The 114752-nt window shown below is 69.5% G+C and carries 106 protein-coding genes, 1 other RNA gene and 3 pseudogenes (1 of these 110 running past the window's edge); 67 read left to right on the top strand and 43 right to left on the bottom strand.

Annotation, left to right across the window (positions count from 1 at the left end):
• From OQ789_RS17145 to OQ789_RS17135, 3 genes are all read left to right on the top strand, one after another.
• Positions 1 to 471: the end of a peroxiredoxin gene (locus OQ789_RS17145; RefSeq protein ID WP_324687224.1), read on the top strand. The gene continues 477 nt to the left of window position 1, outside the view; only the last 471 of its 948 coding nucleotides appear in the window; its start codon lies off the left edge, out of view; it ends in the stop codon at positions 469 to 471.
• A 72-nt stretch (positions 472 to 543) separates the two neighbouring features.
• Positions 544 to 1173 (top strand): nitroreductase family protein, encoded by a 630-nt coding sequence (locus tag OQ789_RS17140; RefSeq protein WP_420716138.1) that lies wholly within the window; start codon positions 544 to 546, stop codon positions 1171 to 1173.
• 45 nt (positions 1174 to 1218) lie between these two features.
• Positions 1219 to 2337, top strand: coding sequence for an epoxide hydrolase family protein (locus OQ789_RS17135; protein WP_324687221.1), 1119 nt, complete (start codon positions 1219 to 1221; stop codon positions 2335 to 2337).
• A 150-nt stretch (positions 2338 to 2487) separates the two neighbouring features.
• Here OQ789_RS17135 and OQ789_RS17130 read toward each other — a convergent pair whose 3' ends face one another.
• On the bottom strand, positions 2488 to 3303 hold the full coding sequence (locus OQ789_RS17130) for an oxygenase MpaB family protein (RefSeq protein WP_324687220.1): 816 nt from the start codon (positions 3301 to 3303) through the stop codon (positions 2488 to 2490).
• Between the two features lie 109 nt (positions 3304 to 3412).
• Here OQ789_RS17130 and OQ789_RS17125 point away from each other — a divergent pair, with 109 nt between their 5' ends.
• A complete protein-coding gene (locus OQ789_RS17125; RefSeq protein WP_324687219.1) occupies positions 3413 to 3604 on the top strand; it encodes a hypothetical protein in 192 nt (63 codons plus the stop codon).
• A 39-nt stretch (positions 3605 to 3643) separates the two neighbouring features.
• A complete protein-coding gene (locus OQ789_RS17120; protein WP_324687218.1) occupies positions 3644 to 4588 on the top strand; it encodes a cobalamin biosynthesis protein in 945 nt (314 codons plus the stop codon).
• Here the strand turns inward: OQ789_RS17120 and OQ789_RS17115 are convergent.
• From OQ789_RS17115 to OQ789_RS17105, 3 genes are read right to left on the bottom strand one after another with little or no spacing between them, the layout of a single operon-like run.
• Positions 4570 to 5397, bottom strand: a complete 828-nt coding sequence (locus tag OQ789_RS17115; protein WP_324687217.1) for an SURF1 family protein — start codon at positions 5395 to 5397, stop codon at positions 4570 to 4572. The genes OQ789_RS17120 and OQ789_RS17115 overlap by 19 nt on opposite strands.
• Positions 5397 to 5876, bottom strand: coding sequence for a low molecular weight protein-tyrosine-phosphatase (locus OQ789_RS17110; protein ID WP_420716137.1), 480 nt, complete (start codon positions 5874 to 5876; stop codon positions 5397 to 5399). The genes OQ789_RS17115 and OQ789_RS17110 overlap by 1 nt, the downstream gene beginning before the upstream one ends.
• Positions 5877 to 5898: 22 nt before the next feature.
• Positions 5899 to 6603 carry an HAD-IA family hydrolase gene (locus tag OQ789_RS17105; protein ID WP_324687215.1) on the bottom strand — a complete coding sequence of 235 codons (705 nt, stop codon included), beginning with the start codon at positions 6601 to 6603 and terminating at the stop codon, positions 5899 to 5901.
• A 90-nt stretch (positions 6604 to 6693) separates the two neighbouring features.
• On the opposite strand from OQ789_RS17105, the gene cobC reads away from it, so the two are divergent.
• Genes cobC through OQ789_RS17085 form a run of 4 tightly spaced genes read left to right on the top strand, consistent with a single transcriptional unit; the run spans position 6694 to position 10740 of the window.
• Positions 6694 to 7746, top strand: a complete 1053-nt coding sequence (cobC, locus tag OQ789_RS17100; RefSeq protein ID WP_324687214.1) for an Rv2231c family pyridoxal phosphate-dependent protein CobC — start codon at positions 6694 to 6696, stop codon at positions 7744 to 7746.
• Positions 7743 to 8891, top strand: a complete 1149-nt coding sequence (locus OQ789_RS17095; RefSeq protein WP_324687213.1) for a Nif3-like dinuclear metal center hexameric protein — start codon at positions 7743 to 7745, stop codon at positions 8889 to 8891. The genes cobC and OQ789_RS17095 overlap by 4 nt, the downstream gene beginning before the upstream one ends.
• Complete coding sequence (locus OQ789_RS17090) at positions 8888 to 9625, top strand: zinc ribbon domain-containing protein (RefSeq protein ID WP_324687212.1); 738 nt, start codon at positions 8888 to 8890, stop codon at positions 9623 to 9625. The genes OQ789_RS17095 and OQ789_RS17090 overlap by 4 nt, the downstream gene beginning before the upstream one ends.
• Positions 9622 to 10740, top strand: a complete 1119-nt coding sequence (locus OQ789_RS17085) for a bifunctional RNase H/acid phosphatase (RefSeq protein WP_324687211.1) — start codon at positions 9622 to 9624, stop codon at positions 10738 to 10740. Before OQ789_RS17090 ends, OQ789_RS17085 begins: the two co-directional genes overlap by 4 nt.
• Positions 10741 to 10743: 3 nt before the next feature.
• Here the strand turns inward: OQ789_RS17085 and OQ789_RS17080 are convergent, their stop codons facing one another.
• The 4 genes from OQ789_RS17080 to OQ789_RS17065 form a co-directional block, all read right to left on the bottom strand.
• On the bottom strand, positions 10744 to 12696 hold the full coding sequence (locus tag OQ789_RS17080; RefSeq protein ID WP_324687210.1) for an aconitate hydratase: 1953 nt from the start codon (positions 12694 to 12696) through the stop codon (positions 10744 to 10746).
• 69 nt (positions 12697 to 12765) lie between these two features.
• On the bottom strand, positions 12766 to 12960 hold the full coding sequence (locus OQ789_RS17075) for a ferredoxin (RefSeq protein ID WP_324687209.1): 195 nt from the start codon (positions 12958 to 12960) through the stop codon (positions 12766 to 12768).
• A gap of 52 nt (positions 12961 to 13012) precedes the next feature.
• Entirely contained in the window at positions 13013 to 14191 is a 1179-nt protein-coding gene (locus OQ789_RS17070; protein WP_324687208.1) for a cytochrome P450, read from the bottom strand.
• Positions 14192 to 14240: 49 nt separating this feature from the next.
• Positions 14241 to 14816 (bottom strand): XRE family transcriptional regulator, encoded by a 576-nt coding sequence (locus OQ789_RS17065; protein ID WP_324687206.1) that lies wholly within the window; start codon positions 14814 to 14816, stop codon positions 14241 to 14243.
• 46 nt (positions 14817 to 14862) lie between these two features.
• Here OQ789_RS17065 and OQ789_RS17060 point away from each other — a divergent pair, with 46 nt between their 5' ends.
• On the top strand, positions 14863 to 15498 hold the full coding sequence (locus tag OQ789_RS17060) for a class I SAM-dependent methyltransferase (protein ID WP_324687205.1): 636 nt from the start codon (positions 14863 to 14865) through the stop codon (positions 15496 to 15498).
• A 3-nt stretch (positions 15499 to 15501) separates the two neighbouring features.
• On the opposite strand, the gene OQ789_RS17055 is transcribed toward OQ789_RS17060, so the two are convergent.
• Positions 15502 to 16212 (bottom strand): 2OG-Fe(II) oxygenase, encoded by a 711-nt coding sequence (locus tag OQ789_RS17055; protein WP_324687204.1) that lies wholly within the window; start codon positions 16210 to 16212, stop codon positions 15502 to 15504.
• A gap of 77 nt (positions 16213 to 16289) precedes the next feature.
• On the opposite strand from OQ789_RS17055, the gene rnpB reads away from it, so the two are divergent.
• Positions 16290 to 16689, top strand: an RNA gene (rnpB, locus tag OQ789_RS17050) — RNase P RNA component class A.
• Between the two features lie 11 nt (positions 16690 to 16700).
• On the opposite strand, the gene OQ789_RS17045 is transcribed toward rnpB, so the two are convergent.
• The 3 genes from OQ789_RS17045 to panB form a co-directional block, all read right to left on the bottom strand.
• The gene (locus OQ789_RS17045) at positions 16701 to 18245 is read right to left on the bottom strand and encodes a CYTH and CHAD domain-containing protein (protein ID WP_324687203.1); all 1545 of its coding nucleotides are present in this window, start codon (positions 18243 to 18245) and stop codon (positions 16701 to 16703) included.
• 129 nt (positions 18246 to 18374) lie between these two features.
• On the bottom strand, positions 18375 to 19559 hold the full coding sequence (locus OQ789_RS17040; RefSeq protein ID WP_324687201.1) for a 1,4-beta-xylanase: 1185 nt from the start codon (positions 19557 to 19559) through the stop codon (positions 18375 to 18377).
• Positions 19560 to 19734: 175 nt separating this feature from the next.
• Positions 19735 to 20583 carry a 3-methyl-2-oxobutanoate hydroxymethyltransferase gene (panB, locus tag OQ789_RS17035; RefSeq protein ID WP_324687200.1) on the bottom strand — a complete coding sequence of 283 codons (849 nt, stop codon included), beginning with the start codon at positions 20581 to 20583 and terminating at the stop codon, positions 19735 to 19737.
• 453 nt (positions 20584 to 21036) lie between these two features.
• On the opposite strand from panB, the gene OQ789_RS17025 reads away from it, so the two are divergent.
• The 7 genes from OQ789_RS17025 to OQ789_RS16995 all read left to right on the top strand — a co-directional run bounded on the left by OQ789_RS17025 (position 21037) and on the right by OQ789_RS16995 (position 30640).
• Positions 21037 to 22593 carry an alpha/beta hydrolase gene (locus OQ789_RS17025; RefSeq protein WP_324687199.1) on the top strand — a complete coding sequence of 519 codons (1557 nt, stop codon included), beginning with the start codon at positions 21037 to 21039 and terminating at the stop codon, positions 22591 to 22593.
• 152 nt (positions 22594 to 22745) lie between these two features.
• Positions 22746 to 24311, top strand: a complete 1566-nt coding sequence (locus tag OQ789_RS17020) for an alpha/beta hydrolase (protein ID WP_324687198.1) — start codon at positions 22746 to 22748, stop codon at positions 24309 to 24311.
• 65 nt (positions 24312 to 24376) lie between these two features.
• Positions 24377 to 24667: a hypothetical protein gene (locus tag OQ789_RS17015; protein ID WP_324687197.1), complete on the top strand. Its 291-nt coding sequence runs from the start codon at positions 24377 to 24379 to the stop codon at positions 24665 to 24667.
• Positions 24668 to 24760: 93 nt separating this feature from the next.
• Positions 24761 to 26101, top strand: coding sequence for a type I glutamate--ammonia ligase (gene glnA / locus OQ789_RS17010; protein ID WP_324687196.1), 1341 nt, complete (start codon positions 24761 to 24763; stop codon positions 26099 to 26101).
• Between the two features lie 50 nt (positions 26102 to 26151).
• Complete coding sequence (locus OQ789_RS17005) at positions 26152 to 29142, top strand: bifunctional [glutamine synthetase] adenylyltransferase/[glutamine synthetase]-adenylyl-L-tyrosine phosphorylase (RefSeq protein ID WP_324687195.1); 2991 nt, start codon at positions 26152 to 26154, stop codon at positions 29140 to 29142.
• Positions 29139 to 29783: a PaaI family thioesterase gene (locus tag OQ789_RS17000; protein ID WP_324687194.1), complete on the top strand. Its 645-nt coding sequence runs from the start codon at positions 29139 to 29141 to the stop codon at positions 29781 to 29783. Before OQ789_RS17005 ends, OQ789_RS17000 begins: the two co-directional genes overlap by 4 nt.
• Positions 29780 to 30640, top strand: coding sequence for a TIGR03619 family F420-dependent LLM class oxidoreductase (locus tag OQ789_RS16995; RefSeq protein ID WP_324687193.1), 861 nt, complete (start codon positions 29780 to 29782; stop codon positions 30638 to 30640). Before OQ789_RS17000 ends, OQ789_RS16995 begins: the two co-directional genes overlap by 4 nt.
• A 173-nt stretch (positions 30641 to 30813) precedes the next feature.
• On the opposite strand, the gene glnA (OQ789_RS16990) is transcribed toward OQ789_RS16995, so the two are convergent.
• The gene (gene glnA / locus OQ789_RS16990) at positions 30814 to 32250 is read right to left on the bottom strand and encodes a type I glutamate--ammonia ligase (protein WP_324687192.1); all 1437 of its coding nucleotides are present in this window, start codon (positions 32248 to 32250) and stop codon (positions 30814 to 30816) included.
• 247 nt (positions 32251 to 32497) lie between these two features.
• Between glnA (OQ789_RS16990) and OQ789_RS16985 the strand changes: the two genes are divergently transcribed.
• A complete protein-coding gene (locus tag OQ789_RS16985; RefSeq protein WP_324687190.1) occupies positions 32498 to 32917 on the top strand; it encodes an RDD family protein in 420 nt (139 codons plus the stop codon).
• Between the two features lie 69 nt (positions 32918 to 32986).
• Here the strand turns inward: OQ789_RS16985 and OQ789_RS16980 are convergent, their stop codons facing one another.
• From OQ789_RS16980 to sucB, 5 genes are all read right to left on the bottom strand, one after another.
• The gene (locus OQ789_RS16980; RefSeq protein WP_324687189.1) at positions 32987 to 33739 is read right to left on the bottom strand and encodes a DUF4191 domain-containing protein; all 753 of its coding nucleotides are present in this window, start codon (positions 33737 to 33739) and stop codon (positions 32987 to 32989) included.
• 60 nt (positions 33740 to 33799) lie between these two features.
• Complete coding sequence (gene lipA / locus OQ789_RS16975; RefSeq protein WP_324687188.1) at positions 33800 to 34723, bottom strand: lipoyl synthase; 924 nt, start codon at positions 34721 to 34723, stop codon at positions 33800 to 33802.
• Positions 34720 to 35478, bottom strand: coding sequence for a lipoyl(octanoyl) transferase LipB (gene lipB / locus OQ789_RS16970; RefSeq protein WP_324687187.1), 759 nt, complete (start codon positions 35476 to 35478; stop codon positions 34720 to 34722). Before lipB ends, lipA begins: the two co-directional genes overlap by 4 nt.
• A 69-nt stretch (positions 35479 to 35547) precedes the next feature.
• Positions 35548 to 36471, bottom strand: coding sequence for a TIGR01777 family oxidoreductase (locus tag OQ789_RS16965; protein ID WP_324687186.1), 924 nt, complete (start codon positions 36469 to 36471; stop codon positions 35548 to 35550).
• A gap of 16 nt (positions 36472 to 36487) precedes the next feature.
• Positions 36488 to 38272, bottom strand: coding sequence for a 2-oxoglutarate dehydrogenase, E2 component, dihydrolipoamide succinyltransferase (gene sucB, locus OQ789_RS16960; protein WP_324687185.1), 1785 nt, complete (start codon positions 38270 to 38272; stop codon positions 36488 to 36490).
• A gap of 198 nt (positions 38273 to 38470) precedes the next feature.
• Here sucB and OQ789_RS16955 point away from each other — a divergent pair, with 198 nt between their 5' ends.
• Positions 38471 to 40249 (top strand): SDR family oxidoreductase, encoded by a 1779-nt coding sequence (locus OQ789_RS16955; protein WP_324687184.1) that lies wholly within the window; start codon positions 38471 to 38473, stop codon positions 40247 to 40249.
• 6 nt (positions 40250 to 40255) lie between these two features.
• Here the strand turns inward: OQ789_RS16955 and OQ789_RS16950 are convergent, their stop codons facing one another.
• Complete coding sequence (locus OQ789_RS16950; RefSeq protein WP_324687182.1) at positions 40256 to 40597, bottom strand: aminopeptidase; 342 nt, start codon at positions 40595 to 40597, stop codon at positions 40256 to 40258.
• Positions 40598 to 40703: 106 nt separating this feature from the next.
• Between OQ789_RS16950 and OQ789_RS16945 the strand changes: the two are divergent.
• Positions 40704 to 40952: pseudogene (locus OQ789_RS16945) on the top strand (NAD(P)/FAD-dependent oxidoreductase); the annotation flags it as partial.
• Here OQ789_RS16945 and OQ789_RS16940 read toward each other — a convergent pair.
• Both OQ789_RS16940 and OQ789_RS16935 read right to left on the bottom strand, forming a co-directional pair.
• Positions 40949 to 42496: a leucyl aminopeptidase gene (locus tag OQ789_RS16940; RefSeq protein WP_324687180.1), complete on the bottom strand. Its 1548-nt coding sequence runs from the start codon at positions 42494 to 42496 to the stop codon at positions 40949 to 40951. The pseudogene OQ789_RS16945 and the gene OQ789_RS16940 sit on opposite strands and share 4 nt — an antisense overlap.
• Before the next feature lie 31 nt (positions 42497 to 42527).
• A complete protein-coding gene (locus OQ789_RS16935) occupies positions 42528 to 43631 on the bottom strand; it encodes an adenylate/guanylate cyclase domain-containing protein (protein ID WP_324687178.1) in 1104 nt (367 codons plus the stop codon).
• 63 nt (positions 43632 to 43694) lie between these two features.
• On the opposite strand from OQ789_RS16935, the gene gcvT reads away from it, so the two are divergent.
• Together gcvT and OQ789_RS16925 are read left to right on the top strand one after the other, a co-directional pair.
• Positions 43695 to 44810: a glycine cleavage system aminomethyltransferase GcvT gene (gene gcvT / locus OQ789_RS16930; RefSeq protein ID WP_324687177.1), complete on the top strand. Its 1116-nt coding sequence runs from the start codon at positions 43695 to 43697 to the stop codon at positions 44808 to 44810.
• Between the two features lie 52 nt (positions 44811 to 44862).
• Entirely contained in the window at positions 44863 to 45972 is a 1110-nt protein-coding gene (locus tag OQ789_RS16925) for a branched-chain amino acid aminotransferase (RefSeq protein ID WP_324687175.1), read from the top strand.
• Between the two features lie 42 nt (positions 45973 to 46014).
• On the opposite strand, the gene OQ789_RS16920 is transcribed toward OQ789_RS16925, so the two are convergent.
• Genes OQ789_RS16920 through OQ789_RS16905 form a run of 4 tightly spaced genes read right to left on the bottom strand, consistent with a single transcriptional unit; the run spans position 46015 to position 49102 of the window.
• Positions 46015 to 46779, bottom strand: coding sequence for an adenosylcobinamide-GDP ribazoletransferase (locus tag OQ789_RS16920; protein ID WP_324687173.1), 765 nt, complete (start codon positions 46777 to 46779; stop codon positions 46015 to 46017).
• Entirely contained in the window at positions 46776 to 47849 is a 1074-nt protein-coding gene (gene cobT, locus OQ789_RS16915; RefSeq protein WP_324687262.1) for a nicotinate-nucleotide--dimethylbenzimidazole phosphoribosyltransferase, read from the bottom strand. Before cobT ends, OQ789_RS16920 begins: the two co-directional genes overlap by 4 nt.
• Entirely contained in the window at positions 47846 to 48382 is a 537-nt protein-coding gene (locus tag OQ789_RS16910) for a bifunctional adenosylcobinamide kinase/adenosylcobinamide-phosphate guanylyltransferase (protein ID WP_324687171.1), read from the bottom strand. Before OQ789_RS16910 ends, cobT begins: the two co-directional genes overlap by 4 nt.
• Before the next feature lie 27 nt (positions 48383 to 48409).
• On the bottom strand, positions 48410 to 49102 hold the full coding sequence (locus OQ789_RS16905; protein WP_324687170.1) for a DUF3043 domain-containing protein: 693 nt from the start codon (positions 49100 to 49102) through the stop codon (positions 48410 to 48412).
• A 190-nt stretch (positions 49103 to 49292) separates the two neighbouring features.
• Here OQ789_RS16905 and OQ789_RS16900 point away from each other — a divergent pair, with 190 nt between their 5' ends.
• Together OQ789_RS16900 and OQ789_RS16895 are read left to right on the top strand one after the other, a co-directional pair.
• Complete coding sequence (locus OQ789_RS16900; RefSeq protein ID WP_324687261.1) at positions 49293 to 50369, top strand: glycerate kinase; 1077 nt, start codon at positions 49293 to 49295, stop codon at positions 50367 to 50369.
• Positions 50370 to 50465: 96 nt separating this feature from the next.
• The gene (locus OQ789_RS16895; protein WP_007770699.1) at positions 50466 to 50825 is read left to right on the top strand and encodes a HesB/IscA family protein; all 360 of its coding nucleotides are present in this window, start codon (positions 50466 to 50468) and stop codon (positions 50823 to 50825) included.
• 66 nt (positions 50826 to 50891) lie between these two features.
• Here OQ789_RS16895 and OQ789_RS16890 read toward each other — a convergent pair whose 3' ends face one another.
• Positions 50892 to 51566: a hypothetical protein gene (locus tag OQ789_RS16890; protein WP_324687167.1), complete on the bottom strand. Its 675-nt coding sequence runs from the start codon at positions 51564 to 51566 to the stop codon at positions 50892 to 50894.
• Positions 51567 to 51744: 178 nt separating this feature from the next.
• Between OQ789_RS16890 and OQ789_RS16885 the strand changes: the two genes are divergently transcribed.
• A complete protein-coding gene (locus OQ789_RS16885) occupies positions 51745 to 52716 on the top strand; it encodes a carbohydrate kinase family protein (protein WP_324687166.1) in 972 nt (323 codons plus the stop codon).
• A 25-nt stretch (positions 52717 to 52741) separates the two neighbouring features.
• Here the strand turns inward: OQ789_RS16885 and asnB are convergent, their stop codons facing one another.
• On the bottom strand, positions 52742 to 54709 hold the full coding sequence (asnB, locus tag OQ789_RS16880; protein WP_324687165.1) for an asparagine synthase (glutamine-hydrolyzing): 1968 nt from the start codon (positions 54707 to 54709) through the stop codon (positions 52742 to 52744).
• 121 nt (positions 54710 to 54830) lie between these two features.
• Here asnB and OQ789_RS16875 point away from each other — a divergent pair, with 121 nt between their 5' ends.
• From OQ789_RS16875 to OQ789_RS16860, 4 genes are all read left to right on the top strand, one after another.
• Positions 54831 to 55940 (top strand): cytochrome c oxidase subunit II, encoded by a 1110-nt coding sequence (locus tag OQ789_RS16875; protein ID WP_324687164.1) that lies wholly within the window; start codon positions 54831 to 54833, stop codon positions 55938 to 55940.
• A gap of 13 nt (positions 55941 to 55953) precedes the next feature.
• Entirely contained in the window at positions 55954 to 56373 is a 420-nt protein-coding gene (locus tag OQ789_RS16870; protein ID WP_112634514.1) for a cytochrome c oxidase subunit 4, read from the top strand.
• A 176-nt stretch (positions 56374 to 56549) separates the two neighbouring features.
• Positions 56550 to 57485 carry an MmpS family transport accessory protein gene (locus OQ789_RS16865; protein WP_324687163.1) on the top strand — a complete coding sequence of 312 codons (936 nt, stop codon included), beginning with the start codon at positions 56550 to 56552 and terminating at the stop codon, positions 57483 to 57485.
• Positions 57485 to 58117, top strand: coding sequence for a DUF2561 family protein (locus tag OQ789_RS16860; protein WP_324687260.1), 633 nt, complete (start codon positions 57485 to 57487; stop codon positions 58115 to 58117). Before OQ789_RS16865 ends, OQ789_RS16860 begins: the two co-directional genes overlap by 1 nt.
• Positions 58118 to 58326: 209 nt before the next feature.
• Here the strand turns inward: OQ789_RS16860 and OQ789_RS16855 are convergent, their stop codons facing one another.
• The 4 genes from OQ789_RS16855 to OQ789_RS16840 all read right to left on the bottom strand — a co-directional run bounded on the left by OQ789_RS16855 (position 58327) and on the right by OQ789_RS16840 (position 62804).
• Positions 58327 to 60027, bottom strand: coding sequence for a cytochrome bc complex cytochrome b subunit (locus OQ789_RS16855; protein WP_324687162.1), 1701 nt, complete (start codon positions 60025 to 60027; stop codon positions 58327 to 58329).
• Positions 60024 to 61235: a ubiquinol-cytochrome c reductase iron-sulfur subunit gene (locus tag OQ789_RS16850; RefSeq protein WP_324687161.1), complete on the bottom strand. Its 1212-nt coding sequence runs from the start codon at positions 61233 to 61235 to the stop codon at positions 60024 to 60026. Before OQ789_RS16850 ends, OQ789_RS16855 begins: the two co-directional genes overlap by 4 nt.
• Positions 61236 to 61305: 70 nt before the next feature.
• Complete coding sequence (locus OQ789_RS16845) at positions 61306 to 62163, bottom strand: cytochrome c (protein WP_324687159.1); 858 nt, start codon at positions 62161 to 62163, stop codon at positions 61306 to 61308.
• Between the two features lie 29 nt (positions 62164 to 62192).
• On the bottom strand, positions 62193 to 62804 hold the full coding sequence (locus tag OQ789_RS16840; protein ID WP_324687158.1) for a heme-copper oxidase subunit III: 612 nt from the start codon (positions 62802 to 62804) through the stop codon (positions 62193 to 62195).
• A gap of 127 nt (positions 62805 to 62931) precedes the next feature.
• Between OQ789_RS16840 and trpD the strand changes: the two genes are divergently transcribed.
• Positions 62932 to 64008, top strand: coding sequence for an anthranilate phosphoribosyltransferase (gene trpD, locus OQ789_RS16835; protein WP_324687157.1), 1077 nt, complete (start codon positions 62932 to 62934; stop codon positions 64006 to 64008).
• On the opposite strand, the pseudogene OQ789_RS16830 reads toward trpD, so the two are convergent.
• Positions 63946 to 65781, bottom strand: a pseudogene (locus tag OQ789_RS16830) (DEDD exonuclease domain-containing protein); the annotation flags it as partial. The gene trpD and the pseudogene OQ789_RS16830 sit on opposite strands and share 63 nt — an antisense overlap.
• Positions 65782 to 65964: 183 nt before the next feature.
• Here OQ789_RS16830 and OQ789_RS16825 point away from each other — a divergent pair.
• The 4 genes from OQ789_RS16825 to pimB all read left to right on the top strand — a co-directional run bounded on the left by OQ789_RS16825 (position 65965) and on the right by pimB (position 69602).
• Entirely contained in the window at positions 65965 to 66219 is a 255-nt protein-coding gene (locus OQ789_RS16825) for a hypothetical protein (RefSeq protein WP_324687156.1), read from the top strand.
• Positions 66220 to 66396: 177 nt separating this feature from the next.
• On the top strand, positions 66397 to 67536 hold the full coding sequence (gene ripC / locus OQ789_RS16820; protein WP_324687155.1) for a peptidoglycan hydrolase RipC: 1140 nt from the start codon (positions 66397 to 66399) through the stop codon (positions 67534 to 67536).
• Positions 67537 to 67594: 58 nt separating this feature from the next.
• A complete protein-coding gene (locus tag OQ789_RS16815; RefSeq protein WP_420716136.1) occupies positions 67595 to 68407 on the top strand; it encodes a hypothetical protein in 813 nt (270 codons plus the stop codon).
• 64 nt (positions 68408 to 68471) lie between these two features.
• Positions 68472 to 69602, top strand: a complete 1131-nt coding sequence (gene pimB / locus OQ789_RS16810; protein WP_324687154.1) for a GDP-mannose-dependent alpha-(1-6)-phosphatidylinositol monomannoside mannosyltransferase — start codon at positions 68472 to 68474, stop codon at positions 69600 to 69602.
• Between the two features lie 13 nt (positions 69603 to 69615).
• On the opposite strand, the gene OQ789_RS16805 is transcribed toward pimB, so the two are convergent.
• Positions 69616 to 71418: a long-chain fatty acid--CoA ligase gene (locus OQ789_RS16805; RefSeq protein ID WP_324687153.1), complete on the bottom strand. Its 1803-nt coding sequence runs from the start codon at positions 71416 to 71418 to the stop codon at positions 69616 to 69618.
• 177 nt (positions 71419 to 71595) lie between these two features.
• Here OQ789_RS16805 and OQ789_RS16800 point away from each other — a divergent pair, with 177 nt between their 5' ends.
• From OQ789_RS16800 to OQ789_RS16780, 5 genes are all read left to right on the top strand, one after another.
• Positions 71596 to 71985, top strand: coding sequence for a polyketide cyclase / dehydrase and lipid transport (locus OQ789_RS16800; protein WP_324687152.1), 390 nt, complete (start codon positions 71596 to 71598; stop codon positions 71983 to 71985).
• A 113-nt stretch (positions 71986 to 72098) separates the two neighbouring features.
• Entirely contained in the window at positions 72099 to 72536 is a 438-nt protein-coding gene (locus OQ789_RS16795; protein ID WP_324687150.1) for an SRPBCC family protein, read from the top strand.
• The gene (locus tag OQ789_RS16790) at positions 72529 to 73809 is read left to right on the top strand and encodes an ArsA family ATPase (RefSeq protein ID WP_324687258.1); all 1281 of its coding nucleotides are present in this window, start codon (positions 72529 to 72531) and stop codon (positions 73807 to 73809) included. The genes OQ789_RS16795 and OQ789_RS16790 overlap by 8 nt, the downstream gene beginning before the upstream one ends.
• Entirely contained in the window at positions 73806 to 74168 is a 363-nt protein-coding gene (locus OQ789_RS16785; protein WP_324687149.1) for a hypothetical protein, read from the top strand. The genes OQ789_RS16790 and OQ789_RS16785 overlap by 4 nt, the downstream gene beginning before the upstream one ends.
• Before the next feature lie 85 nt (positions 74169 to 74253).
• A complete protein-coding gene (locus tag OQ789_RS16780; RefSeq protein WP_324687148.1) occupies positions 74254 to 74982 on the top strand; it encodes a lysophospholipid acyltransferase family protein in 729 nt (242 codons plus the stop codon).
• On the opposite strand, the gene OQ789_RS16775 is transcribed toward OQ789_RS16780, so the two are convergent.
• Positions 74983 to 76260 (bottom strand): glycosyltransferase 87 family protein, encoded by a 1278-nt coding sequence (locus OQ789_RS16775; protein WP_324687146.1) that lies wholly within the window; start codon positions 76258 to 76260, stop codon positions 74983 to 74985.
• Positions 76261 to 76368: 108 nt separating this feature from the next.
• On the opposite strand from OQ789_RS16775, the gene OQ789_RS16770 reads away from it, so the two are divergent.
• From OQ789_RS16770 to OQ789_RS16760, 3 genes are all read left to right on the top strand, one after another.
• Positions 76369 to 77238 (top strand): hypothetical protein, encoded by an 870-nt coding sequence (locus OQ789_RS16770; RefSeq protein ID WP_420716135.1) that lies wholly within the window; start codon positions 76369 to 76371, stop codon positions 77236 to 77238.
• A gap of 18 nt (positions 77239 to 77256) precedes the next feature.
• A complete protein-coding gene (locus OQ789_RS16765) occupies positions 77257 to 77748 on the top strand; it encodes a polyadenylate-specific 3'-exoribonuclease AS (RefSeq protein WP_324687145.1) in 492 nt (163 codons plus the stop codon).
• Between the two features lie 88 nt (positions 77749 to 77836).
• Complete coding sequence (locus OQ789_RS16760) at positions 77837 to 79225, top strand: class II 3-deoxy-7-phosphoheptulonate synthase (protein ID WP_324687144.1); 1389 nt, start codon at positions 77837 to 77839, stop codon at positions 79223 to 79225.
• On the opposite strand, the gene OQ789_RS16755 is transcribed toward OQ789_RS16760, so the two are convergent.
• Together OQ789_RS16755 and OQ789_RS16750 are read right to left on the bottom strand one after the other, a co-directional pair.
• Positions 79222 to 80649, bottom strand: a complete 1428-nt coding sequence (locus OQ789_RS16755) for an FAD-dependent oxidoreductase (RefSeq protein WP_420716134.1) — start codon at positions 80647 to 80649, stop codon at positions 79222 to 79224. The genes OQ789_RS16760 and OQ789_RS16755 overlap by 4 nt on opposite strands.
• A gap of 134 nt (positions 80650 to 80783) precedes the next feature.
• The gene (locus OQ789_RS16750; protein WP_324687256.1) at positions 80784 to 82046 is read right to left on the bottom strand and encodes a protein kinase domain-containing protein; all 1263 of its coding nucleotides are present in this window, start codon (positions 82044 to 82046) and stop codon (positions 80784 to 80786) included.
• Positions 82047 to 82234: 188 nt separating this feature from the next.
• On the opposite strand from OQ789_RS16750, the gene OQ789_RS16745 reads away from it, so the two are divergent.
• Entirely contained in the window at positions 82235 to 82639 is a 405-nt protein-coding gene (locus tag OQ789_RS16745) for an Rv2175c family DNA-binding protein (protein ID WP_324687142.1), read from the top strand.
• 11 nt (positions 82640 to 82650) lie between these two features.
• On the opposite strand, the gene OQ789_RS16740 is transcribed toward OQ789_RS16745, so the two are convergent.
• Both OQ789_RS16740 and idsA2 read right to left on the bottom strand, forming a co-directional pair.
• Positions 82651 to 84192 carry an alpha-(1->6)-mannopyranosyltransferase A gene (locus tag OQ789_RS16740; RefSeq protein WP_324687141.1) on the bottom strand — a complete coding sequence of 514 codons (1542 nt, stop codon included), beginning with the start codon at positions 84190 to 84192 and terminating at the stop codon, positions 82651 to 82653.
• A gap of 4 nt (positions 84193 to 84196) precedes the next feature.
• Positions 84197 to 85246, bottom strand: a complete 1050-nt coding sequence (gene idsA2, locus OQ789_RS16735) for a bifunctional (2E,6E)-farnesyl/geranyl diphosphate synthase (protein ID WP_324687140.1) — start codon at positions 85244 to 85246, stop codon at positions 84197 to 84199.
• Positions 85247 to 85495: 249 nt separating this feature from the next.
• On the opposite strand from idsA2, the gene OQ789_RS16730 reads away from it, so the two are divergent.
• The gene (locus tag OQ789_RS16730; RefSeq protein ID WP_324687139.1) at positions 85496 to 86392 is read left to right on the top strand and encodes a mycobacterial-type methylenetetrahydrofolate reductase; all 897 of its coding nucleotides are present in this window, start codon (positions 85496 to 85498) and stop codon (positions 86390 to 86392) included.
• Positions 86393 to 86405: 13 nt separating this feature from the next.
• Here OQ789_RS16730 and OQ789_RS16725 read toward each other — a convergent pair whose 3' ends face one another.
• Positions 86406 to 87056 (bottom strand): LppM family (lipo)protein, encoded by a 651-nt coding sequence (locus tag OQ789_RS16725; protein ID WP_324687138.1) that lies wholly within the window; start codon positions 87054 to 87056, stop codon positions 86406 to 86408.
• A 162-nt stretch (positions 87057 to 87218) separates the two neighbouring features.
• Complete coding sequence (locus OQ789_RS16720; RefSeq protein ID WP_324687137.1) at positions 87219 to 87827, bottom strand: N-acetyltransferase; 609 nt, start codon at positions 87825 to 87827, stop codon at positions 87219 to 87221.
• A gap of 363 nt (positions 87828 to 88190) precedes the next feature.
• Between OQ789_RS16720 and OQ789_RS16715 the strand changes: the two genes are divergently transcribed.
• The 6 genes from OQ789_RS16715 (at position 88191) to OQ789_RS16690 (ending at position 94103) form a co-directional block, all read left to right on the top strand.
• Complete coding sequence (locus tag OQ789_RS16715) at positions 88191 to 88592, top strand: DUF3040 domain-containing protein (RefSeq protein WP_324687136.1); 402 nt, start codon at positions 88191 to 88193, stop codon at positions 88590 to 88592.
• Between the two features lie 416 nt (positions 88593 to 89008).
• Entirely contained in the window at positions 89009 to 89440 is a 432-nt protein-coding gene (gene mraZ, locus OQ789_RS16710) for a division/cell wall cluster transcriptional repressor MraZ (RefSeq protein WP_324687135.1), read from the top strand.
• Positions 89415 to 90677, top strand: coding sequence for a 16S rRNA (cytosine(1402)-N(4))-methyltransferase RsmH (gene rsmH / locus OQ789_RS16705; protein ID WP_324687133.1), 1263 nt, complete (start codon positions 89415 to 89417; stop codon positions 90675 to 90677). Before mraZ ends, rsmH begins: the two co-directional genes overlap by 26 nt.
• On the top strand, positions 90674 to 91867 hold the full coding sequence (locus OQ789_RS16700; protein ID WP_324687131.1) for a hypothetical protein: 1194 nt from the start codon (positions 90674 to 90676) through the stop codon (positions 91865 to 91867). Before rsmH ends, OQ789_RS16700 begins: the two co-directional genes overlap by 4 nt.
• On the top strand, positions 91864 to 93927 hold the full coding sequence (locus OQ789_RS16695; protein WP_324687130.1) for a penicillin-binding protein 2: 2064 nt from the start codon (positions 91864 to 91866) through the stop codon (positions 93925 to 93927). Before OQ789_RS16700 ends, OQ789_RS16695 begins: the two co-directional genes overlap by 4 nt.
• Positions 93928 to 93971: 44 nt before the next feature.
• Complete coding sequence (locus tag OQ789_RS16690; protein WP_324687128.1) at positions 93972 to 94103, top strand: hypothetical protein; 132 nt, start codon at positions 93972 to 93974, stop codon at positions 94101 to 94103.
• Here OQ789_RS16690 and OQ789_RS16685 read toward each other — a convergent pair.
• Complete coding sequence (locus tag OQ789_RS16685; protein ID WP_324687126.1) at positions 94100 to 95215, bottom strand: FAD-dependent monooxygenase; 1116 nt, start codon at positions 95213 to 95215, stop codon at positions 94100 to 94102. The two genes, OQ789_RS16690 and OQ789_RS16685, sit on opposite strands and share 4 nt — an antisense overlap.
• 63 nt (positions 95216 to 95278) lie before the next feature.
• Between OQ789_RS16685 and OQ789_RS16680 the strand changes: the two genes are divergently transcribed.
• From OQ789_RS16680 to OQ789_RS16605, 16 genes are all read left to right on the top strand, one after another.
• Entirely contained in the window at positions 95279 to 95884 is a 606-nt protein-coding gene (locus OQ789_RS16680; protein WP_324687124.1) for a TetR/AcrR family transcriptional regulator, read from the top strand.
• 86 nt (positions 95885 to 95970) lie between these two features.
• Entirely contained in the window at positions 95971 to 97527 is a 1557-nt protein-coding gene (locus OQ789_RS16675; RefSeq protein WP_324687123.1) for a UDP-N-acetylmuramoyl-L-alanyl-D-glutamate--2,6-diaminopimelate ligase, read from the top strand.
• Entirely contained in the window at positions 97524 to 99095 is a 1572-nt protein-coding gene (locus tag OQ789_RS16670; protein ID WP_324687122.1) for a UDP-N-acetylmuramoyl-tripeptide--D-alanyl-D-alanine ligase, read from the top strand. Before OQ789_RS16675 ends, OQ789_RS16670 begins: the two co-directional genes overlap by 4 nt.
• Positions 99092 to 100171 carry a phospho-N-acetylmuramoyl-pentapeptide-transferase gene (gene mraY / locus OQ789_RS16665; protein ID WP_324687121.1) on the top strand — a complete coding sequence of 360 codons (1080 nt, stop codon included), beginning with the start codon at positions 99092 to 99094 and terminating at the stop codon, positions 100169 to 100171. The genes OQ789_RS16670 and mraY overlap by 4 nt, the downstream gene beginning before the upstream one ends.
• Positions 100171 to 101640: a UDP-N-acetylmuramoyl-L-alanine--D-glutamate ligase gene (murD, locus tag OQ789_RS16660; RefSeq protein ID WP_324687120.1), complete on the top strand. Its 1470-nt coding sequence runs from the start codon at positions 100171 to 100173 to the stop codon at positions 101638 to 101640. Before mraY ends, murD begins: the two co-directional genes overlap by 1 nt.
• A 7-nt stretch (positions 101641 to 101647) precedes the next feature.
• On the top strand, positions 101648 to 103318 hold the full coding sequence (ftsW, locus tag OQ789_RS16655) for a putative lipid II flippase FtsW (protein ID WP_324687119.1): 1671 nt from the start codon (positions 101648 to 101650) through the stop codon (positions 103316 to 103318).
• On the top strand, positions 103315 to 104541 hold the full coding sequence (gene murG / locus OQ789_RS16650; RefSeq protein ID WP_324687118.1) for an undecaprenyldiphospho-muramoylpentapeptide beta-N-acetylglucosaminyltransferase: 1227 nt from the start codon (positions 103315 to 103317) through the stop codon (positions 104539 to 104541). The genes ftsW and murG overlap by 4 nt, the downstream gene beginning before the upstream one ends.
• Positions 104538 to 106004 (top strand): UDP-N-acetylmuramate--L-alanine ligase, encoded by a 1467-nt coding sequence (gene murC, locus OQ789_RS16645; protein WP_324687117.1) that lies wholly within the window; start codon positions 104538 to 104540, stop codon positions 106002 to 106004. The genes murG and murC overlap by 4 nt, the downstream gene beginning before the upstream one ends.
• Positions 106001 to 106981: a cell division protein FtsQ/DivIB gene (locus tag OQ789_RS16640; protein WP_324687116.1), complete on the top strand. Its 981-nt coding sequence runs from the start codon at positions 106001 to 106003 to the stop codon at positions 106979 to 106981. The genes murC and OQ789_RS16640 overlap by 4 nt, the downstream gene beginning before the upstream one ends.
• A 272-nt stretch (positions 106982 to 107253) precedes the next feature.
• The gene (ftsZ, locus tag OQ789_RS16635; protein ID WP_324687115.1) at positions 107254 to 108411 is read left to right on the top strand and encodes a cell division protein FtsZ; all 1158 of its coding nucleotides are present in this window, start codon (positions 107254 to 107256) and stop codon (positions 108409 to 108411) included.
• 80 nt (positions 108412 to 108491) lie between these two features.
• Positions 108492 to 109199, top strand: a complete 708-nt coding sequence (pgeF, locus tag OQ789_RS16630) for a peptidoglycan editing factor PgeF (RefSeq protein WP_324687113.1) — start codon at positions 108492 to 108494, stop codon at positions 109197 to 109199.
• Between the two features lie 5 nt (positions 109200 to 109204).
• Positions 109205 to 109981 carry a YggS family pyridoxal phosphate-dependent enzyme gene (locus OQ789_RS16625; protein ID WP_324687112.1) on the top strand — a complete coding sequence of 259 codons (777 nt, stop codon included), beginning with the start codon at positions 109205 to 109207 and terminating at the stop codon, positions 109979 to 109981.
• Between the two features lie 66 nt (positions 109982 to 110047).
• Positions 110048 to 110692, top strand: a complete 645-nt coding sequence (locus OQ789_RS16620) for a cell division protein SepF (protein ID WP_324687111.1) — start codon at positions 110048 to 110050, stop codon at positions 110690 to 110692.
• Between the two features lie 167 nt (positions 110693 to 110859).
• Positions 110860 to 111174, top strand: coding sequence for a YggT family protein (locus tag OQ789_RS16615; RefSeq protein WP_324687255.1), 315 nt, complete (start codon positions 110860 to 110862; stop codon positions 111172 to 111174).
• Between the two features lie 236 nt (positions 111175 to 111410).
• Positions 111411 to 112223: a DivIVA domain-containing protein gene (locus OQ789_RS16610; RefSeq protein WP_324687110.1), complete on the top strand. Its 813-nt coding sequence runs from the start codon at positions 111411 to 111413 to the stop codon at positions 112221 to 112223.
• 102 nt (positions 112224 to 112325) lie between these two features.
• Complete coding sequence (locus OQ789_RS16605) at positions 112326 to 112673, top strand: hypothetical protein (RefSeq protein ID WP_324687109.1); 348 nt, start codon at positions 112326 to 112328, stop codon at positions 112671 to 112673.
• A 13-nt stretch (positions 112674 to 112686) separates the two neighbouring features.
• Here OQ789_RS16605 and OQ789_RS16600 read toward each other — a convergent pair.
• Positions 112687 to 113385, bottom strand: a pseudogene (locus tag OQ789_RS16600) (phosphoribosyltransferase); the annotation flags it as partial.
• Positions 113386 to 113448: 63 nt separating this feature from the next.
• Positions 113449 to 114492 (bottom strand): zinc-binding dehydrogenase, encoded by a 1044-nt coding sequence (locus OQ789_RS16595; RefSeq protein ID WP_324687108.1) that lies wholly within the window; start codon positions 114490 to 114492, stop codon positions 113449 to 113451.
• Positions 114493 to 114752 lie beyond the last annotated feature (260 nt).

Raw genomic sequence — 114752 nt, 5'->3', positions numbered from 1 at the left:
CTGCGCGCGTCGGTGCACGCCGACCAGGCCTTGTGGTTCTTGCAGAACCGCCACGTGTCGCACAGTTCGCCGAACGCCCGGGAGAAGCACACCGACGGCGACCGGTTCACACCGGAATCCGGGGACCAGCCGGGCCTGGTCCGGCCATACACGCTGACGGCAGGCGGTACCGACTCTGGTGTCGAATTGGCGCTCGAGGCGTCGGTCGAAGCGCTCAGCACGACGGCGAAGCCGCCGCACTGGCCGAGAAACGATGTGCGGGGCCAGATTCTGACGTACTGCGTGCACAGCCCGTCGGTCGCGGAGCTCGCCGCTCGTCTGGCATTGCCGCTCGGTGCGACGCGGTTCCTGATCGGCGAACTTGTCACACAGGGTTATCTGCGGGTGCACGCCCCCCTCGTTGACTCGATGACAATCGACGAACGACGTGAACTGATAGGAAGAACCCTGGGCGGCCTACGGGCACTCTGAGGGATCGGGCGTGAGCTTGCTGTAGCCGGCCGTGTTGAAATCATCATTATGACCGAAATAGCACCCCTGAACATGCCCCTCGAAGAGGCGATGCGGACCCAGCGCGCCATCCGTCGTCTCAAGCCCGACCCGGTCGACGACGCGCTGATACTGCACATTCTCGAGCTCGCGATGAAGGCGCCGACCGGTTCGAACGCGCAGAACTGGGAGTTCATCGTCGTCAAAGACCGCGACGTCGTCGCGAAGCTTGGCCGGTTGAATCGCACAGCCATGAGGGCTGCGGGCCCCATCTACAACCGGGCCGTTGCGCGCCGCGGCGACGACAAGATGCCGCGGATTTTGAAAGCGGTGCGATGGCAGGCCGACCACTTCGACGACATCCCCGTGGTGGTGGTGGCATGTCTGAAGGGCTTCGTCGCGCCCTGGCCGCCGATAGCTGCCACCAGTTCCTTCGGTTCCATCTATCCCGCGATCCAGAACTTGTTGCTGGCGGCGCGCGCGGCCGGGTTGGGCGCGGCGCTGATCACCGCACCGCTGTGGAGCACGCTGTTGGTCAGGCGAGTCCTGGGTCTGCCGCGCAATGTCACGCCGTGCGCGGTGATTCCGCTCGGCTGGCCGATGGGCAAATACGGTCCCACGACGCGTCGGCCGGTCGGGGAACTCGTTTCGCTCGATCGATACGGCAATCGGGCGTTCCTGTAGGGGGCAGCGTGCCGCCGGTCATGCGCCCGGAGGCACTATGAACGGGTGAAACCGTTCCGTATCGATGTTTCCGACGACGTTCTCGACGACCTGCGGTCGCGACTGGCCCGTACGCGCTGGCCGGAGGCCGAATGCGTGGACGACTGGAGCCAGGGCGTTCCGCTGGCCTACACCCGCGAGCTGGCCGACTATTGGGCCAACGACTACGACTGGCGATCGCGGGAGGCCGCGCTCAACCGATTCGATCAGTTCATCACCGACATCGACGGTCTGGACATCCATTTCATCCATCAGCGGTCGCCGCACGACGATGCCTTTCCACTGTTGATCACCCACGGCTGGCCGGGCTCGATCGTGGAGTTTCACAAGGTGATCGAGCCGTTGACCAACCCCTCCTCGGGACGCGCCGAGGACGCCTTCCACGTCGTGTGTCCCTCGCTGCCGGGATACGGGTTCTCCGGAAAGCCCACCGACACCGGTTGGGGCGTGGGCAAGATCGCCGACGCATGGGAAACGCTCATGCGGCGCCTGGGGTATGACCGCTACGGCGCTCAGGGCGGCGACTGGGGTGCCGCCGTCACGACGCAGATCGGCCGCAATGCCGGCCACTGCGTGGCCATTCACCTGAACATGCCGATCGGCCGTCCGACCAAGGACTCGCTGACCAACCCGACCGAGGAGGAGCAGCGGGCGCTGGCGGGGTTGGCCAACCACCGCAAGTGGGGTACCGGCTATTCCAAGCAGCAGTCCACCAGGCCACAGACGCTGGGCTACGGGCTGGCCGATTCGCCCGTGGGGCAACTGGCCTGGATCGTCGAAAAGTTCTGGGACTGGGCCGATTGCGACGGACATCCCGAGAACGCACTCAGCCGCGACGAGCTGCTCGACAACGTGATGGTGTACTGGGTGACCGATACCGCCGCGTCCTCGGCCCGCCTGTACTGGGAGAGTTTTGCGGTGTGGGGCGGCGCCGAGCGCGTCGAATTGCCCACGGGCGTCGCGGCTTTCCCCGGGGAGCTGCTCAAGGCGCCGCGCAGCTGGTGCGAGCCGGCCTACAACATCACCCACTGGACGGACATGCCGCGCGGCGGGCACTTCGCGGCATTCGAACAGCCGGAGCTGTTCGTCGAGGATCTGCGCGTCTTCTTCGCGACGGTGCGCTGAGCCGATCAGTCGCGCGAGACGTCCACGATGTTGCTAATCCGCTCTGCGTGGTCTGCCGACCATCGGACCGCTCGCCGAGTACCCGCCGTCCACCGCCAGCCCGGCGCCGGTGATGACGGCGACCTTGCTCTCGATGCGATCCCGTCCCATCTATGCGATCCGCCGGCCCCGACGCGCACGAGATCGCATGTCCCACAGATAGATTTGGTAACCGAGGATCCACGCCCCGTGCGGGATCAGCAGGTCGGCCAGCCGCAGCGCGGTCAGCAGCAGGTCGAAGCGGCGCTGCTGACCGGGTGACCAGTCCAGCCGCATCAACGCGCGGAATTCCGGAGCCAGAAACCCCGTCGTGGCGAACAGGTTGAACGGGCCCGCCAGCACCCGCAATGGCCAGGGCAGGAACGCCAGCGACGCCACGCCGTGCAGGTGTTCGCGGACCGGGGGGTCGATGCGCAGCTCGTCCAGGGAGCGCTTCCAGTACTCGTCGAACGCGTCCCGGTCGGGCGGCAACATTCGCTCGGGCACCTGCAGTGTGGTGCCCAGCCGCCTGGCGTCGGCGTAGACGGCGTCGGCCGTCGCGCCGTCCAGCGGGCCGTGCAGGAACTCGTGCTGGTCGACGAAGTACCGGTACAGGCACGCCGCCACCCACAGCTGCAACTTGGGGTCAAAAGCGTTGTAGGACACCGGGCTCGACGACGTCGATCGGACCTGCCGGTGGGCCACGTCGACCGCGGCACGAATCAGGGCCCGGTCCTCTTCGGTCCCGATGGTCGCGGCCGCCAGGTAGGTGCCGGTGGTGCGGGCGCGCTTGAACGGATGCTTGTAGACGTTGCCGCTGTCTACGGGGCTTTCCAGCACGCCATAGCCGACGCCGGGCAGCGACAACTGCATGATGACGTTCGCGGCGGGCAACAAGGTCGCGGCAGGGTTCAGCAGGTCGGCGACGCGGGTCGCGGGCCGCTTCACCGCGGACCCCGCCTCATGGGCCTCATGCCTTCGAGTAGACCATCGCCGGATCGGCGCGATCAATGCTCTGCGACGTTATATCCGCCCCAGAACGGGCACACCTGGCCGGATGAGCAATTCGAGTCCTCCACCCCCCGACCCGCCCAACCTGTCCCCGAAAGGCAAATGGGGGGTCGCCCCGTCTTCGAGCCCGCAGCTGACGCGCGCCGCCGGCCAGTTCAAATACGGCTTTGGGCTGTGGTGGACGCTGGCCGTGCTGATCGTCCTGGTCATCGCCGTGGTGGTCCTGGTGGTCGTCTAGCCGGGAGGTCCGCCACGCCCGGTGTGAGACGCTGCCGGGGTGGTTGCGAGGCGGACCCGCATCGCGGGCGTGGTGATCGGTTACCTCGCCGATCGCGCGCTGGGCGACCCACGGAGGGGACACCCGGTCGCGCTGTTCGGCAGGGGTGCCGCCGCGCTGGAAAACGTGACCTACCGCGACAGCCGGATCGCCGGCACCGTCCATGCCGGCGCGCTGATCGCGGCGCTGGGCGTGCTGGGCCTGGCGGTGCAACGGGCCGCGGCGCGGCGCGGCCGGGGGTGGTCGATCGCGGTGACCGCCGCCGCCACCTGGGTCTCGCTGGGGGGGACCTCGCTGGCGCGCACCGGCGTGGACATGGCGCAGCGGTTGGACCGCGGAGACCTCGCGGCCGCCCGTGCGCTGCTGCCGTCGCTGTGTGGACGTGACCCGGCGTCGCTTGATTGCGCCGGCCTGGTGCGGGCCTCGCTGGAATCGATCGCCGAGAACACCTCCGACGCCCAGGTGGCGCCGCTGCTGTGGGCGGCGGCCGGCGGCGTGCCCGCGGTGCTGGTGTACCGCGGCGTCAACACCCTGGACTCGATGGTGGGTTACCGCTCGCCGCGCTACCACCGATTCGGTTGGGCCGCAGCAAGATTGGATGACGCCGCCAACTATGTCGCCGCGCGGTTGACCGGGTCGCTGGCGGTACTGCTGGCGCCGCTGGTCGGCGGGTCACCGGCGGATGCGGCGCGCGCCTGGCGCCGTGATGCCGCCCGCCATCCCAGCCCCAACGCCGGCGTGGTGGAAGCGGCCTTCGCCGGGGCGCTGGGCGTGCGCCTGGGCGGTCCCACGCAATACCGTCACGAGCTGCAGATCCGGCCCACACTCGGCGCAGGCCGGGCGCCGGCGGTCGCCGACCTGCGCCGCGCGGTGGCGCTGTCGTTGCTGGTCCAGGCCGGCGCCGCGGTGGCGGCCGGGCTGTGGGGTTATCGCCGGCGGCCGTAGCGGTCGGCGAGCTTGGCCTCCACGGACTCAGGCGCGGGCGCGGGCGCGGTCTCGGGCGGCCACTGTTGCTTCTCCCGGCGGCGGGCGCGGACCTCGGAGTACGCGAAGTAGCCCAAGCCGATCGGGGCGAGGATGCCGAACGCGATCCACTGGATGCCGTAGGACAAAAACGGGCCGGCGTCCAGCTGCGGCACGCCGACCACGCCGAGCCCACCGGGCTGGCCGTCGACCAGCTGCAGGTAGGACCCGGCCAGCGGGACCTTGGTCAGCACCGCGACCTGTTCGGTGTCGATCGAATACACCTGCTGCGCACCGTCTCCCACGAACGGGTCCTTGCCCACGGCGGGGGGCTCGGAAGTGCGCAGCCGCGCCGTGATGGTCACGGCGTCGGCGGGCACGCGGGGGATGGGCGGAACATGAGAGCCCTCCAGGGGCCGCACGTAGCCGCGGTCGACTAGGACGGTGGGTCCGCCGTCGACCACGAACGGCGCCAGCACCTCGAACGCCGGCTTCGAGTCGATCACGCGTAGCCGGGCGAGCACCTGCACGCCGGGCAGGTAGTGTCCGGTGGCGGTGACCTGGCGCCACTGCGCGTCGGGCGCCGCCGAGTTCTGCTGCGGCAGCAGCGTTTTCACCGGCACCGGCGCGGTGTTCAGCGAGGACTCGATCTGGCGGTTCTGCTGCGACGTCCTGCTGTGCTTGCCGAGCTGCCAGGGCGCGAGCACGGTGAAGCACAGGTACGCGAAGGCGACGACCACCAGGGCCAGCACGATCCAGCCCGGGCGCAGCGCGAAGGGCAGGCGGCGCATCACGTGGATCCGTTCCGCGTGAGCCGTTCGTCGACCCAGTCGTGCAGGCCGGGCAGCGCGGCCTCGATGACGGCGTAGACGCGTTCGAAGTCGCCGACGTCGCCGTAGTAGGGATCGTCCACGTCGGGGGTGTGGGCGCCGGTGCGGGGGTCGAAGGATCGCAGCATCCGCACGCGGTCGTCGTCGGCGCCGAGGTGCCGCAGCATCCGGGCGTGGTTGCGGTCCAGCGCCACGACCAGATCCGCGCCCAGGTGCTCGGCGCCGACCTGCGCGGCGCGGTGCTCGCACGCGTAGCCGTGAGCGCGCAACACACCGGCGGCCCGCTCGTCGGCGCGCTCGCCCACATGCCAGTTACCCGTGCCGGCACTGGTCACCCGCACCGCGTCGGCCAGACCGCGCCGGCGCAGCTGGTCGGCGAACATCTTCTCGGCCATCACCGAACGGCAGATGTTGCCGGTGCACACGAACGTGACGTGCAGCCGTGGCGCGTTCGGCTCCGACTCAGACACCCAGCACCCTTCGTAGTTCGTCGATGGTCGCGGCGTGCGTCACGCCGGGAGCGGCGCCCGTGCGGTCGGGGAAGTCGTCCGTGCCGTAGCCCCAGCCGACCACCACGGTGTCGATGCCGTGGGCGGCCGCGCCGTGCACGTCGTGGCTGCGGTCGCCGACCATCAGCACCCGCGAGGGCAGCGGCTCCAGTTGCGACAGCGCGTGGGCCAGCACCTCGACTTTGGTCTTGCGGGAGCCGTCGGGGCTGGCCCCGGCGATGACCTCGAAGTGCCGGTCGAGCCCGAAGTGGGCGAGGATGCGCCGCGCGGTCGGTTCCAGTTTGGAGGTGGCGACGGCCAGCCGGACACCGGCGGCGCGCAGATCCACCAGCAGCGCCTCGATCCCGTCGAAGAGCGTGTTCCTCGCCCAGCCCCGGGTGCCGTACTCGGCGCGAAACGCCGCGATCGCCGCCTCGGCATCGTCGCCGAGCTCCATGGCCCGGAAGGTGTCGTCCATCGGCGGGCCGACGATCCGCGCGGCGAGGTCGCCGGGTGGCACCGGGGCGCCGATGTGCTCGAGCGCATGCAGGAAGCTGGCGACGATCCCCTCCGCGGAGTCGGTCAGCGTGCCGTCGAGGTCGAAGATCACCAGCTGCGCCCCGGCCGTCGAGGGGGCGTCGCCGGGGGCCCGGCGATCGGCTGACGTTGTCCCTGTCACCGCACCATTGTCCTCGATGGGCGCGGCCGGGTGCGATGGTGTTGCCGGTGCTCCTCCGGGCGGCCCGGTCGGCGCACTAGTGTTTCACGGATGGCGAGTCTGAACCTGAGCCCGCCTGCGGCGCGCTACCACGGCGATCAGGCCGTCGCGTCCGGGATGCTGGATTTCGCCGTCAACGTCCGTCACGGCCGACCGCCGGACTGGCTGCTGCGACGGCTGGCGGAGCGGCTGCCCGACCTGGCGCGTTACCCGAGCCTCGGCGACGTGCAGCGGGCGCAGGACGCGGCCGCCGAGCGACACGGCCGGACCCGCGACGAGGTGCTGCCGCTGGCCGGGGTCGCCGAGGCGTTCGCCCTGCTGGGCAACCTGCAGCCGCGGCGGGCGGCGATCATCGCGCCGGCGTTCACCGAGCCGGCCGTCGCGCTGACGGCGGCCGGGGTGCCGGTGCACCATGTGGTGCTGGAGCCGCCGTTCGGCCTGGCCGGCGTGTCCGTCCCAGACGACGCCGACCTGGTGGTGGTGGGTAACCCGACCAACCCCACCTCGGTGCTGCACACCCGCGACCACTTGCTGGCGTTGCGCAGGCCCGGACGGGTCCTCGTGGTCGACGAAGCCTTCGCGGACTCGATTCCCGGAGAGCCGCACTCGCTGGCCGGCGACGCGTTGCCCGACGTGCTGGTGCTGCGCAGCCTGACCAAGACGTGGGCGCTGGCCGGGTTGCGGGTGGGTTACGCACTGGGCTGCCCGGAGGTGCTGGCGCGGCTGACCGCGCGGCGGGCGCACTGGCCGGTGGGAACGCTGCAACTGACGGCCGTCGCGGAGTGCTGCGGCGCCAGCGCCGTCGCCGACGCGGCGGCCTGGGCGAGGGAGTTGACCCGGCTGCGTGCCGAGATGGTGGCGGGGCTGAGAAGGGCGGGCGCCGAGGTGGTCGACGGCCGGGCCCCGTTCGTGCTGTTCCGCACGCCCGATGCGGTGCGGCTGCGAAAAACTCTGCATGACAGGGGAATTGCCATTCGTCGCTGTGATACGTTCGTCGGCTTGGACGAACGATATCTACGGGCGGCGGTGCGCCGGGAGTGGCCGCAATTGGTGCAGGCGATGTCGGATGCGGTCACCCCGGACGGCATCGGGGGACAGCGGTGAGCGCGCGGCTGGCCGACGTCATCGCGGTGCTCGATGAGGCCTACCCGCCGCGGCTCGCCGAATCCTGGGACTCGGTGGGCCTGGTGTGCGGCGACCCCGACGACCAGGTGCAGTCGGTGACCGTCGCGGTCGACCCGACGCCGGCGGTAATCGACGAAGTCCCGCAAGCGAGCCTGCTGCTGGCGCACCATCCGCTGCTGTTGCGAGGGGTGGACACGGTGGCGGCCAGCACCCCCAAGGGCGCGCTGGTGCACCGGCTGATCCGGACCGGGCGTTCGCTGTTCACCGCCCACACCAACGCCGACTCGGCCCGTCCCGGGGTCTCCGATGCGCTGGCCGCGGCCCTCGGCCTCGCCGTCGAGGCCCCGCTCGAACCGGCGTCGGGCGGAGCCGATCTCGACAAGTGGGTCGTCTACGTGCCGGGCGAGAACGCGGAAGCGGTGCGGGCGGCCGTGTTCGCGGCCGGGGCCGGCCACATCGGGGACTATTCGCACTGCAGCTGGACCGTCAGCGGCATCGGGCAGTTCCTGCCGCACGAAGGCGCCTCGCCCGCCGTGGGCAGCGTCGGGAAGGTGGAGCGGGTGGCCGAAGACCGGTTCGAGGTCGTCGCCCCCGCGCGTAGGCGGGCCGCGGTGCTGACGGCGCTGCGCGCCGCGCACCCCTACGAGGAGCCCGCCTTCGACATTTTCGCCATGGTGCCGACCCCCGGCGACACCGGACTGGGTCGTATCGCGACGCTGGCACACCCGGAACCGTTGCGCGACTTCGTTTCCCGCGTGAGCGCGGCGTTGCCGCGGACCTCGTGGGGGGTGCGGGCTTCGGGAGATCCCGACATGCCGGTGGCGCGCGTCGCCGTCTGCGGCGGCGCGGGGGATTCGTTGCTGGCCGCCGTGGCCGGCGCCGGGGTGCAGGCCTATGTCACGGCCGACCTGCGCCACCACCCGGCCGACGAGCATCGCCGCGCCTCCGATGTGGCCCTGATCGATGTGGCACATTGGGCGAGTGAATTCCCTTGGTGTGAACAGGCCGCCGGCCTGCTGCGGTCGCGTTTCGGTGCGGAGCTCCCGGTGCGGGTGAGCTCGATACGCACCGACCCGTGGAACGTCGAGCGGGTAGGCAACGAGTCCCGGGGAGTTGGGTTATGAAAGCCGAAGTGGCACAGCAGCGTTCACTACTCGAATTGTCGCAACTGGATGCCGAGTTGTCCCGGATCGCGCACCGGGCCGCGCATCTGCCCGAACAGCAGACCTGCGAACGGCTGCAGGCGGAGATCGACGCGGCGGGTGACCGGATGGCCACGCTGCGCATCGCCATGGACGACGTCGACGCCCACGCGTCGCGGCTCGAGTCGGAGATCGAGTCGGTGCGCCAGCGGGAGGACCGCGACCGCTCGCTGCTGCAGTCCGGGGCGACCGACGCCAAGCAATTGTCGGACCTTCAGCATGAGCTGGAGACACTGCAGCGCCGTCAAACCAGCCTGGAGGACTCGCTGCTGGAGGTGATGGAGCGGCGCGAGGAGCTGCAATCGCAGCTGGACGCCGAGCAGCAGACGCTCACCTCGCTGCAGGCCGAGATGGCCGCTGCGCGCGAGGCTCTCGACGCCGCGGTCGCCGAAATCGGCGAGGCCCGCGAGCTGCACTCCTCGCGACGCGAGTCGCTGAGCGCCGGGCTGGATCCGGCGCTGTCCGCCCTGTACGAACGCCAGCGGGCCGGCGGAGGCGCGGGCGCCGGGCAGCTGATGGGGCGGCGGTGCGGCGCCTGCCGGCTCGAGATCGACCGTGGCGAATTGTCCCGCATCTCCGCGGCCGCCGAAGACGACGTGGTGCGCTGCCCGGAATGCGGCGCGATTCTGCTGCGGGTCAAGGGATTCGATCAGTGAAGGTCGTCATCGAGGCCGACGGCGGATCACGCGGTAACCCGGGCCCGGCCGGATACGGTGCGGTGGTCTGGAGCCACGACCGCACCTCCGTACTGGCGGAGGCCAAGCAGGCCATCGGGCGGGCGACCAACAACGTTGCCGAATACCGGGGTCTGATAGCCGGTTTGGACGGCGCCCTGAACCTGGGCGCCACCGAGGCCGCCGTGCACCTGGATTCCAAGCTGCTGGTGGAACAGATGTCCGGGCGCTGGAAAGTCAAGCACCCCGACCTGATCGAGCTGCATGCCCAGGCCCGAGACCGGGCCCGGCGGTTCGCAAAGATCAGCTACTCGTGGATTCCGCGGGAGCGCAACACCTATGCCGATCGGTTGGCCAACGAGGCGATGGACGCCGCGGCCGAGGCCGACGACGAGGCGGAAGAGGCCGCGCCGGTCGGACAATCCGCTGCGGCGGCCAAACCCGAACCTGCCGCCCCGTCGGGACCCGGCTGGACCGGCGCGCGCGGCACTCCCACCCGGCTGCTGTTGCTGCGACACGGCCAGACCGAATTGTCGGTGCAGCGCCGCTATTCGGGCCGCGGCAACCCGGCGCTCACCGAGCTGGGGCGGCGGCAAGCCGATGCGGCGGCGCGCTATCTGGCGCAGCGCGGCGGGATTTCGGCGGTGTTCGCCTCCCCGCTGCAACGGGCTTACGACACCGCCGCGGCGGCGGCCAAGGCGCTGGGCCTGGACGTGACCGTCGACGACGACTTGATCGAGACGGATTTCGGCTCCTGGGAGGGGCTGACATTCGCCGAGGCCGCCGCGCGCGACCCCGGGCTGCACGGTCAGTGGCTGCGCGACACCGGCACCGCGCCGCCGGGCGGGGAGAGCTTCGACGCGGTGGCCGCTCGGGTGTCGAGTGTTCGCGATCGGATCGTCACCGCACACCAGGGCACGACGGTGCTGGTGGTGTCGCACGTGACCCCCATCAAGATGCTGCTGCGCGAGGCGCTGGACGCCGGGCCCGGCATCCTCTACCGCCTGCACCTCGACCTGGCTTCGCTGAGCATCGCCGAGTTCTATTCCGACGGAGCGTCTTCGGTGCGGCTGGTCAACCAGACGGCGTACCTGTAACCGTCACTCCCGCTCTTGGTTGAGTCGTGGGATCAAGCCGCCGGCCAGCACATCCTTGACTTGTCGCGGCGAGAGTCGATGCCGCACCGCGAACGACGATTCCTTGCTGACATTGTCGACCTGCAGCACATCCTCTTTGTCGAGCGTGTGCAGATCTTGCAGGCGCAGGTTGTCGTCCTGATCGATGGAGTCGTAGTCGTCGGGATCCTCGAACTCGAGCGCCAAAATCCCGTAGTTGGCCAGGTTTTGCCAGTGGATGCGTGCGAAGGATTTGGCGATGACAACGCGCAACCCGAGGTAGCGCGGCGCGATCGCGGCGTGCTCACGTGAGGAACCCTGGCCGTAGTTGTCTCCGGCGACGATGATGTGCCCACTGTCGCTTGCCTTCTCCGCCCGTTGAGGGTAGGAGTCGTCGATCCGGGTGAAGCTGAACATCGCGAGCTTCGGGATGTTGGACCGAAATGGGAGGGCCTGCACGCCGGCCGGTGAGATCTCGTCGGTGGAGACGTTGTCGCCGACCTTGAGCAGCACCGGTGCTTCGAGTTCGTCCGGCAGCGCTGACAGCTCGGGCAGGCTGGAAATGTTCGGCCCCTTCACGGGTTCGACACGTTGTGCCTCCTCGGCGTCCAGCGGCGGCACCAGCATCGTGATATTGACTGAATTATATTCGGGCAGATTGAGTCTCGGATACTCCATCTGTTCCTGATCGGCCCAGTCCCGCGGATCGGTGATCACTCCCGTCAGCGCCGATGCGGCGGCGGTCTCGGGCGAGCACAGCCAGACCGCGTCCTCCTTGGTGCCGGAGCGGCCGGGGAAGTTGCGCGGCATCGTGCGCAGCGAGTTGCGACCGACCGCGGGAGCCTGGCCCATGCCGATGCAGCCCATGCAGCCCGCCTGGTGGATGCGCGCGCCGCCCACCACCAGATCCAGCGTCGCGCCCATCTTGGTCAGGTCGGCCAGGATCTCGCGGGACGTCGGGTTGATGTCGAAGCTGACCTGCGGGACCGTCTGGCGCCCCGCCACCATCGCGGCCGCGATCGCGAAGTCGCGCAGCCCCGGGTTGGCGCTGGAACCGATCACCGCCTGGGCGATCTCTTCGCCGGCCACCTCCCGGACGGGTACCACGTTGCCCGGTGACGACGGTTTGGCGATCAACGGCTCGATCTGGGACAAGTCGATGGTGTCCTCGACGTCGTAGCCCGCGCCCTCGTCGGCGGGCAACTCTACCCAGTCGTCCTCGCGTCCCTCGGCGCGCAGGAAATCGCGCACGGCCTCGTCGCTGGGAAACACCGTCGTCGTCGCGCCGAGTTCCGCCCCCATGTTGGCGATCACGTGGCGGTCCATGGCCGTCAGGCTCTGCAGGCCCGGGCCGTGATACTCGATGATCCGATTCACCCCGCCCTTGACGTCGTGGCGGCGCAACATCTCCAGGATCACGTCCTTGGCCGAACACCATTGGGGCAGCTCACCCTCGAGCCGCACACCCCATACCTCGGGCATGCGGATGTGCAGCGGCCGCCCGCTGATCGCGAGCGCCACCTCGAGACCGCCGACGCCGATCGCGAGCATGCCCAACGATCCGGCCGCCGGAGTGTGGGAGTCGGACCCCACCATCGTCTTGCCGGGGATGCCGAAGCGCTGCATGTGGGTTGGGTGCGAGACGCCGTTGCCCGGCTTGGAGAACCACAGGCCGAAACGTTGCGCCGCGGTGCGCAGGTACTCGTGATCCTCGGCATTCTTCTCGTCGCCCTGCAGCAGGTTGTGGTCGACGTACTGCACGCTCACCTCGGTGCGGGCGCGATCGAGCCCGAGCGCCTCGAGCTCCTGCATCACGAGCGTGCCGGTCGCATCCTGGGTCAGCGTCTGATCGATGCGGATCGCGATCTCTTCTCCCGGCGACATCTCCCCGGACTCCAGATGCGAGCTGATCAGTTTGTGAGCGACATTCATGGCCATACCCGGGGTTACCCGGTACGGCCGCTTTTAGCGCAATTCGATGGCCGACGTGAGGCGCCGGCCCGACGTTCAACGAGCCAGCGTGATTGCGCTCTCCGGGCAGTTCTGTTCGGCCGTGGCGGCCTGGGCTTCCAGCTCGCCGGACACCTCGTCGATCAGCACCAAGCAGTGGCCGACCTCGTCGGCGTCGAAGACGTCGGCCGCCAAGGTGTAGCAGCGTCCGTGGCCGGTGCAGCGTTCCGGGTCGACGGCTACGCGAATCATTTGCGCCGCTCCTCCTCATCGCTTCGCTCTGCATCATCGCCGGCGCGGTGAGTCATGTCACCGGAAAGACCAGCGGCAGCGACTCCACCGAGCGCAGCGCCGCGGTGTAGGCCAGCTCGGTGCCGGGCTTGATCTCGTAATCCGGTATCCGCCGGTGAAATTCGCGCAACGCCACCCGCAGTTCCATGCGAGCCAGGTGCGAGCCGAGGCAGCGGTGCGGGCCGCCCCCGAAGGCCCGATGCCGGTTGGGGTTGCGGGTGAAGTCCACCAGCTCCGGGTCGGCGAACTCGGCCGGGTCGGTGTTGGCCGCCCCCAGCAACGGGCTGACCCGCTCGCCCTTGCTGATCGGACAACCGCCCACCTCGACGTCCTGCATGGCGACCCGGGCGACGCCGGGCACCGGTGTCTCCCAACGCAACAACTCCTCGACCGCGCCGGGCAGTACGTCTGGCTGCTCGACGAGCTGACGACGGTGGTCGGGGTGACGCGCCAGGTAGACGAAGAAACAGTCGAGCGAGTCGGTGACCGTGTCCAGTCCGGCGATGAGGAACAGAAAGCAGATGTCGAGCAGCTCGTCGCGCGACAGCGGTTGGCCGGCCTCGTCTTTGAAGTTCGCGGCGATCATCGCGGACAACACGTCGTCGCGGGGGCGGGCGATGTGGTCGTCGATGGCGCGGTCGAAGTAGTCGTAGATCTGCTGGGCGACACCCGCGGAGCTCTCGTGGCGGCGGTCGAAACCCGGGTCGCCCTCGGGCCGGATCACGCCGTCCTTCCACACCAAGAACTGGTCGAGGTCGTCCAGCGGCAGGCCGAGCAGCTGCAGAAAAACGGTGCAGGGCAGCGGCACCGCGAACTCGGCGTGGAAGTCGCATTCGCCGCGGCCGCCGAAGCGATCGATCATCTCGTTGACCAGCTCGCTGACGCGGGGTTCGCGCCGGGCCATCTCCCGCGGCGTGAACAGGGGATCGAGGATGCGCCGGTACTTCGCGTGCTCGGGCGGGTCGATCTGCAGCGGGATCAGGGGCCGTACGTTACCCAGATCGACCGCATCCATGTTCGACGAGAACAGCTCGGTGTGTTTGAGCGCCATCTCGATGTCGGCCAGGCGGCTGAGGACGACCGCCTGCGGTGACCGGAATACGGGGCTGGTTTCGCGCAGCGCCTTGTACATCAGTTGCGGCTCGGCGAGCCCCGTGACCGCCTGGTCGACGAAACTGTCGGCTTCTGTCATCTGGTCAGCCTGGCACCGACGTGCCTATTGGGCAATGGTCTAATGCGGATCAACTGTGCAGGTGGAGCCGCTCGCCGTGCGCGCCGAAGATCATGATGGCCTCCACCGGCGCGTCCACCGCTCCGAACCAGTGCGGCGTCCATGTCGAGAACTCGACGGCCTGGCCGGGGTCGATCGTGAAGTCGCGGTCGCCCAGGACGAGTCGCATCCGGCCCGAGAGCACATACATCCAGTCCTGCCCCTCGTGCACCGGCAGCTCGGCGGGCGGCGTGCGGCGCCGCGCGCCGACGCGGACCTTGAACGCGTGTAAACCGCCGGCGGGTCCTTGGCGAGTCAAGGGCCAATAGGTGACGCCGTGATGGGTGTGCGCGGTGCCGCGCACCCGCGGGTCGGGAGTCGGCGGCGCTTGCAACAGTTCGTCGGTGCTGACCGCCAGCGCCCGGGCCAGCCGGGGCAGGTGATCCAGTGCCAGCCTGCGTTTGCCGGATTCGAGGCGGCTGAGCGTCGAGACGTCGATGCCGGCGCGCTCGCCGACCTCGTGCAACGTCAAGCCACGCTGCCTGCGCAATTCGCGGAGTCGCCGCCGCACCACGAGGTCGATGTCAGAGGTGTCTTTTGCCTGCATGGCAATCTAGCTTGGCAATGGCGTCTGGCATAGGCAAGCTTGCGGCATGGACGATTCGTGCAAACCTGATGACGCTCGGGTGTTCTGGGAGGAGCGCTACAGCTCGGTGGAGAAAGCGTGGAGCGGACGGGTCAATCCTCGCCTGGCCGAGGTCGCGGCAGACCTGCCGGCGGGCCGGGCCCTCGACCTGGGCTGTGGGGAAGGGGCCGACGCGCTGTGGCTCGCCGAGCGCGGCTGGGAGGTAGTGGCCGTCGATATCTCGGCCACCGCGCTGCAGCGCGCCGCCGCGGCGGCATCAGCACGGAACATGCTCGCGCACATCGACTTTCAGCGGCACGACCTCAACGACGGCTTCCCGGAAGGAACCTTCGACCTGGTGTCCGCGCAGTATCTGCACTCGCCCGCCCGGCTGGAGCGCGACGGTGTGCTGCAGCGTGCCGCCGAGCGGGTGAATCCCGGTGGCGTGCTGCTCATCGTCGACCACGCGGGGCCCCCGCCATGGGCCGAGCACCACGAGCACCACCACTTCGCCGGTATCGAGGAGGTCCTCGCGGCGCTGCACCTGGAGGCGCCGGGCTGGACGCGACTGCGGACCGAGACCGCTGACCGCGAAATAGTATCTCCGGCAGGGGAAGTCGGCACGCTGGCCGACAATGTGATGGGGTTGCGACGAGCCGGTTAGCGTTTACGCCGCGTCGTGAAAGATCAACCCCATCGCATAGCGCTCACCGGAGCGAACGACCGAAACACCGTGGCGCACCGGCGCCGCGGACCAACCCCGGGCCGAGGGCACCGGCCGTTCACGGGTGGTGAAGACGTACCCGTGCCCCTGCGGCAGTTGGGTTGCCATGCCGCGGGATTGGGCCCGCAGCCGTTGTTCGACGAGCAGGAATTCGCCGCCGGTGTAGTCGGTGTCGGGGCTGCTCAGGTTGACGACCACCTGCAGCGGGAAGACCAAGTCGCCGTACAGGTCTCGATGCAGTGCATTCCAGTCGCCCGCACCGTATTTCAGCATCAGGGCGGTAGACTTGCTCTGGCCGGCGGCGTGACAGGTGGCGAGCCAGTCGCCGAGGCTGTCCGGCCAGGGCGCGTCCCGGCCGAGCCTGCCCCACCAGTCGCGCGCTATCGGCAGCAGCCGGGGGTAGAGGGCCTGCTTGAGCTGTTCGATCGGTTCGGGGTAGGGCGCGTGAAAGTAGCGGTATTGCCCGGCACCATAGCGTTTGGGCGCCATGTCGACGGTCGACCGGAACAGGCCGTCGTCGGAATACAGCGTGCGTAGCCGGGCCGCTTCGCCGGGCGTGACGAGCCGCGGCAGCAGCGCGCCGCCGTACTCGTCGACCGCGGCTGCGATGGCGTCCCAGTCGCCGGAGTCGACACGCTTCTTCCACCGGTCCATCGACTCCACGATAGAGCCGCGCGCGTCACCGTAGCTGGCCCCGGCATGCCGCAGGTAGTAGCGTGGTTCGTCGCGGACGAGTTGGCCGGGCGGCCGCGGACCGTCGCAAGCGGTTCGAGGAAAGTCCGGACTTCACAGAGCAGGGTGATTGCTAACGGCAATCCGAGGTGACTCGCGGGAAAGTGCCACAGAAAACAGACCGCCACCCTCGCGGTGGTAAGGGTGAAACGGTGCGGTAAGAGCGCACCAGCATCCCGGGTGACCGGGGTGGCTCGGCAAACCCCACCCGAAGCAAGGCCAAGAAGGCCGCGCGAAAGTGCGGCCGCGCAGGCGTTCGAGGGCTGCTCGCCCGAGCCTGCGGGTAGGCCGCTCGAGGCACCCGGTGACGGTGTGTCCAGATGGATGGTCGCCGCCGCGCCGCCGTTGCTTGCGCGCGGCGGCGCGGAACAGAATCCGGCTTACAGGCCGACTCGTCCGCCTTCAGCTCGCTAGTGACCGGCTTTGCGGACCGCTTTGGCGAGTTTGCGCAGGGTGCCGTCGAGTTCGTCGCGGCACCGGTCGGCCAGGTCTGCCTCGCGCTGATACAACAGCCCGTAGGTGAAGGTGTCCTCGCCGGCGGCGTGCGCGGCGTCGGCCTCCAGCCTCAGGTGCTCGCGGCTGACGACGCTGTCTTGATGGTCACCGAGCAGCGACTGGACCGCCTTGGCCCGGTCGGATACCGCGGCCGCGCCGGTGGCGGAAGCGGTGTAGCGAAGTCGCTTGGCGCGCTTGCGGATCCGATGGATCGCCTCATCGCGTTGGTGTTTGTCGTCCGGGTGCTCGCGGTCGACCAGGACGGCGGCCTTCTGGGCCTTGCGGACCTTCTTGTAGGCGGCCTCGATGGTCACCGGTGCCTGGTCCTCCGCCGTTGCGGCGCCGGGGATTTGGGCCGCTATCAGGTCGAGGGAGTCAAGCAGCCGGAAGTATCGCTGCGACCGCATGGCGATCAACGAGCGGCGCAGCCCGATTTCGTAGCGCCGCCGGGCACCCCCGACCAGACGTTCGCGCACCGGTCCGCGCACCAATTCGGGTGCGAGCCGGTCCAAGTCGCGCTCGTATCGCTCGGCGAGCACCTCGGCGTCGCGGGCCATGCCCAGGATTCCGGCGAGCTCACGCAGCTCGTCCAGGACCCATCCCTCGTCGCGCAGGCCGAACGCGTCCTGGTAATCCCGCAGCAGGCTGCGCAGCTTGCGGGTGGTCACCCGCATCTGGTGGATGGAGTCGTAGGCGTCGGCGCGCACCGCGCGGTCCCACACCACCAGCTCGCGAACCTGCTCGGCGATCGCGCGCTGCAGCGGATCTTCGGACGGCGCAGCGCCGTTGGGCGGCGTGGTACCGAGCACCCGCGCCAGCTTGGAGCCGTGACCAGCCGGTGCGGCCCCGGCGTCCAGCAGCCGGTTGCCCAACCGGTTCAGCAGCTCGACGCCGGCCGTCCCGTTGGCCAGCCCGCTTCCTTCGAGTAGCTCCAATTCCCACTCGCGCCATTCCTGTTCGGTCGGCGCCGACCCGGTGTCCTCGGATCCCCGCGTCGACCACGCGGTGACATGGTCGTTGCTGAATTCGGCCAGCGCGTTGCCCGCGGCGTCGTAGAGCACCTGGCTCTCGCGTCGGGTGGTGATGCGGGCGACGGGCTGCAGCGGGCGGTCGCGGACGATTGCCAGCACCACGTCCCTCAACTCGTCGGGCACGGAATCGTTTCCGTCCGACGCGTCCAGCGGCAGGCGGACCTCGGTTCGGGCGTCCGGACCGGCCGGCAGCTTCAGGTGCCATCCCGCGTCGGAGCCGCCGGTGCGGCGGCGCAGGGTGACCTTGTTGCGCGCCAAATCGTGTATGGGCGTGTCGAAGTACGTCGCGTCCAGGGATTGCGTCGGCGACTTCTCCACGTGGGCGACCGCGGCGATCCCTTCGAACGAGGGTGACACGGTGGATTCGACGACATCGAACTTGCGCTCGACTTCGAGATGACGCGAGGGCTGCGGCGCTTTTGCAGGCATCTTCGGCTCCGTTGAGGGGCGCGCGGGCGCGTCACCGCGGCCGTGAACATAGTGGACGGTGGGAGATGAGCACCCATAGCCTGCCATACCGCAGCGGCGAGGCCGCCGCGGATCGGTCGGCGACCGCTGTCAGCCGGCCGGCGGCGGCGGCTGTAGATGCATCGCCAGGTCGTTCAGCTGCAGGATCGTCTGGATCTCGGTGTCGCGGAAGGGCCGTCCGTCCGGGCCGAGCAGGTCGTGAAACCACTCCTGCGGCATCGCGGGGTCCGGGTGCGGCTGATCCCAGGAGTCCCAGGGGAAGAAGGTCTGCGTCTTGCCGGCCACCAGGCCCCAGTTGAAGGCGCCGACGTTGGCGCGCTTCGCGATCGGCAGGATGCCTTGCACCGTGCTGCCCAGCGGCCGGGCCATGTACTCGGTGCACAGGATCGGGCGGCCCAGACCGACGAGCTCGGCGATGCGTCGCTCGAACTCCGCCGGCTCGGCATACGAGTGGAACGTGATGACGTCTGAGTTGTCGAGCTGGATGCCGCTGATGACGCTGCGGCGCCCCGGGTCCGCCCACTCGCCGTGCCAAACACCACTGGTTAGCGGCTGGCGGGGATCAACCAGCCGCGCCCACTCGAAGACCTGGGGCAGTAGCTGCGCCACCAGCTCCACCTTGTCGGGGCGCTCGACCGAGGCGTAGGCGTCCGCGGGGTTGTCCGGCTCGTTCCACAGGTCCCAGCCCAGGACGCGGTCGTCGCTGCGGAACTGCGTCAGCACCCCGGTGACGTAGCCGCGCATGGTGCGCAGGTAGCCGCGGTCATCGAGGCGCACCGCCCCCGGGCTCTGCACCCAGCCGGAGTTGTGGATGCCCGGCCGCGGCGCGCGCTGCGCGCCCGCCCGGGGGAACGGATCCCAGCACGAATCGAACAAGACGAACAGCGGCTTGATGCCGTGGCGGGCGGCGATGTCGACGAACTGGGCGAGCCGGCCCGCAAACCCGCGGGAATCCTGCGCCCAGAGCTGATCGTGCAGGAAGACCCGAATCGCGTTGAACCCGTTGGACTGCGCCCAGCCCAGTTCGGTATCGATGCGCCGCGGGTCGAAGGTTTCGCGCTGGAACATCTCCAGCTGGTTGATGGCGTTGGAGGTGATGTAGTTGGCGCCGACCGGCCAGCCCTGCGCCTGATACCAGCGGTTGGCCCGCTCTGGCGACCATCGGCTTGCCTGGGGCGAGGTGCGGGGCGGCCGCGCGGACGCGGGTGGTGTCGGGCCCAAAGCCATGCCTCCTGCCGCCAGCAGCGGCAACGTCAGCACCGTTCGACGGCGCACGAGCTCACCGCGTTTCCCCCGGTCGATGTGGTCCACCCCTGGTCGTCGGCGTTCGGATCGTGTCCGCGAGCCATCGTAGCGCCTTGTACCGCAACACTTTTCGGCGGTCTGGCTGTGATGGGGATAACGCTGCCCGATCGGGGCGGGTCTTGCGGGTGGGGTCGACGGGGCCGGATCAGAAGCAATGCTCGTCGGCGGGGAACACCCCGGCGGCCACCTCCTGGGCATACTGCGTCGCGGCCCGGCGCAGTTCCCCGCCGATGTCGGCGAACCGCTTGACGAAGCGGGCGGCCTTGCCGCCGCTCATACCGGCCATGTCCTGCCACACCAGGACCTGGCCGTCGCAGTTCGGTCCGGCGCCGATCCCGACGGTCGGGATGGTCAGCTTGCCGGTGATCTGGGTGGCCAGTTCGGCCGGCACCATCTCCATGACGACGGCGAACGCGCCGGCCTCGGCGACGGCGATCGCGTCGTGCACCGTCTGCTCCGCCGCGTCACCGCGGCCCTGCACCCGGAACCCGCCCAGGCCGTTGACGCTTTGTGGCGTGAAGCCGATGTGCGCCATCACCGGGATGCCCGCGGCGGTCAGGCACGCGATCTGCTCGGCAACCCGCTCACCGCCTTCGAGCTTCACCGCGTGCGCGCCACCCTCCTTCATGAACCGGGTGGCGGCGGCCAGCGCTGGGGCCGGCCCTGCCTCGTAGCTACCGAACGGCAGATCGGCGACGACCAGCGCGTGCGGGGCACCCCGCACCACGCCGCGCACCAGCGGAATCAACTCGTCGATCGAGACGGGCACGGTGGTGTCGTAGCCGTACACGACGTTGGCCGCCGAGTCGCCGACCAGCAGGACCGGGATGCCGGCCTCGTCGAAAATCCGGGCGGTCGAATAGTCGTAGGCCGTGAGCATGGCCCACTTGTGGCCTTCGGCCTTCATCTTCTGCAGGTGGTGGGTGCGGATCTTGGGCCGCGCCTTCTCGGGCTGCGCGGGCGAGCTGGCACCGTAAACATTCGTTTCAGACATCATTGTCCCTAGTGGTGGTCGGTTCGATCCTCGTGGCCGCTATAGGTCCCCGGGTTCGTCTGACCGTGCCATTCTGCCATTTCTTTTGCGCGGTTGCACCGCCGTGCCGGTGTGAGACATACCATGCGCGCACGCAGCGGCTGAGCGGACTCGATGCCGGCATCTTGTACCTAAAGACGCTGCCGGAGACATGCACGTGTGCTCGGTCATCGAGCTGGGCCGCGAGGTCACGTCGATGTATCCGCTCGGCCGATATTTCACGGCTGGGGAATCAACATCACCGCGATGTCGCTGCAGGGCAAACTCGACATCGGCCTGGTCGCTGCCCGGACCTGTGGGTGATGGCCGATGGGTTCGCCGTGGGGATGGAGGAGCTGCTCGCGCTCGCGCGGTAGCTGCGGCGGCGGTGCCGCTGATCAAGGTCTCAGGTTTCCTCTGGCAGCATAGGTTGGCATGGGTCTGTCTCGCCGCGGCAAGGTCGCGCGCACGCTGCTGGTCTGGACGTCGCTGGCCGCCGTCGCGCTGATGCTGGCGGGCTGCGTCCGCGTCGTGGTGGGACGCGCCGTCATGTCCGGGCCCAGGCTCGGCCAGGCGGTGGAGTGGACGCCGTGCCGGGCCGCGAACCCGAAGGTCAAACTTCCGGCCGGCGCACTGTGCGGCAAACTCGCCGTGCCGGTCGACTACGACCACCTCGACGGCGACGTGGCGACGCTGGCCATGATTCGTTTCCCCGCGACCGGAGACAAGATCGGTTCGCTGGTGATCAACCCCGGCGGCCCGGGGGAGTCCGGCATCGAGGCGGCGCTGGGCGTCGTCCAGTCCCTGCCCAAGAAGGTGCGCGAACGCTTCGACCTCGTCGGCTTCGACCCCCGCGGGGTGGGGGCGTCGCGCCCGGCGGTCTGGTGTAACTCCGACGCCGACAACGACCGGCTGCGCACCGAGCCCAACGTGGACTACAGCCCGGCCGGCGTGGCCCACATGGAGGACGAGACCAAGCAGTTCGTCGGACGCTGCGTCGACAAGATGGGCAAGAACTTTCTGGCCAACGTCGGGACCGTCAACGTCGCACGGGATCTCGACGCCATCCGCGCGGCGCTGGGCGACGCGAAGCTGACCTACCTCGGCTACTCGTACGGCACGCGGATCGGCTCGGCGTATGCCGAGGCCTACCCGCAGAACGTGCGGGCGATGATCCTCGACGGAGCCGTCGATCCCAACGCCGACCAGATCGAAGCAGACCTGCGGCAGGCCAAGGGATTCCAGGACGCGTTCAACGACTACGCCGCCGACTGCGCCAAGCAGCCGACCTGCCCGCTGGGCACCGACCCGGCCAAGGCGGTGGACGTCTACCACAGCCTGGTCGACCCGATGGTCGACCCGGACAACCTGATGGTCGGCAGGCCCGTCCCGACGAAGGACCCGCGCGGGCTGAGCTACAGCGACGCGATCATCGGCACCATCATGGCGCTGTACTCGCCGAACCTGTGGCATCACCTGACCGACGGCCTGGCCGAACTCGTCGACCATCGCGGCGACACGCTGCTCGCCCTGGCCGACATGTACATGCGGCGCGACTCGCACGGCCACTACAGCAACGCCACCGACGCTCGGGTGGCGATCAACTGTGTCGACCAGCCGCCGATCACCGACCGCGCCAAGGTGGTGGACGAAGACCGCCGCTCCCGCGAGGTCGCGCCGTTCATGAGCTACGGGCAGTTCACCGGCAACGCCCCACTGGGCACCTGTGCGTTCTGGCCGGTGCCGCCAACCAGCAAGCCGCACACCATTTCCGCGCCGGGCCTGGCGCCCACGGTGGTGGTGTCGACGACGCACGATCCGGCCACCCCGTACAAGGCGGGCGTCGACCTGGCCGACGAGCTGCGCAGCTCGCTGCTCACCTACGACGGCACCCAGCACACCGTGGTCTTCCAGGGTGACGGCTGCATCGACAACTACGTGACGGCGTACCTGGTCGGCGGCTCCACCCCGCCGGCGGGCGCGAAGTGCTAGCCGGGCCGCTGTCGCCGAACGTGCACTGACGGCGACGTTTTCGGCAATTTCTCGCCATGGTTGCACGCTCGGCGCGGGCGGCGGCCGAGACCAAGCAGCCGAGACCAAGGCGTAACCGATTCGCGCTGTGACGGGTATCCGCGGCTGCGACGATGACAGCCATGTCGCGCCTGAGATCTTTGAGCTCGGCGCTGTTTTCGTTCGGGCTGCTGCTCAGTGGTCCGGCCGTCGCACCGCCCACGGCCGTCGCCACACCCGAACCGGGCGCCGGACAGACGCCGGGCCCGAACCCGCCGTCGGCCGCGGTGCCGCAGGGCTGGGGGAGCTGCAACCAATTCGTCGATGACACAAGCGATATCCCCACGGCGCAGTGCGGCACCGTGCCGGTGCCGATCGACTACAACAACCCCGCCGCCGGGCAGGCCAAGCTGGCGGTGATCCGGGTGCCTGCGACGGGACCGCGGATCGGATCCCTTCTGGTCAATCCCGGCGGCCCCGGCGGTTCGGCGGTCGACATGGTCGCCGTGATGGCCTCGGACCTGCAGGACTCGGCGATCAGGCGCAACTTCGACCTGGTCGGCTTCGACCCGCGAGGGGTGGGCCATTCCACACCGGCGCTGCGCTGCCGCACCGACGCCGAGTTCGACGCGTACCGCCGGGAGCCGATGGTCGACTACAGCCCTGGCGGCGTCGCGCACATCGAGCAGCTCTACCGGCAGCTGGCCTCCCAGTGTGTCAACCGGATGGGCACCGCGTTCCTGGCCAATACCGGCACCGCCTCGGTCGCGCGCGACATGGATGCCGTCCGCCAGGCGCTGGGCGACGACCAGATCAACTACCTGGGTTACAGCTACGGCACCGAGCTGGGCACCGCCTACCTGGAGAAGTTCAGCAACCACGTGCGCGCGATGGTGCTGGACGGCGCCATCGACCCGACCGTCGGGCCGGTCGACGAGAACGTCAACCAAATGGCGGGATTCCAAACGGCTTTCAACGACTACGCCACCGACTGCGCCCGGTCGGCGGGCTGCCCGCTGGGTACCGACCCGACCCAGTTCGTCAACCGCTACCACGCGCTGGTCAACCCGCTGGCCACCAGGCCCGGCCGCACCGCGGACCCGCGCGGCCTGAGCTATGCCGACGCGACCACCGGCACCATCAACGCGCTCTACACACCGGCGCACTGGAAATACCTGACCAGCGGTCTGCTCGGCCTGGCGCGCGGGACCGGCGCCGACGACCTGCTGTTACTCGCCGACGACTACGACGGGCGCGACAGGAACGGGCACTACTCCAACGACCAGGACGCGTTCAACGCGATCCGCTGCGTCGACGCGCCGAATCCGACCGACCAGGCGAGCTGGGTGAGCGCCGATCAGCGCATTCGCCAGGCCGCGCCGTTCCTCAGCTACGGGCAGTTCACCGGGAACGCTCCGCGCGACCTGTGCGCGCTGTGGCCGGTGCCGGCGACGTCGGCGCCGCACCCCGCGCCGCCCATGGCGCCCGGCAAGGTCGTCGTCGTCTCCACCACGCACGACCCGGCGACGCCCTATCAGGCCGGCGTGAACCTGGCCCGCCAGCTCCGCGGCCCGCTGATCACCTACGACGGGACGCAGCACACCGCGGTGTTCAACGGCCATCAGTGCGTGGACACCGCCGTGGTGAGGTACCTGGTCGCGGGCACGGCGCCGCCGGCGGCCTACCGCTGCCAGCCCTGAGCGGCGATGCCCGGCACGCCCCTCGCAAATTTTCTGATTAGCCCCGGTCACCGCTGGGTATTCGTATGGCCGTGCGTGTCATCTACCTCGCCGTGACAGTCGCGCTGTCCGCCGCCGTCCTGCTCGTCGCCGCGCCCGCGCACGCCGATCTCAACGGCTACCGCAGCTGCGTGGGAAGCATCACCGAACCGGTATCGGGACCAGACCCGCAGAATCTGCAGCTCGTCGGCGAAGTCGAGCAAGAGCTGAGTTCCGGTGTGTCCCCGGCCGCGGAAACCCAGAAAATCGCGCGGCGGGGATTCGACCCGGCGCTTGCCCACGGGATCGTGCAGTGCGTGATCGAGGAACACCCCTAGCGGCAGGCCCGCCGGACCGGGAATGCCAGGTCACCTAGCAGCGGTACCGGCGCGGTAACACGCTGTTAACAGCTATTGCATAGTGTTCCTTTTATGGATCGACAGAAGGAATTCGTACTCCGCACCCTCGAGGAACGAGACATCCGCTTCGTTCGGCTGTGGTTCACTGACGTGCTCGGTTTCCTGAAGTCGGTCGCCATCGCGCCGGCGGAGCTTGAAGGCGCCTTCGAGGAGGGCATCGGCTTCGACGGGTCGTCCATCGAGGGCTTCTCGCGGGTCTCGGAATCCGACACCGTGGCCAACCCCGACCCGTCCACCTTCCAGGTGCTGCCGTGGGCCTCGCAAAACGGCCACCACCACTCGGCGCGGATGTTCTGCGACATCACCATGCCGGACGGATCGCCGTCCTGGGCCGATCCGCGGCATGTGCTGCGCCGGCAACTGCAGAAAGCCAATGACCTGGGCTTCTCCTGCTACGTCCACCCCGAGATCGAGTTCTTCCTGCTCAAGCCGGGCCCCAACGACGGGACGCCGCCGGTCCCCGTCGACAACGCCGGCTATTTCGATCAAGCGGTGCACGACTCCGCCTCGAATTTCCGCCGCCACGCGATCGAAGCGCTCGAATTCATGGGCATCTCGGTGGAATTCAGCCACCACGAGGGCGCGCCCGGCCAGCAGGAGATCGACCTGCGCTTCGCCGACGCGCTGTCGATGGCCGACAACGTGATGACGTTCCGCTACGTCATCAAGGAGGTGGCGATCGAGAACGGCGCACGCGCGAGCTTCATGCCCAAGCCGTTCGGTCAGCACCCCGGCTCGGCGATGCACACCCACATGAGCCTGTTCGAGGGTGACGTCAACGCCTTCCACAGCCCCGACGATCCACTGCAACTCTCGGATGTGGGCAAGTCCTTCATCGCCGGCATCCTCGAGCACGCCTCGGAAATCAGCGCGGTCACCAACCAATGGGTCAACTCCTATAAGCGTTTGGTCGGGGGCGGCGAGGCGCCGACCGCGGCGTCGTGGGGTGCGGCCAACCGGTCCGCGCTCGTGCGAGTTCCCATGTACACGCCGCACAAGACCTCGTCGCGGCGCGTCGAGGTGCGCAGCCCCGACTCCGCGTGCAACCCGTACCTGGCCTTCGCCGTGCTGCTGGCCGCCGGGCTGCGCGGGGTGGAGAAGGGCTACGTGCTGGGCCCGCAGGCCGAGGACAACGTGTGGGACCTGACCGCCGAAGAACGCATCGCGATGGGATATCGCGAGCTGCCGACAAGCCTGGACAGCGCGCTTCGCGCCATGGAATCCTCCGAGCTGGTAGCGGAAACCTTGGGGGAGCACGTCTTTGACTTCTTCCTGCGCAACAAGCGCACGGAGTGGGCCAACTACCGCAGCCACGTCACCCCGTACGAGTTGAGCACCTACCTGTCGCTATAGCGTCGATCGCGCGCCGACCGGGCTGATGATTTGCGCCTTGCGCTACGGTCGTGGTCGTGACCAAACCCGCGACGCAGCGCCCCAGGCTGCCCAGCGTCGGCCGGCTCGGGTTGGTCGATCCGCAAGCGGCCGAACGCATGGCGCAACTGGGTTGGTACCAGCACGACGATCAAGCCCACGTCGACCTGCTGTGGTCGCTGTCGCGCGCGGCCGATCCGGACGCCGCGTTGCTGGCCCTGGTTCGGTTGTCGGAGAACCCCGACGCCGGATGGGATGAGATCAACGCCGCCCTGCTCGCCGAACGCCCGCTGCGCGGCCGGCTGTTCGGCGTGCTCGGCGCCTCGCTGGCGCTGGGCGATCACCTGATCGCCCAGTCGGGATCCTGGAAACTCTTGCGCGGCAATGTCAAACTGCCCACCCGCGACGAGCTGTGCGACATGTTCAGCGGATGCGCCGAGGAGGCGCTTGCGGCGCCGGGCTCGGCGATGGTTCGGCTGCGCACGCTCTACCGCGACCGGCTGCTGGTGCTGGCCGCGCTGGATGTGGCCGCGACGGTCGAGGACCAACCGGTGGTGCCCTTCACCGTGGTGGCGGCCCACCTCTCGGACCTGGCCGATGCCGCGCTGGCCGCCGCGCTGCGGGTGGCCGAGAACAGTGTGTGCGGCGACAAGACCCCGCCGCGGCTAGCGGTCATCGCGATGGGCAAATGCGGTGCCCGCGAATTGAACTACGTCAGCGACGTCGACGTCATCTTCGTCGGCGAGCAGGCCGACCCGGTCACCACCCGGGTGGCCGGCGAGGTGATGCGGCTGGCCTCCGAGGCGTTCTTCCAGGTCGACGCCGGCCTGCGGCCCGAGGGCCGAAGCGGTGAACTGGTCCGCACCGTCGAGTCGCACATCGCCTACTACCAACGCTGGGCGAAGACCTGGGAGTTCCAGGCGCTGCTGAAAGCCCGTGCGGCAGTGGGCGACGCGGAGCTGGGGCAGCGGTACCTGGATGCGCTGATGCCCATGGTGTGGGTCGCCTGCGAGCGGGACGACTTCGTGGTCGAGGTGCAGGCCATGCGCCGCCGGGTCGAGCAGCTGGTGCCCGCCGAGGTCCGCGGCCGCGAGATCAAGCTCGGCAGCGGCGGCTTGCGCGACGTCGAATTCGCCGTGCAGCTTTTGCAGCTGGTGCACGGCCGCGGCGACGACACACTGCACGTGGCGTCGACGGTGGACGCGCTGGCCGCGCTGGGCCAGGGCGGCTACGTCGGTCGCGAGGACGCGGCGAACCTCACCGCCTCCTACGAGTTCCTCCGGCTGCTCGAGCACCGGTTGCAGCTGCAGCGGCTCAAGCGCACCCACCTGCTGCCCGAGGCCGACGACGAGGAGGCGGTGCGCTGGCTGGCGCGGGCCGCCCACATCCGGCCGGACGGGCGCCACGACGCGGCCGGGGTGCTGCGCGAGGAGTTGCGCCACCAGAACCTACGGGTGTCCCAGCTGCACGCCAAGCTCTTCTATCAACCGCTGCTGGAATCGATCGGCCCGGCCGGGCTGGAGATCGCGCGCGGCATGACCTCGGAGGCCGCCGAGCGCCAGCTGGCGGCCCTGGGCTACGAGGGCCCGCAGAGCGCGCTGAAGCATATGTCGGCCCTGGTCAACATGAGCGGCCGGCGTGGTCGGGTGCAGTCGGTGCTGCTGCCCCGGTTGCTGAACTGGATGTCGTACGCGCCCGATCCCGACGGCGGCCTGCTGGCCTACCGGCGGCTGTCCGAGGCGCTGGCCGGGGAGACCTGGTATCTGGCCACGCTGCGCGACAAGCCCGCGGTGGCCCGTCGGCTCATGCACGTGCTGGGAACCTCGGCGTACGTGCCGGACCTGCTGCTGCGCGCGCCGCGGGTGATCCAGGACTACGGGGACGGGCCGTCGGGGCCGAAGCTGCTCGACACCGAGCCGGCCTCGGTGGCCCGCGCGCTGGTCGCCTCGGCCGGCCGGTATTCCGACCCGGTGCGGGCGATCGCCGGGGCGCGCACGCTGCGGCGCCGCGAGCTTGCCCGCATCGCGTCGGCGGACCTGCTCGGCATGCTCGAGGTGACCGAGGTGTGCGGGGCGCTGACCTCGGTGTGGGTCGCGGTGCTGCAGGCCGCGCTGGACGCGATGATCCGGGCCAACCTGCCCGCAGATGGCTCCGGCAAGGAGCCGGCAGCGATTGCGGTCATCGGCATGGGCCGGCTGGGCGGCGCCGAGCTGGGTTACGGCTCCGACGCCGACGTGATGTTCGTCTGCGAGCCGGCGTCCGGTGTTGAGGATTCGGTCGCGGTGCGCTGGGCGACGGGCGTCGCCGAGCAAATCCGGGCGCTGCTCGGGACGCCCAGCGTCGACCCGCCGCTGGAGGTCGACGCCAACCTGCGGCCCGAAGGACGCCAGGGTCCGCTGGTGCGCACCCTGGCCTCCTACGCCGCCTACTACGAGCAGTGGGCGCAGCCGTGGGAGATCCAGGCGCTGCTGCGCGCGCACGCGGTTGCCGGCGACGCGGAGCTGGGGCAGCGGTTCCTGCTGATGGCCGATAAGACGCGGTATCCGTCGGGCGGGGTGTCCGCCGAGGCGATGCAGGAGATCCGGCGCATCAAGGCTCGCGTCGATTCCGAGCGGTTGCCGCGCGGCGCGGACCCCAACACCCACACCAAGCTCGGCCGGGGCGGACTGGCCGACATCGAGTGGACCGTGCAGCTGCTACAGCTGCGCCACGCCCACGCGATTCCCGCGCTGCACAATACGTCGACCCTGCAGTGCCTGGACGCGATCGTCGCCGCCGACCTGGTGCCCGCCGACGAGGTGGAGCTGCTGCGGCAAGCCTGGCTGACCGCGACCCGCGCCCGCAACGCGCTGGTGCTGGTTCGTGGCAAGCCCACCGACCAGCTGCCCGGGCCCGGGCGTCAGCTCAACGCGGTCGCCGTGGCCGCGGGCTGGCCGACCGATGAGGGCGGGGAGTTCCTGGACAACTATCTACGGGTGACACGACGGGCGAAAGCGGTGGTACGCAAGGTGTTTGAGGGTTGAGTCAGGACGCAGGCGCGTTGGACGCCGCGTTCGAGGTGCTCGGCGCGGCGGAGGCCGAGCGCGTGACCGCGCTGTACGCCCCGTTGGCCGACGCGGTCCGCGAGCTCGTCGACGCCACCATCCGGACCGAGGTCGACGACGACGCCGTCGCCGAGGCGCGGCGGGCGATCGAGGCCGTCACCGCGTCGTTGCGGCAACGCACCCGCGCGCTCGGGGTGAGCTATCGCGTCAACGGCCGACCGCTGCCGTTGGGCAACGCCGCGGTCGGCGTGTGCAACCCCATCGCCCCGCCGATCGTCGTGCACCACCAGGGCGACGGCCTCTGCTGGAGCGAGTTCACCCTCGGCGCGGCCTACGAGGGTCCGCCGAAACTGGTGCACGGTGGCGTCAGCGCCCTGGTGCTCGACCACATGCTGGGGGAGGCGGCCAGCGAAGGGTTGTCGAAGGCCCGGTTCACCGGCACCATCACGGTGAAGTACCTGCGCGGCACGCCGCTGGGTCCGCTTCGCTGCGAGGCGTGGGTGGACCGTAACGAGGGCCGCAAAGTCTTTGCGCGCGGGACGATTTCGGATGCCGTCGGCGTCACCGTCGAGGCCGACGGCGTCTTCATCGAGCCGGCCTGGGCGCAGGAGGAGCGGTGAGGTTCTACATCAGCAGCGCCTTCCTGAACACCCGCGAGATCATCGAGCTCGCCAAGGCCGCAGACGAACTCGGCTACGACGGGATCGGCATCCCCGACCACGTCGTCAACCTGGAGACCCTGGACACCCCGTACCCGTACACCAAAGACGGGCAACGGCGCTGGCAGCCCTTCACTGACTGGCCCGATCCCTGGGTCCTGGTCGGGGCGCTGGCACAGGTCACCACCCGGCTGCGATTCGTCAACACCGTCTACATCCCCGCGATGCGCAACCCGTACTCGGCGGCGAAAGCCATTGGCACCGCCGCGGTTCTGGCTTCCGGCCGGGTGGAGCTGGGTGTCGGGGTGGGCTGGTGCCGCGAGGAATTCGCCTTGATGGGTGAGCAATTCGAGGCCCGCGGCAAGCGCACCGACGAGATCATCGAGCTGATGCGGGCGCTGTGGGCGCCGGGCTGGACGGAATTCGAGGGCGAGTTCTACCGGGCGCCGCGGCTGGAGATGCAACCCACGCCGCCGCCGATACCGGTCTATGTCGGCGGGCTCAGCGACATCGCGCTGCGCCGCGCCGCTCGCAACGATGGCTGGATCGGCGACTTGATCAACACCGAGCGCGCCATCGACGCGGTCGGCAGGCTGCGGCAGCTGCGCGCCGAAAACGGTTTGGGCATGGACGATTTCACCATCCTTTCGCCGCTGACCGACGCATTCACCACCGCGGACTATCAACGGGTGGAGGACGCGGGTGTCACCGGCATCATCACCATGCCCTGGATGTTCTACGCGGGGCCGGACGCGAGTCTGGACGACAAGATCGACGGCATGCAGCGCTTCCGCAAGGACCTGGCGCTCGACGGTTAGGTGGGGTTAGGTGCCGTGACCTCCGCGACACGTAACCAGCGGCGACGACACGCCGAAGCGGGTGTGCGTGGTTTATGACTCGACGAACGGACCACCCGCGCGACGAAACCACCCGCGCAAAGACGAAATCACCCGCGGGGCACAGGCCACGCGGGTGGTTTCGGCAAGCCGACTTAGACGTCGTAGTACAGCGCGAATTCGTAAGGGTGCGGCCGGATTTGGACTGGCAGGATCTCGTTGTCGCGCTTGAAGCTGATCCACGTCTCGATGAGGTCGGGGGTGAACACGCCGCCCTCGGTGAGGTATTCGTGGTCCTCTTCCAGCCGGTCGATCACCGCGGACAACTGCGTGGGCGCCTGCGGGATGTTGGCGGCCTCCTCGGGCGGGAGCTCGTAGAGGTCCTTGTCGACCGGCGCCTGCGGCTCGATCTTGTTCTTGATGCCGTCCAGGCCGGCCATCAGCATGGCCGAGAACGCCAGGTACGGGTTGCCCGAGGAGTCGGGACAACGGAACTCGAGCCGCTTGGCCTTCGGGTTGCTGCCAGTGATCGGGATGCGGACACAGGCCGAGCGGTTGCGCTGGCTGTAGACCAGGTTGATCGGGGCCTCGAAGCCCGGAACTAGACGCTTGTAGGAGTTCACCGTGGGATTGGTGAACGCCAGCAGCGACGGCGCGTGGTGCAGCAGGCCGCCGATGTAGTGGCGCGCGGTGTCCGACAGACCGGCGTAGCCGGTCTCGTCGTACATCAGCGGGCTGCCGTCCTTCCACAACGACTGGTGGGTATGCATCCCGGAGCCGTTGTCGCCGAACAGCGGCTTGGGCATGAACGTGACGGTCTTGCCCTCCTGCCACGCGGTGTTCTTCACGATGTACTTGTAGAGCTGCATGTCGTCGGCAGCGTGCAGCAGCGTGTTGAACTTGTAGTTGATCTCGGCCTGGCCGCCGGTTCCCACCTCGTGGTGGCCCTTCTCCAGACTGAAGCCGGACTTGATCAGGTTGTGCAGCATCTTGCTGCGCAGATCGACGTAGTGGTCGACCGGGGCGACCGGGAAGTAGCCGCCCTTGGGGCGGACCTTGTAGCCGCGGTTGGGGCTGCCGTCGAGCTCGTTGGGCGAGCCGGTGTTCCACCAGCCCGAGATCGCGTCGATCTCGTAGAACGAGCCGTTGGTGCGCGAATCGAAGCTCACCGAGTCGAAGATGTAGAACTCGGCCTCGGCGCCGAAGTACGCGGTGTCGGCGACGCCGGTGCTGATCAGGTAGTTCTCGGCCTTACGGGCGATGTTGCGCGGGTCGCGCGAGTACGGCTCCAGCGTGAAGGGGTCGTGCACGAAGAAGTTGAGGTTCAGCGTCTTGGCTTCGGTGAAGAGGTCGACCTGGGCCGTCGCGGGGTCGGGCAGGAGCAACATGTCCGATTCGTGAATCGACTGGAATCCGCGAATCGACGAGCCGTCGAAGGCCAGGCCGTCCTCGAAAACACTCTCGTCGAAAAACGAAATCGGAATCGTGAAGTGCTGCATGACGCCGGGCAGGTCACAGAACCGGACGTCGACAAATTCGATGTTTTCGTCCTTGGCGAGTTTGAAGACGTCGTCGGGCGTCGTTTCCGTCACAGAATGCTCCTTTACTTGGTGAGATCCGCGGCCTGACGCTATGGAGCAGATGTTGCCCGTCAGTCAACCCGATGTTGCGCGCACGTTACGTGACCATGCCACACGCTAAAAGTGGCCGCTTGGGCGGCGGGTTCTATTGTGGGGCCATGGATCGCAAGATCGTATCTTTTCCGGTGGCCGCGCGCACGGTCTGCCCGTTATCCGGGATCCTTCCGACCGGTCAGCCGGACTGCGGTCCGCGTCGCTGATGACGGAATCGCGATCCGCATATCCCGGCGAGAAGCTGGGGCTTCCGCAGAGCGGGCCGGGGTCGTTGGCGCCGATGGGGCGCCGGCTGGGCGCGCTGGTGATCGACTGGTTGATCTCGTACGGTCTGGCCGCGCTGGCCATGCGCTTCGGGGTGATCTCGCAACCGGCGCTGGCCACCGCGGTCCTGGTGATCTGGTTCGTGCTGGGCGTCGCCTTCGTGCGGTTGTTCGGGTTCACCCCCGGCCAGCTGGCGCTACGCCTGCAGGTGGTGACGGTGGACGCGCGCGGGACGGTCGGTCTGGGCCGGGCGGTGGTGCGCGGAGTGCTGGTCGGGACGGTGGTCCCGGCGTTGTTCACCGACTGGGACGGCCGCGGATTGCAGGACCGGCTGACCCTCACCGCCGTGGTACGCCGCTGACGTGGATGGCGGCGACCCGCGGCGCCCGGCTTCGCCGCGCTTGCGATCGCCGCTGAGTCCGATGGCGGGCTACTTGCGGCGCACCGTGCGCTGCACGCCGCGCATCTTGCCTGAGTTGGGCAGCGGCCCCTTGGGCATGACGGCGGCCCCGGCCCGCGACCCCAGCGCGGCCAACCGCGACTCCAGCGTGTCCATCTGCTTGACGCTGATGTTGGACGGCAGCCGGGTGAGGTGGCGTTCCAGCTTGGCCAGCGGCACCTCGTCCTCGCCATTGCCGACGATGATGTCGTAGATCGGCACGTCCCCGATCAGCCGGGCGGTGCGCTTCTTCTCCTGCGCCAGCAGCGGCCGCACCCGGTTCGCCGCTCCCTCGCCGACCAGGATGACGCCGGGCCGGCCGATCACCCGGTGGACGGCGTCGAAGTGGCCGGTCGCGGCCACCCCGGGAGTCACCCGCCACTTGCCGCGCAGGTTGTCCAAAGCCCATGCGGCGGCACCCGTTTGGCCTTCGGCTTTGCGGTAGACCGACTTCTGGGCGCGGCGGCCGAACACGATGAAGGCGACCAACCCGCCCAGCACCACGCCGAGCGGGATCAGGGTGATCATCGTCAGACCGCCTGCCCAGATGCCGACCCCCACCGAGATGCCCACAATCAGCACGAAGGCGCCGATCATGTACGGCAGGAGGCGCTTGTCCTCCTGGCGCTGAATCTTGAACGCCTGCCACAACTGGGTGCGCCGCTCCCGCGCGGCGGCCTTGCGGGCGGCCTGCGCCTGCGCTCGGGCGGCCTTGTTCTCAGCGGCGGTGCGGGATTTAGCCATAGTCAAAGAATACGTAGGCCCCGCGGCCGGTGAACGCCGCGTATCGTGCCGCGGCGTCATTCAGGCGCGGCGTCGGGCGGCTTGCTCGTAGAGCCGGCCCGCGCGATAGGACGAACGCACCAGCGGTCCGGCCAGCACGCCGGCGAAGCCCAGCTCCTCGGCGTGCAGTGCGAACTCGACGAATTCCTCGGGTCTCACCCAGCGCTCGACGGGGTGGTGGCGCGCCGACGGGCGCAGGTACTGGGTGATGGTGATGATGTCGCAGCCGGCGTCATGCAGATCGGCCAGGGCGGTGCGCACCTCGTCGGGCGTCTCGCCCATGCCGAGGATGAGGTTGCTCTTGGTGACCAGCCCGGCCTCGCGCGCCGCGGTCAGCACGCCGAGGCTGCGGCCGTAGGTGAAGGCGGGCCGGATCCGTTTGAAGATGCGTGGCACGGTTTCGACGTTGTGCGCCAACACCTCCGGGCGCGACGCGAACACCTCGGCGAGCCGGGCGGGCTCGGCATTGAAGTCGGGGATCAACAGTTCGACACCGGTCGACGGGTTGAGGTCCTTGATGGCACGCACCGTCTCGGCGTAGAGCCAGGCTCCGCCATCGGGCAGGTCGTCGCGGGCCACCCCGGTGACCGTGGCGTAGCGCAAACCCATCGTGCGCACGCTGTCGGCGACCCGCCGCGGCTCGTCGCGGTCCAGTGCGGCGGGCTTCCCGGTGTCGATCTGGCAGAAGTCGCAGCGACGGGTGCACTGGTCGCCGCCGATGAGGAAGGTGGCTTCGCGGTCTTCCCAGCATTCGAAGATGTTGGGGCAGCCGGCTTCCTCGCACACTGTGTGCAGCCCTTCGCGCCGAACCAGGCTCTTGAGCTGCGTGTACTCAGGGCCCATCCGGGCCCGTACCCGAATCCACGGCGGCTTGCGCTCGATCGGGGTCTCGGCGTTGCGCACTTCCAGGCGCAACAGCTTGCGTCCTTCCGGTGCGACGGTCACATCGCTGATGCTACGCGCGCACTGGTGGCGCTCCGGCCGGCGACGAAGCCGGCCCCGACGGCAGGGGGAGCGGGGTGCACGCTGCCGACCGGCAGCACCCCGTCCAGCGCGTCGCAGACGGCGTCGCCGACCGCCGTCTGCACATCCTCGACCGACACCGGGCGGCGCAGTTCGGCCGACAGCGACGTCACCCCGGCGTCGCTGATGCCGCAGGGCACGATGGCGTCGAAAACGCCCAGGTCGCAGTCGCAGTTGAGGGCGAATCCGTGCAGGGTGGTCGCCCGCGACACCCGGACGCCGATGGCGGCAACCTTGCGGTCGGGCCGGCCCTCGTCGCCCGGCACCCACACCCCGGACCGGCCCGGCACCCGGACCGCGTCCAGGCCGAGGTCGGCGCAGACCTTGATCAGCGCCTCTTCCAGGCGCCGCACGTAGTCCACCACGTCGAGCGGTTCGGCCAGCCCGATGATCGGATACCCGACCAGCTGACCGGGGCCGTGCCAGGTGATCTTGCCGCCGCGGTCGGTGTCGATGACGGGCGTTCCGTGCGAGGAGGGGTCGGGCCGTTCCTGGGGCTCGGTGCGCCGGCCGGCGGTGTAGACGGCGGGGTGTTGCAGCAGCAGCAGCGTGTCGCTGCCGCCGGCCACCCGGGCCTCGGCCAGGTCGCGCTGCCGCTGCCAAGCCACGCGGTAGTCGACGGTGCCGAGCCGGCGGACATCGATCAAGGCCCGGCTGGACCGGATGGAATCGATCACGTCCGCGACGGTACTCGTCCCGGGACAGCGGGGCACGGACCGGGCGACGCGACGGCGATCACACCACGGCTAGTCGTGATCGCGGCGGGCGGTGGCGTAGGCCAGCGCCTCGCCAACGGTGTTGTGGTGGAAGACGAAACCGGCGCGCTCGAGCGCGGCCGGAATGGCGCGCTGACCCGTCAGCAGGCCCTCGTCGGCGAACTCGCCCAGCGCCGTCCGGATCGCAAAACCGGGCACCGCCAACGGGGTTGGGCGGTTGACCGCCCGCCCGAACGCTGTGGTGAATTCGGCGTTGGTGACCGGTGCGGGCCCGGTCATATTCACCGGGCCGGACAGCTGGGGGTCGAAGATCGCGAACAGCAGCGCACGCACTTCGTCTTCCAGCGTGATCCACGACATGTATTGGCGACCACCGCCCAACCGGGCGCCGAGGCCGGTGCGAAACAGCGGCCGCAAGCGGCCCAGCGCGCCACCGCCGGCGGAGAACACCAGCCCGGTGCGGGCCAGCACCACTCGCGCGCCACCGTATTGGGCGGGCAGGGTCGCGGCTTCCCAGTCTTCGCACAGCCGGGCCAGGAAACCCGTTCCGGCACGGTCGTTTTCGTCGACTACACGGTCCCTGGTATTGCCGTAGAAGCCCACTGCGCTGGCGTTGATCAGGGCCGCCACCCCGGCGTCGGCGACGGCGTGCGCCAGGACTTCGGTGGGCGTGATGCGGCTGTCGCGCAGGCTCTGCTTGAAGGCCCCCGACCACCGCCGCTTGCCGACGTTGACCCCGCAGAGGTTGACGACGGCGTCGACGTCGCCGAGCATGTCGGGGTCGAGGTCGCCGGTCTCGGGATTCCAGTGCAGCTCATCGGCATTCGCCGGGGCCCGCCGCACGATACGCAACACCCGGTGATCGGCGGCGCGCAGCGCGGCGGTCAGGGCGGAGCCGATCAGGCCGGACGAACCCGCGATCGCGATGACGGCATTCTGTCCAGCGCGAGCCACGATCGCTTGTCCTTCGTCACAGACCGAGATCGGCCTCGAAGGCTCCCTCTTCCAGCCGGTGCTTGATGGTGGTCAGGAAGCGGCCCGCGTCCGCGCCGTCGATGAGCCGATGGTCATAGGTCAGCGGCAGATAGCAGATCGAGCGGACACCGATCGATTCGTTGCCGCTGTCGTCGACCACGACCCGCGGCCGTTTGACGATCGCGCCGGTGCCCAGCATGGCGGCCTGCGGCGGCACCAGGATCGGGGTGTCGAACAGCGCGCCCTGGCTGCCGATGTTGGTGATCGTGAACGTGCCGCCGGACAGCTCGTCGGGCTTCAGGTTGCCCGACCGGGCGCGGGCGGCGATGTCCGCGATCGCCCTGGCCAGCCCGGCCAGGGAGAGGTCGCCCGCGTTGTGCACGACGGGAGAGAGCAGCCCCTGTTCGGTGTCGACCGCGAAGCCGAGGTGCTCGGCGTCGTAGTAGGTGATCTCCTTGGTGTCCTCGTTGTAGCTCGCGTTGACGTTGGGGTGGATCTTGAGCGCGTCGATCACCGCCCGGGCGATGAACGGCAGGAAGGTCAGGTTCACCCCCTCGCGCTCGGCGAACGCCGCCTTGGCCCTGGCCCGCAACCCGACCAGCTTGGTCATGTCGACCTCGTGGGTCTGGGTGAGTTGGGCTGTCGCCTGCAGAGATTCGCGGGTTTTGTTCGCGGTGATCTGACGGATCCGGCTGGCCTTCTGGGTGGTGCCGCGCAGGTGGGCCAGCGCCGGAGCCGGGGACGGCGCTGCGGCGGCCTTGGGCGTTGCGGCGGCTGCCGGCGCCGCCTGGGCGGCCTGTTGTTTCTGTTCGGCGGCGGCCAGCACGTCTTGCTTGCGGATGCGTCCACCCACCCCGGTGCCCGTGAGCGAATTGAGGTCGATGTCGTTTTCGGCGGCCAGTTTTCGCACCAGCGGCGTCACGTACGGCGTGCCCTCGGAGCCCGGGGCCGCCGGCTGCGCCTGCGCCGGTTGGGCTTTCGGCTGCGGCGCAGGCTCTGGCGCGGGCTTGGGCTGCGGCGTGGGCTCTGGCGCGGGCTTGGGCTTGGGCTGGGGGGCGGGCGCGGGTTCGGGCTTGGGCTGGGCCTGGGGCTGGGGCGCCGGTTCGGGCTTTGGCGCGGGTGGGGGCTGCGGAGTCGCGGGCGCGGCGGCATCGGAACCGGCGCCGATCCGCCCCAACTCGCCGCCGACGGGCACGGTGGCGTCTTCCTCGGCGGTGATGCTGAGCAGCACCCCGGCCACCGGTGACGGGATCTCCGTGTCGACCTTGTCGGTGGACACTTCCACCAGCGCGTCGTCGACCTGGACCGAATCGCCGACCTTCTTGAGCCAGCGGGTGACCGTGCCCTCGGTCACCGACTCGCCGAGCTCGGGCATCAACACCGGCGTCGCGTCGCCGCCACCGGAGCTCTGCTGGGCGGGCGCGGGCTGCGGTTGGGCCTCGGGCTGCGGTTCGGGTTGGGCCTCCGGCTGGCTAGGGGCCGCGGACTGCGCTTCCGGCTGGCTCGGCGCCGGCGCGGCGGCCTCTGGCGCGCCACCCTCGGAGCCGTCGCCGATGACGGCCAGTTCGCCGCCCACCTCGACGGTGTCGTCCTCCTGGGCGACGATCTTGGTCAGCACACCGGCGGCGGGTGACGGGATTTCGGTGTCCACCTTGTCGGTTGACACCTCGACAAGCGGCTCGTCGAGTTCGACCGTGTCGCCTTCCTGCTTGAGCCAGCGGGTGACCGTCCCCTCGGTGACGCTCTCACCGAGTGCCGGCATCTGGACGGAGAAGGCCATCGTGTTTGACTCCTCGATCGCTCGTGGGTCGGGGCGGGTCGATCAGCTCGCTTACGGAACGCGAAGTAGCAATACAAAACTATCCTGTCACTGCGTCCTCGCCGGCATACAGCCAGGGCTGATACCACGCGCCGGGCGGGTGCGACCGATCACGCTTGCTACGGTGTGGCCACTGCAGCCAGAGCGGGGGAGGTCTCGATGCCGCCATCACCACGAATACCCCAGTATTTCGTCGACAGCGCCGACGGCGCCCGCATTGCGGTCTATGAGGAGGGCAACCCCGAAGGTCCCACCGTCGTGCTGGTCCATGGCTTCCCCGACTCGCACGTGCTGTGGGACGGGGTGGTCCCGCTGCTGGCCGAGCGGTTCCGGATCATCCGGTACGACAATCGCGGTGTCGGCATGTCGTCGGTGCCCAAGCCGGTGTCGGCCTACACGATGGACCGCTTCGCCGACGACTTCGCGGCGGTCACCGGCGAGCTGAGCCCGGGCCGGCCCGTCCACGTGCTGGCCCACGACTGGGGCTCGGTGGGAGTGTGGCACTACCTGAAGCGTCCCGGCGCCAACGACCGGGTCGCCACGTTCACGTCGGTGTCCGGGCCCGCGCAAGACCAGCTGGTCGATTACATCTTCAGCGGTCTGCGCCAACCATGGCGCCCGCGCCGCTTTCTGCGGTCGATCAGCCAGGCGCTGCGGCTGACCTACATGATCTTCTTCTCGATCCCGGTGCTGGCGCCGTTGTTCCTCCGGCTGACCATGTCGGTGCCGGCGCTGCGGCGCAACGCGGTCGACAACATTCCCGTCGAGCAGATCCACCACTCCGAGAAACTGGCCTCCGACGCCGCGCGGTCGGTGAAAACCTATCCCGCCAACTACTTTCGGTCGTTCTCCGGTCGCAAGCAGGGCGTCGCGGTCATCGACGTACCCGTGCAGCTCATCGTCAACACCGAAGACAAGTACGTGCGGCCCTACGGCTACGACCACACCGCACGCTTCGTGCCGCGGCTGTGGCGCCGCGACATCCAGGCCGGTCACTTCTCGCCGATGTCGCATCCGCAGGTGATGGCGGCGGCGGTGGGCGAATTCGCCGACTTCGCGGCGGGCGGGCAACCCAGCCGCCCCCTGCTGCGCGCCCAGGTGGGGCGTCCCCGCGGGTCGTTCGGCGACACCCTGGTGTCGGTCACCGGGGCCGGTAGCGGAATCGGCCGCGAGACCGCGTTCGCCTTCGCGCGCGAAGGCGCCGAGCTGGTGATCAGCGACATCGACGAGGCGGCGGTCAAGGCCACCGCGGCCGAGATCGCGACCCGGGGCGGCGTCGCGCACGCCTATGTGCTCGACGTGTCCGACGCGCAGGCGGTCGAGGCATTCGCCGAGCGGGTCAGCACCGAGCACGGCGTCCCCGACATCGTCGTCAACAACGCCGGCATCGGGCAGGCGGGCGGATTCCTGGACACCCCGCCCGAGCAGTTCGACCGGGTGCTCGACGTCAACCTCGGCGGGGTGGTGAACGGCTGCCGGTCGTTCGGACGGCGGCTGGTCGAGCGCGGCACCGGCGGATACATCGTCAACGTGTCGTCGATGGCGGCCTACGCGCCGTTGCAGTCGCTGAACGCCTACTGCACGTCCAAGGCGGCGACGTACATGTTCTCCGACTGCCTGCGCGCCGAACTCGACGCCGCCGGGGTCGGCCTGACCACGATCTGCCCGGGCGTCATCGACACCAACATCATCAACACCACCCGATTCGACGCGCCGGCGGGAAAGCAGTCCGATGCCGTCGACGGCCGCCGCGGACAGCTGGGCAAGATGTTCGCGCTACGCCACTACGGTCCCGACAAGGTGGCCGACGCGATCCTGACGTCGATCAAAAAGAAGAAGCCGATTCGCCCGGTGGCACCGGAAGCCTATGCGCTGTACGGCCTTTCGCGCCTGGCGCCGCAGGGACTGCGCAATGCCGCGCGGATGCGGGTGATCTGAGGCGGGTCAAGCGCCCGGCGCAGTGCCCCGGCGCCCGGTCAGCAACGTCGCCCCGATCGCGATGACCCCGAGCACCGCCAGCGGTATCGCCCACGCGCGCCGGCCACCCACCGACGACTGGCACTGTGTGACGTAGTCAGTGTGCGGGATGATCTGGTTCAGGATCGGGATGTTGGCCCCGTTGCTGTTGTTGGCGCTTCTGGCGTCCGAAAGGTCGGTCGCCACGGCGTTTCCGCAGCCGACCGAATGGCCGTTGCTGTCGGACACCGACACCGGCGCCAGCAGTCCGATGATGCCGGCCAGTAGCAGTACGGCGCCCACGCCGATGATCAACCGTCGCGCCGTCATGGATTCGCCTTTCGTCGTCCGCGTTTTCGACCGCTAGGGAGATTATCCGCGGTCCACCGCCGGTAAACCCGAGGTTGAGGTCGAATAACCCCCCGGGTTGCGGGGTATGGGAGCGCTCAACGGGGGCACCGCGCAGTTGCACCAGATGCTGGTCTTCCGCCCCGCGCCCGGGATGGGTCGAGCGGAAACACCGGTCGAGCGGCTCTATTTGGGCAGCGCGTCGGCGACGCCGGGCGGCTCGGTGCACGGTGCGTGCGGACGCAACGCGGCGAACGCCGCGCTGGCCGCCGACGGCGCGACCGGCTGGCCACGCCGCAAGCTCGGCCGGGCCATGACCAAATGGCTTACCCGCTAACCGTTTTCGCAGATGTCCTCGAGTACCGCGAACATGGTCCGGGTCGGCACACCGGTGGAGCCCTTGGGGGAGTAGCCCCACGCACTGCCGGTGTTGTAAGCCGGGCCCGCCACGTCGATGTGCGCCCAGCTGACGCCGTCGGCGACGAATTCCCGCAGGAAGACCCCCGCCACCAGCATGCCGGCGAAGCGCTGCCCGCTGATGTTGGACAGGTCGGCCACCGTGGACTTCAGGTCTTCCTTGAGCTCGTCGGGCAGCGGCATCGGCCAGCCGTTTTCGCCCACCTGCTGCGAGAGCGACGCGACGCGGTCGCGGAACTCGTCACTGCCCATCACCCCGGGGATCCGGGCGCCCAGCGCCACGGTCTGCGCGCCGGTCAGGGTGGACGTCTCGATCAGGTAGTCGGGGTTGTCCTCGCACGCCCGCACGATGGCGTCGGCCAGGATGAGCCGGCCCTCGGCGTCAGTGTTCTGCACCTCGACGGTGATGCCGCCGTACTGCGTCAGCACGTCGCCCGGGCGCTGCGCAGTGGATGACGGCATGTTCTCGGCCATCGGCACGGTGGCGATCACGTCGATGGGCAGTTTGCGCTGCGCGGCCAGCGCGACGGTCGCGATCACCGCGGCGGCGCCGCCCATGTCCGAGGTCATGTGGTGCATGCCCGCCGCCGGCTTGATCGAGATGCCGCCGGTGTCGAACGTGACGCCCTTGCCGACCAGCGCGACCCGCTTGGCCTGCCTGGATTTCTTGGCCAGCTTCGAACCGCGGTGGATCAGGCGCACCAGCCGCGGCGGGCGCGACGAGCCCTGCCCGACGCCGACGATGCCGCCGTAACCGCCCTTCTGCAGCGCCTTGTCGTCCAGCACCTCCACCTCCAGGCCGACTGATTCGCCTAAAGCTTTTGCGCGCCTGGCGAATTCGGCGGGGAACAGATGGCTGGGCGGGGTGTTGACGAAGTCGCGCGCGGTGGCGACCGCGGCCGCCACGGCGGCGCCGTGCTCGGCGTCATCCTTGGCGTCCTTCGCCGTGGCGAGCACGGTGATCTTGCGCAGCCCTTGGTCTTTGGGGGCCGTCTTGCCGCTGCGGAATTCGGTGAACCGGTAGCTGCCCAGCACCAGGCCCTCGACGGCGGCCGAGGCGACGCCCTCACCGGGCAGTGCGGCCAGCGTGGTGATCACCGATTCGGTCTTGCCCAGCGACCGCGCCGCGACACCGGCGGCGCGACGGATGAGCTCGGCCGGCCACTCCGACTGCGGCTTGCCCAGGCCGACCGTCAGCACGCTGGACACCGGCAGCGACGGCACCACCAGCCGGTGCACCTGTTCGGCGGCGCCGGTGGCCTCCAGCGCCCGCAGGCCGGATTCGATCTCGGCGACGGCCTCGGCGGACAGGAACGGCCCGGCCGATGCGACGGCCGCGCCCGGCCTATCGTCCTCGCCGGTCGAGACGACGGGCACGATCAGGACGCTGGACGCGGCGGCGCGCCGTGGCAGCGAGGAGCCGACGGTGACGGAAGGGGCCTGGTATCCGGATTCGGTACTCACGCACAATCACCCTAGTCACCGTCGACGGGCCTCAGCCCGGTGGCGTCCTTAGCCTCAGGTCGAAGGCCGGCACCGGGGCGTCAAACCCCTTGAGTGTCAACGGGCCGTGAGCGACGGCGGGCCAGTTCGGCAGCTCGTCGTGCAGCTCCGCGTCGGCAAGGATCTGTCCCGGAGTCGCGGCCGCCACGAGTCGTGCCGCCAGGTTGACCGGGCCACCGAAGTAGTCGCCGTTGATGGCCAGCACGCTGCCGTAGGCGAGGCCGGCACGCACTTGCAGACCTTCCTCGCGCGCCCGCGGGTGGTCGACGAGATCGACCGCCGCTTTGGCGAGTTGCCCGGGCGACGCGCTCACCCACATCACCTCGTCGCCGATGAACTTCACCACCCGGCCGCCATCGCGAAGGACCACGTCCGAGACCGTGCCGGCGAACTCGTTGAGCAGGTCCGACAACTGTGCCGGGGTAAGCGCGTTGGTGAGCACGGTGAAGCCGGACAGGTCGGCGAAACCAATCCCGCACACCACGCTCGCCGAGGTGTCGCGAAGGACGCCTTCGAAGTGGGTTCGGGCGCCGGTGAGGTGGTGGCGGTGTACGACGTCGATCAGTGGACCGATGCGGGGCACGAACTCCGCGACCGCGCGGTAGGCCTGCGCCGTGGCGAGCTCGTCGTGGGTGTGGGTCATCTGGATGTCCGGCGTCCCGGCGCGGATCGCCGTCGACTCGGCCTCCGCGAGCCGGGCCATCGCGGCGCCGAGGACCCGCAGCATGCCGTGCGCGCCGTCCTCACCCACCACTACTTTGAGCGCGACCCAGGTGGACAGGGCGTCGACATCGGCCTGGCTCAGCACCGGAACGTCGGGCCCAGCGACGGTCAGGCCGAGCAGGGCCCACGCGTGCGCGACCTCTTCGGCGGATATGCCGAGCTCCGCGGCCGCGGTCTGCAGGGTATGGATCGGACGGCCCGACCAGGCCAGGACGTCACCGGCGAGCCCGAACAGCCGGCCTCGCCGTTCGGCCTCGGCCATCTCGTCGATGGTGAAGCCGAACTCGGTCAAATATTTGATCAGGTCGGCCCGCTCGCGCGGGTTGGCGATGCCGGCGGCTTCCAGCGCCTCGAAGTCCTGATAATCGGGCACCCGGCCAAGTCTGCCAGGGTGCGTCGCCGGGTTGGCCCCGATTGCTCGCTAGGGTTGGGCGTCGTGAGCGATGCGCCGGAACCGTTAAGGGGACCACTGGAAGACCGCCACCGCAGCTTGGGCGCCAATTTCGCCGAGTTCGGCGGCTGGCTGATGCCCGTGTCGTATGCGGGCACCGTCAGCGAGCACAATGCGACGCGCAACGCGGTCGGCCTGTTCGACGTCAGCCACCTGGGCAAGGCGCTGGTCCGCGGGCCGGGGGCGGCGCGGTTCGTCAACTCCGCGCTCACCAACGACCTGAACCGCATCGGGCCGGGCAAGGCCCAATACACGTTGTGCTGCACCGAATCCGGCGGCGTCATCGACGACCTGATCGCCTACTACGTCGACGACGACGAGATCTTTCTGGTGCCCAACGCCGCCAACACCGCCGCCGTGGTCGACGCGCTGCAGGCCGCCTCGACCGGCGCTGCCGCGAGCGGTCTGACCATCGTCGGCCAGCACCGCTCGTACGCGGTGCTGGCCGTGCAGGGACCGCGATCGGCCGACGTGCTCGGCGCGCTGGGCCTGCCCGCCGACATGGACTACATGGCCTACACCGACACCGCGTTCTCCGGTGTACCCGTGCGGGTGTGCCGCACCGGCTACACCGGCGAGCACGGCTACGAGCTGCTGCCGCCGTGGGACGACGCCGGTGTGGTGTTCGACGCCCTGGCGGAGGCGGTCACCAAGGCCGGCGGACAGCCGGCCGGCCTCGGCGCGCGCGACACCCTGCGCACCGAGATGGGCTACCCGCTGCACGGCCATGAACTCGCCCTCGACATCTCCCCGCTGCAGGCCCGCTGCGGCTGGGCGGTCGGCTGGAAGAAAGAGTCGTTCTTCGGCCGGGACGCCTTGCTGGCCGAGAAGGAGGCGGGCCCGTCGCGGCTGCTGCGCGGGCTGCGGATGGTGGGCCGCGGAGTGCTGCGCGCCGGGCTGACTGTGCTCGCCGGCGACGCCCCGGTGGGGGTCACCACCTCGGGCACGTTCTCCCCGACGCTGCAGGCCGGGATCGCGTTGGCGCTCATCGACACCGCCGCCCGGGTCGAGGACGGCCAGGAGGTCACCGTCGACGTCCGCGGCCGCCGCGCCGCGTGTGAAGTCGTGCGCCCGCCCTTCGTCACGGTGAAAACCCGCTAGCGCCGCCCGCGCGGGCGAAATCCGATTCCGCAGGCAGATATACAATCACCCAATGACCAGTGGCTCGCTCGAGTTCACGGTTTGGCGCTCGGCACATCCGGTCACCGATGCCGAACGCGAAACCATCCTGGCCGAGCCGGGTTTCGGCAAGCACTTTACCGACCACATGGTGTCGATCGATTACGACGAGGCCGGCGGAGGGTGGCACCACCCGCGCGTCATGCCGTACGGCCCGATCGAGCTGGACCCGTCGGCGATCGTGCTGCACTACGCGCAGGAGATCTTCGAGGGGCTCAAGGCGTACCGCTGGGCCGACGGCTCGATCGTGTCTTTTCGCGCCGAGGCCAACGCCGCCCGGCTACGGTCCTCGGCGCGCCGGCTCGCCATCCCGGAGCTGCCCGAAGAGCTGTTCATGGAATCCCTGCGCCAGCTCATCGCCGTCGACAACGCGTGGGTTCCGGCCGCCGGCGGCGAAGAGGCGTTGTACCTGCGCCCGTTCGTGATCGCCACCGAGCCCGGGCTGGGGGTGCGGCCGTCCAAGCGTTACCGCTACCTACTGATCGCCTCGCCGGCCGGCGCCTATTTCAAGGGCGGCATCAGCCCGGTCACCGTCTGGGTGTCGACGCAGTACGTGCGGGCCAGCCCCGGCGGCACCGGCGCGGCCAAGTTCGGCGGCAACTACGCGGCCTCCCTGTCGGCTCAGGCCGAGGCCGCGGCCAACGGCTGCGACCAGGTGGTGTGGCTGGACGCCGTCGAGCGGCGGTTCGTCGAAGAGATGGGCGGGATGAACATCTTCTTCGTGTTCGGCAGCGGCGGATCGGCGCGGCTGGTCACCCCCGAGCTGTCGGGCTCCCTGTTGCCGGGAATCACGCGAGACTCCTTGCTGCAGTTGGCTATTGATGCCGGCTTCTCCGTCGAAGAACGCAAGATCGATATCGACGAATGGCAGAAGAAGGCCGCCGCCGGGGAGATCACCGAGGTGTTCGCCTGCGGCACCGCCGCGGTGATCACCCCCGTGTCGCACGTCAAGTACGGCGACGGCGAGTTCACCGTCGCCGACGGCCAGCCCGGCGAGGTGACGATGGCGCTGCGCGACACCCTGACCGGGATTCAGCGCGGCACCTTCGCCGACACCCACGGCTGGATGGCGAAACTGGGTTGAGCGCGCTCGCCTGAGCGCGCTCGCCCGGCCGAGTAAGCGCGCCTAGAGCCGCACCAGACCGGCAAGCAGCACCGCGGTCACGGTCGCGGTCAGTTCGATCGTGGCGCCCAGCACGTCGCCGGTGATGCCGCCGAAGCGGCGCACGCAGTGCCGCACCAGGATCGCGCCGCAGCCCAACCCGACCAGCACCGCTACCGGCCCCTGCCACGGCCGCGGCCCGGCCACCAGGGAAACGGCCAGCAGCGCCGCGACCCAGGCCGCCACCACCGACGTCGGCTGGCTCCCGGCGACCCGGACGCCCAGAGCGCTGCCGTCGGCCGCGGGCAAAGACCGGTGGCCGGCCAGCACCGCGCTGACCCGGCCCGCGAAAACCGCCACGGCCACGGCGGCCGCCCCGGGCAAGAACCGGCCAGTGGCCCCCAGCGCCGAAAAGGCCAGCGCCTGCGTCATGACCACCACGACCACGGCGGCGACGCCGAACGGCCCGGTCGATCCGTCGCGCATCACCGCCAGCGCCCGCTGCGGCGGCCCGTAGCAGCCCAGGCCGTCGGCGGTATCGGCGACACCGTCGACATGCAGGCCGCGGGTCACCAGCAGCAGCACCGCGACCGCGAGCAGACCGGACAGCGGACTGGCCGGCCCGAACACCTGCGCGCCGGCCAAGGTCACCGCCGCGGCCAACGCTCCCAACGCCGCGCCCACCACCGGCAGCGCGGTCAGGGCGCCGCGGCCCATCGGCGCACCGCCGCGGTTCGGGACGGGCAGCACCGTACCGAACGTAAAAGCTGTTGCCAGAGAACGGATCACGATGGGGGAGGGGCCTGTTCGGGGTGCTCGGTGCGGTTGGACACCCCCGCCTGGGTGAAGGTCGCCATCGACGACAGGGCGGCCACCGCGGCGCGCACCACCGGCAGCGCCAACACCGCGCCGGTGCCCTCGCCCAGCCGCATCCGCAGGTCGAGAATCGGCTCCAAGTCCAGCGCCGTGAGCGCCAGCGCGTGCGCGGGCTCGGTGGACCGGTGACCGGCTTGCCACCACAGCCGGGCGCCCGGGGCCAGGTGCTCGGCGACCAGCGCGGCCGCCGTCACCGCCAGGCCGTCGAGCAGCAGCGGCGTCCGCCGGACCGCCGCCTGAGCGCAAAACCCGGCCATCGCGGCCAGGTCGGCGCCGCCGGCGCGGCGCAGCAGTGCGACCGGATCGGGCAGTACCTGGCGCGCGCGGAACAGGGCGTCGCGCACAGCGGCCGTCTTGCGGGCCCACCCGGCGTCATCGATCCCGGTGCCGAATCCCACCGCCACCACGGGCTCCGAGTTGGTCAGTGCCGCCACCAAAACCGCTGCCGCCGTGGTGTTTCCGATTCCCATGTCGCCGGCGATCAGCAGGTCGGCGCCGGCATCGACCTCCTGGTCGGCGATGGCCGCGCCGGCGTCCAGCGCCCGGGCGGTCTCGTCGTGGCTCAACGCGTCCTCAACCCGGATGTCGCCGCTGGCGCGGCGCACCTTGTGGGCGCCGCTCCGCTCGGTCAGCGGGGCGGCGTCCACCGCCAGGTCCGCGACCCGCACCGTCGCCGCGGCGACGTCGGCCAGGGCATTGATCGCCGCGCCGCCCGCCTCGATGTTGGCGACCATCTGCGCCGTCACCTCCGGCGGGTAGGCCGACACCCCGGAACGGGCGACGCCGTGGTCACCGGCGAACACCACCACCCGGGCACGCTCGAATTGTCTTGGCGGACACTGCCCTTGACACGCCGCGACCCACACCGACAAATCCTCGAGCCGGCCCAGCGCCCCCTTGGGTTTGGTCAGGGTGTGCTGGCGGGCGCGGGCGGCGGCGGCGACGGCCGCATCGGGCGGCGAGACGGCGGCGAATTCCATCAGGCCCCCGACGGTTTGATCGGTACCGGTTGCCCGGCCACCACCAACACAACCCGCTCGCAGAGTCGCGCCAGGCGCTGGTTCAAGCTGCCCAGTTCGTCGGCGAACCGGCGACCGGCGGCGGTGGCGGGCACGATCGTCAGCCCGACCTCCGGGCTGACCAGCACCAGCGGGGAAGCGAAGTCGCCGACCGCGGCCAGCACCTCATCGACGAGGTGCGCCACCGAGCCGCCATCCCAGGCGCCGGTGCGGTCCAGCGCGCCGGTCAGCCAGGTGCCCAGGTCGTCGACCAGGGTGGGAGTGTCCGGCGATCGGTGCAATTGCGTTGCGATGTCGTCGGTTTCGATCGTCGACCAATGGGCGGGCCGGCGGCCGCGATGCGCGGCGATGCGGTGCGCCCAGGCCGGGTCGCCGTGGCCCGCCGGCCCGGGCGCCAGGTAGTGAACCGCCTGCCCGGCCGGCAACCCGTCCGCGATGGCCTGCTCCGCCCACTGCGATTTGCCTGACCTGATCCCGCCGAGCACCAGGGTGCGCACCGGTGTCAGCCCGCTCTCCGGCGAGCTCTATTCGACACTGCTGCCGTGCTTGACCTGGGGCCGCGGCGCCCGCAGCCGGCGCATCTGAGACGCCCGTCCGGCTGCATAAAGCCCTAATTTCCAACGACTTTCGGTATTCTTGGGGAACTTCGCGTCGACCAGCCTGCTGACCTTGCGGCCCAGGATCAGGCCGTCCACGCTCATCACGACCATCAGCACCAGCATGGCCGGCGACACCCACAGCTGCAGCTGTGGCACGCCAAACATGGCGAACATCAAGAACAGGGTCGACGGCATGAACAGGCCCAGCAGATTGCGTCGGGAGTCCACCACGTCGCGAACGTAGCGGCGGATGGGGCCCTGGTCGCGGGGCAGCAGGTAGGACTCTTCGCCGGCCATCATGCGAGCCCGGCGATCCGACATGCGGGCACGGCCGGCGGCCTTGTCCGCCCGGCGCTCCTCGCGGCTGAGTTTGGGGCCGGCCAGCGTTTTGCGCCGGGCCCGCGCCTCGGAGGCCGTCATGGGCGCGGGCGCCACCGGCCCCTTCTTGGCGTTGCGGCGGGCCACGTTGCGCTTGGGCGTGGGGCGCCCCTTGGGGCCCGTCCGCTGCGCCTGTAGAGCCGCCTCGTCCGCGGCGCCGCCGACGCCGGAGGCACTCGCCGCGGCGGCGCTCTCGTCGAGATCGGTGTCCTGGCCCTTCTTACGGCCCAACAGCTTCACAGTGGCCAGGTTACTTCGCGGCGGAGTCGCACCGGAATTCGCCTGGAATGCCTTGCTATTAGCCCTGCGTGACCGCGTCCCCGGCCCTACTCTTACACGAGATGAACGGCTGCCTTTGATGAATGACGGGTCGACGACCTTCGGTGTTGATGGTCCCGGCCTCGCCCCCGGCCGCCTTCAGCTGCCCGCCATGCAGGTTCTGGTGGCTCCGGACTGCTTCGGCGAGACCATTTCGGCCCTGGAGGCCTCCGCCGCCATCGCGACCGGCTGGACGCGGTCGCGTCCCGGCGACCGGTTCGTCGTCGCCCCGCAGTCCGATGGCGGGCCCGGCTTCGTCGAGGTGCTGGCCAGCAGGCTGGGCCAGATGCGCAGCCTGCGGGTGTACGGCCCGCTGAAGGCCATGGTCGACGCCGAATGGGTGTTCGATCCCGCCTCGGCCACCGCCTACCTGGAGTGCGCGCAAGCATGCGGTTCCGCGCTGATCGGCGGGCCGCCCACCCCGGAGACCGCCATGGCGGCGCACAGCAAAGGCGTGGGGCAGCTGATCACCGAGGCGCTGCGGGTCGGGGCGAGGCGCATCGTGGTCGGGTTGGGTGGCAGCGCCTGCACCGAAGGCGGCCAGGGCATGATCGCCGAGCTCGGCGGCCTGGACGCCGCCCGCCGGAAATTGGCCGATGTGGAGCTGATCCTCGCCTCCGACACCGAATACCCGTTGCTGGGACCGTGGGGGGCGGCCCGGGTGTTCGGCCCGCAGAAGGGCGCCGACACCGCCACCGTCGCCGCGCTGGAGGTTCGCCTTCAGGCCTGGGCGCTGATTTTGGAGGCGGTGGCCGGACGAGACGTGAGCTCCGAGCCGGGGGCCGGGGCCGCCGGCGGCGTCGGCGCCGGGCTGCTGGCGCTCGGCGGCCGCTGCGAGTCCGGGGCGGCGATCATCGCCGAGCACACCCGATTGTCCGACGACCTGGACACCGCGGAGCTGATCGTCACCGGTGAGGGCCGTTTCGACGAGCAATCCCTGCACGGGAAGGTGGTGGGATTCCTCGCCGACGCGGCCCGGCCGCGGGGGATTCCTGTGGTCGTACTGGCCGGACAGGTGGATCTGGACAGCGCGACGGTACGCTCGTCGGGCATCATGGCGGCGTTGTCCATCGCCGAGCACGCCGGATCGGTGCGGCTGGCGCAGGCCGACGCGGCCAACCAGCTCATGGGATTGGCCTCCGTAGTTGCGGCGCGACTCGGGAATAGCGGCCCTGCAAGGTACCGTTGACGATGTGGACTTTCGGGCGGTCCGCACCGCCTGGCGCAAGCCGGGGATTGCGGGCTTGATCGACCCCACCCAACGATGAGGCACGTAGGAGAAGCAATGACGGTGCAAAACGAGTCGAACGCCACGACCACCCACGGCGTGATCCTGACCGAGGCCGCCGCCACCAAGGCAAAGTCCCTGCTGGACCAGGAGGGCCGCGACGACCTCGCGTTGCGCATCGCGGTGCAGCCGGGCGGGTGTGCCGGCCTGCGCTACAACCTCTTCTTCGACGACCGGGCGCTGGACGGCGACCTGACCGCGGAGTTCGGCGGTGTGAAGCTGACGGTGGACAGGATGAGCGCGCCCTACGTCGAAGGGGCGTCCATCGATTTCGTGGACACCATCGAGAAGCAGGGCTTTACCATCGACAACCCGAACGCCACCGGCTCGTGCGCCTGCGGCGACTCGTTCAACTGAGTTGATCCCGCCGGTCAGCCGGGACGGTCGCGCTCCGGCTGATGCGGTCGCCCCGCAGGCGAACGGCTAGTACGACCCGCCGGTGCGCAGCACATACGAGCAGACCATGATCTGGCCGCGCTGGAACAGCAGCTGCGCGATGCCCTGCACCTGCCCGTGCATCGGGCCGCCGCTCACCGGGGACACCCGCATGGTGAACAACGCCTGGGCCTGATACTGCGACAGGTACACGATCTTGTCGATCGAGGTCAGCTCCACCTCGGAGAACTGCTTGCGGAACGCGTCGCTGCTGAGCTTTGCCAGGGCCTGGTCGGATCGTTTGTCCTGGACGCCGTCGTACAGACCGCACAGCGCGTTGCGGGCGATCTCGTTGATGTCGCGGTGCTCGAGCGCGTCCAGATAGCCCTGAATAGCGGTCTTGGCCGCGCTCTCGGAAAACGTGGCGCCGGTGTTGGCCCCGTTGGTGCGCACCCCGTACACGATCGCCACGGTCAGCACCGCGACGAGCGCGATGGCCAGCACGAGGCCGGCGATCAGCCCCCGCTTGGACCGCTGCGGCGGGTACGGTACCGGCGGCTGCCCGGAATAATTGGCCGGAGCAGGCCCGGCTTGGGGGCCCGGGGCGAAACCCGTGTTGGGGTCGTCGGGAAACTCGAGTGGGGGGGATTGGCCGGGGGGCTCATGTCCGCTGGGTCCGCCGCTGCCGCCGCCGGTCTGGTTCGGCGAATGCGGACCTGCCATCGTGGTGCTCCTACGGTGGTAGACGGGACTGCAGGCGGGTTGGGGCCCGAGTCGGTCCCGGCGACGGAGTGAGTTCCCTAGGGAGGCTAGCGCACTGCCTCGCGCCGACCGTGCACGCAGCGACGGTCGAGGCGCGTGCGTAAGCTAGATAACCTTACTAACGAAGGGTGGAGTTTTCGTGACGATCGCGGTGACAGGTTCGATTGCAACCGACAATCTGATGCGGTTCCCCGGACGGTTTTCCGAGCACCTGCTAGCCGAGCACCTGCAGAAGGTGTCCCTGAGCTTTCTGGTTGACGACCTGGTGATTCACCGCGGCGGCGTGGCGGGCAACATCGCGTTCGCCATCGGCGTGCTGGGCGGCGACGTGGCCCTGGTCGGCGCGGCCGGCGACGATTTCGGCGAATACCGCGAGTGGCTGCAGTCACACCGCGTCAACTGCGACCACGTGCTGATCTCGGAGACCGCGAAAACGGCGCGCTTCGTCTGCACCACCGACCAGGACATGGCCCAGATCGCGTCCTTTTATCCCGGCGCCATGTCGGAGGCCCGCAACATCAAGCTGGCCGACGTCGCTGCCGCGGGCAAGCCGGACCTGGTGATCATCGGCGCCAACGACCCCGACGCGATGGTGGTGCACACCGAGGAGTGCCGCAAGCTGGGCCTGCCGTTCGCCGCCGACCCGTCCCAGCAGCTGCCCCGCCTCTCCGGCGAGGACATCGACAAGCTGGTGGACGGGGCGGCCTACCTGTTCACCAACGACTACGAGTGGGAGCTGCTGCTCTCCAAGACCGGCTGGTCCGAGGCCGACGTGCAACGCAAGGTCGACCTGCGGGTGACCACGCTGGGCGCCAAGGGCGTCGACATCGTCGAGCGCGACGGGACCACCACCCACGTCGACGTGGTGCCCGAGACCAGCCAGACCGACCCCACCGGCGTCGGGGACGCCTTCCGGGCCGGTTTCCTCACCGGCCGCACCGCCGGGCTCAGCCTGGAGCGATCCGCTCAGCTGGGCTCGCTGGTCGCCGTGCTCGTGCTGGAGTCCACCGGAACCCAGGAGTGGGCGTGGGATTCCGCGGTGGCCAAGACCCGGCTGGCCGACGCCTACGGCGACGACGCGGCCGCCGAGATCTCAGCCGTCCTCGCCTGAGGCGTGGGTCCGCGGGGCGGGGCCGCTACAGCTGCACGGGATACTGCGGTTCGCTGATCTGGGGCACCACGCTGTGCTCGACGAAGATGGCGTACCAGAGCATGAAGATGAGCAGCGTCCACAGCCGGCGGCTGTGATCGCTGACGCCGTTGCGGTGCTCGTCGAGCATCCGGCGCACGGCGGCCTTGTCGATCAGGTGATCGGCCTGCGACAGGTCCACCATCGCGTAGGCCCACTCCAACAGCTCGCCCGCGCGTAGCCAGTGCCGGATCGGCACCGGGAACCCGAGCTTGGGCCGGTGCAGCACGTGCGCCGGAAGGATCGGCTCCAGGGCGCGGCGCAGCGCGTACTTCGTCGTCGCGCGGGTGATCTTTGCCTCGACGGGCAACCGGGAGGCGACAGCGAACACCTCGGGATCCAGGAACGGCACCCGCAGCTCCAGCGAGTTGGCCATGGTCATCTTGTCGGCCTTGACCAGGATGTCGCCGCGCAGCCAGGTGAACAGATCGATGTGCTGCATGCGGGCCACCGGATCCCAGCCCGCCGATTCCGCGTACACCGGGGCCGTGACATCGGTGTGCGTCCACTCCGGGCGGAAACGCGGCAGCACGTCGCGCAACTGCGCGTCGGAGAAGCTGCGGGCATTGCCGTAGTAGCGCTCCTCGAGCGTCAGGGACCCGCGGTGCAGCAGGCTCTTGCCGCGCATCCCCTCCGGCAGGGGTTTGGACACCTTGCCCATCGAACGCCGCAGCGGCCGCGGCAGATACTCGAAGGGCTTCAGCGACAGCGGCTCCCGGTAGATCGTGTAACCGCCGAACAGCTCGTCGGCGCCTTCCCCGGACAGCACAACCTTGACGTGCTTGCGGGCCTCCCGGGCGACGAAGAACAGCGGCACCAGCGCGGGGTCGGCCACCGGCTCGTCGAGGTACCAGACGATCTCGGGCAGGGCGGCGACGAACTCGTCGGGCTTGACCACCTTGGCGATGTGGCGGGCGCCGATCGCCTCGGCCGAGGCCACCGCGATGTCGATCTCGGAGAAGCCCTTGCGCTCGAAACCGGTGGTGAACGTGATCAGGCGCGGGTTGTGCCGGATGGCCAGCGCCGCGATGGCGGTGGAGTCGATGCCGCCGGACAGAAACGCCCCGACGGTGACGTCGGCGCGCATGTGCTTGGCGACCGAGTCCTCGAGCACCGCGGTGATCTCGTCGAAGCGGGCCTGTTCGGTGTCGCGGGTCATCGGCACCGCGGCAAAGCGCGGAGTGAAGTACCGGGTGACCTCAGGTGACAGACGATCGGGACGGATCCGGGCGTAGCAACCCGATTCCAGCCGGCGCACGCCTGCGTGCAGCGTCTCGGGCTCGGGCACGTACTGCAGCACGGTGTAGTGCTGCACGGCCCGCTCGTCGATGCCGGTGTCGAATCCGACCAGCTCGGCTACGTCCAGCAGGCACTTCTTCTCGCTGGCCACCGCCGTGCCGCCGGGGCCCGTCGCCATGAACAGCGGCTTGATGCCGAAAGGATCACGGGCACAGAACAATTCACGCGTTTCGGTGTCCCACAGCGCGAACGCGAACATGCCGCGCAGCCGGGTCAGGACGCCGGTGCCCCAGAAGTGGTAGCCGGCGACGATGGCCTCGCCGTCGCCGTCGGTGGCGAAGACGGCGCCGTGGGAGGCGGCCAGTTCCTGGCGCAACTCGAGGTAGTTGTAGATCTCGCCGTTGAACACCAGCACGTAGCGCTCGGGCGCGCCGGGCGGCCCCCAGCGCAGCGGCTGATGCGAATGCGCGATGTCGATGATGGACAGCCGGTTGAAGCCGAAGACCGCCCCGCCCTCGGCGCCCGCCGCTCCGAGATCGACCCACGTGCCGGGCTCGTCGGGCCCGCGATGGCGCATCGAATGGGACGCGCGCGCGACGGCGTCGTCGGCCCGGGCGTTGGCCCCTTGTCTTTCCGGGCCCTCCGGGGCGGCGACGAACGCCAGCAGACCACACACGGCGCCCCAGTATGCCGCACTTGCCGGGTGTGCGTGGCCCGGCGGGCCGGGGTTTCGTCGCCCGGCCCAGGCCCGTGGTCTACGCTGCGTAGTATTCGATATTCGAGCAGGAGGCGCTAACGTGACCCCTCGCGAGCAGGACCGTTCGCAACGTTTGTCGCAGGGCAGGTTTCGGCGCCGGTCCGGGGGCTCCGGGCGCCCGGCGAAAGCCGCTTCCCGCCGTCTTCGGCACGTCGCGCTGGCCTGCGTGCTGGGTGTGCTGGCGTTGTTCCTGAGCGGATGCAGCAGCTGGGCGGACGCGCTGGCGTTGGGCTGGCCGCGGGGCATCACGCCGGAGGCTCACCTCAACCGGGAACTGTGGATCGGCGCGGTGATCGCCTCGCTGGTGGTCGGCGGCATCGTGTTCGCCCTGATCTTCTGGGCGTCGGCATTCCACCGCAAGAAAGCGACCGACACCGACCTGCCCCGCCAGTTCGGCTACAACATGCCGCTGGAGCTGGCGCTGACGGTGACGCCGTTCCTCATCATCTCGGTGCTGTTCTACTTCACCGTGGTGGTGCAGGAGAAGATGCTGCACCTGGCCAAGGACCCCGAGGTAGTGATCGACGTCACGGCCTTCCAATGGAACTGGAAATTCGGCTATCAGCGCGTCGCCTTCAAGGACGGCACGCTGACGTACGACGGCGCGGACCCGGTGCGCAAGAAGGCCATGCTGTCCAAGCCGGAGGGCAAGGACGCGCACGGTGAGGAGCTCGTCGGTCCGGTCCGCGGGTTCAACACCTCGGACCGCCAGTACCTGAACTTCGACAAGGTCGAGACGCTGGGATCCAGCGACGAAATCCCGGTGCTGGTGCTGCCCACCGGCAAGCGCATCGAGTTCGACCTGGCCTCCGCGGACGTGATCCACACCTTCTGGGTGCCCGAGTTCCTGTTCAAGCGCGACGTGATCCCCAACGCGGATGCCAACAACTCGGTGCACGTCTTCCAGACCGAAGAGATCCAGACGCCCGGTGCGTTCGTGGGCCACTGCGCCGAGTTCTGCGGCACGTATCACTCGATGATGAACTTCGAGGTTCGGGTGGTGGCACCCAACGACTTCAAGGCCTACCTGCAGCAGCGGATGGACGGAAAGAGCAACGCCGAGGCGTTGCAGGCGATCGGGCAGCCCCCGCTCGCGGTGACCACCCACCCATTCGACACCAAGCGCGGTCAATTGGCTGGAAGCCAGTAGGTTAGGACACCAGATGCATATCGAGGCCAGGCTATTCGAGTTCATTGCCGGGTTTTTCATCGTGGTCGCGGTGCTCTACGGGGTGCTGACCGCGATCTTCGCCACCGGGGGCGTGGAGTGGGCGGGCACCACCGCGCTGGTACTGACTGGCGGCCTGGCGTTGATCACGGCGACCTTCTTCCGCTTCGTGGCGCGCCGGCTGGACACCCGGCCGGAGGACTACGAGGGCGCTGAGATCAGCGACGGGGCAGGCGAATTGGGTTTCTTCAGCCCGCACAGCTGGTGGCCCATTCTGGTCGCGCTGTCCGGGTCGGTGACCGCGGTGGGCATCGCGCTGTGGCTGCCGTGGCTGATTGCGGCCGGTGTGATGTTCATCCTGACGTCGGTGGCCGGGCTGGTCTTCGAGTACTACATCGGCCCCGAGAAGCACTGATTCGCGGCATAAAGGTCACAATCAGATCACGTGATCGGCGGGCTCTTCGCCACGACGGCTTTGCCCCTTTGGGGTTCGGTAGTGTTTTGCCCAGGCAAACGAGGAGCTTCCCAAGCGCCCGCCACGCGGGTCTTGCGCGCAGGTGAGGCAGTCGAACAGGGTAGGCAAAGGCAGAGATGAGCGGGTCGAGACCCCCGGGATGGGATCCTGACGAACCCGACCCTGCCGACCCGATCAGCCACCAACCGGATGCCGGTGAGCCCGAGGACCGCCCGGAACCGGGCGGCAATGTCGAGCCCGAGCCCTTCGACGACAGCGCCGGACCTCCCGCCGCGAAACAGGCGGACGAGACGGACGCGTATTCACGGGCCTACTCGGCGCCGGAGTCCGAGCACTTCACCGGTGGCCCCTACCTGCCGGCCGATCTGGGCCTCTACGACTACGACGACTTCGACGACGCCTCCGACGCCGAGCACGAACGCAGCACCGCGCGCTGGCCGTGGGTGGTGGGGGTGGCCGCCATCGTGGCCGCGATCGCGCTGGTCGTGTCCGTCTCGCTGCTGTTCGCGCGCACCGACACCAACAAGCTCGCCAACCCCGCGACCACCACCCCGTCCACGCCGCCGCTGCAGGACGAGATCACGACCACCAAGCCACCGCCCCCACCGCCGCCACCGCCACCGCCACCCACGACCGAACCGCCGCCGCCCCCGACAGCAACGGAGACCCAGACTGTGACGGTGACGCCCTCTCCGGCACCGCCGCCCCCGCCCGCGCCCGCCCCGGCGCCGCCGCCGGCGCCGTCCTCGGCGGCCGCGCCGCCGCCCACCACCCCCGCGGGCCCGCGCCAGGTCACCTATTCGGTGACCGGCACCAAAGCCCCGGGCGACATCATCTCGGTGACCTACGTCGACGCGTCCGGCCGGCGCCGCACGCAGCACAACGTCTACATCCCGTGGTCGATGACCGTCACCCCGATCTCCCAGTCGGACGTGGGCTCGGTCGAGGCGTCCAGCCTGTTCCGGGTAAGCAGGCTCAATTGCTCGATCACGACCAGCGACGGGACGGTGCTTTCGTCGAACAGCAACGACTCGCCGCAGACGAGCTGCTGATGGTCGGCGGCTATTCGGCGTATCGGCGCGGCGCGGGTGACGACACCATCGCGCCCGAGGTCATCGACCGCATCCTGGTTGGCGCGTGCGCGGCCGTCTACCTGGCGCTGCTCGGCGTCAGCGTGGCGGCCGCCGTCGCCCTGGCGGATCTGGGCAGGGGCTTTCACAAGGCGACCAGCAGCCCGCACACCACCTGGGTGCTGTACGCCGTCATCATCGTGTCGGCGCTGATCATCGCGGGCGCGATCCCGATCCTGTTGCGCGCCCGGCGCATGTCCGAGTCCGAGCCGGCCGCTCAGGCGATGACCGCGCCGGCGCGGGGGCCGGCGAAGCCGCTGGCGCGGCTGGGCGCCCTGCGCTCCGAGCGGACCACCACGGTGCAGACGGCGACGTCAGCGTCGGGCGCAGAGTTGTCGGGTGAGGCGGTGGACCGAGTCTGGTTGCGCGGCACCGTGATACTGATCGGCACCATGGGCGCGGCATTGGTCGCGGTCGCGACGGCGACCTACCTGATGGCGGTCGGTCACGACGGCGCGTCGTGGGTCGGATACGGCTTCGCCGGCGTCATCACCGCGGCCATGCCGGCGGTGGAGTGGCTGCACATTCGACAACTCCGCGAGGTCGTCGCCTAGCAGTAGCCACCGGCCGGTCGCGGCGGGGTTGCTGGGGGAGTCCTGGGGGAGCCAGGGGAGCCCTTGCCTGCGTCCGTGACACATAAACGTCTGCGAAGACACGCCGCCGGGCGGCGCCGCCGTGGTTTATATCTCGCAGCGACGTCCCGCACGCGGTCACGTCCCGCCGGCGCACGCAGACGATGAATGAGGGGGCCGAGGCGTCCCCGCTAGTGTGCGCCGCCCTCGCCGTTGGACGAGCCGTTCGTCGACCCGTTGCGGCCGTCCTGGTGCTCGCGCAGTGCGGTCAGGGCGCGCTGCTCGGAGCCGTGCGCCGCCTCACGCAATGCCGCGTCCTCGGATACCGGGTCGGCGAACAGGAAGCTGCCGCTGCCCGGCGATCCGCCCGAGCCCAACTTGTTCATCTTCTTGGGCAGGGCCGCGCCCTGGTACTCGAGCGGCAGCGGGTGGCCGTGGTCGTCGACCGGGCCCAGCGGCTGGTGCAGCTCGATGTAGGCGCCGTGCGGCAGCCGCTTGATGATGCCGGTCTCGATGCCGTGCTCGAGCACCGCGCGGTCGCTGCGCTGCAGTCCGATGCACCACCGGTAGGTGATGAAGTAGACGACCGGCGGCAGGATCACCATGCCGATGCGCCCGATCCACGTCGTCGCATTCAGCGAGATGTCGAACTTGAACGCAATGATGTCGTTCATCGCGCACAGGGTCAGCAACATGTAGAACGCGATCGCCATGGCCCCGATCGACGTGCGCACCGGCACGTCGCGCGGCCGCTGCAGCAGGTTGTGGTGCGCGCGGTCACCGCTGAACCGCTTCTCCAGGAACGGGTAGACCACCAGCAGGCCGAAAATCCCGCCCATGATCAGCGCTACCCAGACCGCCGCCGGAATGGTGTGGTGCCAGAAGTAGAACTCCCAGGGCGGCCAGATGCGGGCCAGGCCTTCGGTCCACATCATGTAGAAGTCCGGCTGCGAACCGGCCGAGACGTGAGAAGGCTTGTAGGGACCAAGGTTCCAGATCGGGTTGATCTGCAGCAGGCCACCCAGCAGGCCCAGCACGCCGACGATCGCGGCGAAGAACGCCCCGGACTTGACGGCGAACACCGGCATCACCCGGACGCCCACCACGTTGTGCTCGGTGCGACCGGGGCCGGGGAACTGGGTGTGCTTCTGGAACCACACCATGGCCAGGTGCAGCCCGATCAGCGCCAGGATGATCCCGGGCAGCAGCAGGATATGCAGGGAATACATTCGCGGAATGATGTAACCCGCTGTGGCGCATTCGCTTCCGACGCCGCCACAGGGGAAGTCACCGCCGAACAGGGCCCAGTGCAGCCAGGTGCCGATCACCGGCATGCCCAACGTGATCGAGGACAGCGCGGCACGCAACCCGATGCCCGACAACAGGTCGTCGGGCAGCGAGTAGCCGAAGTAGCCCTCGAACATGGCCAGGATCAGCAGCAGCGAACCGATGACCCAGTTGGCCTCGCGCGGCCGTCGGAACGCGCCGGTGAAGAAGATGCGGGCCAGGTGCACCATGATCGACGCGGAGAAGATCAGCGCCGCCCAGTGGTGGACCTGACGCACGAACAGGCCGCCGCGCACCTCGAAGGAGATGTCGAGGGTCGAGGCGAAGGCCTTCGACATGTCCACGCCGCGCAGCGGCTGGTAGGCGCCGTTGTAGGTGACCTCACCCATGGACGGATCGAAGAACAGCGTCAGGTACACGCCGGTGAGCAGCAGCACGATGAAGCTGTACATCGCGATCTCGCCCAACAGGAATGACCAGTGCGTGGGGAAGACCTTGTTGAGCTGTCTGCGGACCGCCGCCGACGGGTGGTAACGCGTGTCGATGTCCTCGCCTTGGCGGGCCAGGACATCGTTCAGCTTCGGGGGACTCAGTTTCGGACTCATGTTGTCGTCCTCTCCCAGAATGCCGGTCCGACGGGCTCGATGAAGTCACCGTTGGCGACCAGGTACCCGTTGGTGTCGATGGTGATCGGCAGTTGCGCCAGCGCACGCGCGGCCGGCCCGAAGATCGGCTTGGCGAAATGCAACGCGTCGAACTGCGACTGATGGCAGGGGCACAGGATGCGGTAGGACTGCTCCTCGTACAGCGATGCGGGGCAACCCAGGTGCGAGCAGACCTTCGTGAAGGCGAACAATTCGCCGAAGTTAAAGCTCTCCTGGCCCTGTCGCTTGACCACGCGGCCCATGTCGGTGGGCCGAACCCGGATGAGCATCACCGGGTTTCGCACACCTTGGTTGATGGCCCGCAGCTTTTCCTGCGATTCCGGGGTGGTGCCGTCTCCGTCGGACTCCCGCCACGGGAAGACGGTTTCCATCCCGCCGGCGTCGAGGTCCTCGGGACGCATCTTGACGAACGGCGACGTCGAGGCCGAGCCGGTGGCACGGGCCAGATAGATGGTCTCGCCGTGGTAGCGCGGGGTCCACCCGGAGGTGAACAGCACCGCCTTCTTGCCGTCGGCGGTCTGCACCACCGGTTTCCACGGGTTCTTGATCAGCCCGCCGGCAAACGCGACCAGGGTGGACAGACCGAACGCGCCCAGCCCCATTCCCAGCGACAGGCCGATCAGCTTGCGCCGCCCGACCGTCGAACCCTGGTACGCGTCGGCCAGGTTGGCCACCACCGTCTTGCGGTCGACCTCACGCGAGGCGCCGTCGTGGCGGTCCTGGATCGAAATCTCTTCCGGGATAAAGCGTTTCTGATACAGGATGACGCCGATCCCGATCGACAGAATCGCCATCCCGAACGTCAGGCCGTACAGCGGTGTGGTCAGCGTGTACAGCACGCTGCCGGCTTCCTCCTTGGGCTTGTACTCCCACGGCCAGAACAGGAAGATCAGCAGCAGCGCCAGCCCGAAGAAGCCGCCCAGCAAAAGCCACAACGCGACGCCACGCTCGGCGCGCTTTTCGGCCTTGGTGCCCTCGATCGGCCAGCGGGGTTCCTTGAACACCGTTTCGACGCCGTCCAGCTTGCCGCCGAGCGTCACCAGTTCCTGCTGCGACATGGCGGCCAGTGCCGCGTCGTCGGGCTCCTTCTCGCCGGCTCCCTGCGGGTTCCCGCCGGTGTCAGAGCCGCGAACGTCGCCTTCGCTCATTTTGCGCCGCTCCTCATCGCTTCGTGCCACGCAAGCGGGAGGCGCCCCCACTGCATCGTCTCGACGCGGCTCATGCTCGTGCCCCAATCCACAATGCCAGCGCGATGGCGGCGACCATCCCGATGATCCAGGCGGCCATGCCCTCGGGCGCGGGTCCGAACCCGCCGAGGCCGTAGCCGCCGGGCTGGCGCTCCTCGGTCACCGCCTTGATGTAGCCGATGATGTCCTTCTTGGCTTCCAAGGACAGCTGGCGGTCGGAGAACTTCGGCATGTTCTGCGGGCCGGTCCGCATGGCCGCCAGAATCTGCTGCTCGTTGGCGGGCTCCAGGTCCGGCGCGTACTTACCCGACGACAGTGCGCCGCCCTTGCCGGTGAAGTTGTGGCAGGAGGAGCAGTTCAGCCGGAACAGGTCACCGCCGCGGCCCAGATCCTCGCCGCGCAGCGAGCGCATCGCCAGGCTGCCGTCCGGGTTGCGCACCGTGGTGGGGCCGCCGCCGTTGGCCTGGACGTAGGCGCCCAGCGCGTCGACCTGGCCCTCGTCGAAGATCGGGTCCTTGCGCGGCGCCTGGGCCTCGCCGGTCATCGCCGGCATCCGGCCGGTCGACACCTGGAAGTAGACGGCCTCCTCGCCGACGCCGATGAGGCTCGGCCCGCGGTCGGGCACACCCTGCAGGTTGGCGCCGTGGCAGGACACGCACGACGTGTCGAACAACTGCTTGCCGGTGCGCAGCAGCGCCGAGTTCGACTCGTCGGCGACGGCCACCTGCGGCCGCGGGGTCAGGATGGCGGCCAGGCCACCGGCAATGGTCAGCGCGATCAGCAGCAGCAGGCCGCCGGACAGCCGGCGACGCAGCCGCCGCCGGGAGCGGTCGCGCTGCCCCTGTGACGGCTTGGCCGCACCGGGTCGGGTAGATCCCAGTTTCTTCAACCGAGCACTCCTGTTCGTCCAGCGCCTGCTCATCGGATGAAATAGATCACGGCGAACAGCGCGATCCACACGATGTCGACGAAATGCCAGTAGTAGGAGACGACGATGCTGGCGGTCGCCTGCGCCGGCGTGAACTTGGTCATCGCGGTGCGGGCCAGCAGGAAGATGAAGGCGATCAGGCCGCCGGTGACGTGCAGTCCGTGGAAGCCGGTCGCCAGGTAGAACACGCTGCCGTAGGCGCTGCCGGGGATTGTGGTCCCGTGTGTCGCCAGATGGAAGTACTCGTAGCCCTGGCCGCACACGAAGAACAAACCCATCAGGAAGGTCAGCACGTACCAGCGGCGCAGCCCGAACACGTCGCCGCGTTCGGCCGCGAACACCCCCATCTGGCAGGTGAACGACGACGCGATCAGCACCAATGTGACCGGGACGGCCTGGTAGAGGTTCAGCTCGGTCGGCGGCGGCGGCCACTTGCCGCCCGCCTGGGCGCGGGCGGTGAAGTACATCGCGAACAGGCCGGCAAAGAACATCAGCTCGCTGGAGAGCCAGACGATGGTGCCCACGCTGACCATGTTGGGTCGGTTCAGCGAATGCACCCGCGACGTAATTGCAGTACCCGAAGTCCCGGCAGCGCTGGTCACATCCGCAAGTATGACGCTTTGTAGTTGTTGAACTCCACCCGGGGCGGCATTTGATGCCTGGCGCGTCGCGCCCGCGTGCGCGACGGGGAGGTTGGGGCGGGTGTGGTCGTCGTGGGACCATCTGCGCGTGGCTTTGTCGTCCGACGTTTCGCCTTCCGGCGCGTCCCCGATCTCCTGGCCGCGGGTCCTGTCCCGGCTGACCGGGGGCCAGGACCTGACGCGCGGACAGGCCGCATGGGCGATGGACCAGATCATGGCCGGCGAAGCGAGCCCCGCCCAGATCGCGGCCTTCGCGGTGGCGATGCAGGTGAAGGTGCCCACCTCGGCCGAGGTCATCGAGCTGGCCGAGGTAATGCTCGATCACGCGGTGCCGATGCCCGCGCTCCGCGACGACACCGTCGACATCGTCGGCACCGGTGGCGACGGCGTCAACACGGTGAACCTGTCCACGATGGCGGCGATCGTGGCCGCGGCCGCGGGCGTGCCGGTGGTCAAGCACGGCAACCGGGCGGCCTCGTCGTTGTCGGGCGGCGCCGACACCCTCGAGGCGCTGGGCATCCGCATCGACCTCGGGCCCGAGCAGGTCGCACGCAGCCTCGACGAGGTCGGCATCGCGTTCTGCTTCGCGCCGCTGTTCCATCCGTCCTACCGGCACACGTCCGCGGTGCGCCGTGAGATCGGCGTGCCAACGGTGTTCAATCTCCTTGGGCCACTGACCAATCCGGCCAGACCGCGGGCCGGGTTGATCGGCTGCGCATTCGCCGACCTCTCCGAGGTGATGGCCGGTGTGTTCGCCGCCCGCCGGTCCAGCGTGCTGGTGGTGCACGGTGACGACGGGCTCGACGAGCTCACTACCACCACCACCAGCACGATCTGGCGGGTGCAGGCCGGCACGGTGGACAAGCTCACCTTCGATCCGGCCGGATTCGGTTTCCCCCGAGCCGATCTCGACGACCTGCTGGGCGGCGACGCGCAGGCCAACGCGGCGGAGGTCCGCGCGGTGCTGGCCGGTGACAAGGGTCCCGTGCGCGACGCCGTCGTCCTCAATGCCGCCGGTGCGATCGTCGCCCATGCCGGGCTATCCAGCCGCGCTGAATGGCTGCCGGCGTGGGAGGACGGGTTGGCCCGCGCCCGCGCGGCCATCGATTCCGGTGCGGCCGAACACTTGCTCGCGGGATGGGTGCGGTTCGGCCAGCAGGCCTGACCCCCGAAGCGCCTGGTTGGCGGCCAGTCGCGCCGAGCGCGCAGACGTGGCCCACGCCGACCACGGCCCGGCCGAGCGCAGCGGGGAAGCCCAGCCGTCCTCGGCCAACCGGACGATGCGTACCCCGGGTGTGGTCAACCAGCGCGCGATGAGCGCGGTCTCCTCGACCGGCGCGCCGCCCAGCGGGGCCGGGGTGGGCAGAATCGCTTGTGCCCCGGCAACTATCGCGTCGACGACCGGCATCGGCGGAACCCCGCGCCTGGCGCAGCCCGCCGCGGCGAGCCTGCCGTGGCGGATGACGGCCAAGTGGTAGCCGCCCTGCTCATCGGGTGCGGCGGCGACCAGCTCGGGCAGCGCGGCCAGGGCGCGCAGTCGCTGACCGCGCCACAGCGTCTCGACCGCGGTGACGGTGTGGTCGCGCAGGCGCGCGGCGCTTTCGAAATGATGCCGCCCGGCGAGCACGCCCACCTGGTCCACGGCCGCGGCCAGCGCGGCGTTGTCTGAGCCGTCGATCAGCGCCGCGACCCGCGCGACGGCGGCCGCGTACTGGGTGGCGGTGACGCCGCGCGCGGCCGGGCACGGCGACACCTCTGCCTCGGCGCACAGCGGCCCGTGCAGCGCCGAGCGGCCCAGCCGGTTGGTGCAGGTTCGTAGCCCGGTGAACCGGGCCAGCAGCGCGGCCGTGTCGGCGGCGTCGGCGCGGGCGCTGAACGGGCCGACGGCGCGGTCGTGCCGCGGCGCCCGCACCACGGCCAGCCGGGGGAAGGCCTCGTCGGTGAGCGTCACCCACCACCACCGCTGCGGGAACCTGGACCGCCGGTTGTACGGCGGGGCGTGCGCGGCCAGCAGCCGCAGTTCGCGCACGCCGGCCTCCAGCGCGTGGGCGCACTCGACGTGGTCGACCGCGCCGGCCAGCGCGACCATCTCCTTCATCCGGCCGCGCGGTTCGGCGCCGGTGAAGTACTGACCAACCCGGCGCCGCAGGTCCACTGCGGTGCCGACGTAGAGCACCTCGCCCGACGGCCCGCGGAACAGGTACACACCCGGCCGGCGCGGCAGGTGCTCGGCGAGGACCCGCTTGCGGCGCTGGGCGGGTGTCACGTCGGGCAGGTACGAACGCAGGTCGGCGTAGGTGTGTACGCCCTGATTGCCGACCCGCTCGATAAGGGCGTGCAAGACGTCGACGGTGGCGCGCGCGTCGTCCAGGGCGCGGTGGGTGGGCTGAGTGGTGACGGCGAACAGCCGCGCCAGCGCGGCCAGCCGCACGCTGGGCGCTTCCTCGCGGCTGAGCACCCGGCGGGCCAGCCGGACCGTGCACAGTACCCGCGGGCGCGGCCAGGCGATGTCGCACCGCTGCGCCGCTGCTCGCAGGAAGCCGACATCGAACCCGGCGTTGTGCGCGACCAGCACCGTTCCGCGGTCCAATCGGGCGAACTCGAAAAACATCGGCAGCACGGAGTCGATCGTCGGTGCGTCGGAAACCATCGCGGTGGTGATGCCCGTCAGCCGCACGATCTGAGGCGGGATGCTGCGCTGCGGATCCACCAGGGTGGCGAACTCGCCGAGCACCGCGCCGCCGCGCACCTTGACCGCCCCGATTTCGGTGATCGTGTCGGCTGGGGCGCCCTGGGCGCCCTCGGTGCTTTTGGTGCGACCACCGGTGGTCTCGAGGTCGACCACCACGAAGGTGGTCTCGCGCAGCGAGAGCTCGTCGGGCGTCAGCGGTGACCCCACGTCGGCGAAGCTCAGCTGAGTCGCACTCCGGGAAGGCACGGCGGTGACGTTAACGGCGACGGCCGACACCCGCGCGGCACCCACGCCGGGCGAGCGGGGAAACGCGCAAGCGGATGTCGGTGGCCGCGGTTACCGTTCGGGCAGTCCGGCGTGATAGTTCGCCGACAACCGCCGACAACCGGTTGAAAACGTTGAACAGCCAGAGCGAGAGGACCGATTCCGATGGCACCGAGAACTGGACCGACCGACGCCCGCGACACGCCGCCAGACCCGGAGGCGCCGATGGTGATCGACTGCGACGAATGCGCGGTGCGTGGACCCGGCTGCCGCGAATGCGTTGTCAGCGTGATACTCGGGGTCCCGGATACTTTATTGCGCGACGAGCGGGCGGCTTTGGAAGTTCTTGCCGAGGTCGGATTGGCGCCGCGACTTCGGCTCGTGCCGATTCGGAGAGGTCGGGGATCTGGTGTAGCCTAAACGCCTTGTCCCACAAAGGTCCTCGGGCCACCCGAAACGACTCACATAGAAATGCCAGGATTCTTTCTAATTTCTTAACCGCTTGCTTTGGACAAACGTCGATATCGTTTCGTAACCTGTTTGAGACCTAAACCAGCTCGACGACAATTCGTCGATGGCCGTTTAAGGAAGCAAATCTTGAGGCTCGACTCTAGGTACCCGGTTGCGCGTGTTCTGACACGTTCGGCCATTGGGACGCTAGCCGGCTTCGCGATCTTCTCCGGTGTCTTGACCGGCCCCGCGTGGGCAGACCCGGCGCAAGACGCCACCGCAAAACTCAACGAGTTGTCCCGCCAGGCCGAGCAGACCACCGAGGCCATGCACAGCGCCCAGCTGGATCTCAACGACAAACTGGCCGCGCAGCGCGCCGCGGACAAGAAGCACAACGACGACCAGGCCGCCGTCGACGCGGCCAAGGCGCACCTGTCGTCGTACCAGGACGCGGTGAACAAGCTGGCCGCGGCGACGTACATGGGCGGTCGCATCGATGGCATGCAGGCCATCCTGACCGCCGGCTCGCCGCAGGGCCTGATCGACAAGCTGGCGGTGCAGCGGGTGATGGCCGCGCAGATGGCCAGCCAGATGAAGAGCTACCGGATCGCCGGGGAGCAGGCCGCCAAGGCCGAGCGGGAGTCCGCCAAGTCGGCCGCCGACGCCAAGAGCGCGGCCGAGCAGGCCGCCGCGGTCCGGGCGAGCCTGCAGTCCAAGCAGAGCCAGCTGCAGGTGCAGATCGCGGTCGTCAAGTCGCAATACCTTTCTTTGACCACTGATCAGCGCGCCGCGCTGGCCAATCCCGGACCGGCCGCGCCGGCGCCGGGCGCCCCCGCGCCCGAAGCGGCGCCCCCGGGCGCACCCGGGCAGGCACCCGGTGAGGCTCCGCCCGGCGGGATGCCCGGCATGCCCGGCTCGACTCCCGGCGGTGTCGGCGGCGGCGACCGCGCCACCGTCGTGCAGGCCGCGCTGACTCAGGTCGGTTCGGCCTATGTATGGGGTGGCGCCGCTCCCGGTGGCTTCGACTGCTCCGGCCTGGTGATGTGGGCGTTCCAGCAGGCCGGGATTTCGCTGCCGCACTCCAGCCAGGCGATGGCCCACGGCGGCCAGCCGGTTGCGCTGTCGGATCTGCAGCCCGGCGACGTGCTGACCTTCTATTCCGACGCCTCGCACGCCGGGCTCTACATCGGCGACGGCATGATGATCCACTCGTCTACCTACGGCGTGCCGGTGCGGGTGGTGCCGATGAACTCCTCCGGCCCGATTTACGACGCCCGCCGTTACTAGACACCCCCGGCCGCGCCGGCGGCTCCCGATACTGCTGGCCGGGCTATTCGTCGTCGAACTGCTGGTGGCCGCGGCCGTGCCGTTCGACGCCACCCGCGAAAGCCGGATCCGGCCCGCGCAGCTGGTGATACCCGCCCGCAGTCAGGTGGCCGCCTCGACCCGATCGATCACCGTCGGCGACCGGACCGTGCGGCTGCTCGGTCAGGGCCCGGCCGCTGAGCGGTTGCTGTCCCGGGTGGCCGCGGACATGGGCGCGGCGATCACCGCGGTGGAGTCGTTCTGGGGCCTCGACTGGGCCCGCGAGATTTCCATCGTCGCGGCCGGCACCGACGAGGGGTTTCGCGCCGCCGCGGGCGGCGGACCGGCGTCGCAGTGGGCCGATATCGCGGCCGTGACGGTCGCGGACCGCGTCGATCCCGTTCGGCGGGTCGCCGTCGGCCAGCGGATCGTGTTCGCCCCGGGCGCTGCGGGCATGAGCCCCGCGTCATTGCGAATCGTGGTGACCCACGAGCTTTTTCACTACGCCGCCCGGCCCGACACCGTGGCCGACGCACCCCGCTGGCTCACCGAGGGCGTCGCCGACTTCGTCGGCCGCCCGCCCACGCCCGTGCCCCCCGACACGTTGCTGCCCATGACGCTGCCCACCGACGGCGACCTGGACGAGCCGGGGGCGGCGCGGTCATTGGCCTATGACCGCGCCTGGTGGTTCGCCCGATTCGTCGCCGACGCCTACGGGCCGCCGAAGCTGCGCGACCTCTACCTGGCCACCTGCGGCATCCGGCACACCGACCTTGCCGCCGCCGGCCAAGACGTGCTGGGCACCGGCCCGGCGGGCCTGCTCACGGCCTGGCAACAGTGGCTGACCCACTAGGGCCGGCCCGCTCGGCTCAGGCCAGGTGCCTGGTCGGCGTCGCCGTCACGCTAGCGTGACGCAGGTGAGTCGGGTCCTGCTGGTAACCAACGACTTTCCGCCCCGCCGCGGCGGCATCCAGTCGTACCTCGGTGAGTTCGTCGACCGGCTGGTCGACACCGGGTCGCATTCGGTGACGGTGTACGCGCCGCACTGGAAGGGCGCCGAGGCCTACGACGAGGCCGCCCGCTACCGCGTGGTGCGCCATCCGGGCACGCTGATGCTGCCCGGCCCGGCCGTGGACGCCCGAATGCGGCGGCTGATCGTCGACCACGGGATCGACACCGTCTGGTTCGGCGCGGCCGCCCCGCTGGCCCTGCTGGCCCGGCGGGCCCGCGGGGCCGGGGCGCGCCGCGTGCTGGCCAGCACGCACGGCCACGAGGTCGGCTGGTCCATGCTTCCGGTCGCCCGCTCGGTGCTGCGCCGCATCGGCGAGGACACCGACGTCGTCACCTTCGTCAGCCGCTATACCCGGTCCCGGTTCGCGCCGGCCTTCGGCGCCAAGGCTGCGCTGGAATATCTGCCCCCCGGAGTGGACATCGACCGGTTTCGGCCCGACCCGGCGGCCCGGGCCGAACTGCGTGACCGCTACGGGTTGGGCGAGCGGCCCACGGTGGTGTGCGTGTCCCGGCTGGTGCCGCGCAAAGGCCAGGACATGCTCATCAAAGCCCTGCCGTCGGTGCGCCGGCGGGTCGAGGGCGCCGCGCTGGTCATCGTCGGTGGCGGTCCGTATCAGGACCCACTGTGCGCGCTGGCCCGCGAGTGCGGGGTCGCCGACGACGTCACCTTCACCGGCGGTGTACCGGCCGCCGAGTTGCCCACGCATCACGCGCTGGCCGACGTGTTCGCGATGCCTTGTCGCACCCGCGGCGCCGGACTGGACGTTGAGGGGCTGGGCATCGTGTTCCTCGAGGCGTCGGCGACCGGTGTGCCCGTCGTCGCCGGCAAGTCGGGGGGAGCTCCAGAAGCGGTGCGGCACAACAAGACCGGGCTGGTCGTCGACGGCCGCGAGGTGGACGAGATCGCCGATGCCATCGCCGAACTGCTGACCGATCGCGACCGGGCGGCCGCGATGGGCGCGGCCGGGCGCGACTGGGTGACGGCACAGTGGCGCTGGGACACCCTGGCGGCGCGGTTGGGCACGCTGCTCGGCTGACCGCCTGGCGCGCCTACTCGGACTGGTAGATGGCCTCGATGTCGGAGGCGAACTTCTCGGCCACCACGTTGCGCTTGACCTTCATCGTCGGCGTCAACTCGCCAGTGTCCTCGGTGAAGTCGACCGGCAGGATGCGGAACTTGCGGATCGACTCGGCGTGCGAGACCGCCTGATTCGCGTCCTTGATCGCCGCGTCGACCTCGGCCATCAGGTCGGGATCGGTGGTCAGATCGCTCACCGCCGCGCCGGCCCCCTTCTGGTTGCGCTGCTTCCAGCCATCGAACGCTTCCGGGTCGATGGTGATCAACGCGCCGATGAACGGCTTGTTGTCCCCGACGACCATCGCCTGGCTGATCAACGGGTGGGCCCGCAGCCGGTCCTCGAGGACGGCCGGAGCGACGTTCTTGCCGCCCGCCGTCACGATGATCTCCTTCTTGCGCCCGGTGATCTTCAAGAAGCCGTCCTCGTCGAGGACGCCCAGATCGCCGGTCCTGAACCAGCCGTCGGTGAAGGCGTCGTCGGTGGCCTGCTCGTTGCGCCAGTAGCCGCCGAACACCACGCCGCCGCGCACCAACAGCTCGCCATCGTCGGCGATGCGCATGCTGTTGCCGGGCAACAGCGTTCCGACGGTGCCGACCTTGACGTTGCCGACCTGGTTGACGGTGATCGCCGAGCTGGTCTCGGTCAGGCCGTAGCCCTCGTGGATGGTCAGGCCCACGCCGCGGAAGAAGTGCCCCAGCCGCGCGCCCAGCGGCGCGCCGCCGGAGACGGACGCGTGGCAGTCGCCGCCGAGCGCCGAGCGCAGCTTGTGATAGACCAGCCTGTCGAACAGCGCATGCTTGGCGCGCAGCACGAGTCCGCGCCGGCCACGGTCCTGCGCCTCGCTCCAGTCGACGGCGGTCTGCACGGCCATCGCGAAGATCCGGCCCTTGCCGTCGTTCGCGGCGTTCTGCTCGGCGGTGTTGTAGACCTTTTCGAACACGCGCGGAACCGACACCACCACCGTCGGCTTGAACACGGCGAACATCGGCAGCAGGTTCTTGATGTCGCTGGTGAACCCGACGGTCACCTTGTTGGCGAACGCCGACAAGGTGAGCGAGCGCGCCAGCACGTGCGCCAGCGGCAGGAAGATCAGCAGGCGCTGCCCCTGGTCGAGCAGCGTCGGCAGGCTTTCCTTGGCGCCGCGGGTCTCGTACAGCAGGTTCGAATGCGTCAGCTGGCAGCCCTTGGGCCGCCCCGTGGTGCCCGAGGTGTAGATGAGGGTCGCCGGGTTCTCGGCCCGCAGCGCATCCAGCCGCGCGGTCAGCTCGGCCGGATCCACCGCCGCGCCGGCCTCCACCAGCTGGTCTAGGGCCTTGGGGCCCGAACCGGCGATGTGCAGCACCCGGCGCAGTGCGGGCAGTTCGGCGGTGAGCTCGGTGACCATCGCCGCGTGCTCGTCGGTCTCGGCGAACGCCAGCACCGCCTCGGAGTCCTGCAGCACCCAGCGCACCTGCTCGGCCGAAGACGTCTCATAGATCGGCACGGTGACCGCGCCCACCGACAGGATCGCCAGGTCGAGGATCGCCCACTCGTAGCGGGTGGCCGAGAAGATGGACACCCGGTCGCCGGCCTCAACCCCCAGCGAGATCAAACCAAGTGCGGCGGAGCGGATCTGACCGGCCGCCTCGGCGCAGGTGACGTCGGTCCACTCGCCGTCGACTTGACGCTGGTAGATGACGAAGTCGGGGTCGTCGCGCTCATGCTCGAAGACCATCGCCGCGATGTTGTCGCGCTCGTCGACGGAAAAGCGGGCGGGGACGCTGTACTCACGCACTCTGATGACCTCGATTGACCTCGTGAAGATTTCCGGTAGCCGGATTGCTGTCAGTCAGCCTAATCCGTGCGTTGCCCCAGCACGGCCCCTAGTGGGTCACGCGCACCGTGATTGCTCGGCGCGACGCCCGGGCCGCCCTGAACCCGGCGCCGCCGGCCGGTGTGTGAAGCTGTGGTCATGAACAGCATCCAGATCGCGGATGAGACGTTTGTCGCCGCCGACGGCGCCCGGGTGGGGGCCGCGGTCGCCGATCCGTCGGGCTGGCGCCGCTGGTGGCCGGACCTGCGGCTGCAGGTCGTCGAGGATCGCGGGGAGAAGGGCATCCGCTGGACGGTCACCGGCGCGCTGACCGGGACCATGGAGATCTGGTTGGAGCCGTCCCTGGACGGCGTCGTGCTGCACTATTTCCTGCACGCCGAGCCCACCGGGGTGGCGGCCTGGCAGCTGGCCAAGCTGAACCTGGCGAAGATGACGCACCGCCGCCGGGTGGCGGGGAAGAAAATGGCCTTCGAAGTCAAGGCGACGCTGGAACGGTCACGTCCGGTCGGAGTTTCTCCGGTAGTTTAGCCGGGTCGGGTCCGCGCAGAGAGTACCGTGTCGGACCGAGACCCGCGGGGTCCCCCGCAAGTCCCCCACATCGGCGGGGTCGATCCGTTCGCGGGAGAGAGGGCAGCAACCAGGTGGCGGAGAAGACGACGCAAACCATCTATATCGAAGCCGACCCGGCCACCGTGATGCGGGTGATCGCGGATATCGATTCGTACCCGCAGTGGATCTCGGAATACAAAGAAGCCGAGGTTCAGGAGAAGGACGCCGACGGCTACCCCAAGGTTGCGCGGATCGTCATGGACGCCACGGTGCTCAAGGACACGATGGTGATGTCCTACCGGTGGCCCAAGGACCGCCAATCGGTGAGCTGGACGCTGGTGTCGAGTTCGCTGCTGCGTTCTCTCGAAGGCTCATACCGGTTGGCGGCCAAGGGATCTGGCACCGAGGTCACCTACGCACTGTCCGTCGACCTGGCCATGCCGATGATCGGCTTGCTCAAGCGCAAGGCCGAGCGCCGACTGACCGACACCGCGCTGAAGGATCTCAAGAAACGAGTCGAGGCTGAGTGAGTCCGCCGAATCCCGAGCGCCCGCCCCGGCCCGAATCAGCCTTTTCGTCGGCAAAGGCGGGGTAGGGAAGTCCACCCTGGCCTGCGCCACCGCCGTCGGCGCCGCCAGCGCCGGACAGCGGGTGCTCGCGGTCTCCACCGACCAGGCGCACTCCCTCGGCGATGTCCTCGGCACCGCGGTCCCGCCGAGTCGGGGCGAACCGGTGCGGGTGCTCGCCGACCTCGATACCGGGCAGGCGCGGGCCGGCGGCGGGTTTCTGGACGCGTTGGCACTGGACACGCTGGCCCTGCTCGAGGTCCGGTGGCACGACGTGGTGGCCACGCTGGACCGGCGCTTCCCCGACTCGGAACTGAGTACCATTGCCCCCGAAGAACTTTCGGCCCTACCGGGGGTTCAGGAAGTGCTCGGTCTGCACGCCGTGGGCGAGCTGGCCCGCTCGGGCCAATGGGATCGGGTGGTGGTCGACTGCGCGTCGACGGCCGACGCCCTGCGGATGTTGACGCTGCCGGCCACGTTCGGGCTGTACGTCGAGCGGGTGTGGCCGCGGCATCGCCGGCTGTCCGTCACCGCCGACGACGCCCGGTCGGCAGCGGTGGTCGAACTGTTCGAGCGGATCAGCTCTCACGTGGAGGCGCTGGGCACGCTGCTCACCGACGGCGACCTGGTCAGCGCGCACCTGGTGCTGACCCCCGAGCGGGTGGTCGCCGCCGAGGCGGCCCGGACGCTGGGCTCGCTGGCCCTGATGGGGGTGCGCGTCGAAGAGCTGATCGTGAACCAGGTTCTGCTGCAAGACGACTCGTACGAGTATCGCAACCTGCCCGACCACCCGGCCTTCTACTGGTACACCGAGCGCATCGCCGAGCAGCAGAGTGTGCTCGACGAGCTCGATGCCACCATCGGCGAGGTGGCACTGGTGATGACCCCGCACCTGTCCGGCGAACCGATCGGCCCCAAGGCGCTCAGCGGGCTGCTCGACGCCGCCCGGCGGCGGGGCGGCACGGCCCCACCCGGCCCGCTGCGGCCCACCGTGGATCTCGAATCCGGGACGGGGCTAGGGTCCATCTACCGCATGCGGCTGGCGTTGCCGCAACTCGACCCGTCGGCCCTGACGCTGGGCCGCGTCGACGACGACTTGATCGTCAGCGCCGGGGGACTGCGGCGACGGGTCAGGTTGGCGTCGGTACTGCGGCGGTGCACCGTGCTGGACGCACACCTGCGCGGCAGCGAGCTGACGGTGCGTTTCCGACCGGATCCGGAGGTGTGGCCGAAATGAGTGAGGGTCATTCCGACGTCGGTCCGGAACTGCGCAGGCTCGCCCAGACGATCCTGGACGGCGTCGACCCGGCGGTGCGTGCGGCGGCGGCGCTGACGGCAGGCGCGGGCGCCGGCACCGGCAAGTGCCAACAGATCTGGTGCCCGGTCTGCGCGCTGGCCGCGTTGGCGAGCGGCGATGAGCATCCGCTGCTCACCGCCATCGCCAACCACAGCGTCGCCCTGCTCGAGGTGATCCGCGACATCCTCAACGACGTCGACCGGTCCGGCGCTCCGGCACCGGAACCGCCGGACGGTCCGCCCGACGACACCCCGCCGCCGACCCGTTACCAGCCCATCCCGGTCACGCTCGAGGAGTGAGCGGGCCGCGTCGCAGGTGGTCGGTTCGGGTGCCGATGGGTACAGTTGGCGCAGAACATCAGCGGGAGAGCCGAGAGGGAGCGCCATGTGGTACTGGCTATTCAAGTACGTGCTCCTCGGCCCGCTGCTGTCACTGCTCGGCCGGCCGAAAATTGAAGGGCTGGAACACGTTCCGGGCTCGGGTCCGGTGATCTTGGCCAGCAACCACCTGGCGGTGATGGACAGCTTCTACCTTCCGTTGGTGGTGCGGCGCCGAATCACGTTCCTGGCCAAGTCGGAATATTTCACCGGCACCGGTCTGAAGGGCTGGTTCCAGCGGTGGTTCTTCACCGCCGTCGGCCAGGTGCCGATCGATCGCACCGACGCCGACAGTGCCCGGGCCGCCCTGACCACCGCCCAGCAGGTACTGAGCCAGGGCAAGCTGCTGGGCATGTATCCCGAGGGCACGCGGTCGCCGGATGGCCGGCTCTACAAGGGCAAGACGGGGCTGGCGCGGCTGGCCCTGCAGACGGGTGTTCCGGTGATCCCGGTCGCGATGATCGGCACCAACGTCGTCAACCCGCCCGGGACCAACATGCTCCGGTTCGGCCGGGTCACCGTGCGCTTCGGCAAGCCGATGGACTTCTCCCGGTTCGAGGGGCTGGCCGGCAACCGCTTCATCGAGCGGGCCGTCACCGACGAGGTCATCTACGAGCTGATGGGACTGTCCGGCCAGGAATACGTCGACATCTACGCGGCGAGCGTGAAAAGCGGCGGTGACGCCGCCACGGCCGACGGCGACACCGCGCGGATTCCCGAGACCGCCGCCGGTTAGTTAGCCCGCGGCGGTAACCGGCGTCAACTGCTGCGGTGCCGCATCCCGCGCGACCCCCCGGGCGGTGACGGTGACGCCGACCGCGACGATGACGGCCAGCGCCCACCAGACATACGACATCCCGGCCAGCTGACGCCACCAGACCGCGCTGGCCTCGTGATGCTTGGGCAGCAGGTCGATCGGCGACCACCGCATCAGCGCCACCCCGACCGCGCTGATCAGCATCAGCGCCGCGGTGCGGCGCCGCCAGCCCGCGATCGCGGTCACCAGCACCGCCGGCAGCACCCAGACCCAGTGGTGCGACCAGGACACCGGCGACACCACCAGACCGAACAGCGCGACGCACACCAGCGCGAGCGTGGGCTCCCCGGCGCGCAGCGCCCGCCGCATCGCCCACACCGTCAGCGCAAGCACCAGCAGCGACGCGGCCACCCAGAGCAGGAAGCGTTCCTGCTGTCCGAGCCCCAGCCGGGCCAGGGCGCCGGCGATGTTCTGGTCGGTGTTCAACGACGCGGAACCGATCCGGTCGGTGTGACGCACGGTGTGCGTCCAGTACTCCCACGAGTCACTGAAGGCCAGCACGAAACCGAGCAGCGTCGCCCCCACGAAGGACGCCAGCGCGGTCAGCGTCGCGCGGTTGTCGCGCCGCAGCAGGAAATACAGCAGGAATACCGCGGGGGTGAGCTTGAGCGCCATGCCCAGGCCCAGCAGCAGCCCGCGCGGCCACGGCGTGCGCCGCGGCACGCAGTCGGCGATCACCAGTGTCATCAACACGACGTTGATCTGGCCGAAGGCGAAGTTCGAGCTGATCGGTTCCAGCCAGATCGCCGCCGCCGCCGTGACGACAATGGCCAGCCACCACCGGCGCACCCAGGTCGGGCCGGGCAGCGTCGTCGACGTGGACCACACGTCGAGGCGGGTCAGCACGATCACGGTCGAGACCACCAGCAGCACCAGCGTCAGGGCCGTGATCGCGACACTGGCTGCGGGCATGTGCATCCAGGCGAACGGGCAGAACACGATGGCCGCCAGCGGCGGATAGGTGAACGGCAGATCCACGATCGGGGTGTGGAACAGCGCATCCCCGCGGTACAGCGGATGGCCGTCCATCCACGCCCGGGCGCCCATCTGATAAACGTCGATATCGATGCGGTAGGGCGTGTGCCCGAACAGCTGCCATGCCGCGTAGCCCAGTCCCGCGGCGGCCGCCAGCCAGGCCAGCCCCCACAGCGCCCACCCGGGTCGGTTGCCCACGCCGGGCGCCTGCCGTGTACTCATGTCGCACATCAGCGTAATGGGTACCCGGGCCCCGACCCGCCTGGTGCAGCGCGGGTCCCACGACCGCGGCGCAGGCTGGCGTAGCTTGCAAGGGTGCTCCACTCGTTCGTGGCCGAGGTGAACCGATGGTTTGCACACGACGTTTACCACCGCGGCCACCTGCCGCTGCTGTGCTGCCTGGTCGCCTTCATCCTCACGTTTTTCGTCACCCGGACGTTCGTCCGTTTCATCCGGCACCGCGCCGAGACCGGCCGGCCCACCCGGTGGTGGCACCCGCGCAACGTTCGCGTCGGGGGAGTGCACATCCACCACGTCACCTTCGGGGTGGTGCTGACCCTGCTGTCGGGCCTGACGCTGGTCACGTTGTCCATCGACGGGCATGAGCCCCAATTCACGATTGCCGCAACATTTTTCGGGATCGGGGCGGCGCTGGTTCTGGATGAGTACGCGCTGATCCTGCACCTGTCCGACGTCTACTGGTCCGAGGACGGGCGCACCTCGGTGGACGCGGTGTTCGCCGCGGTGGCGGTGGCCGGGCTGTTGATCATGGGGCTGCACCCGCTGATGTTCTTCCTGCCGATCTGGCACGGTGCCGACTCGGCGGTGCTGCGGGCCGTGGCGGTCAGCGCGATGGCGTTGACGTTGCCGCTGGCGGTCGTGGTGGTGCTCAAGGGCAAGGTGTGGACGGGCCTGCTGGGCATGTTCCTGGTTATTTTGCTGGTCATCGGCGCGATCCGGCTGTCGCGCCCGCACGCCCCCTGGGCCCGCTGGCGGTACTCCACGCGGCCGGAGAAGATGCGCCGCGCGCTGCAGCGCGAGCGGAGGCTGCGCCGCCCGGTGGTGCGGGCCAAGCTGTATCTGCAGTGCGCGATCGCCGGCACACCCCGGTTGCCCGACGAACGCGCCGTCGACGCCACACTCGACCACGAGGTCCATCCGGCCCCGGCGCCCACCGGGCCGATCCTGATCGGTCGATAGCCCGTCTAGGCTTCCCGTGTGCGGTATTTCTACGACACCGAGTTCATCGAGGATGGCCGCACCATCGAGCTGATCTCCATCGGGGTGGCGGCCGAAGACGGCCGCGAGTACTACGCGGTGTCCACCGAATTCGACCCCGAGCGCGCGGGGTCCTGGGTGCGCAGCAACGTGTTGCCCAAGTTGCCGCCGCCGGCGTCGCAGCTGTGGCGTTCCCGCAGGCGGATCCGCGACGACCTGGAGGGCTTCTTCGGGGTCGGCGGCGACGAGCCGATCGAACTGTGGGCATGGGTGGCGGCCTACGACCACGTGGCCCTGTGCCAGCTGTGGGGGACCATGCCGGAGTTGCCGCGGTCCATCCCCCGATTCACCCGCGAACTGCGGCAACTCTGGGAGGACCGCGGCCGCCCACCGATGCCGCCTCGGCCGTCGGATGCGCACGACGCGCTGGTCGACGCGCGCGATCAGCTGCGCAGGTACCGGCTCATCACGTCGGGGACCTCCGGGGACTGAGGCGGGCCGGGCGCACCGCCGCCCGCCGGTCGCGTTCGCGCAGATCAGCGCTGACCGGCGGCGTTGGTGTCACCGCTAAGATGAACCGATGAACTGGACCGTCGACATACCGATCGATCAGCTGCCGCCGCTGCCGCCGCTGCCGTCGGATCTGCGGGCGCGGTTGGATGCCGCACTGGCCAAACCGGCAGCCCAGCAACCCAGCTGGGCCGCCGAGCCGGCGGGGGCGATGCGGAAGGTCCTGGAGAGCGTGCCGCCGGTGACGGTGCCGTCGGAGATCGCCCGGTTGCAGGAGCAGCTGGCCCAGGTGGCGCGTGGCGAGGCGTTCCTGTTGCAGGGTGGGGACTGCGCGGAGACCTTCACCGAGAACACCGAGCCGCACATCCGCGCCAACGTGCGCACGCTGCTGCAGATGGCGGTGGTGCTGACCTACGGCTCGAGCATGCCGGTGGTCAAGGTGGCGCGCATCGCGGGGCAGTACGCCAAGCCGCGATCCGCCGACCTCGACGCGCTGGGGTTGAAGTCCTACCGCGGCGACATGATCAACGGGTTCGCCCCGGAGGCCGCCGTGCGCGAGCACGACCCGTCGCGGTTGGTGCGCGCCTACGCCAACGCCAGCGCGGCGATGAATCTGGTTCGGGCGCTGACCTCGTCGGGGCTGGCCTCCCTGCACCTGGTGCACGACTGGAATCGGGAGTTCGTCCGCACCTCGCCGGCCGGCGCCCGCTACGAGGCGCTGGCCACCGAGATCGATCGCGGCCTGCGCTTCATGAGCGCCTGCGGGGTGGCCGACCGCAACCTGCAGACCGCCGAGATCTACGCCAGCCACGAGGCTTTGGTGCTCGACTATGAGCGGTCCATGCTGCGGCTGTCCGAAAGCGACAGTGGCGAACCGCTGCTGTACGACCTGTCGGCGCACACCGTGTGGATCGGCGAGCGGACCCGCCAGCTCGACGGCGCGCACATCGCCTTCGCCGAGGTGATCGCCAACCCGATCGGCGTCAAGATCGGCCCCACGATCACCCCCGAGCTTGCCGTGGAATACGTCGAGCGGCTCGACCCGCACAACAAGCCGGGCCGGCTGACGCTGGTGAGCAGGATGGGCAACAACAAGGTTCGCGACCTGCTGCCGCCGATCGTGGAGAAGGTGCAGGCCACCGGTCACCAGGTGGTCTGGCAGTGCGATCCCATGCACGGCAACACCCACGAGTCGTCGAACGGTTACAAGACCCGCCACTTCGACCGCATCGTGGACGAGGTGCAGGGCTTCTTCGAGGTGCACCGCGCGTTGGGCACCCACCCGGGCGGCATCCATGTCGAGATCACCGGTGAGAACGTCACCGAGTGCCTCGGTGGGGCGCAAGACATTTCGGACACCGACCTCGTCGGCCGTTACGAAACCGCTTGCGACCCAAGGCTGAACACCCAGCAGTCGCTGGAGTTGGCATTCCTCGTCGCCGAGATGCTGCGCGACTAGCCCCGCTGGCCGGCGTCGGCCAATGCCTGCCACTTGCCGCCGACGAAGGCCGTGCGGGCACGGTTTCGAAACTGCTCGAAGAGCACTTGTGCATTGACCGCCGCGATGCGGGGGAGCACGCCGGGATCTTTCAGGCGTGACGGCGGATCGATCAGGTTCGTGATCCGATAAAGGCGTTCGGTCAACGCGATGTCGTGGGCGGCGGCGTTCATCGTCGCCATCACCAGCCAGGCCTGCAGCCGTTGCCGTGCGGAACGCCGTCCGCGAGTGGGCGAATCCGCGCGGTCGCGGGCTTTGTTCCCGGACCACGCCGAACCGATATCCTGCGCTGCAGCCGAGAAAAAGCGTTGTGCCAGTTGGCCATCATCCGATTCCAGGCAGTCGCGTAAGGTCAGCGCTTCCAGCGCCGCCATCGTCATACCCTGGCCGTAGGTCGGGTCGAGATAGCACAACGCATCGCCGACAACCAGAAGTCCGGATGGGAATCGCGGCATCCGGTCGTAGCGTCTCCAGACCGCCGCGGTGTGGTGATAGGTCACCGTCTCCCCAAGCGGTTGTGCGGTGCGCAGCCCGGCAACGATCGACGCGGGCAGTAGCGGCTCGATCATCGCCAGCATTGCGGCAAAATCTGTTGGTGGGTGACCGATTTCGCCTGACTGTCCGACAGCCAGCATCCAGGTGTCGTGCTCTCCGGCAACCAGCAGCCCGCGGCCTCTGCCGCCTCCGGGGCTCAACATCGCCAGCTGTTCGTGGATGTGCCCCTTCGGAATTTTCAATCGCTGGCTGCAATAGCTCAATTTCGCGGCCGCCCGGTGCTCGGTGGGCGAGCCGTAGCCGAGGCTCTCCAGAACTGCCGGGGTGCGCGACGCTCTGCCCATCGCGTCCACCACTAGATCGGCGTCTAATCTGGACTCAAACCCTGTGTTGCGCTTGACGACTCGCACACCTGTCACAACGTCGGCGGTGGCGACCGGTTCGAGCGCATCGTGCCCGTCGAGCAAGGTCACATTCGGCAGCGCCCTGACCCGCCGGCGTACGTGAAACTCGATGAACGGCCGGCTGGCCAGGCACATGGTCAACAGCGACGGATCGGCCATCTTTCCCGACCGCTTCATCTCGTACCGTCCGATCCGGGCGTATACGTGCGACAGATCTCCGTCGTCCACGACGACCGCTCCGGCGGCGGCCAGCTCCTTGATCAGCCCGGGAAACAGCTCAGCCAGGACATGCAGACCACGGCTGAGGAAGTTGTGCACATGGCGTCCCTGTGGCACGCCCTTACGGTCACCGGGACGGCCGGGCATCCAGTCGCGCTCCACCAGGCTGACCGAGTCATAGGAATCCGAAAGTACGCGCGCCGCAAGCAAACCTGCCATCCCAGCGCCGAGCACCACCGCGTGCTCGCGGTTCCTTGTTGAGCCCATACCCGAGCACCATACACCGAAAATAAGAAAAATAAGAGATCATTGAGGTTACGTTAAGATTCGTGCTGCGCGCGGTTCGGTCCATTCGCTGCGGTATCGATCGTCGGGCGCTAGGCTGCGCCCTCGCCTGACGGCTACAGCAGTCCGTTGAGGTTGCTGCCGAGGGTCCACGCCGCGGTGGCCACCAGGCCGGTGATCGCCAGGATGAGCGCCACCCAGACCAGCACCATGCGGCGGTTGTGCTGGCGGGCCCACACGAATTCACTGATCGGGATGCCCGCGAATTCGCCTGTGAGGGGCTCGTATTCGTAGTCGTCCTCGGGCTCGTCGTCGCTCGGCGCGGGGCGCCCGGGTGCCGGCCAGCGCTCTGGTTCCCGCGGCATCTGGCGGGTGGGGTTGCGCACCGGCGGGGCGGCGGGCCCCACACCGGCGGCCCCCACACCGGCGGGCCACATAGCGGCGGGCCCCACACCGGCAGGCCCCACATCCGGCGCCCGGCCGCGCTGCAGCGCCGCCGATCGGTGCTGCGCGGAGTTTCGTGGCGCCGGCACCCGAAAGTCCGGCAGCGCAAGCTCTTCGGCGATCGCGTCGAGGTCGGCCCGCATCTCGCTCGCATCGGCATACCGCCCGGCCGGGTCGCGGGCCGTCGCCCGTGCCACGAACTCGTCGAACTGCGCGGGCACGCCGTCGATAACCGCACCGGGCGGCGGCACGTCGTGGTCCAGTCGCTGGTAGGCAAGCGACAGCGGCGAGTCGCCGCTGAACGGCGTGCCTCCGGTCAGCAGCTCATAGGTCATGATTCCGGCGGAGTAGACGTCGCTGCGCGGACTTGGCGGACTGGAGGAGTCGTCGCGCACCTGCTCCGGCGACAGGTAGGCCGCGGTGCCCAAAATCACGCTGGTAGAGGTGATTCCGGCGGCTGCGACGGCGCGGACCAACCCGAAGTCGGCGATCTTCACCTCGCCGTCGTCGGAGATCAGTACGTTCTCGGGTTTGACGTCGCGATGCACGAGGCCTGCCCGGTGCGCGGCGGCCAGCCCGCCGAGCACCGGACGCAGCACCGCCGCAACGGCATACGGCGGCATGGGCCCGCGTTCGGCCAGCAGCTCGCGCAGGGTGCCACCCTCGATGAGCTCCATCACCAGGAAGGGATGCCGGGCGTCCAGGCCCTGGTCATAGACCGCGACCAGCCCCGGATCCTTGAGCCGGGCCACGGTCTGGGCCTCGCGCTGGAATCGGGTCAGGAACTGCTCGTCGCCGGCGTAGCGGGAATCCATCACCTTCACGGCGACAGGACGGTCCAGCCGGGTGTCCAGGCCGCGATACACCGTCGACGTGCCACCGCTGGCGATCCTGGACTGAACCAGGTAGCGGCCGTCGAGCAGAGTGTTGTCCAACGGGTCGACCGATCCGGCGTCGGGCCGGCGATGAGGCGGGCCGGGCCGGCCTGGGGCGGGGGTCCCGCCCGCTCGCGAGGGAGGGCCGGGCGGCTGCGCTTTGGCCACGGGGACATCGTAGGTGTGCCGCCGTGATTGGCCCGTAGAACACGGGCTCGAGGGGGCAATCTGGGCCTACACTTGCCCGGATGAGCAGTATTCCTGCCGGCGACGATGTGCTAGAGCCCGACGAGCCGATCTATGACCTGAAGCGAGTCGCCGAGCTGCTGGGAGTGCCCGTCACCAAGGTGCATCAGCAACTGCGCGAGGGGCACCTGGTCGCCGTCCGGCGCGACGACGGGCTGGTGGTGCCGCAAGTGTTCTTCACCAAGTCCGGCGAGGTGGTCAAGAGCTTGGCGGGGTTGTTGACGATCCTGCACGACGGCGGCTATCACGACACCGAGATCGTGCGCTGGCTGTTCACCCGGGACCCGTCGTTGACGGTGACCCGTGACGGCAGCCGCGACGCCCTCAACAACGCCCGGCCCGTCGACGCCCTGCACGCCCACCAGGCGCGGGAAGTCGTACGCCGGGCGCAGGCGATGGCCTACTGAGGCCGCTCAGCTCAGCCGGCGGTGAGGTCGGCGCGCTCGGCTTGCCGCGCGGGAGCCCGATACAGGCTGTACCCGGCGAGCAGCGCGCACACGGTGGCCAGCGAGAAGTGCAGCCACGAGTACATGCCGTGCGAGCCATCGGGTTTGAAGATCACCATCACCCATGTCGACAGGCCGCCGATGACCGCGATCGCCCGTCGCGACTGCGCCAGCGGGGCCACAATCGCCAGCGGCCACGAGTAGTACCAGGGCAGCGCGGCAGGCACGAACAGCACCACGATCAGCATCGACCACGCGATGCCGGTCAGCGCGGCGCGGTCGTCGCCGCGGAACCGCCACCACAACAGCGGCAGCGACAACGCGATCACCGCGATGCCGACCAGCCGGGTGACGCGAAGGATCGGATAGAAGCTCACCGGGAAGAAGCCGCTGCCGATCGCGTGAATCAGGTTGGCGGCCGCGGTCGGCACCGTCAGCCAGTTGATGATCTTCACCGACCCGGCCAGCGCGGTCAGCCAGCCCAGGCCGACGCCGGCCACCGCCGACAGGCAGGCGAACACCACGACGAAGATCAGCAGCGATAACGCGGCCGCGGCGAAAAACGCGCGCACCGGCCGATATCCCCGCCGGTCGCGCAGGTGCCGCATCCACACCCACACCATGAAGGGCAGCGCGATGCCCGCGGTCGCTTTGACCGCGATGGCGACCGTGATCAGCGTGACGCCCGCGACGTGACGGCCGCCGAACATCAGCGCGATGCCTGCGGCCATCAAACCGACCATCAGCATCTCGTTGTGCACGCCGCCCATCAGGTGGATCAGCACCAGGGGGTTGAGCACGCAGATCCACAGCGCCGCCGGAACGTCGGCGCCCAGCTGGCGTGCCACCCGGGGCGTCGCCCAGACCAAGAGCACCAGGCCGGGCAGCATGCACAGCCGCAGCAACATGGTGCCGGCGACCACGTTGTTTCCCACGATGATGGTGACGACCTTCGCCACCAGGATGAACACCGGACCATAGGGCGCGGTGGTGATCGACCAGATGGGACTGACGTTGTCCAGCAGGCTGTTCGGGTTGGCGACCGGGCCCACCGCGTAGGGATCCAGGCCGTCGCGCAGCAGCGCACCCTGCGCCAGATACGAGTAGGTGTCGCGGCTGAAGACGGGTACCGACACCAGCAGCGGAGCCAGCCAGAAGCCGGTGGTGGCCTTCATCACGAACTCGCTCGCCTCGCCGGCCAGCACCCGGCGGCCCAGGGCGAGCCAGGCGATCAGCATCAGGCCGACGCCGGTCCACAACACGATGGACGACAGCACCAGGCCGTGGCCAAAACGCAACCAGGACATGTGCATCGACTCGAGCAGCGGGTCATGCTGGCGGGTGCTGCCCGCGCCCAGGCCGCCGACGGTGATCAGCGCGGCTCCCAGCATGCCTAGCTTCGCCGGACCGGAGTCGCCGCCGGCGACGAACGCTCTCAGCTGTGAAAGCCGTTGGCCGCGAGAGGGTTTGGTGGCCGGCACATCGGCGGCCGCGCTGTCGGTGGGCGTCGTCATCGGTTCAGGCGGACCGGTTCGTGGCCAGCTTGGCCAATTCGGACAGCCCCGCTTTGGCCGCGGTGTTGATGGGCGCCGCCGCCAGCGTGGCCAGCGCCCGCTGGGTCAGCGCGACGATGCGCTGTTCGGCCGCGGCCAGGGCGCCCACCGACTCGATGACGTCGCGCAGCTCATCCACCTGCGCGTCGGTCAGCCGGGCCCCGATCGAGGTCCGTAACAGGTTGGCCGCCAACGGGTCCGACTTGTCCGCCAACTCCACCGCCTCGGCCAGCAGCACGGTGCGCTTGCCCGATCGCAGATCGTCCCCGGATGGCTTGCCGGTGACTTCGGGGTCGCCGAAAGCCCCCAGCACGTCGTCGCGCAGCTGAAACGCCACGCCCAGGTCCGTCCCGAACTCGCTGAAGATGTCGTGGACGTCGGGTCGGTCGGCGGCGGCGGCGGCCCCCAGCTGCAGCGGCCGGGACACCGTGTAGCACGCGGTCTTGAAGGTGTCCACGTTCATCGCCGAGGCGATCGAGGCCGCGCGGCTGGCCTCGGCGACGATGTCGAGGTATTGCCCGCCGAGCACCTCGGTGCGGATGTTGGCCCACACCCGTCGCACCCGGCGGTGGGCCTGCTGCGCCAACTCGACACCGCAGACGATGTCGTCGGCCCACGCCAGCGCGAGATCGCCGAGCAAAATGGCCGCCGACATGCCGAACCGCTCCGGCGAGCCCTGCCAGTGCCGGTCGCGATGGAGCGTGGCGAACCGCACATGCGTGGTCGGCCGGCCCCGGCGGGTCAAGGAGTCGTCGATCACGTCGTCGTGCACCAGCGCGCACGCGTGCAGCAACTCGAGGGCGGAAAACAGCAGCAGCACTTGCTCATCGGGGGCCTCGTCGGTCACCGCGCGCCAGCCCCAGTAGGCGAACGCGGGCCGTAACCGCTTGCCCCCGTTGAGCACGAAATCTTCCAGCGCGGCGATCAGGCCGCCGTAGTCGTCACCGATGTACGCGGTCTCGGTGCGCCGCTCGTGCAGGTACCGCCGCAATTGTTCGGTGATGGCGCCGGTCAACTCGACGGTTGCCGCTGCTTCTGAAGCTCCTAGGCTCAGCGCGGCACCCCTTTCTGCTCGGCTGGCTGGGTGTTCCAGGCCCGACCAGTGTATTCGCCATACAGCGCGGGCCGCTGTGCGCACGACCCGGAGTTGCTTCGCCTGGCTCATCAAACCGCCCCTATGCTGGCGGGTGCGCTGGGGCCGGCGCAGAGACTGCGCGGCCGCGACGCGCCCCGGGCCAGTCCTCGTCAGATGGAGAGAAGCCGCGTGACCCTCAACACCGTTGCTCTCGAGCTGGTGCCACCCAACGCCGACGAAGGTCGGGACCGGGCACTTGACGAGGCGCGCAAAGTGGTGCGGAATTCGGCCGAGTCAGGCCTGGACGGCCGGATCCGGCACGTGATGATTCCGGGGATCATCGCGGAGGACGACGACCGCCCCATTCAGATGAAGCCGAAGTTGGACGTGCTCGACTTCTGGTCGGTCGTCAAGCCAGAACTGCCCGGCATCAAGGGCCTGTGCACGCAGGTCACCGCCTTCATGGACGAGCCGTCGCTGCGCGCGCGGCTGACCGGGCTGACGTCGGCCGGAATGGAAGGCGTGGTCTTCGTCGGCGTGCCGCGCACCATGAACGACGGCGAGGGCTCCGGAGTGGCTCCCACCGACGCCCTGTCGATCTACCGGGAGCTGGTGGCGAACCGTGGCGTCATCTTGATCCCCACCCGGGAGGGCGAACAGGGCCGGTTCAACTTCAAGTGCGACCAGGGCGCCACCTACGGCATGACCCAGCTGCTGTACTCCGACGCGATCGTGGGCTTCCTGAGCGAGTTCGCCGCCCGGACCGACCACCGGCCGGAGATCCTGCTGTCGTTCGGCTTCGTCCCGAAGATGGAGAGCCGGGTCGGGCTGATCAACTGGCTCATTCAGGACCCGGGCAATCCGGCGGTGGCCGCCGAGCAGGAGTTCGTCAAGAAGCTGGCCGCCGGCGAACCGGCGCAGAAGCGCCGGCAGATGGTCGACCTCTACAAGAGCGTCATCGACGGGGTCGCCGGGCTCGGCTTCCCGCTGAGCGTCCATCTCGAGGCGACCTACGGGAACTCCGGGCCGGCCTTCCAGACCTTCGCGGAGATGCTCGCCTACTGGTCACCGGGACAACAGGGCTAACAGGGCAGCAGGGCTAATCGGGCGGCGGCTGGTCGCGCGGGGCGGTCAACCGCGGTGACCGGTCGCGGCTGACCCAGGCCAACAGCCCCACCACGCCGGCCGCCGCGAACGAGGCGATGCACAGCCACACCACCGCCCCGGTGAAGGACCGGGTGTTGGGGTCGGTGTAGCGGGCCTGGGCGGTCATGGTGGTCACCACGCCCGGCTTGAGCTTCCACGACACCACGTCGGGTTCGACCCGGTCGCCGTTCGTGGAGGACACCACGCCGGGGAAGGCCACCGTCAGCTCGACGTCGGCCTCGGGGTCGGTCAGGGAGGTCAGGTCCGCCCGTCCCTCCAAAATCACCAGGTTGCCGTTGCGGCGCAGCGTCAGGTTCACCCCGGAGGCGTCGGAGTTCATGTTGGCCAGCTGCGGTAACTCCGCGAACGTCAGGTCGGAGAACACCGCCTGCGAGCCGACGTAGCCGTCGCTGTCGTAGTTCGACACCGCCACCTTCTGGCTGAACGGCAGGTTGTTGCTGTCCAGTTGTGGACCGGTGTCCTTGGCGGTCTTGGGTTTGGCGGCGGCGACGATCTCGCCGGACACCAGGTCGTCGGGGGAGATGGTCAGCGAGGCCCTGACCCGCAGGCATCCGGTGGCCAGCGGCACCAGCAGCAGCAACATGGCGATGGCCGTCAGGCGGCGCCGTCGAGCTCGAAACGCCCGGGTTCCTCGGCTGCGGGACGGGGGAGGGCTGGCTCGCACCAGGTCATCGTGCCAGATCCGGTGTGCCGCAAATAAGTGGCACATCGACACAAACGTCTCACCGGGTGCCGAGGCGGGGTGTTAGAGAGGTAGCTCGCGGCCCAGGATCGCGAACGCCCGCGGGTCGCCGGCGAAGTGGTAACCCCGGATGACGTCGGTGAACCCCAGCCTCCGGTACAACCGCCACGCGCGGTTGGGCGCACCATGGGTTTCCGGCGTGGACAGCAGCACATTGCGTTCGGCGCGCCCGGCGAGCAGCCGCCGCGCCAACGCCTCGCCGAGGCCGCGGCCCTGGGCGCGGGGATGGATGTGCAGCTCGGTCAACTCGAAGTAGCTGTCCATCAGCCGCGAGATCTCCTGGGTCGGCGAGCCGCCGCGCTGCATGCCCAGCACGACCTGTTGCTGCCACCATTGCCCGGGCGCGCCGGGGTAGCCGTAGGCCACACCGAGCAAGGGCGCGCCGGCCAGGTCGTGCGCCGAAGGCGGTTGCGCGCCCGCGTCTTCGGCGTCCCGGGTCTCCACGACGCCAACGCCCTGCCAGCCGCGTCGCCGGATGTGTTCCAGCCACATCGCGGCGCGCTGGTTCTCGGTCCCCCGTGGGTACCGCATCGCGTCGACGTAGACCGCCAGGGCGTCGCCCAGGCGGCGCTCCATGTCGCCGGGAAGCAGATCGATGAGGAATGTCGCCAACTCGCGGGTTCTCCTCCTCGTTGGTGACCCGGGCTCATTGGTGATCCACGCTCACTGGCGCGTCCGCATCGGGTGGTCGCTGTGGACCGGGCCGCTATCGCCCCATTATTTATCGGACCCGTGCGTGACCACCCGACGGGCGGTCGTGGCACCGAACCGATCGGCGGGCCCGGTTCGGGCAAGCCGGTTGTTGCGCACGGCCGTTGCGGTCTGGCGGGGCGCCGGAAGGCGGGCGGGATAGAATCGGCGCCGAACCGGTGGTAAGGGGCAGATTGACCTCGTATCATTCAATTAGTTGCCCTGGCAACGGGCATCCGCGTGCTATGGGTAGTCACGTGCCAGACAGTCGGCAAGGAGGGACGAATGCCACTCTCCGATCATGAGCAGAGGATGCTCGATCAGATCGAGAGCGCTCTCTACGCCGAGGACCCCAAATTCGCGTCGAGTGTCCGCGGTGGCGGGTTCCGCGCGCCAACCGCGCGTCGGCGGCTGCAGGGCGTGGCGCTGTTCGTGATCGGTCTGGCGATGCTGGTATCCGGGGTGGCGTTCAAGGCGACGATGATCGGAAACTTCCCGATCCTCAGCGTGTTTGGGTTCATCGTCATGTTCGGCGGCGTGATCTTCGCGATCACCGGACCCCGGTTGTCCCGCAGGCCCGACAGCTCCGGGCCGGCGCCCACTTCACTGCGCCAGCGCCGCAACAAGGGCGGGGGTTCGTTCACCAGTCGCATGGAGGATCGGTTCCGCCGCCGCTTCGACGACTAGGCGCATCCGCAGATTCGGGGTAGCCCACCGGGCTGCCCCGATTTGTTTTTTTCCGGGCGCGCTCGCCGTGCCGGGCGCGGCGGCCGGCCCGCGGTGCCCGCGCGACCGCCGATACCGTTTCGCAGCTCAATCGAGCCACAACCGAGGCGCGTCGCCGCCCTCGCGCCCCACTGCGCCCCACTAGAGTTCCCCACCGGGCCCCATCAACCGCGTTTGGCCTGGTTAGCACGCCTCGTGCGATGACCATCAACACCCCCGGCGCCGGGCCCGACACGCCCCGTGCAACTCGTGACCGCCCTCCTGACGACGGATAACCCTGAAAAAGCCACGACGACATCCCAGGAATGGGGCGAAGTGGGGGAGAGTGGGGTATGGTGGCTGCAGCGTTTGGGTGACCCCATAGGGGAGGTGAGCTGGTGTTTCTCGGCACCTACACGCCCAAGCTCGACGACAAGGGGCGGCTGACGCTGCCCGCCAAGTTCCGCGACGCGCTGGCAGGGGGGTTGATGGTCACCAAGAGCCAGGACCACAGCCTCGCCGTCTACCCGCGGGGGGAATTCGAGCAGCTGGCCCGGCGCGCGAGCAAGACGTCGAGGAGCAACCCCGAGGCCCGGGCGTTTCTCCGAAACCTCGCCGCAGGCACGGACGAGCAGCATCCCGACGCGCAGGGCCGGATCACGTTGTCTGCCGACCACCGTCGCTACGCGAACCTCTCCAAGGACTGCGTGGTGATTGGGGCGGTCGACTACCTCGAGATCTGGGATGCGCAGGCCTGGCAGGACTACCAAGAGACCCACGAAGAGAACTTCTCCGCGGCCAGCGATGAAGCACTCGGCGACATCATCTGAGGCGCATGCCCGTGCAACGTGGCCTCTGCCCGAACCGACCCTGGCGTACTTCCCCAACGCCAGGTTCGCGACTTCGGTCAGAGACCTCGATGCAGGGGCCGCCCAACCTCCCGAGCACCGGGTGAGGCCCGGGGCGGCGCAGACGCGACGCGCCGCGAGGCCCCGTCCCGTAAGGACCCGGGTGGCCGACGGGTGCCGGCAGATCCGTGGAGGCGTTGCGGTGGCTGACAATTCGAGTTCCGACGACTACGGGCACGTCCCCGTCCTGCTGGAACGCTGCGTCGAACTGCTCACGCCCGCACTCACCCGCCGCCGGCCCGACGGGGCGGGGGCGACACTGCTCGATGCCACGCTGGGCGCGGCCGGGCATGCCGAACGGTTCCTGACCGACCTGCCGGGTCTGCGGCTGATCGGTCTCGACCGCGATCCCGGCGCGCTGGACATCGCCCGGGCCCGGCTGGCGCGTTTCGGCGACCGCGTCACGCTGGTGCGCACGCGCTACGACGACGTCGCCGCGGCGCTCACCGAATCCGGTTACGCGGCAACCGAATCGGTCGATGGAATGCTGTTCGACCTGGGGGTGTCGTCCATGCAGCTCGATCGCCCCGAGCGCGGGTTCGCCTACGCCCAGGACGCACCGCTGGACATGCGGATGGACCCGTCGTCGCCACTGACCGCAGCCGACATCGTGAACACCTACGACGAGGCGGAGCTGGCGAAGATTTTGCATCGCTACGGCGAGGAGCGCTTCGCGCGTCGCATCGCCGCGCACATCGTGCGCCGGCGCACCCGCGAGCCGTTCACGTCGACCTCGGACCTGGTAGCCCTGCTCTACGAGGCGATTCCGGCGGCCGCCCGGCGCACCGGCGGGCATCCGGCCAAGCGCACCTTCCAGGCGCTGCGGGTCGCGGTCAACGACGAACTGGATACGCTGCGCCGCGCGCTCCCGGCCGCCCTGGACGCGCTGGACGTCGGCGGGCGCATCGTGGTGATGGCCTACCAATCGCTGGAGGACCGAATCGTCAAGCGGCTCTTCGCCCGGGCGGTCGCGTCGCGCACCCCGGTGGACCTGCCGGTCGAGCTTCCCGGCCATGAACCGCTCTTCCGGTCCCTGGTCCACGGCGCCGGGCGCGCCGACGCCACCGAGGTCGAACGCAATCCACGCAGTGCCGCAGTGCGGTTGCGGGCGCTGCAACGGATGGAATCACAACAGGCGAGCGGGAAGGGCGACGCATGAGAGCGGAACGCGAGACGCCGAAACGGCGCGGCGGCGGCGACCGTCGGGGACGCGACGGCGCTGCCCGGCGCGGCGACCGACCCGCGGCCGACGCCAAAGCGGCGCGGCGCACCCGTGGCGGCCGGAGCTCGGCGCCCGCCCGCGAATCCCGCGCGCCCAAGTCCGCGCCGCAGACCAGCCCCATCGCCCGGCCGGTTGAGCGGCCGGCGCGGCCCAAGTCCGCCAGCCAGGCTAAGGCCCGGGCCAAGGCGCGAAAAGCCAAGGCCCCCAAGGTTGTCCGCCCTCGCCTGACCGAACGGCTGGCCGCCCGGCTGGCCTCGATCGACCTGCGGCCGCGCACGCTGGCCAGCAAGGTTCCGTTCGTCGTGCTGATCATCGGCGCGCTGGGCGTCGGGCTCGGGCTCACGCTCTGGCTGTCCACGGACTCGGCCGAGCGTTCCTACAAGTTGAGCCACGCCCGGGAGCGCACCCGCCTGCTGCAGCAGCAGAAGGAAGCGCTGGAGCGCGATGTGCGCGAGGCGGAGGCGGCCCCCGCGCTGGCGGAGGCGGCCCGCAAGCTGGGCATGATCCCCAGCAGGGACACCGCGCACCTGGTGCAGGACCCGTCCGGCAACTGGGTGGTGGTCGGCACACCCAAGCCGGCCGACGGGGTTCCGCCACCACCGTTGAACACCAAGCTTCCCGACGAGGCGCCGCAGCCTCCCAAGCCGCCGGCCGCTCCGCCGGAGGTGGCGGTGCGAGTGGAACCCGTCCCCGGCGCTCCCGCCCCGGCGCGGTCCGGACCCGAGGCGTTGCTGCGCGCTCCCGACGGCGCATCGACGGTGGGCGGCCAGCACCTTGCGCTGCCCCCGGCGCCCGGCGCGCCTGCCGCCCCCGCCGCGCCGGTGCCGGGTACGCTGCCCGGCATGCCAGGTGGACCGGCGACGGGTGCGTTGCCCAGTTTGCCGCTGCCTGGGTTGCCCACGCCGGCCGGACCTTCGGCCGCTCCGGCGCCGGCAGAGGTGCCGATTCCCTTGGGCGGGCTGCCCATTCCGGTTCCCGGCCAGGTGCCGGCGCCGTTGCCCTCCGAGATTCCCGTCCCGCTGCAGTTGGGCCGTCCGGCGGCGCCGGCTCAACCGGCGGCTCCCACCGTGCCGGCCAACGGCCTGCCCGGGCCGGCGGTCGTCGCGCCGCCAGGTGTGCCCCGGTGACCCGCGGTGACTCCCCGCGGGCAGGACGGTCCCAGTCGGCGAGGCCGACGCGTGGACCCCGTAAAGACTTGGCGGCCAAGGGCGTACGGCAATCCAAGCGGCGCCTGAAACCGCAGCAGGCCGACGCGGGCCGGGGCGGGCCTAAGCGGCTCCGGAAAGCCAAGCAAGCCGCAGGCGCTGGGGCCGCGTCGCGGCCCGAGGGGGTGGGGCATTCGGCGCGGGAGCGCCGCACCCGGCAGATCGTGGAATTGACCAGCCGCGGCGGGTCATTCGTCTTCCGGCACCGGGCCGGCAACGTCGTCATCCTGGTGCTGATGCTGGTGGCCGCCGCCCAGCTGTTCGTCCTGCAGGTGACCAACGCCCCGTCGCTGCGCGCACAGGCCGCCGGCCAGCTCAAGGTCACCGACGTGGAAAAGGCGGTGCGCGGCAGCATCATCGACCGCCGCAACGATCAGCTTGCCTTCACCATCGAGTCGCGTGCGCTGACGTTTCAGCCGAAACGGATCCGCAAGCAACTCGAGGAGGCCAAGGCCAAGAACGCGAACGCCCCGGACCCGCAGCAACGGTTGCGTGACATCGCCAAAGAGGTTTCCGGCCGACTGGGCAACAAGCCCGACTCGGCGACCGTGTTGAAGAAGCTGCAGACCGACGACAACTTCGTCTACCTGGCACGCGCCGTCGATCCCGCTGTCGCCAGCGCGATCTCGGACAAGTATCCCGAGGTCGGCTCCGAACGCCAGGACCTGCGCCAGTATCCCGGCGGATCGCTGGCGGCCAACATCGTCGGCGGCATCGACTGGGACGGCCACGGCCTGCTGGGACTGGAAGAGGCCATGGACTCGGTGCTGTCCGGGACCGACGGTGCGGTGACCTACGACCGCGGATCCGACGGGGTGGTCATCCCCGGCAGTTACCGCAACCGGCACCGGGCGGTCAACGGCTCGATGGTCCAGCTGACCCTCGACAACGACATTCAGTTCTACGTGCAGCAGCAGGTCCAGCAGGCCAAGAATGTGTCTGGCGCGCACAATGTTTCGGCTGTCGTCCTGGACGCCAAGACCGGCGAGGTGCTGGCCATGGCCAACGACAACACCTTCGACCCGTCCCAGGACATCGGCCGTCAGGGAGACAAACAGCTGGGCAACCTGGCGGTGTCCTCGCCGTTCGAGCCCGGATCGGTGAACAAGGTGATCACCGCGTCCTCAGTCATCGAGTACGGCCTGTCCAATCCCGATGAGGTGTTGCAGGTTCCGGGCACCATCCAGATGGGCGGGGTGTCCATCCACGACGCGTGGGAACACGGCGTGATGCCCTACACCACCACCGGTGTGTTCGGAAAGTCGTCCAACGTCGGCACGTTGATGCTCGCGCAGCGCGTCGGCCCGGAGCGCTTCTACGACATGGTGCGCAAATTCGGTCTGGGGCAACGCACCAACGTGGGACTGCCCGGTGAGAGTGCCGGACTGGTGCCGCCGATCGACCAGTGGTCGGGTAGCACCTTTTCGAACCTGCCGATCGGGCAAGGCCTTTCGATGACGCTGCTGCAGATGACCGGCATGTACCAGGCCATCGCCAACGACGGGCTGCGGATGCCGCCGCGGATCATCAAGGCCACCATCGCCCCCGACGGAACGCGTACCGAAGAGCCGCGTCCGGAAGGCGTGCGGGTGGTGTCGCCGCAGACGGCGCAGACCGTGCGCAACATGCTGCGTGCCGTCGTCCAGAAGGACCCGATGGGCTACCAGCAGGGCACCGGGTCCGCCGGCGCGGTGACCGGCTATCAGATGGCCGGCAAGACGGGTACCGCGCAGCAGATCAACCCGGCCTGCGGCTGCTACTTCGACAACGTGTACTGGATCACGTTCGCCGGAATGGCCACCGTCGACAATCCCCGCTACGTCGTCGGGATCATGATGGACAACCCGGAGCGCAACGCCGACGGCACGCCGGGTCATTCGGCGGCCCCGCTGTTCCACAACATCGCCGGCTGGCTCATGCAGCGCGAGAACGTCCCGCTGTCACCGGATCCCGGACCTCCGCTGACCTTGCAGGCCACCTAGGCACGGGCTACGGGCGGGCGAGGACGTCACTGACGAGTTCGTCGATGAACGCTTCGTCGACGGTTTCGCCGGATCCGAACCACGCCTACCTCGATTACGTGCGCGACCCAACCAACGGCTACGTCGGTACCGCGCTGCCCATCGACAAGGGTTTGGAGCTCACGGTCCGCATTTAGTGCGGAGCCGTGAAACCGCGGTTGCGCGCGTCGATCTCGTCCTGCGTGGCGGGGATCAGGCGGTCGCCGCCCGGCGCCGCCATCGCCTGGACTCTGGTCGCGAGCGGTCGCTGAAGGCGGTCGTATTGCTCCCACGCCCGGGCGATGTCGCCGGGGTGGTCGCGCAGGGCCTGGGCGAGAAACCACGCGCCGGTCAGGGCCAGGGTGGTGCCGCGGCCCGTCAGGTTGGAGGTGCAGTGCGCGGCATCCCCGACCAGCACGACACGCCCGCGGTGCCAGCCCGGCATCTGAATCTGGCCGGCCGAATCGAAGTAGAGCTCCGGATCGGCGACCGCCGCCTCGATGAGTTCGGGGACTCGCCATTCGTCGTGGCCGGCGAACGCGTCGGCGAGGATCCGTTTCTGTGCGGCGAGGTCGTGATAGTCGTAGTCGACCCAAGGTGATCGAAACATGAAGACCGCCAGCGCTTTGTCGTTGTAGGCGGCGATGCCGGCGAGGTGGCCGGGGAAGTTGTACATCGGGTTGATGCGCCCTGGTGACGCGTGACCGGGCAGGTCGGCCAGTGCGACGTAGAAGCCGAGATGGCGGAGGAACTGCCGCTCGGGCCCGAACGTCAGCCGGCGAACGGCCGAGTGCATCCCATCGGCCCCCACGACCAGGTCGTAGCGCTCGCGGGCGCCCGAGGCCAGCGAGACGTCGACCCCGCTGTGACCGTCCTCGAGCGCCGTGATGCGTTCGCCGAACCGCAGTTCCGTCGACGGCCCGAGATGACTGAACAGGATGTCGGTGAGGTCTTCGCGGGGGATCTCGACGTCGTCGGACGAGTCGTTGATCTGGTCGAAGGACGGTTCGGCCACGACGGTGCCGTCCGCGTCGACGAATTGCACCCGTTCGGTCATGTCGACCCGGCGTTGGTGGATCTCGGCGAGCACACCCATCTTCTCGGCGATGCCGAGGGCGAGATCCCCGCGAATGTCGATGGGGGAGCCATTGACCCGCAGGTGGTCGGCGCGTTCGACGATGGTGACGTCGTGGCCGTCAGCGCCGAGGTCGATCGCCGTGCTCAGGCCGGCGATTCCGGCGCCGGAAACGAGGACGCGCATTTGTCCCACCCCTATCATCGTAAGATACAGTTTGTACCCTATGCACCGTAATGCCGATCATTAGGAAACGCAATGTCTCTTAAGCCGTCCGGTGTGGCGCGCCGGCGCCGCGGCCCCGCACTGGAGGAGGCCCTGCTGGATGCCGCATGGGCCGAGCTGACCGAACGCGGTTACGACGACATGACGATGGACGCCGTCGCCGTGCGGGCGGGGACGAGTCGCGCGGTGCTGTACCGGCGCTGGCCCAACAAACAGGAACTGGTGCTCGCGGCGCTGGCGCACGCGGTAAGCAAAGACGTCGTGGTCACCCCCGACACCGGCAGCCTGCGTGGTGACGTCATCGAACTGCTCCAGCAGGCCAACAAGCTGCGCGTCGGGCTGGTGGCCGCGCTGATGACCCGGCTCGGCGGCTTCTACCAGCAGACCGGCCGCAGCCTGGCCGACATCAGGAAGGTCATTCAGGGCGGTCGAGACGCCGTCCTGGAGGAGGTCATTGCGCGGGCCATCGCCCGCGGCGAGATCCGGCCGGAACAGGTCACCGACCGGATCGCGCGCCTGCCGGTCGAGCTGTTCCGTTACGAGATCCTCATGACGCTGCAACCGCTGTCTGACGAAGCGATCGAAGAGATCGTCGACACCATCTTTCTGCCCCTGCTCGACTGGCGTAAGGGCCGATAACGCGCCTGGATGGGCGCGGGAAGCCCGCGTTGCCCGCTACTCCTCGGTAGGGTGTCATCGCTGATGTGGCAAACGGGAGGTGAGCAGTGTCGGTGCCCGCCGGGTTGCGTCCCGACGCCGTCGCCGGCGTTCCGCTGTCTGCCCTGGCGGCGCGGGTTGCGGGGTCGTCCGCGCTCGGGGCGGCGGACGCGTCCGGCGTGACCATCACCGGCGTGACGCTGCGCGCCCAGGACGTGGAGCCCGGTGACCTGTTCGCCGCGCTGCCCGGCCAGACCACCCACGGGGCCCGGTATGCCGCCAACGCGATCGAACGCGGCGCGGTCGCCGTGCTCACCGATCCCGCCGGGGTCGCCGAGATGGGCGCGGCCGCCCCGCCCGTCCCCACGCTGGTGCATCCCGACCCGCGCGGCGTGCTCGGCGGCCTGGCCGCCACGGTGTACGGGAATCCGTCCGACCGGGTGGCCGTCATCGGTATCACCGGCACGTCCGGCAAGACCACCACCACCTATCTGGTCGAATCGGGCCTGCGGGCCGCGGGCCGCACGGCCGGGCTGATCGGCACCATCGGCATCCGCATCGACGGCGCCGACATCCCCAGCGCGCTGACCACCCCGGAGGCCCCCGCGCTGCAGGCGATGCTGGCGGCCATGGCCGAACGAGGCGTGGACACCGTCGTGATGGAGGTGTCCAGCCATGCGCTGGCGTTGGGCCGGGTGGACGGAACCGGCTTCGCGGTGGGCGGTTTCACCAACCTGTCCCGCGATCACCTCGACTTCCACCCGACCATGGAAGACTACTTCGACACCAAAGCCCTGCTGTTCGACCCCAATTCGCCGCTGCGGGCGCGCCGCGTCGTGGTGTGCGTCGACGACGAGGCCGGGCGGGCCATGGCGGCCCGGGCCGGCGACGCGATCACCGTCAGCGCCGAGGGAAGGCCCGCGCACTGGCGCGCCACCGACGTGACCCCGATGGGCGCGGGGGGGCAACAGTTCACCGTCGTCGACCCCGCCGGGGCCCGGCATCAGGTCGGCGTCCCGCTGCCCGGTCACTACAACATCGCCAATTGCCTTGTGGCACTGGCTCTTCTGGATGCGGTGGGGGTGTCGCCGGAGCAAGCGGCGCCGGGGCTGCGGCAGACCCGCGTGCCGGGACGCATGGAAGAGATCGACGCCGGCCAGGATTTCCTGGCGTTGGTCGACTACGCGCACAAGCCGGGTGCCCTGCGTGCGGTGCTGACCACGCTGGCGCGCCCGGGCCGCCGCGTGGCGGTGGTGTTCGGCGCCGGTGGCGAGCGCGATCCGGGAAAGCGGGCGCCGATGGGCGCGGCGGCCGCCGAGCTGGCCGACCTGGTCGTGGTCACCGACGACAATCCGCGCGGTGAGGACCCGGCCTCGATTCGCCGGGAGATCCTGGCCGGTGCGAACGAAAGTGGTTGCGCGGCTGAGGTTGTCGAGGTTGCCGACCGGCGCGACGCGATCCGGCGCGCGGTAGCCTGGGCGGGCCCCGGCGACGCGGTGCTGGTCGCGGGCAAGGGCCACGAAACCGGGCAGCGCGCCGGCGGGCACACCCGCCCCTTCGACGACCGGGTGGAGCTGGCCGAGGCGCTGCGCGAGGCCATGGGACCCCGGGCGGTGAATCGGTGATCGACCTGACCGTCGCCCAGATCGCCGACATCGTCGGTGGCACCCTGTCCGGCATCTCCCCGCTGGACGCCGTGCAACGCCGCGTCACCGCGACGGTGGAATTCGACTCACGCGCCGTCACGCCGGGCGGGTTGTTCCTGGCGCTGCCGGGAGCGCGGGCCGACGGGCATGACTTCGCGGACTCGGCGGTCGCCGCCGGTGCGGTCGCCGTCCTGGCGGCGCGGCCGGTCGGGGTACCGGCCATCGTGGTGCCCCCGCAACCGGCGGCGGCACACCCGGACGCCGGGGTGCTCGAGCACGACACCGACGGGTCCGGCGCGGCGGTGCTGGGCGCGCTGGCCAAGCTGGCCCGGGCGGTGGCCGCCGAATTGGTGGCCGGCGGGCTGACCATCGTCGGCATCACCGGATCGTCGGGAAAGACTTCGACCAAGGACCTGGTGGCGGCCGTGCTGGCACCACTGGGTGAGGTGGTCGCGCCGCCCGGGTCGTTCAACAACGAGCTGGGGCATCCGTGGACGGTGCTGCGCGCGACGGCAGACACCGACTACCTGGTGCTGGAGATGTCGGCCCGGCATCCCGGAAACATCGCCGCGCTGGCCGAGATCGCCACGCCGTCGATCGGGGTGGTCCTCAACGTCGGCACTGCGCACCTGGGCGAGTTCGGCTCACGCGAGGCCATCGCCAAGACGAAATCCGAACTGCCACAATCCGTTCCCGCGTCCGGCGTGGTGATCCTGAACGTTGACGATCCGGCCGTGGCGGACATGGCGCGGGTGACCGCCGCCCGCGTGGTCCGGGTCGGCCGCGCGGAGCACACCAGGGGCGGGCACACCGACGCGGTCCCCAGCGATCTGTGGGCGGGCCCGGTGTCGCTCGACGGGTTGGCCAGGCCCCGGTTCACGCTGAACCGGCGCGACGCGTCCGGGGTGAGCCAGGTGCCGGTGCAACTCGGCGTCTACGGCGATCACCAGGTGGGCAACGCGCTGTGCGCGGCCGCGGTCGCGCTGGAATGCGGCGCCGGGCTCGAGCAGGTGGCGGCCGCGCTCGCCGGGACCGGCCCGGTGTCGCGGCACCGCATGCAGGTCACCACCCGCACCGACGGCGTCACCGTCATCGACGACGCGTACAACGCCAACCCCGATTCGATGCGGGCCGGGCTGCAGGCGCTGGCCTGGATCGCACATGGCGAGGGCGCCGGGCACGGCCGCGCCGAAAAGCGCAGGAGTTGGGCGGTGCTCGGCGAGATGGCCGAGCTCGGTGAGGATGCCATAGCCGAGCACGATCGCATCGGCCGGCTGGCCGTGCGCTTAGATGTGTCTCGACTCGTCGTCGTGGGAAGTGGGAGGTCGATGAGCGCCATGCACCACGGAGCGGTCATGGAGGGTTCCTGGGGCACCGCCGACAAGGGAGCCGTCAACGTCGCGGACCGTGATGCCGCCCTGGCGTTGCTGCGGGCCGAGGTGCAACCCGGCGACGTCGTCCTGGTCAAGGCGTCGAACTCGGCCGGGCTCGGCGCGCTGGCCGATGCCCTGGCCGCCGAAGGCCCCGAGGGTGGGACGCGCGCATGAGACAGATCCTCATCGCCGTCGCCGTCGCGCTGACCGTGTCGATCCTGCTGACCCCGGCGCTGATCCGGCTGTTCACCCGGCAGGGGTTCGGCCACCACACCCGCGAGGACGGGCCCCCGACCCACCACGCCAAACGGGGCACGCCGTCGATGGGCGGCGTGGCCATCCTGGCCGGCATCTGGGCGGGCTACCTGGGCACGCACCTGGCCGGGATGGCCTTCGACGGGGAAGGCATCACCGTGTCGGGCCTGTTGGTGCTGGGCCTGGCCACCGTGCTCGGTGGCGTCGGATTCCTCGACGACCTGATCAAGGTCCGGAGGTCACGCAATCTCGGCCTGAACAAGACGGCCAAGACCGCGGGCCAGGTCGGTGCCGCGGTCATCTTCGGCGTGCTGGCGCTGCAATTCCACAACAGCAACGGCCTGACCCCGGCCAGCGCGGACCTGTCCTACGTACGCGAGATCGCCACCGTCACCCTGGCTCCGGCACTGTTCGTGTTGTTCTGCGTGGTCATCGTGACCTCCTGGTCCAACGCGGTCAACTTCACCGACGGTCTGGACGGGCTGGCCGCCGGCACCATGGCGATGGTCACCGCCGCCTACGTGTTGATCACCTTCTGGCAGTACCGCAACGCGTGCGCCACCGCGCCCGGGCTGGGCTGCTACAACGTGCGCGACCCGCTGGACCTCGCGCTGGTCGCGGCCGCCACGGCCGGAGCCTGCATCGGCTTTCTGTGGTGGAACGCCGCGCCCGCCAAGATCTTCATGGGCGACACCGGATCCCTGGCGCTGGGCGGCATCATCGCGGGCATCTCGGTCACCAGCCGGACCGAGATCCTCGCCATCGTGCTGGGTTCACTGTTCGTCGCCGAAGCCGGTTCAGTTGTGTTGCAGATCTTGACGTTTCGGACCACCGGGCGCCGGGTGTTCCGGATGGCGCCCTTCCACCACCACTTCGAACTGGCCGGCTGGGCCGAGACCACGGTCATCATCCGCTTCTGGTTGCTCACCGCGATCGCCTGCGGCCTGGGGGTGGCCCTTTTCTACGGTGAGTGGCTGGGCGCGATCGGTGCCTGATGAGCGGTCTTGAGGCCCCGCTGGAACCGTTGGCGCCCGGCGCGCCGGTGCTGGTGGCCGGGGGCGGGGTAACGGGCAAGGCGGTGCTGGCGGCGCTGACCCGGTTCGGCGCGGCACCGACGCTGTGTGACGACGACCCCGGCAGGTTGCGCCCCTTTGCAGACGCGGGAGTGGCGACCGCGTCCACGTCGGCCGCCGTCGAGCAGGTCGCCCGTTATGCCCTGGTGGTCGTCAGTCCCGGTTTCGCGCCGACCGCGCCTGTGCCGGTCGCCGCGGCGGCGGCAGGCGTGCCGGTTTGGGGTGACGTGGAGCTGGCCTGGCGGCTCGACGCTGCCGGCCATTACGGGCCGTCGCGCCGCTGGCTGGTGGTGACCGGGACGAACGGCAAGACGACCACCACGTCGATGCTGCACGCCATGCTGACCGCCGGGGGCCGGCGCAGCCTGCTGTGCGGGAACATCGGCGACCCGGTGCTCGACGTGCTCGATCAACCGGCCGAGCTGCTGGCCGTCGAGCTGTCCAGCTTCCAATTGCATTGGGCGCCCTCGCTACAGCCCGAGGCCGGTGCGGTGCTCAACATCGCCGAGGACCATCTGGACTGGCACGGCAGCCTGGCCGCCTACGCCGCGGCGAAGGCGCGGGTGCTCGACGGCCGGGTGGCGGTGGTGGGCCTGGACGACGGCCGGGCGGCGGCGCTGCTGGACACCGCCCGGGCGGCGGTGCGGGTCGGCTTCCGGCTGGGCGAACCGGCGGCGGGGGAGCTGGGCGTGCGCGGGGGTCACCTGGTCGACCGCGCCTTCGCCGACGACCTGGCCCTGCTGCCGGTCGCGTCCATCCCGGTGCCGGGGCCGGTCGGGGTGCTCGACGCGCTGGCCGCCGCGGCGCTGGCGCGCTGTGTCGACGTGTCCGCCGAGGCGATTTCGTCCGCGATCGCTAACTTCCGGGTGGGCCGGCACCGGGCCGAAGTCGTTGCCGTCGCCGACGGCGTCACCTACGTCGACGACTCCAAGGCGACCAATCCCCACGCTGCCGAAGCGTCCGTGCTGGCCTACCCCCGGGTGGTGTGGATCGCCGGCGGCCTGCTCAAGGGCGCATCGGTGGACGCCGAGGTCGCCAGGATGTCGTCGCGGCTGGTCGCGGCCGTGCTCATCGGCCGAGATCGGCACGAGGTTGCCGAGGCGTTATCGCGACACGCGCCGGATGTACCCGTCCTGCACGTAGTGACAGGCGAGGATGCTGGTATGGATGCGACTGCTGTGGTTCTTGGGGCAGATGTGACGGAAGTGAAACAACGGGATGACGATCTGGGCACAGCGGTGATGAACGCGGCGGTCGCCGCGGCGCGTACCGTGGCAAAGCCCGGCGACACCGTCCTGCTGGCACCCGCGGGCGCATCGTTCGACCAATTCACGGGTTACGCCCACCGCGGCGACGCCTTCGCGTCCGCCGTACGCGCGGCGCTCCGGTAGGGCGGGCGTGGGTAACGCACTGACTCGGCTGCTGGGCCGGGGTAAAGACGCCACCGAGACCGCCACGCCCGAGCCGGGGGCGGCCGATGACGCCGCGGGCAAGGACGCGGAAGCGTCCACGGAAGCCAAGCCCAAAAAGGAGAAGGCCAAGAAAGACAAGGCCAACGACGGCGCTTCGCGCAGCCGGTTCGGCGCCTGGCTGAGTCGGCCAATGACGTCGTTTCACCTGATCATCGCGGTGACGGCGCTGCTGACCACGCTCGGGCTGATCATGGTGCTGTCGGCGTCGGGCGTGCGGTCCTACGACGCCGACGGATCGGCCTGGGTGATCTTCGGCAAGCAGGTGCTGTGGACCGTGATCGGCCTGATCGCCTGCTACGCGTCACTGCGGATGTCGGTCCGGTTCATCCGCCGCGTCGCGTTCGCCGGCTACGTGGTCACGGTCATCCTGCTGGTGCTGGTCCTCGTCCCCGGTATCGGCAACCTGGCCAACGGGTCCCGCAAGTGGTTCGTGGTGGCGGGCTTCTCGATGCAGCCCTCCGAGCTGGCCAAGATCGCGTTCGCCATCTGGGGTGCGCACATGCTGGCCGCCCGTCGCCTGGAGCGGGCATCTCTGCGTGAACTGCTGATCCCGCTGGTGCCCGCGGCGGTGATCGCGCTGGCCTTGATCGTGGCGCAGCCCGACCTCGGCCAGACGGTGTCGCTGGGCATCATCCTGCTGGCGTTGCTGTGGTACGCGGGCCTGCCGCTACGCGTCTTCGTCACCTCCCTGATGTCCGTCTTCGTGGCCGGCGCGATCCTGGCCATGTCGGCCGGGTACCGGTCGGACCGGGTGCGGTCCTGGATCAACCCCGAGAACGACCCGCAGGACACCGGCTACCAGGCCCGACAGGCCAAATTCGCGCTGGCGCACGGCGGTGTCTTCGGCGACGGTCTGGGCCAGGGCGTCGCCAAATGGAATTACCTGCCCAACGCCCACAACGACTTCATCTTCGCGATCATCGGCGAGGAGCTCGGTTTCATCGGGGCGTTTGCGCTGCTGGTGCTGTTCGGGCTGTTCGCCTACACCGGGATGCGGATCGCCCGCCGCTCGGCCGACCCGTTCCTGCGGCTGCTGACCGCAACCACCACCATGTGGGTGCTGGGCCAGGCGTTCATCAACATCGGCTACGTGATCGGCATCCTGCCGGTCACCGGCATTCAGCTGCCGCTCATCTCTGCCGGTGGAACATCGACCGCGGCAACGCTTTTCATGATCGGCATCATGGCAAATGCGGCGCGTCACGAACCCGAGGCGGTGGCGACGCTGCGGGCCGGCGCTGACGACAAGGTGAACCGCATCCTGCGGCTGCCGCTGCCCGAGCCCTACTCGCCGACCCATCTCGAGGCCGCACGCGATCGCAAGCGTGCCCGTCCGAAGCCGCCCGAGCCGTCGCGCAAGGGCGCAGGCGCGGCCGGGCGCAAGGCTACCCAGAAGGCCTCCCGCAACACGTCCCACCCGGTCTCCCGCACGGCCTCGCGCAAGGCCGACGGGCCGCTGGGGCCGGCGCTACCGCGCACCGCCGGCCGGCCGGCTCCCCAGACTGGGGGTACCGCCCGATCACGGGCCAGGCATCATGGATCTGGCCAGCGTCAGCCACGACGCGCTCGCGCACTGGAAGGTCAGCGTTACGGGTGAACCACACGGTCAACACGCCGACCGGCGGGCGGGGGTCAGACCCTTCGCCCGCCGGTGCCGCGTTGTCGTCTTTTCAGCCCGTCAAGCCACTGTCGGTGGTGCTCGCCGGCGGGGGCACGGCCGGTCACGTCGAGCCGGCGATGGCCGTCGCCGACGCGCTGAGCGGTCTCGACCCGCAGGTGCGGATCACCGCGCTGGGCACTGCCCGCGGGCTGGAGACCCGGCTGGTGCCCGAACGCGGCTATGACCTCGAGCTGATCACGCCGGTGCCGCTGCCGCGCAAGCCGAGCGGCGACCTGGCCCGGCTGCCGTCACGCGTGTGGCGGGCCGTCCGGGAAACCCGGGCCGTGCTCAGGGCGGTCGACGCCGACGTGGTGGTCGGTTTCGGGGGGTACGTGGCATTGCCGGCGTATCTCGCCGCACGCGGTGTCTCGCCGCGCAAGCCGCGGATCCCGGTGCTCATCCACGAAGCCAATGCCAGCGCCGGGCTGGCCAACCGGGTCGGCGCCCGCACCGCCGAGCGGGTATTGTCCGCGGTCGCCGACTGCGGGCTGCCGCGCGCCGAGGTGGTCGGGGTGCCGGTGCGCGAGGCCATCACCTCGCTGGACCGCGCGGCGCTGCGCGACGAGGCGCGCCGCCACTTCGGCTTCGCCGGCGACGCCCGGGTGCTGCTGGTGTTCGGTGGCTCGCAGGGCGCGGTCTCGCTGAATCGGGCGGTCAGCGGGGCGGCCGCCGGGCTGGCCGCCGCCAGCGTCGCCGTGTTGCATGCGCACGGGCCCAAGAACACGCTCGACCTGCGCGAACCCCGGCCGGGTGAGCCGCCGTACGTGGCGGTTCCCTACCTCGACCGGATGGATCTGGCCTATTCGGCCGCCGACCTGGTGATCTGCCGGTCCGGTGCGATGACGGTGGCCGAGGTCTCGGCCGTGGGGTTGCCGGCCATCTACGTGCCGCTGCCGATCGGCAATGGCGAGCAGCGGCTCAACGCCCTGCCGGTGGTCGACGCCGGCGGCGGCATGATCGTCGCCGACGCCGATCTGACGCCCGAGCTGGTGGCCCGCGAGGTGGCGGGGCTGGTGGGCGACCCGCCGCGCCTGGCGGCCATGACGACCGCCGCCGCGCTGGTGGGCCACCCCGACGCCGCGCGCCAGGTGGCCCAGGTGGCGCTGGATATCGCCCGAAACGCACGGCTCGGCCGGTCGCCCGCCGGAGGAAAACCGTGACCACCGAACAGCTGCCGCCCGAGCTGCAGCGGGTGCACATGGTCGGCATCGGGGGTGCCGGCATGTCGGGCATCGCCCGCATCCTGCTCGACCGGGGCGGGCTGGTGTCGGGCTCGGATGCCAAGGAGTCCCGCGGCATTCACGCGCTGCGCGCCCGGGGCGCGCAGATCACCATCGGGCACGACCCGGCCTCGCTCGATCTGCTGCCCGGCGGCGCCACCGCGGTCATCACGACGCACGCCGCCATCCCGAAGACCAACCCCGAGCTCGTCGAGGCCCGGCGGCGCGGCATTCCGGTGATCCTGCGACCGGCCGTGCTGGCCAAGCTGATGCACGGGCGCACCACGCTGATGGTCACCGGCACGCACGGCAAGACGACCACGACGTCGATGTTGATCGTGGCGCTGCAGCATTGCGGGCGCGACCCCTCCTTCGCGGTCGGCGGCGAGATGGGGGAGGCGGGCACCAACGCCCACCACGGCAGCGGCGACTGTTTCGTCGCGGAGGCCGACGAGAGCGACGGCTCGCTGCTCGAGTACACGCCCAACGTCGCGGTGGTCACCAACATCGAGACCGACCATCTGGACTTCTACGGCAGCGCCGACGCCTATGTGGCGGTGTTCGACGCCTTCGTGGAGCGGCTGGCCCCCGGCGGGGCACTGGTGGTGTGCGTCGACGACCCGGGGGCGGCGGCGCTGGCCCGGCGCACCGCCGAGCTGGGCATCCGGGTGCTGCGTTACGGGACCTCACCCGACGGTGACGAAATGGCGGCGACGTTGTTGTCGTGGCAGCAGCAGGGCACCGAAGCCGTCGCGCAGATCCGGCTGGCCCCCGAACTGGACCCGGAGCAGCTTCCGCGGGTGATGCGGTTGTCGGTGCCCGGCCGCCATATGGCGCTCAACGCGATGGGCGCGTTGCTGGCGGCGCTCGAGATCGGCGCCCCGGTCGACGCCCTGCTGGACGGCCTGGCCGGCTTCGAGGGCGTGCGCCGGCGTTTCGAGCTGGTCGGTAGCGCGGCCTCGGTGCGGGTGTTCGACGACTACGCGCATCACCCGACCGAGATCGTCGCCACGCTGGGGGCGGTCCGCACCCTGCTCGAGCAGAGCGGTGACGGCCGCAGCATCGCGGTGTTCCAGCCCCACTTGTATTCGCGGACAAAGGCTTTCGCCGAGGAGTTCGGGCGCGCCCTGGACGCGGCGGACGAGGTTTTCGTTCTCGACGTCTACGGCGCCCGCGAGCAACCGCTGCCCGGCGTCAGCGGGGCCGCCGTCGCCGAGCACGTTCACGTGCCGGTGCGCTATCTCCCGCACTTCGCCGCGGCCGCCGAGCAGGTGGCCGCGGCCGCCGGGCCGGGCGACGTCATCGTCACCATGGGGGCCGGCGATGTGACGCTGCTGGGGCCCGAGATCGTCGCGGCGTTGCGGGTGCGGGCCAACCGCGGCGCCCCCGGGGCATTGCGATGACCCAGCCGGACGACCCCGTCTCGGCCGATGTGACCGGCGAACAGGCGGCCGTCGGCCAACCTGCCGGTTCCCCCGGCGACGTAGCGTCCACCGAACCGCTTGTCGCCCAGGAGAACGCGGACGGCGCTGCGGGCGACGAGAACGAGGCGGACACGGACGACGCCGAGGGCCCCCGGCGGCGGGCCCGCCGGGAGCGCGCCGAACGCCGCACCGCACAGGCCCGCGCCAGGGCCATCGAAGAGGCCCGCCGCGAAGCGAAGCGCCGGGCCGGCGGACGGCTGGTCAGCGAGCCCAAACCCGTTGCGCGCGGCGTCGTTCGAGGCCTCAAGATGCTGCTGGCCACCGTCCTGCTGGTGATAGTCGGTATCGGCTTGGCGTTGATCCTCTATTTCACGCCCGCGATGTCGGCCCGCAACGTCGTCGTCGTCGGCACCGGGGTGGTGACGCGGGAAGAGGTCCTCGACGCGGCGCGGGTGCGGCCCGGAACGCCGCTGCTGCAGATCAACACCAGCCAGGTCGCGGACCGGGTGGCGGCGATCCGGCGGGTGGCGAGCGCCCGGGTGCAGCGCCAATACCCGTCGGCGCTGCGGATCACCATTGTCGAGCGAGTTCCGGTGGCGGTCAAGGACTTTGCCGACGGCCCGCATCTGTTCGACCGCGACGGCGTGGACTTCGCGACCGGGCCGCCACCACCGGCGTTGCCGTATCTCGATGTCGCGGATCCGGGGCCGAACGACCCGGCGACCAAGGCGGCCCTGCAGGTCCTGACCGCGCTGCGTCCCGAGGTCGAGGGTCAGGTCGGCCGCGTCGCGGCGCCGTCGGTCGCGTCGATCACCCTGACGCTGGGCGACGGCCGGGTGGTGATCTGGGGGACTACCGACCGCACCGACGAGAAGGCCGAGAAGCTGGCCGCGCTGCTGACCCAGCCGGGCAAGGTCTACGACGTGTCCAGCCCGGATCTCCCGACGGTCAAGTAGCGATCTTCGTCACGGCGCACGTCCCGGCGCGCCGCCGAACAGCGCTCACGCCGCCCGGTGCGGGAAAATTGCCGAAAATTTGCGGGACGCGTGTCGGCGCGCCTGCGGGGTTAGGGCGCGCGATACCCATACCGTTCTGGTTGCGCGGAGCTACTTGACATAACTCTAACTCTATGGTTGAGGTTGAGGGTTTGCCAGGGAGGGCCGCCACGGTCCGGAGGAGCCCACCGCCGGGAGAGCTGAGCCAAGCCCATCAGGGAGGAAGACGAATGATGACCCCCCCGCATAACTATCTGGCCGTCATCAAGGTCGTGGGTATCGGTGGTGGCGGCGTCAACGCCGTGAACCGGATGATCGAACAAGGCCTCAAAGGCGTGGAGTTCATCGCGATCAACACCGACGCGCAGGCGCTGTTGATGAGTGATGCCGACGTCAAACTCGACGTCGGTCGCGAGTCCACGCGTGGCCTGGGCGCCGGGGCGGACCCCGAGGTCGGCCGCAAGGCCGCCGAGGACGCCAAGGACGAGATCGAGGAGCTGCTGCGCGGCGCGGACATGGTGTTCGTCACCGCCGGTGAGGGTGGCGGAACCGGGACCGGCGGGGCGCCCGTCGTCGCCAGCATCGCGCGCAAGCTGGGCGCGCTGACCGTGGGCGTGGTCACCCGGCCGTTCTCGTTCGAGGGCAAGCGGCGCGGCAACCAGGCCGAGAGCGGCATCTCGGCGCTGCGCGAGAGCTGCGACACCCTGATCGTGATCCCCAATGACCGGCTGCTGCAGATGGGCGATGCCGCGGTGTCGCTGATGGACGCCTTCCGCAGCGCCGACGAGGTGCTGCTCAACGGTGTCCAGGGCATCACTGACCTGATCACCACGCCGGGCCTGATCAACGTGGACTTCGCCGACGTCAAGGGCATCATGTCCGGCGCGGGAACGGCCCTGATGGGCATCGGCTCGGCCCGCGGCGAGGGTCGTTCGCTCAAGGCCGCCGAGATCGCGATCAACTCGCCGCTGCTGGAAGCCTCGATGGAGGGCGCGCACGGCGTGCTGATGTCGATCGCCGGCGGCAGCGACCTGGGCCTGTTCGAGATCAACGAGGCCGCCTCGCTGGTGCAGGACGCCGCCCACCAGGACGCCAACATCATCTTCGGCACCGTGATCGACGACTCGCTGGGCGACGAGGTGCGCGTCACCGTCATCGCCGCCGGCTTCGACGCGACCGGCGCCGGGCGCAAACCCGTCATCGGCGGCGGCGCCGAGAACGAGAAGACCGGCGGTGCGCACCGGATCGAGTCGGCGAAGGCGGGCAAACTGACCTCGACGCTGTTCGAGCCGGTCGACGCGGTCAGCGTGCCGGTGCACACCAACGGCTCGACCTTGAATATCGGCGGCGATGACGACGACGTCGACGTGCCGCCGTTCATGCGCCGCTGAGACCCATGCCGGTGACCGTGGACCCCCGACCGCGAGAGTCGGGGCCGCCTGGCCGACAGGAAAACTCAGATACTGGTCACGTGAGCGTTCGCATCCGGCGAGTTACCACCACCCGCGCCGGTGGTGTCTCGACCCCGCCCTTCGACAGCTTCAACCTGGGCGACCACGTCGGCGACGACCCGGCGGCGGTGGCCGAGAACCGCGCGCGGCTGGCCGCCGCCATCGGCCTGCGCGCCGGCCGCGTGGTCTGGATGAACCAGGTCCACGGCGCGCGGGTCGAGGTGGTCGACGCGGCGCGCGCCACCGCGGTCGACAACACCGACGCGTTGGTGACCCGCACCGCGCGACTCGCACTGGCGGTGGTCACCGCCGACTGCGTACCGGTGTTGATGGCCGATGCGCGCGCCGGCGTGGCCGCGGCCGTGCACGCCGGCCGGGTGGGTGCCCAGCGCGGGGTGGTGGCCCGCACGGTGGAGACGATGGTCGAGCTGGGAGCGCGGCCCGAGGACATTTCGGCGCTGTTGGGCCCGGCGGTCAGCGGCCGCAACTACGAAGTGCCCGCGGCCATGGCCGACGAGGTCGAGGCGGCGCTGCCGGGCAGCCGGACCACCACCGCCGCGGGAACTCCCGGGCTCGATCTGCGAGCCGGAATCGCCTGTCAACTAACGAATTTGGGCGTGACGGCAGTCGATATCGATCCACGATGCACGGTCGACGATCCGGCGTTGTTCAGTCATCGCCGGGATGCGCCGACCGGCCGGCTGGCCTCACTGGTCTGGATGGAGTGACCGCGATGGCGGTAGAGATACCTGCCGGGGGAGACCGCGAATCGGAGCTTACTCATGCGCTGGCGTCGGTGCGCTCGCGCCTGGCGGCGGCGGCCGAAGCCGCGGGCCGCAATGTCGGCGAAATCGAAGTTCTGCCCATCACCAAATACTTTCCGGCATCCGACGTGGTGATTTTGTCCCGGTTGGGGTGTCGCATCGTCGGCGAATCGCGGGACCAGGAAGCGACGGCGAAAGTGGCCGAAGTCGCCCGACTGCTGGCGGCATTGGGGCGCGCGGACGTCGCAAATCCCCGCTGGCACATGGTGGGTCATATCCAGCGGAATAAGGCCCGGTCGGTGGCGCGGTGGGCGCACACCGCCCATTCGGTGGACAGCACGCACCTGGTGACCGCGCTCGACAGGGGGGTGGCGGCAGCACTGGCCGAGGGCCGTCGCACCGCGCCGATGCGGATCTACGTGCAGGTCAGCCTCGACGGTGACGAGTCTCGCGGCGGCGTCGACATCGCGCGACCTGGAGCCGTCGACCAGGTGTGCGACCGGGTCGAGGACTCCAAGAACCTGGACCTGGTCGGGCTGATGGGGATTCCACCGTTGGATGCGGACCCCGACGAGGCCTTTGACCGGCTCCGATCCGAGCATCGGCGGGTGCTCGAGGCGCACCGCAATGCCGTCGGGCTGTCCGCCGGGATGTCCAATGACTTCGAGAACGCCGTCAAACACGGTTCGACATGTGTGCGTGTCGGTACCGCGCTATTGGGTCCGCGGCGGTTACCGTCACCGTAAGTAGTCACTGCAGTAACAGCTTTATCACTAACACCAGTACTCCCAGGGGCTAGAAGGGTCAACGCAATGAGCACACTGCACAAAGTCAAGGCCTATTTCGGTATGGCCCCGATGGACGACTACGAGGACGAGTATTACGACGACCACGCTCCGTCCCGTGGTTTTCCGCGACCGCGCTTCGACGACGGATACGGTCGCTACGACCAAGACGACTACGACGACCCGCGCCGTGAGCCCGCCGACTATGCACCGCCCGCCGGTTACCGCGGCGGCTACGCGGACGAACCCCGCTACGGCGCCGTCCACCCCCGCGAGTTCGACCGCGGCGAGCGTGGCGGCCCGCGCTTCGGATCGTGGTTGCGCAATTCCACCCGCGGGGCGCTGGCGATGGACCCGCGCCGGATGGCGATGATGTTCGAAGAGGGCCACCCGCTGTCGAAGATCACCACACTGCGCCCCAAGGACTACAGCGAGGCCCGCACCATCGGTGAGCGTTTCCGCGATGGCACCCCGGTCATCATGGACTTGGTGTCGATGGACAACGCCGACGCCAAGCGGCTCGTCGACTTCGCGGCAGGCCTGGCGTTCGCGTTGCGGGGCTCCTTCGACAAAGTCGCGACCAAGGTGTTCCTGCTGTCCCCCGCCGACGTGGACGTATCCCCGGAGGAGCGGCGCCGGATCGCCGAAACCGGTTTCTACGCTTACCAATAGACGTTTCCGCCGCCCGCTGCGCCGCGGGCGGCCCGCTTAGTCTACGGGTCCTCGGGGCGGCTTGAGATAGGGTCCCTGACCCGGAGTCGGTACGCTGGCAGGCGCCGCGCTGATCCGCGGCGCTTGGTATCGCTTCTCTTCTCATGGGTAAGGTCGGGGCACTTCAGTTGGTGTTGTTCTTTCAGATCCTCGGGTTCGCGCTGTTCATTTTCTGGCTGCTGCTCATCGCCCGGGTCGTCGTCGAATTCATCCGCTCGTTCAGCCGGGACTGGCATCCCACCGGCATCACCGTGGTGGTCCTGGAGATCATCCTGTCCATCACCGATCCGCCGGTGAAACTGCTCCGCAGGCTGATTCCGCAACTCACCATCGGGGCCGTCCGCTTCGACCTGTCGATCATGGTGTTGTTGCTCGTCGCGTTCATCGGCATGCAACTGGCGTTCGGGGCCGCGGCGCAGGCCGTGGGTGGCCCGGCGGCGTGAGGCCGTTCCGGCCCGGAGACGGTTCGGCCACGTTTTAGCGTCGGTTCGGTTCGCGCGATTTCAAACTTCTAAGAATTCGGATTTTATTGGCCTCAGTGTTTGAAATTGGCTCTTATTTATTGGGCTAATCGGCAACGGTCGCGCCTGGTGTGACAGGATGGACGGCAGTTGCACCACGGCTACCACTGCGTTCTACACTTTCCAGAACGTGCGACAGGAACTTAGGGGACGAAACAATGCCGCTTACACCAGCCGACGTTCACAATGTGGCGTTCAGTAAGCCGCCGATCGGCAAGCGGGGCTACAACGAAGACGAGGTCGACGCCTTCCTCGATCTGGTGGAAGCCGAACTGACGCGGCTGATCGAAGAGAACGGCGATCTGCGCCAGCGGATCGAAGAGCTGGACCACGAGCTGGCCTCCGGCGGCGGCTCGGCGACGTCGGCCGCGGCCGCCGCGCCGACTCAGGCGATTCCCGTACGCGAACCCGTCCCCGAGCCGGAACCGGTCAAGGTGGCGCAGGCCGCGGCCCCGGCCGCCGCGGCGGCGAGCAACGAGGAACAGGCCATGAAGGCCGCCCGGGTGCTCACGCTGGCGCAGGACACCGCCGACCGCCTGACCAGCACGGCCAAGACCGAGTCGGAGAAGATGCTGGCCGATGCCCGCTCTAACGCCGACCAGATTCTCAGCGAGGCGCGCAGCACCGCCGAGACCACGGTCGCCGATGCCCGGCAGCGCGCGGACGCCATGCTGTCGGATGCCCAGACCCGCTCCGAGACCCAGCTGCGTCAGGCCCAGGAGAAGGCCGACGCCCTGCAGGCCGACGCCGAACGCAAGCACTCCGAGATCATGGGCACCATCAACCAGCAGCGCACCGTCCTGGAAGGCCGCCTCGAGCAGCTCCGCACGTTCGAGCGCGAATATCGCACCCGGCTCAAGACCTATCTGGAGTCTCAGTTGGAGGAACTCGGGCAGCGCGGGTCCGCGGCGCCGGTGGACTCCAGCGCGGACGCGGGCAGCTTCGACCAGTTCAACCGGGGCAACAACTAGCCTTTCCAGGCGTGCCGGTCACTTGCCGGGCCTCGGGGTTGGCACGCTGGGTCGTTGAAAGTCGATGCAACCGCGGTCCGCTCGTCGCTTGGAGGATGACTGATGCTCATCATTGCGCTGGTCTTGGCCCTGATCGGGCTCGTCGCGTTGGTATTCGCGGTCGTCACCAGCAACGAGCTGGTGGCCTGGGTGTGCATCGCCGCCAGCGTGGTGGGCGTGGTGCTGCTGATCCTGGACGCCGTGCGCGAGCGCCAGCGGCGTGACCTGGGCGACGAAGCCGACGAAGCCCACGCCGACGAGGCGCACGCCGACGAGGCCCATGCTTCTGACGAGGACGACTACGTCGACTACCCCGAAGAAGTCACGACGTCCGACGAGCCGGCGACCGCCACGGAGACCGAGGAGTCCAAGGTCGCGGCCGAGGGCCGCGGCGACGAGGCCGCCAAGTAGCCCCTTCGCCGCCTCAGCGCGCCAAGTGGGTCGGCGTAGCGAGCAGTTCGCGGACCTCCTCGTCACTGACCTGATGGAAGTCGTCGTAGACCTGCCCGACCGCCTCGAACCCGGGCGGCATGGTGGCGCACACGACGTCGTCGGCCTCCCGCGCGAGCTCGCGGCAGGTCGCTTCGGGCCCCACCGGAACGGCCACCACGATCGATTTCGGGCCCGCGGCGCGGATGGCCCGCACCGCTGCGAGCATGCTTGCGCCCGTTGCGATTCCGTCGTCGACCAGGATGACGATCCTGTCCCGCAGGTCGGCGGTCGGCCGGCCGCCCCGGTAGGTGTGCTCGCGCCGGAGCAGCTCTGCCGTCTCGCTGTCGATCACCCCGCGCACCTGCTCGTCGGTGACGCGTAGGCCGGCCACCACGTCCTCGTTCATCACCACGCCGCCGCCGCTGGCCAATGCGCCCATGGCCAATTCCGGCCATTGCGGTACGCCGAGCTTGCGGACCAGGAACACGTCGAGCGGCGCCCCCAAGGCCGCGGCGATCTCCCAGGCCACCGGCACGCCGCCACGGGCCAGCCCGAAGACCAGCACATCGCCCCGGCCGCGGTACGCCACCAGCTCTTGCGCCAGCTCGCGGCCGGCCTCCCGTCGGTCCACGAACGTCTTCGGTGATGTCCGCCGGAAAAAGCCACTCGGTGGGTTCATTCGTCTGCGCTCCCGGCTGCTGGGCCTTGTTCCAGGTTACGTGCGCCGGGCAAGACCCGAAGGGCGTCGGCGACTCTAGGGCTGCACCAGGATCCGAATGGGGTTGTCTTGCTGCCGTTCTAGCCTGTCGATGCCCGTGGCGACGTCCTCGAGCGGCACGATCCCGCTGATCGACCGCGACAGGTCGAGCCTGCCCAGCGACACCAGCATCGCCAGCGTGGAGATGTCGACGTTTTTGTAGCCGAGATGGCCGAGCACCTGTTTCTGCGTCAGGCCGAACATCGACGTCGGCCCCACGGTGGGCTCTTGGGCGCTCATGCCGACCGCGACCAACCGGCCGCCGACCGTCAACTGCCCCAGCGCCTGTTCGAACGTCGACTTGAGTCCGACCGCGTCGAACGCGACGTCCAGCCCGCGCCCACCGGTGGCCTCGGCGATCTTCTCGCCGAGATGGTCGTCGCGGGAGTCGAATGCGTAGTCGGCGCCGAGTTCCAGCGCCCGCTCGAGGACTTCGGGTTTGATGTCGACGGCGATCACCGGAGCCGCTCCGACCAACCGGGCCAGTTGTGCGATGTGGGTGCCGACGCCGCCGAGTCCCCACACCCCGACCGATTCGCCGATGCCGACCCTGCCGGTGCGCACCACCGCGCCGTAGGGCGTCGACACCGCGTCGGCCAGGATCGCGGCCTGCTCCAGCGGCACGTTGTCCGGCACCCGCGTGAGCCCGAACGCCTGCGCGACGGTGTATTCGGCCCACCCGCCGTCGTAGGCGAAGGCCATCAACTGAATCCTCATGCAGTTGACGACGTCCCCGCGTCGGCAGTTCGCGCACCGCAGGCAGGGCCGGCCGGCCGCGACGATGACGCGATCGCCTTCGGCCCAGCCCGTCACCCCCGGGCCGAGTTTGGCAATGGTGCCCGAGGTCTCGTGCCCCTGCGTCACTACCGGGATCTGGGCGGGGAAGGTGCCGTTGATCAGGCTGAGGTCGGAATGGCAGATGCCACAGAAGGCGACCTTCACCAGTACCTCGCCCGGGCCCGGCTCCGGGACCGGAACATCTTCCACGACAACCCTTTTGGTGTCGGCATAGAAGCGTTCGGCCCGCATCGTCGCGGTCATCTCGGTCGCCTGGTCATGACGTGTACTCCCTTGTCGGTCCGCATGACCAATCATTGTGGCCGGATGCCGGCGACGTCGGTGAGGTTTCCAGCCGGTCGCATACCGCCAACCCGCTCGCGCGTCACCCATTACTCAGCACAGTGTGAGCCCCACGAATTCTGCGAACCCGCTCGTGTGTCCGAGGGGTGTGTGAGTTCACGACATAGGTGACAGATGAGTCGCGTCATGGGTTACACCTGCGAAGGGCTTCGATGAGTCGC

The organism is Mycobacterium sp. 94-17, assembly GCF_035617725.1.
Classification (GTDB): Bacteria; Actinomycetota; Actinomycetes; order Mycobacteriales; family Mycobacteriaceae; genus Mycobacterium.
This window is presented reverse-complemented; position numbering and strand designations above follow the sequence as displayed.

Coding starts and splice junctions, on each gene's coding strand:
- OQ789_RS17140 (WP_420716138.1), top strand. CDS start 544: ATGCCCCTCGAAGAGGCGATGCGGACCCAGCGCGCCATCCGTCGTCTC.
- OQ789_RS17090 (WP_324687212.1), top strand. CDS start 8,888: ATGAAAGCCGAAGTGGCACAGCAGCGTTCACTACTCGAATTGTCGCAA.
- OQ789_RS16780 (WP_324687148.1), top strand. CDS start 74,254: ATGTGGTACTGGCTATTCAAGTACGTGCTCCTCGGCCCGCTGCTGTCA.
- OQ789_RS17065 (WP_324687206.1), bottom strand. CDS start 14,816: ATGCAGGCAAAAGACACCTCTGACATCGACCTCGTGGTGCGGCGGCGA.
- OQ789_RS17080 (WP_324687210.1), bottom strand. CDS start 12,696: ATGGCCATGAATGTCGCTCACAAACTGATCAGCTCGCATCTGGAGTCC.
- OQ789_RS16865 (WP_324687163.1), top strand. CDS start 56,550: ATGAGCGGGTCGAGACCCCCGGGATGGGATCCTGACGAACCCGACCCT.
- OQ789_RS16610 (WP_324687110.1), top strand. CDS start 111,411: ATGCCGCTTACACCAGCCGACGTTCACAATGTGGCGTTCAGTAAGCCG.
- OQ789_RS16760 (WP_324687144.1), top strand. CDS start 77,837: ATGAACTGGACCGTCGACATACCGATCGATCAGCTGCCGCCGCTGCCG.
- sucB (WP_324687185.1), bottom strand. CDS start 38,272: ATGGCCTTCTCCGTCCAGATGCCGGCACTCGGTGAGAGCGTCACCGAG.
- OQ789_RS16595 (WP_324687108.1), bottom strand. CDS start 114,492: ATGACCGCGACGATGCGGGCCGAACGCTTCTATGCCGACACCAAAAGG.
- OQ789_RS17055 (WP_324687204.1), bottom strand. CDS start 16,212: ATGGACCGGTGGAAGAAGCGTGTCGACTCCGGCGACTGGGACGCCATC.
- OQ789_RS17015 (WP_324687197.1), top strand. CDS start 24,377: ATGGCCGTGCGTGTCATCTACCTCGCCGTGACAGTCGCGCTGTCCGCC.
- OQ789_RS16855 (WP_324687162.1), bottom strand. CDS start 60,027: ATGAGTCCGAAACTGAGTCCCCCGAAGCTGAACGATGTCCTGGCCCGC.
- OQ789_RS16605 (WP_324687109.1), top strand. CDS start 112,326: ATGCTCATCATTGCGCTGGTCTTGGCCCTGATCGGGCTCGTCGCGTTG.
- OQ789_RS17020 (WP_324687198.1), top strand. CDS start 22,746: ATGACAGCCATGTCGCGCCTGAGATCTTTGAGCTCGGCGCTGTTTTCG.
- OQ789_RS16690 (WP_324687128.1), top strand. CDS start 93,972: ATGAACGCTTCGTCGACGGTTTCGCCGGATCCGAACCACGCCTACCTC.
- OQ789_RS16870 (WP_112634514.1), top strand. CDS start 55,954: ATGCATATCGAGGCCAGGCTATTCGAGTTCATTGCCGGGTTTTTCATC.
- OQ789_RS16680 (WP_324687124.1), top strand. CDS start 95,279: ATGTCTCTTAAGCCGTCCGGTGTGGCGCGCCGGCGCCGCGGCCCCGCA.
- OQ789_RS16740 (WP_324687141.1), bottom strand. CDS start 84,192: ATGACGACGCCCACCGACAGCGCGGCCGCCGATGTGCCGGCCACCAAA.
- OQ789_RS16785 (WP_324687149.1), top strand. CDS start 73,806: ATGAGTGAGGGTCATTCCGACGTCGGTCCGGAACTGCGCAGGCTCGCC.
- mraY (WP_324687121.1), top strand. CDS start 99,092: ATGAGACAGATCCTCATCGCCGTCGCCGTCGCGCTGACCGTGTCGATC.
- murD (WP_324687120.1), top strand. CDS start 100,171: ATGAGCGGTCTTGAGGCCCCGCTGGAACCGTTGGCGCCCGGCGCGCCG.
- OQ789_RS17025 (WP_324687199.1), top strand. CDS start 21,037: ATGGGTCTGTCTCGCCGCGGCAAGGTCGCGCGCACGCTGCTGGTCTGG.
- OQ789_RS16925 (WP_324687175.1), top strand. CDS start 44,863: ATGACCAGTGGCTCGCTCGAGTTCACGGTTTGGCGCTCGGCACATCCG.
- OQ789_RS16950 (WP_324687182.1), bottom strand. CDS start 40,597: ATGACGGCGCGACGGTTGATCATCGGCGTGGGCGCCGTACTGCTACTG.
- OQ789_RS17045 (WP_324687203.1), bottom strand. CDS start 18,245: ATGCCTGCAAAAGCGCCGCAGCCCTCGCGTCATCTCGAAGTCGAGCGC.
- OQ789_RS16725 (WP_324687138.1), bottom strand. CDS start 87,056: ATGTTGCTGCTGCTGGTGCCGCTGGCCACCGGATGCCTGCGGGTCAGG.
- OQ789_RS16715 (WP_324687136.1), top strand. CDS start 88,191: ATGCCACTCTCCGATCATGAGCAGAGGATGCTCGATCAGATCGAGAGC.
- OQ789_RS16800 (WP_324687152.1), top strand. CDS start 71,596: ATGAACAGCATCCAGATCGCGGATGAGACGTTTGTCGCCGCCGACGGC.
- OQ789_RS16755 (WP_420716134.1), bottom strand. CDS start 80,649: ATGGGCTCAACAAGGAACCGCGAGCACGCGGTGGTGCTCGGCGCTGGG.
- OQ789_RS16850 (WP_324687161.1), bottom strand. CDS start 61,235: ATGAGCGAAGGCGACGTTCGCGGCTCTGACACCGGCGGGAACCCGCAG.
- OQ789_RS16985 (WP_324687190.1), top strand. CDS start 32,498: ATGACGGAATCGCGATCCGCATATCCCGGCGAGAAGCTGGGGCTTCCG.
- OQ789_RS16700 (WP_324687131.1), top strand. CDS start 90,674: ATGAGAGCGGAACGCGAGACGCCGAAACGGCGCGGCGGCGGCGACCGT.
- OQ789_RS16980 (WP_324687189.1), bottom strand. CDS start 33,739: ATGGCTAAATCCCGCACCGCCGCTGAGAACAAGGCCGCCCGAGCGCAG.
- OQ789_RS16625 (WP_324687112.1), top strand. CDS start 109,205: ATGGCGGTAGAGATACCTGCCGGGGGAGACCGCGAATCGGAGCTTACT.
- OQ789_RS16745 (WP_324687142.1), top strand. CDS start 82,235: ATGAGCAGTATTCCTGCCGGCGACGATGTGCTAGAGCCCGACGAGCCG.
- rsmH (WP_324687133.1), top strand. CDS start 89,415: ATGAAGCACTCGGCGACATCATCTGAGGCGCATGCCCGTGCAACGTGG.
- ftsZ (WP_324687115.1), top strand. CDS start 107,254: ATGACCCCCCCGCATAACTATCTGGCCGTCATCAAGGTCGTGGGTATC.
- OQ789_RS16900 (WP_324687261.1), top strand. CDS start 49,293: ATGCAGGTTCTGGTGGCTCCGGACTGCTTCGGCGAGACCATTTCGGCC.
- glnA (WP_324687196.1), top strand. CDS start 24,761: ATGGATCGACAGAAGGAATTCGTACTCCGCACCCTCGAGGAACGAGAC.
- OQ789_RS17115 (WP_324687217.1), bottom strand. CDS start 5,397: ATGCGCCGCCTGCCCTTCGCGCTGCGCCCGGGCTGGATCGTGCTGGCC.
- OQ789_RS17070 (WP_324687208.1), bottom strand. CDS start 14,191: ATGACAGAAGCCGACAGTTTCGTCGACCAGGCGGTCACGGGGCTCGCC.
- OQ789_RS16620 (WP_324687111.1), top strand. CDS start 110,048: ATGAGCACACTGCACAAAGTCAAGGCCTATTTCGGTATGGCCCCGATG.
- cobC (WP_324687214.1), top strand. CDS start 6,694: ATGGCGAGTCTGAACCTGAGCCCGCCTGCGGCGCGCTACCACGGCGAT.
- OQ789_RS16955 (WP_324687184.1), top strand. CDS start 38,471: ATGCCGCCATCACCACGAATACCCCAGTATTTCGTCGACAGCGCCGAC.
- OQ789_RS17125 (WP_324687219.1), top strand. CDS start 3,413: ATGAGCAATTCGAGTCCTCCACCCCCCGACCCGCCCAACCTGTCCCCG.
- OQ789_RS16890 (WP_324687167.1), bottom strand. CDS start 51,566: ATGGCAGGTCCGCATTCGCCGAACCAGACCGGCGGCGGCAGCGGCGGA.
- OQ789_RS16825 (WP_324687156.1), top strand. CDS start 65,965: ATGGCACCGAGAACTGGACCGACCGACGCCCGCGACACGCCGCCAGAC.
- OQ789_RS17075 (WP_324687209.1), bottom strand. CDS start 12,960: ATGATTCGCGTAGCCGTCGACCCGGAACGCTGCACCGGCCACGGACGC.
- OQ789_RS16860 (WP_324687260.1), top strand. CDS start 57,485: ATGGTCGGCGGCTATTCGGCGTATCGGCGCGGCGCGGGTGACGACACC.
- OQ789_RS16640 (WP_324687116.1), top strand. CDS start 106,001: ATGACCCAGCCGGACGACCCCGTCTCGGCCGATGTGACCGGCGAACAG.
- OQ789_RS16895 (WP_007770699.1), top strand. CDS start 50,466: ATGACGGTGCAAAACGAGTCGAACGCCACGACCACCCACGGCGTGATC.
- panB (WP_324687200.1), bottom strand. CDS start 20,583: ATGTCTGAAACGAATGTTTACGGTGCCAGCTCGCCCGCGCAGCCCGAG.
- OQ789_RS16775 (WP_324687146.1), bottom strand. CDS start 76,260: ATGAGTACACGGCAGGCGCCCGGCGTGGGCAACCGACCCGGGTGGGCG.
- OQ789_RS17060 (WP_324687205.1), top strand. CDS start 14,863: ATGGACGATTCGTGCAAACCTGATGACGCTCGGGTGTTCTGGGAGGAG.